Here is a 114,017-nt window from a genome sequence, read left to right as displayed (position 1 = left end):
GCAGCGACGGAATTCGACGCACGCGGTCGCGGCGCCGGCCCGGAGATCGTCGTTCGCATCGTCACGGCGATTCGCTCCGGCCGTCCGGTCCTGCGCGCCTGACGCGCGGGACCTGCTCGTTGGGTCGAGCAGAGTTTTGATCGAAAAGCCGGTTCCCAATTTTTCGAAATCCTGCTCGGAGCGAAGGCGACTCGAAAAAGACATGTTCGTTGCCGTCAATGGCGGTCGTTCGCCTCTCGATTCGAGCAATCATTTTTTCGACCTGCGCGCGTTTTTCGTCGCCGCGTTTCATTCGTCGATTTCAGCCCCAGCGAATCGCATCGTCGCGTCTCGAGCGATTCGCGCTCATCGGAGCATCGTCATGAGCGAAACGCCTCCGCCGCGCGAGCGGCCGAATCCCCCGCGCCCTCAGGCGCCGCCGGTAAACTCCGTCGTCGCCGCCGCTACGACGGCGCATGATTTGGACGAACGCCGCAAAATCGTATTAGAAGCCGAACGCGATAAAACAGTCGCGACGCGGCCGACGAGACGAAGCGGGAGACGACGATGGGGGCTGTGAACGATTTGGCGCGGAACGAGGCGAGCGCCCCCGACGCGCAACGTTCATACGCACAAAATTCGTCCGCGCAATGTTCATCCGCGCAATGTTCCTGGGACGAGATCGAGGCGCGCTATCGCGAGGAATGCGCGACGATGCTGCGCGACGCGCGCCATCACTTCGAGCAGCGCGCCGCGCGCGAGCAGACGACGATCGAAAATGTGCTCGCCGTCTTCGCACGCGATTTCGACGCCTGGCTCGATCGCGAAAGGCGCGGAATCTCCACGCCCAAGCCCAGCCTCGCCACATTGTTCGAAATCTGGCTGGAGCGTGGCTCGCGGCGTTTCGATGCGCAGAGCGCTCCGGCGGAGACGAGCCTGCGGCAAGAGGCCGCCGCCGAGGCGCAATCGCTCGAGCTGCAACGACGTCTCGACGAAGAAACGCGCCGCATAGAGGAATTGGAGCGGCGTCTCGCCGAGGCGGAACGTCGCGCCGAGCGACAGACGGCGGAGGCCCCGATCATCGTCGCTTCGCCGGCGCTCGCGCTCGCGGCGCCGACGAAGCGGCCGCCGCGCCGACGCGCGGCCCTCGCTGTGGCGCTCGTCTTTCTCGCCGCCCTCCTCGGCGCGGCGCAAATGGCGCGACATTCGGACGCCACGCCGCCAGAGCTGCGCGCGGCGCTCGCGCGGGTCGACGATTACGCCGCCGAGATGGAGGCGTGCGGTCGTTCCGCGCTCGGCCGTCTCGCGGCGCGCCACGCCCGCGAGGATACGCTCGCGGCGCTGCTCGCACAGAACAAGGACGATGTGATCGTGCGCGCGATCGCCGCCGATCCGCCGCTGACGCGCGCCAAGATCGAGGCGCTCGCGCCGAGCCGCCCGGCGCCGGCAGTCGAGGCGCCGGCGGAACCGCCGGCGCGGGAGACGATCGCCGCTTTGCCCCAGATCGCCGCGCCCGAATCCCCGGCCCCCACGCCCGAAGCGCCGACGCTCACGCCGCAGGAGGCGGCCGAGCGGCTTCCCCCCGCAGTCATCGGCGCGCAAAAGCCCGCGGCCTTTCGCAGCTTCGAAAATCGCGACATCGCCGGGCCGACGCTGGCCACTCTGCGCAAGCTCGATCAGCCCGCCTGCGCCGCCGCCTGCCGCGGCCGAGACAATTGCCGAGCCTATTCCTTCGACCGCTGGAACCGCGTCTGCCGGCTGAAGGCGACCGCCGGCGCGTTCACGCTCAATCCGCGCGTGACCAGCGGATTGCGCGACGACATTCATATCCCGCGCGCGCCTTCCGGCGCGCTCTCCATGGAGCGCTATCCCTCCAAAGCCTTCCCGGGCGCCGGCTACAAAACGGCGTCGCTCGACGGACCCGACGCTTGCGAGGACGCCTGCCGCGCGGAGGAGGCCTGTATCGCCTTCACCTTCCGTCTCGACGAGAGCGCCTGCCATCTGTTTAAGACGACAGGAGAATATTTCTCTAATGAGCTCGCCGACAGCGGCGGCAAGCGTCAAGAATAGCTCGCTACGTACGTACTTGGTCTTTGGAATATGGCGATGGGAACGCCGATTCTACTCGGCCCCTCATACAATCGTTATTTTGCATGATCTCTCCCATATGGGGGATGCCGACACGCGTAAGCTCGGCTATTGTTGCGGCATTGTTCAAGGCGTTTTCAGATACAGGGGGTAGTCGGGAGTCCGGAAACTCGACTTCCCCCTTTTTGATGGCGGCTGCCCTCCGGCGATCTCTCGACCCCTCCCGATCCAAGCAATCACGCGCTCCGCGGCGCAGGCGCTCGGGCTGCGGCCTTCCGCCAGCATGCGCGCGCACACACGGGCGAGGCCGCTCGTCTGCGCTGCGCGCTCGGCGCCGCCGCGAATGAGCGGCTCCAGCGCGGACGCCAGCGCCGTCGGCGTCGCGCGCCCCTGCAGGAACTCCGGGATCAGACATTCGCCGAGCACGAGATTGGGCAGCACGATGCTGTCGACGCTCACCAGAATGCGCAGCGGCCACTCGACCGGCGCGACCTTATAGGCGACGACCATGGGAACGCCGGCGAGCGCCAGCTCCAGCGTCGCCGCGCCCGACGCCACGAGAGCTGCGCGCGCGCGTCGGAACGCCGGCGGCTTCTCCTGCTGCGACAGCAGGCGCGGCCGCGTCGTCCAGGAGGCGAGGCGCTGGTCGATCTCCTCCGCGACATGCGGCACGACGGGCAAAGCGATATCCAACGGCCCGCATCGCTCGGCGAGCATCGCCAGCGTCTCGCCGAACACCGGCATGAGCCGCGCGACCTCGGCGCGGCGCGAGCCCGGCATTACGAGGAGCAGCGGCCGCTCCGCCTCCCGCGCCGCCAGCTCGGCGGCGGAAGGCGTGAGCGCGTCGAGGCAATCGAGCAGCGGATGGCCGACATAGCAGCAGGCGGGACCGCCGAGCCGCTCATGCGCCGCCGGCTCGAAGGGCAGCAGCGCGAGCACCTCGTCGACATAGGCGCGCATCGCCCGCGCCCGGCCGGGCCGCCAGGCCCAGACCGTCGGGCTCACATAATCGACGATCGGCAGAGCCGGCCGCGCGCGCCGCACCCGCCGCGCGACGCGATGGGTGAAGTCTGGAGCGTCGATCAGCACGAGCGCGTCCGGCCGCGCCTCGATCGCGGCGCGGGCCGTGCGCTCGATGCGCTCCAGCAGTTGCGGCAGCCGCCGCAGCGGAGACAACAGGCCCATCACGGCGATATCGCCGAGCGGAAACAGGCTGGCGAGCCCTTCGCGCGCCATCGCCTCGCCGCCGACGCCGGAAAAGCGCATATCCGGCCGCTCGGCGCGGAGCGCGCGCATCAGCAGCGCCCCCAGGAGATCGCCCGAGGCTTCTCCGGCGATGAGAAAGACATGGGGCGGCGCGTCCACCGCCCTAGCCTCGCGCCGGGCGCGGCGCGCAGAGCGGACGCGCCCGCTCGGCCCGCAGAAAAGAAAGAACGGTCTCGACATCCTCGGCGCCGGTGAATTCCTGCGCGACCGCCTCCATCCGCTGCGCCAGCACCTCGGCGCCCGGCTCCTGCGGAAACAGCCGGTGGAACGCCTCGCGCAAAAGGGCGAGGCGCGCATCCGAAAAACCGCGGCGGCGCAGCCCGACGAGATTGATCCCGAACAAATGCGCGCGATTGCCGCCCGCGAGGCCGAATGGAACGAGATCGCCCTCGAGACCCGAGAGCCCGGCGACAAACGCCTGCGTGCCGATGCGGACGCGCTGATGCACGACCGTCGCGCCGCCGATCGTGGCGTGATCGCCGATGCGGACATGGCCGCCGAGCAGCACATTATTGGAGAGCACGACCCCGTCGCCGATGCGGCTGTCGTGGCCGACATGGGAATAGGCGAGAAAAGCGCAATCATCGCCGATGCGCGTCTCGCCGCCATCGGCCGGCGTCCCTGCGTTGATGGTGACGCCCTCGCGCACGAGGCAGCCGCGGCCGATGACCAGCGCGCCCGTCCGCCCACGCGATTTCAAATCCTGCGCCGCCGCGCCGAGCGAGGCGAAAGCATGGATTTCCGCATCCGCGCCGATGCGGGTGCGCCCCGCGAGCGCCACATGCGAGACGAGACGCGCGCGAGCGCCGAGCTCGACCTCGGCGCCGATATGACAGAAGGGACCGACGACGACGTCCTCGCCGAGGCGCGCGCCCTCCTCGACGACAGCGGATGGATGGATGCGCGCGCTCGATGTCATTTCCCGTCCGGGCGATGTGGCGGCTCTCAGCCGGCGATCATCACGCTCAGCTCCGCCTCGCAGACCAGCGCGCCATCGACCAGCGCCCGGCAAGCGTACCAATAGATATCGCGTTTGCGGGCCTTTTTGGCCACATGGAACTCCACCCGATCGCCGGGGGTGACCGGGCGGCGGAATTTCGCTTTGTCGATGGTGGTGAAGAAGACTTTGCGCTGCGACCCCTTCGGCTGCATGCGCGCGGCGATGACGCCGGCCGTCTGCGCCATGGCCTCCACCAGCAGCACGCCGGGAAACACCGGATTTCCGGGGAAATGGCCCTGAAACTGGGGCTCGTTGAAAGTGACGTTCTTGATTCCGACGCCGCTCTCGTCACCGCGAATATCGACGACGCGGTCGACGAGGAGAAGCGGATAACGGTGCGGCAGCAGCTCCAAAATCTGGTGGATATCCAGGGATTCCGGCGCTTGCGCCGTCGTTTCTTCGTTCATCGTCTCTTCTCCCCTGCGGACCCGGTCGTCCTTTCGCCCGGCCCGTCTTGCGTTCGTTCCGGCGTCCTGCGCCGGTTTCACTTGGCGTCGCACCGGTCTCACTTGGCGTCGCGACGCGCCTGGCGGTCGAGCAGCAGCTCACCGCGCAAATGGCGACGCGCGGGACGCGCCGGCGCGCCGCTCCAGCGCGCGCCGGCCGGCACGTCGCGGGTCACGCCGGATTTGGCGGCGATCTGCGCGCCATCGCCGATGGTGAGATGGCCGCCGATCGCCGACTGGCCGCCCAGCGCCACGAAATCGCCGAGCTCGCAGGAGCCGGCGAGCCCCGATTGCGCGACGATGACGCAGCCGCGCCCGATGACGACGTTGTGGCCGATCTGGACCAGATTGTCGATCTTGGTCCCCTCCCCGACGATGGTGTCGCGCGTCGCGCCGCGGTCGATCGTCGTATTGGCGCCGATCTCGACGTCGTCCTGCACGATGACGCGGCCGATCTGCGGCGCCTTCACATGGCCTTGCGGAGAAAGAGCGAAGCCGAAACCGTCCTGGCCGAGGCGCGCGCCCGGATGAATGATGACGCGGTCGCCGATGAGCGCGCAAATGACGCTGACATTGGCGCCGATCGAGCAGTCGCGTCCGATGCGCACATCCGGCCCGATCACCGCCTGCGGGCCGATCACGCTTCCCGAGCCGATCTCGGCGCGGGGACCGACGACGGCGCCGGGGTCGACCGAGACGCCCGGCTCCAGCCGCGCCGTCGGGTGAATGATCGCGCCGGGCGAGACGCCGCTCGCCGCAAACAGCGATTGCGGCCGCAGCGAATCGGGGAACAGCCGCGCCATCACCCGGGCCATCGCCTTGTGCGGCTCGGACGTCACCAGGGCGATGACTCCGCTCGGCAAAGCGTCGAGATCGCGGCTGCGCAAGAGGCAGGCGGTGGCGCGGCAGTGGCGCAGCGCCGCCGCATAGCGTCTGCGATCATAGAAGGCGAGCTCGCCCGGGCGCGCCAGATCGAGCGGGGCGACGCCGATGATGATCTCCGCCGCGCCGGGCCGAATCTCATGAACGCGCGCGCCGGCGATCTCGGCGACCTCCCCCGGCGTCAGGGGCCGGTCGAGGCGAAAAAATCCAGCGGCGCCCATGCCGCGCACTCCCGAATCGTCGCGCCCGGCCGCAGCCGGGGCGAAAAGCCGAAAAGAGCCGCCCGCCGGCCCGCGCAGGGCCATTGGCGCGCTCTCGACGAAAACGATCCCCGAGCGGCGGGTCTCGCCGCTCGGGGATCCTCAAATTCTAGTCGCTGTATCGGCTGTGCGCCAGCGGCGACGCGTTTAGAAATTGGTGCCGCCGGAGAAGCGGAAGCGCTGCGTAATGTCGCCATAGGCCTTGGACAGCACCACCGCATAGTCGAAGCGGATCGGCCCGAGCGGCGATTGCCACAGCGCCGAGGCGCCGACCGAGGAGCGGATCTGCGCCGCATCGCCCGAGACGACGATGCAAGTGCCCTGGCCGAAGGTCGGAGCCGAATAGGGATAGACGCAGGGCAGAGTGACGCCATAGAGCTTGCTGCTGAAGTTCGTCGCGCCCTTATAGCCCCAGAGCGTGCCGGCGTCGGCGAAGAGCGCGCCGCGCAGGCCGATGTCCTTCGGCAGGCCCCAGATCGGGAACTGCACCTCGAGCGAGCCGCCGATGTAATTGGAGCCGCCGAGCGAGTTGCCGCGCGAGCTGGTCCAGTTGGAAATGTCGCGCGGGCCGAGGCCGCCCGGCGCGAAGCCGCGCACCAGAGTCGGGCCGAGGTTGAAATTGTCCATCACCCGGAACTGATAGTCGCCGAGCGCGAACATATTGCCGCCCTGCACGCGCGCGATGCCGACCACATCGTCCACGAAGGGAAGCTCGTGGAAGTAGCGGAGGTCGCCGGTGGTGCGGATATAGCGGCTGTTTCCGCCGAGGCCGGCGATATCCTGCGACAGCTGCGAATGGATGCCGTTCTTCGGATTGCGGAAATTGTCGAGCGAATTATAGGCCAGCGTGTAGCCGACGAGCGAGGTGAGGCGCGAGCCCTGCGACTCCTTGATCGCGAGCGAGGCCTCGCCATTCGACTGACAATTATAGAGAACGCTGAGATCGGCAGGCGTCGGCGCGAAGATGTAGCCGAAGCCCGGCGTATATCCCGGCAGCGGCGTCTGACAGTCGTTGTAGGGCCGGTTGCTGTCGTTGGGGATGGAGATCGTCGTATTATAGATCGAGTAGCGCGGCGAGAGGCTGATCTCCTCGGTGATCGGAATGCCGAAGCGCAGCGTGCCGCCGATCGAGGTCGTGCTGTAGTAGGAGTAATTATAGGCGTCCGACTTTTTCGCGAAAATGTCGAAGCCCGCCGAGAAGCGCTGATCGAGGAAGTAAGGCTCGGTGAAGCTGAAGGACACGCCGCGGGCGCGCTGGCCGGCCTGCACCGAGAGGCGCGTCGCCTGGCCGCGGCCGAGGAAATTGCTCTCCGACACAGACACTTCGCCGATGAAGCCTTCCGTCGTCGAATAGCCGCCCGACACGCCGAAATTGCCGGTCGCCTGATCCTCGACGTCCACATTCACCACCACGCGATCTGCCGCCGAGCCCGGCTCGTTGGTGACGCGGACCTTCTTGAAGAAGCCGAGGCCGTTGAGGCGGCGTTCGGCGCGATCGACCAGCACGCGATTGTACGCGTCGCCCTCGCCGATCTCGAACTCGCGACGAATCACATAGTCGCGTGTGCGCGTGTTGCCGCGAATATTGATGCGCTCGATATAGACGCGCGGCCCCTCGTCCACGACGAAGCGGATCGCCACCGTCTGAGCGGCGGGATTGCGCTCGCCGCGCGGGCGCGCCTGCGAGAAGGCGTAACCCTTCTTGGCGATCTCGCGGGTCAGCGATTCGACCGTCTTCTCCACCGCGTCGCCATTATAGACGTCGCCGGGCGACAGCCGCAGATAGGGCTGCAGCGAGACGGGATCGATATCGGGCAGATGCGACTCTATGTCGACATTGGAGACGCGATATTGCGGCCCCTCCTCGACGACGACGGTGATGACATAGCCGCCCTGGGCCGGATCGAACACCGCGTCGGAGCTGACGACATGGAAGTCGGCGTAGCCGTTCTTCAGATAGAAGCGCCGCACCAATTCGAGATCGGAGGCGATGCGATCCGGATCATAGACGTCGCTCGTCTTGATGAACGACAGGAAGTTCATCTCGGTCGTTTCCATCAGATCGACGAGACGGCCCGTCGAGTAGACGGTGTTGCCGACGAATTTGATGTCCTTGACGCCGGTCTTGTCGCCCTCCTCGACGGCGAAGACGACATCGATGCGCCCATTGGGCAGTTGCACCGTGCGATAGGTGATCTTGGCCGCGGCGCGGCCGGAGCGCTTATAGATCTCGAGCAGGCGGGCGATGTCCTGCTGCACCACCGTCTGATTGAAGGAGCCGTGCGCGCGCGTGCGCACCTCGGAGGTCAGCGTCTCGGTCTTGACCTTGCTATTGCCCTCGAAGACGACGCGATTGATGAGATTGGTCTCCGCGACATGGATGACCACGCGTCCCTTCTCGCGGGTGGCGCTCACATTGGAGAAGCGGCCGCTGTTGCGCAGCGCCTCGAGGCCCTTTTCGACCTCCTCCGGGCTCGTCCCGGAGAAATAGGAGCGGATCACGTCGGAATCGCCGCGGGCATTGCCGACGACGACGATATCCTGAGCGAAAGACGGAAGTGAGAAGCCGAGGACCGCCGATACGACGGCTGCCATGAGATAGGAACGATTCCGAAAAGCCTCGATGGACCGCATTGTCAATCCTAAGTCCTCGTCGCGCCGTCGCCCGCCGAAAGCGGCGCGGCTCACGAACTGGGACGCCGCACGCACGCTACCGCACGCCGTCCGATCCGATGTTCACCTTCTACAAGGTTTACCGTTTACTGCAAATGCCGAACGCCGCGAGTTTCCCCGTTTTGCCCGGCCCGTTGCCGCGAAGCCACGTTTTATGGTCAGCGTCGCGTTAACGTCCGAACCCGCAGCGGAGCGCCGCGAGTCCCGAGTGACGATCCTCCCCAGAATGATGGCGAAAAGCGGTCACAAACGCCTGTCCCGTCGAAATCATCGCGGTTTTCCATGGGGAAGAAAGAAACCAGACACGAAACGCTCAGTCGACACCCGCGCCGCTGAGCCGCCGCAGCAACCTGGCGAGATCATTATAGGTGGAGAACACCATCAACGTGCAGACCATCGCGAGTCCGACGCGGAACGCGTATTCTTGCGTACGCTCCGCGAGCGCGCGGCCGCGCGCCGCCTCGATCGCATAGAACAGCAAATGTCCGCCGTCGAGCAGCGGCACCGGCGCCAGATTGAGCAGACCGATCGAGATCGACAATATGGCGATGAGATTGAAGAGCGGGCCGACGCCCACTTTGTCGATCGCCTTGGCCATCTGCCCCGAGACCTGCGCGATTCCGATCGGGCCGGACAATTGATCGGTCGCCTCACGGCCGACGACGAGCCCGCCGAGATAAGAGCCGGTCCGCTCGACGATCGTCCATGTTTCGGTGACGGCGAGCACGAAGGACTGGCCGACGCCGAAGCGCTCCTCGCGCTGGTCGGCCGGATCATTGCTCGCCTGCAGGCCGATCATGCCGATCTTGGTCTTGCCGAGCGCGGTCTCGATCTCCCGCAGCTGCGGGGTCGCCTGCAGCGTCACATCCTCGCCGGCGCGGCGCACGACGATCGCGAGCGGCTTGCCGGTCGAGGAGGAGACGATCTCCTGCATCTTGCCGAAACTGTCGATCGGCTCGCCGTCTATGGTGAGGACGAGATCGCCCGGCTGGAAGCCGGCCTGCTCGGCGGCGCCGCCCGCCTGCACGGAGGCGACCTTCGGCAAGAGGAAATTGCGCCCCAAGGAGGCGTAGAGAAGGGTGAAGATGACGATCGCCAGCACGAAATTGGCGAGCGGCCCCGCCACCACGATCGCCGCGCGCTTCCACACCGCCTGGGCGAAGAAGGTGAGCTTGCGCTCCTCCTCCGGCATCGATTCTATGCGCTCGGGATCGGGCACGCTCGCGCCATTGGCGTCGCCGTGGAATTTCACATAGCCGCCGAGCGGGATCGCCGCCAGACGCCAGCGCGTTCCATAGCGGTCGTAGAAGCCCCAGAGCTCAGGGCCGAAGCCGATCGAGAAAGCGTCGATCTTCACCCCGCACCAACGGCCGACGAGGAAATGGCCGAGCTCGTGGAAGAACACCACCATCGTCAACACGAAGACGAAGGGGACGACATAGACGAGGATCGTCATGAGCAAGTCCAGCAAAGCGATACTCCCGGCAAACGCTACGACCCGAGAGTTCGCCGAACGGCGCTGCTCTCTTGGTTACTGAAGCGTTAACATGCCCGAAGCCTGGTTCATCGCCAAGGCGCCGCGCGATCTTTCTCTCACAATATGGTCAATGGCGAGGGCGTCCTCAACGGTCGCCGGCTCGCGCGCCGCGCCGTCCTGGAGCGCAGCCTCCAGCGCCTCCGCGACATGGCGGGCGATTCCGGGAAAGCCGATGCGGCCCGCGAGAAACGCCTCGACCGCTATCTCATTGGCGGCGTTGAGCACGGTGGGAAGCCCCCCGCCCGCCCGCAGCGCCTCGAGCGCGAGGCCGAGCGCCGGGAAACGCTCCAGATCCGGCTTCTCGAAAGTGAGCGCGCCGATGGCGACGAGGTCGAGCCGCGGCGCCGGCGTCTCGATTCTCTCGGGATAGGCGAGGCAATGGGCGATCGGCACGCGCATGTCGGGGCGGGCGAGCCCCGCCGTGACCGAGCCGTCGGCAAAGCTCACCAGCCCATGCACGATGGATTGCGGATGCACGATGACGTCGAGCTTTTCCGCTGGCACGCCGAAAATATGATGCGCCTCGATGAGCTCGAGCCCTTTGTTCATCAAAGTGGCCGAGTCGATCGTATTCTTCGGCCCCATCGCCCAATTGGGATGGTTGAGCGCCTGTTCCACCGTCGCGGCCTCGATCGCCTCCCGGGTCCAGGTGCGGAACGGGCCGCCGGAGGCGGTGATGGTCATTTTCTCGATTCGGGAGACGTCCTCGCCGCCGAGCGCCTGGAAAATCGCATTATGCTCGCTGTCGATCGGCAGCAGGCGGGCGCTGGTCTCGTGCGCCGTGCGCATGAAAGGCGCGCCGGCGCAGACGAGGCACTCCTTATTGGCGAGGGCGACGACGCGGCCGAGCGTCAGAGCGGCGTGGGTCGGCTCGACGCCCGCGGCGCCGACAATGGCCGAAACCACGAGATCGGCCTCGCGAGTCGCGGCCTCGATCACCGCCTCGCGCCCGGCGGCGACCTGAATATTGGTGCCGGACAGCGCCTCCTTCAGCGCGGCATAGCCCTCCTCGTCGCGAATCGCGACGAATTCGGCCTTCACGGCGATCGCCGTCCGGGCGAGCGCCGCATGGTCGCGTCCGCCGGCGATGGCCGAGACGGAAAACCCTTCCGGGTCGCGCAACAGCAGATCGACCGTCGAGCGCCCGATCGACCCCGTCGCCCCGAGCAGCACGATGCGCTTCGGCCGCCCGCCGCGCGCCCGAGTGACAAATCGCTCCGATCCAAATCGCTCCGATCCCGCCCCTGTCGCCATTTGCCGCCTACCAGATGAAAATACCGGCGGCCAGGGACTCCTGACCGCGCAATCCGCCGAGCATGGCCGCGAAGGCGCTGGCGAAGATGAAGCCGTCGACGCGATCCATCACCCCGCCATGGCCGGGGATCAAATGGCTCGAATCCTTGACGCCGAAACGCCGCTTGATCCAGGATTCGAACAGATCGCCCGCCTGCGCCAGCGCCGCCGCGACGAGGCCGACGAAGAACAGCGGCAGCGTCACCGACGCGCTCCAGCGGCTGAGATAGACGACGCCGACGCCCGCGAGCGCGCCGCTGACGAGGCCGACCAGCGTTCCCGACCAGGTCTTGCCGGGCGAGACGCGCGGCCAGAGCTTCGGCCCGCCGATCAGCCTTCCGCCGAAATAGGCCATCACATCGGTTCCCCAGACGACGGCGAACAGCCAGGCGATGGAGATGGCGCCATAATCGGGCGAATGGCGCAACACATTGGTGGAGACGATCAGCGAGCCGGCGTAGAGCAGGCCGGCCGGGGCCCAGAGCCGTCGTCCCGGCCCGGCGAGAATCGAGAGAATCGCCGAGAAGAGGATGAGCGAGGCCAGCGCGGCCGGGCCGCCGCCATGGGCGGCGAAGGCCGTCGCCGCGGCGAGCGAAGCGCCGCCGAGCGCGAATCGGGCGAGCGACATCTCGCCGCCGACGATGCTCTGCCACTCCCAGGAGACCGCGAAACCGGCGAGCAGCCAGAACAGAGCGAAAGCGTCGCCGCCGACATAGAGCGCGGCGAGCGCCGTCGCGATCAGCGCCACGGCCGAGCCGATGCGCGGACCGAGATCCCCGAATCGCGCGCCCTTGGCGCCGGCGATGGCGGCGCCGGACCTCGAAGGCTCTCTCATGAAGCGGTCTTCGCTCTGCAGTCGACCGACGCGAGGCCGCCGAACCGCCGATCGCGCTGCGCATATTCGTCGATCGCCGCTTCGAAATCGGCCCTGCTGAAGTCCGGCCAATGGACGGGCACGAACAGCAATTCCGCATAGGCGGCCTGCCACAGCATGAAATTGGACAGGCGCTGCTCGCCACTGGTGCGGATGATGAGGTCCGGATCGGGGATATCCGCCGTGTCGAGGCGACGGGCGATCGCCTCGGCGTCTATGTCCTGCGGGCGCAGCCGGCCGGCCGCGACCTCCTCGGCGAGCGCGCGCGCCGCCGCCGCTATCTCCTGCCGCGCGCCATAATTGAAAGCGACGACCAGCGTGAGGCCGGTATTGGCGGCGGTGGTCTCCTCGGCCTCGAGCAGCAGCGCGGCGATCTCGGCGGCGAGCCCCTCGCGCGCGCCGATCACCTTCACGCGGACATTATTGGCCTGCAGCTCGGCGAGATCATTGCGGATGAAGCGATGCAGCAGAGCGAGGAGGCTCTGCACCTCCTCGGGCGGACGCGACCAGTTCTCCACAGAAAAGGAATAGACGGTCAGATAATCGATCCCGAACTCGATCGCCGCGCGCACCGTCTTGCGCAATGTGTCGACGCCGCGCCTATGGCCCTCGAACCGAGGCAGGCCTCGCGCCGCCGCCCAGCGCCCATTGCCATCCATGATCAAAGCCACATGACGCGGCGCGGCTCTCGGCGCCAATGCCGGCGCTCCCAGCTCCAATATTCCACCGTCTCCCATTTTTTTGTTCCGCGCCATCCTCGAGAGCTCGAGCCGGACAGGCCGGCTCTTCGCGACAATCGATAAAGACAAAATCAAACCTGCATGATCTCTTTTTCTTTTTGCGCCAGCATAGTGTCGATCTCGCGCACCGCCTCGTCGGTCGCCTTCTGCGCCTCGCTCTCGTGACGCTTGGCGTCATCCTCGGGCAGGGCGTGATCCTTGAGCAGCTTCTTCAATATGTCGAGGCCGTCGCGCCGCACATGACGCACGGAAACGCGCGCGTCCTCGGCGTATTTATGCGCGACCTTGACCAACTCCTTGCGGCGCTGCTCATTGAGCTCGGGCGTGCGAATGCGCAGCACCTGCCCCTCGATCGTCGGCGAGAGCCCGAGATTCGAATCGCGAATCGCCTTGTCGACGGCGCCGACGAGCCCCTTGTCCCACACCTGAACGGCCAGCATGCGCGACTCCGGCACGCTGATCGTCGCCACCTGGTTGAGCGGCGTCGCCTGGCCATAGGCCTCGACGTGAATCGGCTCCAGCAGGCTCGCCGAGGCGCGCCCGGTGCGCAGCCCGCCGAGCTCGTGCTTGAGCGTCGCCAGCGCGCCCTGCATACGGCGCTTCAATTCGGGCAGATCGAAAGTCTGAGCCATAGGAAACTTTGCCTATTCGTGAAGTCTATCGGTTCGAACGAGCGGGCCGCGCCGGCTCAGGGTCGGAGCGTCTCATAGAACATAATCCGCCGAGGCGGAAATCGTCGGCCGCGTCCCGAGGGCGTCGTCCCCCCTAAGGAACGATATTCAAGGAACGACATAAGTGGCCCGCCCTCGTCCTTCCAGCACCGCGCGGATCGCGCCCTCGTCGGCGATGGAAAACACGATTATGGGAATCTTATTCTCGCGAGCAAGAGCGAAGGCGGCAGTGTCCATCACGGCGAGGCTCTTGGCTATGGCCTCGTCATGGGTGAGCTGCTCATAGCGCCGCGCGGAGGGGTCGCGCTTGGGGTCGGCGGTATAGACGCCATCGACCTGAGTCGCCTTCAGCACGGCGTCGGCCGAGAGCTCGGCGGCACGCACCACGGCGGGCGTGTCGGTGGTGAAGAAAGGCAGGCCCGTGCCGCCGGCGGCGATAACGATGCGGCCCTTGTCGAGGTGATGCAGCGCCGCCCGCCGCGAATAGGATTCGCAGAGCGAGGGCATGGGCACGGCCGAGAGCGCCCGCGCCTGGCGCCCCTGCGCCTCGATCGCCTGCTCGAGCGCGAGGCCGTTCATCACGGTCGCGAGCATTCCGATCGAATCGGCGCGCGCGCGCTCTATGCCTTTGTCGGCCCCTTGAATGCCGCGAAAGAAATTGCCGCCGCCGACGACGACGGCGATTTGCGCGCCGAGCTCGGCGGCCGAGGCCAGGTCCTTGGCGATCCGCTCCAAAGTCGGCGCGTGCAGGCCGTGCGGCGCGGCGCCCATCAGCGCCTCGCCCGAGAGCTTGACGACGACCCTCTTCCATTTCGGCGGGTTGGACGGGTCCGTCATCTACGCCTCTCTTTCGCTGGCCGACCTTCGTTCGATCTTAATAGGAAACCGCCGCCGCCCCGGCAAGGCGCGCCGCTCACGAAGCGGGCGCCCGCGATCACAAGCCGCCGAGGAATTCGTCGATCACGCGAAAGAAGGACGCGGCGTCGCGGCGCGGAAACCGCGCGAGACGGCGCAGCCCCTCCAGCCGGCGCGGCGAATCGGCGTCGCGATAGGCGAGGACGGCGTCGCGCCAGCCCGGCCCGTCGAGCGGATCGACATAATCGAGCGCCTCGCCCGCGATCTCGCGAAACGTCTCTATGTCGGAGGCGATGATCGGCGCGCCGCAGGCCGCGGCCTCGGCGACCGGCAGGCCGAAGCCTTCCGCGAAGGAGGGCGCGAGCGCCGCCCGCGCGCCGGCGAGCAGGGCGCGCAGGGCCGGCGTCGACAGGCCGAACACCTCGACCACATGCGGCCGCAGCGCCGCGCAGCGCTCCAGCATGTCGAGCACATTCTCATTGTGCCAGCCACGCTTGCCGACGAGGACGAGCTTTGGCGTCGCCTCCCCCTCGCGCTCGGCGAGCTCGCGCCAGACATTGAGCAGCAGCATGTGATTCTTGCGCGGCTCGATCGTCCCGCAGAGGACGAAATAGGCCGTTCCCGCGAGGCGCGGATCGATGGCGGCCCGCGTCTCGAAGACCGGGGCCACGGGCAGGCCGGCGAGACAGAGCGGGAGATCGGCTCTGCCCTGCTTTTGCGCGAAATCCGCGACCCGGCGCGCGACCGCCCGCGAGCCGACGACGACGCCGGCCGCGCGGCGCGCAATATTGGCCATTGCGGCGCGATGCTTGTCGCGCTCGGCCGGGCGAAAAAATTCCGGCGCCTCGAGCGGCAGAAGGTCGTGAACGAAGAAGACGGGCTTCACGTCCGGCCGCGCGTCGAGCCAGCGCAAATGCCAATCCTTGTCGAGCGGAAAGCCGCTGGCGTTGACATAGATCGCCCCCTGCGGAGCCTCGGACATCGGCCGGCCGAGGCGAAAGGCCCAGCGGCGCATGGCGCGCCAATTCTCGGGAACGACGCCCCATCCCCGCCGCTTCACCCGCGCCGCGCCGCCATGGGCGGGCGCGTTTTCGAGCGCCGCGACGAGTTCCTCGAACACGGCGTCCTCGCGCGGGTCGAGGAATTCGTTCCAATAAGTCTCTATATCGACGAGCGTGCGCAGCGCCTCTTCCGCCGAGGCGAGCCGCGGCCCCAGCGCCGCGCAGGCGAGCGCGACGCTCCCCTGCCCGCCCGCGGCGAGAAAATGTCGCGCCAGCGCGAAATCGACGCGGTCTATGCCATTGGGCGTCGGATTGAGCGCCCGCGTCACCAGGCGGGTGACGTCATAGACCACGGGCCGCGACCGCGCGCCCGATGTCATCTGCGGCACCGCTCGCCGCGCTCGCGGCATCGCCAACTATCGATGACGTCGTTCGATTCGCGGATCACGCGCTCGCTCTCCCGGGAGAGGCATTCGCGGTAATGGAACACCGCGGCGATATAGGCCTCGACCTCGCGCCCGCAGGCCTCCGCCGGCTGGCCGGGCATGAAGACGCAGGGCGGCGATCCCGGCTGCACGCAGAGATTGAAACCCGGAGCCGCCTGGGGGAAAGCCGGCGCAGGAAAAGAGAAGACAGCCGCAGCTCCTGCGGCGACGCCGCAAAGACGCGACGGCCAGCGCCGCCCCGCTCCGCGCGGACGCAGATCGATGATCATCCGACGCTCGTCATGAAAAGAACCACGCGCGGAGAATTGCCTCGTCGCGAGGCCGCGCGCAAGGGCGCGCGCGCGGAACGGCTACTCGCCGAGCGCGCCGCCGGGCGCGCGACGGGCGTCTCGCGGCGCCTCGCGCTTGTCGAGGACGCGCGCGCCGAACCATTCGACCGCATCGGCGAGCGCATGGCGATAGGGTCGCGAGCGATAGGCGAGCTCGCGGCGCGCCTTGGAGTCGTCGAAGAACATGGTCGTCGCCGACAGGCGCAGGCTCTCGACATTGAGGAATGGCTCGCGGCCGGTGACGCGCGCCAGCGCCTCATTGACATGGGCGAGGGGCAGGAGCGGCCAGCGCGGCAGCCGCACACGCGGCGGACGGCCGCCGCTGAGATTCGCCACCTCGGCGAGCAGCTCGGAGAGCTCGACATTCTCGCCGCCGAGAATATAGCGCTCGCCGATTCGCCCGAGGCGCAGTGCGGCGAGATGGCCGGCGGCGACATCGGCCACATGGACGACGGCGAGGCCGGTGTCGACATAGGCCGGCATATTGCCGCGCATCGCCTCGAGCACGATGCGCCCGGTCGGCGTCGGGCGGACGTCGCCGGGCCCGAGCGGCGCGGATGGATTGACGATGACGGCCGGCAGAGCGTCGCGCTCGACCATCTCCTCGACCAGACGCTCGGAGAGGAGCTTGCTGCGCTTATAGGCGCCGAGGCGATCGCAGACCTCGAGCCGGCGCGTCTCGTCGCAGAGGCCGGAAGCGTCGGGCGCCAGCGTCGCGACGCTGCTCGTATGGACGATGCGCTCGACGCCGGCGCGCAGCGCCTCCTCCATCACGGTGCGGGTTCCGTCCACATTGGTGCGCATCACGGCGCGCGGATCGGGCGCCCAGAGCCGATAGTCCGCGGCGACATGAAAAAGAAAGCGCACGCCGCGGAGCGCGGAGCGCAGACTCTCGCGGTCGGTCACATCGCCTTCGAAGACTTCATATTGCGGGCGGAGATTGGCGCGCGGGCTCGTCGGCCGCACGAAGGCGCGCACGTGAAAGCCCTGCTCGTGCAGCAGGGCGGCGACCGCCCCTCCGATGAAACCGCTCGCGCCGGTGACGAGGGCGATGTCGCGCGTCATGGCCAAAGCGTCGATAGGCTCCGCTGCGCCGGCGCCGGGCGCGCCGTTCTCACGACGCAGCATCTGGAGCGCAAAGCGCGAAAGACAAGAGCCTCCGCCTCTGGCCCCAGCTCTGGCCAGACGCAGTTCCGCGCGCACACACCGCCGAAAATTTCGCGAGCCGTCAAAACCGAGCCTGCCGTCCTGATTCCCGCCGCCTCAGCCGGCGGAGACGCTGGGAAGTTCTCTGTCGAGTTCTTGCGCGGGCTCGGCCGGGGCCGGCTCGGCCAGGACGCGGCGCGTCGGCAGGCGGTGGACCGTCGCCGTCTCCTGCTCGTCGTCGCGGTCCATCCGCGACAAATCCTGACGCACCATCCAGACGAACAGAGCGAAAGCGATCGCCGAAGCCGTCCCGATCGTCACATCGAGAACCGTGAAGCGCCACAGGCGCGCCTCCACCACCTGCGGGCCCAGCCAGCAGGCGAACAGGCTCCACGCCGCCACCAATATGCGAAACTCCGTCGCGCCCATGCCGCCATAGGACAGCCGATGCACCCCCGCCGTCGCCACGCGCAGATAAGTGTAGGAGCTCATCAGCAGATAGAGCGACAGCACGAACAGCGCCGACGGCAGAGTGAAATAAGGCGAGATCCCCAGACCCACCACGATCAGGCTCTGCGCGATCAGATCGCTCGAATGATCCAGGAGAAAGCCGTAGCGCGGTCGCTCGATCCCGCGATGGCGCGCCAGCGTCCCGTCCAGCGAATCGCCGAACCAGTTCAGGAACAGGCCGGCGACCACCGCCCATAGGAACCACGCCGACCAATGCGTCAGCGCAAAGCCGGTCGCCGTCGCCACCGCCCCCGCGAGCCCCACGGCGGTCAGATGATCCGGCGTCGTCCAGGCGGGAAGTCGAGGCGCCAGCGCCTGCAGCACGCGGCGCTCGCCGGTCGCCAACAGGCTCGTATTCAATCGGTTCGCCAAGAAACCCCCTCGAAAACCAAACCCGCCCTCGCAGCCCTGCGGTCCGGCGTGGCCGCCTCGCCCGGGCTACGACGTCTTTTCGCATCGCAATATCTTCGACCGTCAGCTTGCCCGCGCCGAACCTTCGCGTCAACCGCTATCGCCGCCCCTAAGGGGGATTTTCAAAGCTTTGCGCGTGCGCCCGTCACTTCACCGCCGCGCCCACCGCCGCGCCCTGAATCGCCGGCTGCGTCAGCGTGGAGACGAGCTGGAACGCCTTGCCGATCTCCGTCACAGGCGCATTCGACACATACAATATGTCCTTGTCGCGCATCGCGAAACGCCGCGCGGTGAACAGCGCCGCCGGATCGCGCATGTCGAGATGATAGGCCACAGGAACCAGCCGCTGCGCCGCCAGCAGCGGCGACACCGTCGGATAATCCGCGATCACCGCCGATTGCTCGTAGCGCAGCACGAACAGCCCGCTCGGATCCGCGCGCTGATCGGTGAGGCCGCCGGCCTTGCCGATCGCCTCCTCCAGAGTGATTCCCCGCGCGTCGAAGGGCACCACGGCGTTCGCCCCCGTCGCGCCCGCCACAGTGAAGGTCTGCGGCGTGCGCTCCACCGTCAGCACGTCGCCGGGGCGCACGAAAATATTCTCGCGCGGATTGGCGAGCAGCGCCTGGATCGGCGCGCGCGCGGTACGGTCGCCGCGCGTCAGGCTGATGAAGGTCTCGTGAACCGGCGAGCGGAAGCCGCCGGCCTGGGCGATGACGTCCATCACGCGGTCGCCGCGCAGCGTCAGCGGCACGCGCGCGCCCTGCGTCACCTCGCCGGTCACCGTCGCCGTATTGCTGATGTTGCGCGACACATTGACCAGCGCCTGCGGCTCGATCGCCTTGCCGCGCAGCCGCTCGACGATCGCCGCCTCCACCTCCTGCTGGGTGCGGCCGGCCACCTGGATGCGCCCGGCGTAGGGCACGGTCACCGAGCCGTCGCGCCCGACCGCCTGGTCCGGGATCGCCGCGGAGCGCGAGCCGGGGCTCGAGCGATCCGTCGCCGGCGAGGAGAACAGGCCGCCGGAGGCCGCCTCCCAGAGAGTGATCTGCAGCGTGTCGCCGACGCCGATCACCTGCGAGGCGGGCGGGCGATAATCGCCGAAGGAGCCGCGCAGTCCGGGCGCCCCTCGCTTGGCCAGCGCCGCGGTCACCTGGCCGTCGATCTCGACGAGGGCGAAGGGCGTCTCGGGCTGTGATTCGGTCGGCGTGCCGGCGGTCATCACCGCATCGCCGGAAGGGCCGCTGCCCGGAAGCAGGCTGCAGCCCGAAAGCAGGGCCGCGAATGCGCAGGCGCCGAGGAGACGAAACGCGCAAGAACCGAGAATACGAGATGTCTTCAAAACCACGCCGCCCCCGACCAATGCCCCGGGCCGCTCCCGAAGCTTCGCCGCGCGCCCAAATGACCCCGTCTCTTTGGCGAAGACAAGGCCTTCCGCGCGGAGAGAGTCCTTTATCCCGCCGCTGTGACCCGCGCGCTACAGTCTATGGTTAACAAAAAGGACTGTGGACCGGGTCAACAAAAAGGACGCGCCGGAGACCGGAGCGTCCTTTGCAAGTCGCGAGCGGTCGCGCGCCTCGATCAGCCCTTGCCGCGCGCCTGCTCGGCGGCGAGCGACATGCGCACGAGCTCGGAAAGACTGCCGGCGTTCATCTTCAGCATCACATTGGCGCGATGAACCTCCACCGTGCGAACGCTGATGCCGAGCTCGCGGCCGATGACCTTGTTGGGCATTCCATGCAACAGGCGCTCGAGCACCTCGCTCTCGCGCGCCGTCAATGTCTGCAGCCGCGCCTCGATCGTCTGCGTCTCCGCGGCGCGGAACTGCTCCTCCCGCTCATAGGCGAGCGCGAGGCGCACACAGGCGATCAGCGCCTCATTGTCGAAGGGCTTCTCCAGAAAGTCGAAGGCGCCCTGCTTCATCGCCTGCACGGCGAGCGACACATCGGCATAGGCGGTGATGACGACGACCGGCAGCGACAGGCGCCGCGCCTTCATCGCCTCCAGCAGCTCTATGCCGGTCATCTCTGGCATGCGCGCGTCGGTCACCACGCAGCCCATGTCGCCCGAATCGACCGATGCGAGGAAATGGCTGGCGCTCTCGTGCGATCTGACCCGAAAGCCGTCCGTCGACAGCAGAAGGTGCAGAGAATCACGAACGGCGTCATCGTCGTCGACGATGTGAATCGTAGCGTCTCTGCTCGTCCTCTCTTGCGGAATGGAACAAATCCGACGAGACGACTCGTCGACCAGCGGACTCGTCAGCGGAGGCGGCTGAATCATAGGCGTCCTTCGTCTCGAGAGGAAAATGCGGCGCGTCGAACGGATTCGCGCGCCGACGCGTGGAACGCGATGCATCGAAGCGCATCGCGCAGCGACAGACAGATCATCATCAAAAGCCCCGGAATAACCAAGCGCGGAGAAGCCAGGCGATCGACGTCTGCGCCCACTTTCGATCGACGTGACCCGCGCTATAATCATTAATCGGGCGTGACAGAGATTGACAAACTGGGGAATACACGTAGCCGGGAATAGCGCACGTGCGAATCACGAACGAGCGTTCGATTACTATTCGTGCGACGCGACGCGACGCCTTCCTTTCTCACGCCATGGCGATGACGAGACTCGTTTTCTGCGTTGGTTTTTCGGCGCTCGCGCTGCACGGCGCCGCAGCCGAAGAAATCGCGCGCGTCGATGATGCGCGCGCCCAATGGCTGCAACGCATCGACGAAGCGCGCGAGCGCTACGACGCCTTCGCATCGCGCGTCGTCGCCGATCTCGACCGCGCCGTCGAGACGCGCGCGGCCCGCGAGGAGGCGCGCCTCGACGATCCGACATTGCGCAGAGGCGACATCGTCGTCACGGCGACGGGCCTGCTGATGTTCAAGGGCTCGAGCAAATTCGTCTACGACCTCTCCGATTTCGAGCCGGTCGGCGAAGCGCGCGCGAGACGCTCGGAACATTGCGCGGCGCTGCTCGGCATATTGCGCGCCCGGCCCCGCGCCGGCCGCTGAGCGCCCACTTCCGCCGGCGGCGCGCCATTTGCTGCCACGCCGATGATTTCGTGCTAGATAGGCCTCGAAACATCGCCACGCCGGCCTTGAACCGGACGCTGCGGAGAAGACCCCATGTTCATCCAGACCGAGACCACGCCCAACCCCTCCACGCTGAAGTTCCTGCCCGGCCGCCCCGTCCTCGCCGAGGGCGCGCGCGAGTTCCGCACCAGAGAGGCCGCTTCCGCCGCCTCGCCGCTCGCCGGCGCGCTGCTGTCGATCGACGGCGTCGAGGCGGTGATGTTCGGCCCCGATTTCGTCTCCGTCACCAAGACCGACGCCGAATGGGCGCATCTGAAGCCGGCGATCCTCGGCACGATCATGGAGCATTTCAGCTCCGGCCAGCCGATCGTCATCGACTCCGCCGAGGCCGCCCCGGCGGAATTCTTCGATCCCGCCGACGCCGCGACGGTGGCGCAGATCAAGGAGCTGATCGTGACGCGGGTGCGGCCGGCGGTCGCCAATGACGGCGGCGACATCACATTTCGCGGCTTTCGCGACGGAATCGTCTATGTGGCGATGAAGGGCTCCTGCTCCGGCTGCCCCTCCTCCACTGCAACGCTCAAGAACGGCATAGAGAATATGCTGCGCCATTTCGTGCCGCAGGTGGCCTCGGTGCAGCAGGTTTGAGAGGCCGCTTTGAAAGCCGCGCGAAACCCGTCATAATCCGCCGGCAATGAGAATCCTCGCCATCGACACGGCGCTGCCCGCCGTTTCCGCCTGCGTGCTCGATCTGGGCGCCGCCGACCCTCTCGCCAGCGAGACGGCGCCCATGGAGCGCGGCCACGCCGAGGAATTGCTGCCGCTCGTCGAGCGCGTCGTCGCCGCGGCCGGCGGCGGCTTCGCCTCCATCGGGCGGGTGGCGGTCACGGTCGGACCCGGCTCCTTCACCGGCATCCGAATCGGTCTCGCGGCGGCCCAGGCCATCGCCCTCGCGGTAAAGGCGCCCATTGTCGGGGTCTCGACGCTGGCGGCGCTGGCGGCGCCTTATGTTCTGGTTCCCTTCGACGGCGTGGTGGCGGCGGCGATCGACGCCCGCCATGGCCAGGTCTATGTGACCGCCTATGGGCCGGACGGCCGCACCCTGCTGTCGCCTCGCCGCGTCGGCGCCCATGAGGCGCTGCGGGCGCTCGGCTCCGGGCCGCTGCGGCTCATCGGCTCTGGCGCGCCGCTGCTGGCCGAGGAGGCCCGCCTCGCCGGCCTCGAGGCGGAGATCGCCAGCCGGGCGGCGGCGCCCGATATCGCCTTTGTCGCGCGGCTTGGCCTCGTCGCCGATCCGGCGACCGCGCCCGCCCGCCCGCTCTATCTGAAGGCGCCGGACGCCAAGCCCCAAGAGCGTCCGCCCCAAGAGCGCCTGCAAGACGCCCCGGCCGGCGCGTGAGCTGCAGCGTCATGAGCTTGTTCTCGACCTTCTTCCCCAGGCCGCATTATGTGATCCGTCCCATCGGCGCCGATCACGCCTATGACTGCGCCAAGATTCACGCGGCCTCTTTCGCCTTCCCCTGGTCGAAGATCGACTTCGAGAGCCTTTTGACCGACCGCATCGTGCTCGCCGACGGCGCGATGAACGAGCGCCTGCTCAAGGACGAGATGGGCGGCATGGCGCTGTCCCGCCTGCTGCCGCCGGACGCCGAGATTTTGACCTTCGCGGTCGATCCGGCGCGGCGCGGCGCCGGGCTCGGGCGGGCGCTGCTCGCGGCGCATCTCACCAATCTCGAACGCGGCGGGGCGCGGCTCGTCTTTCTCGAGGTGGCCGCGGACAATTCCGCGGCTCTGAAGGTCTATGAGCGGCTGGGCTTCAAGACGATCGGCCGCCGCGAGAATTATTACCAGCGCCCAGATGGCGAGCGTCAGGCGGCGCTGACGATGCGCTGCGAGCTGTAAAAAAGTCCGATCACCGACACGCGGACATATCCCCTCCGGCTTCGCGGCCGGGGCTCGGCTTCCGCATGCGCTCCGGCCGTCGCGCCTTGCCGGAGGACGACACCGCCCCACCTAGGCGCCTCGTCGCAACGCAATCTCCACGCAGCTCAAAGAAAGGGGATCGTCATGTTCAAAAATCACGCGAGAATTTCCCCCGCGCCGCTTCGCGCCGGAAAACGGGCGCTGATCGGAGCCACGCTGCTCCTCGCTACGACACTCGCCGCTGCGCCGGGACATGCGGGCGGAATGATGGGCGGCGAAGGCGGAGGGGGCTACGGCGGAGGGGATTACGGTGGAGGGGGTTACGATGGAAGATGGCGACGCCCCCACCAAGGTCGCTCCGGCTACCCCGGCGCCGGCCGCTGGCAAGACTGCCACAGGTTCACCGCGGCGTCTCGGGCCGCCTTCAGAGCAGGCGACTACTCACGCGGCAATGCGCTGCAGGACCGGTTCTACGCCTGCATCAAGTCCCGCTGGATCGACTGAGAGGCGGCTCGGCGCGACCGCGAGCATCGCATATCGCGCCGAGCGTCAAATTTTTGTCACGAAACTGTCGCTCGCGCGTTGGAAGGAGGGCTATGCCCTATCTGCGCGCGATCGCTTTCGCCCTGGCGATGACCGGGGCCTTCGTCTTCTTCGTCCCCGTCCAATGGTTGGCGCGGAAGCGGCGCTGGGAGCTGCGCCACAGCATTCAGACCGGCTTCTGCCGCGTCATGTGCGCCATCATCGGCATAGATGTGCGCGAGGAAGGCCGGCTCGCCGGCTCCAGCCCGCGATTCGTCGTCGCCAATCACGTCTCCTGGACCGACATCATCGTTCTGGCGAGCCGCTATCCGCTGGTCTTTCTGGCGAAATCCGAGGTCGCCTCCTGGCCCGTGCTCGGCTTTCTCGCGAGGCTGCAGGGCACTGTCTTCGTCGAGCGCGGCAATCGGCGGGCGATTCCCATCGTCAACGCCGCGCTGGCGGAGCGGCTCAAGCAGGGCGAGGATATCGTCGTCTTCGCCGAAGGGACCTCCAGCGACGGCGCAGGCGTGCTGAAATTCAACGCGTCGCATTTCGCCATGCTGAGCGAACTCGCGGCCACGGCCGCCGCCGCGCCGACGCTCGCCCCGGCCGCCATTCTCTATACGGAGCGGAAAAGCGCCCCCGGAGTCAGGCTCGACGGCGGCAGGCTCGACGGGGGCAGATTCGACGTGGGCTGGTACGGCGATATGACTTTTCTCCCACATTTATGGAGCCTGATGAAGCGCGGCGGCGCAAAATGTCATATATTGTGGGGCGAGGCGGTGGACCCCGGCTCCGGCGATCGCAAGGCTCTCGCCGCTGCGACCGAGGCCAAGGTCCGCGATCTCCTGGCTCGCGATCTCCTGGCGCGCGACCTTCCGGCGCGCGATCGGGAGACAGACGTTGCGGGCCGGGAAAGCGCGGGTAATATCGCCTCGACGTCAGACCCCGCCGCTCGTTGAGGAGAAACCGAGATTTCCGACGCCGCATCGAAGCCCGCGCCCGCCTCGCGACCCGAGACAGCGCCAGCAACAGCGAAAGCCTATGTGAAATCATATGGCTGCCAGATGAACGTCTATGACGCGACACGCATGACGGATCTGCTCGCGGCGCGCGGCTATGCGGAGGCCGCCAATGAGGACGAGGCCGATCTCGTCGTGCTCAACACCTGCCATATTCGCGAGAAGGCGACGGAAAAAGTCTATTCGGAACTCGGCCGGCTCGCCAAGCTCAAGAGCGAGCGCGGCGCGCAGGGGCGCGATTATCGAATCGTCGTCGCCGGCTGCGTCGCCCAGGCCGAGGGCGAGGAGGTGCTGCGCCGCCAGCGCGCCGTCGATCTCGTCATCGGGCCGCAGAGCTACCACCGCCTCTCCGATCTCCTGACCCGGGCCGAGGCCGGCGAGCGGGTGGCGGAGACGGATTTCGCCGTCGAGGACAAGTTTCGCGCGCTGCGCCGGGCGGCGGCCGAGGGCAAGCGCCTGCGCGGCGTCGCGGCCTTCATCACGGCGCAGGAGGGATGCGACAAATTCTGCTCCTTCTGCGTGGTGCCTTACACGCGCGGCGCCGAGGTCTCGCGCAAGCCGTTCGAGATCGTCGAGGAGGCGGAGGCGCTGGCCGCGGCCGGCGTGCGCGAGCTCACCATCATCGGTCAGAACGTCAACGCTTATAGTGGAATGGGCGAGGATGGCGGGCTCTGGCCCCTGCCCCGCCTGCTCGAGCGGCTCGAGCGTATCGAAGGCGTCACGCGGCTGCGCTACACCACGAGCCATCCGATCGACATGAGTCAGGAGCTGATCGACGCCCACGCCGAACTGCCGACGCTGGCGCCCTTCGTGCATCTTCCTGTGCAATCCGGGTCGAATCGCATATTGAAAGCGATGAACCGACGCCATGACGCGAGCTTCTATCTGGACATTGTCGCGCGCCTGCGCGCGGCGCGGCCCGATATCGCCCTCTCCTCGGACTTCATCGTCGGCTTTCCCGGCGAGAGCGACGCGGATTTCGAGGCGACGCTGGAGCTCATCCGCGCGGTCGGCTTCGCCTCGACCTTCTCCTTCAAATATTCGCCGCGCCCCGGCACGCCGGGCGCCGAGCGCGAGGATCAGATCGACGAGAGCGTCAAATCCGAGCGCCTCGCCGTCCTCCAGGCGCTGGTCGAGGAGCAGCGGCAGGCGTTCAACGCCGCCACTGTCGGCCGCACTGTCGATGTGCTGTTCGAGAAGCCCGGCCGGCACGAGGGTCAGATCGCCGGCAAGAGCCCCTATATGCAGCCCGTCCATGCGATGGGCGGCGCGGAGCTGATCGGGAAGACGCTGCCGGTGACGATCGTCGCCGCCGGCTCCAATTCGCTCGCCGGACGCATCGCCGGCCGAACGATCCCGGAAGATGCGAGGGAGGCCGCCCTGTGACGCTCGACCGCGAGAAACGGGTCTTCGAACAACCGGACGCGCCGCGCTCGGGCGAATCGGAAGCGGAGGTCACGCTCGCCTTCGAGGATAATCGCTACGCTTCGCTGGTCTTCGGCCTCTACGACCAGCATCTCGCCAAGATCGAGCGGCGCCTGGCCGTCGCCTGCTTCGCCAATGGCAATCATGTCACGCTCAAAGGCCGGCCCGACGCCTGCGATCAGGCCCGCCGCGTGCTGGAGATTCTCTACGGCCGCGTGCAGCTCGGCCAGAATGTGGGGCTCGGCGACGTGGATGGCGCGATTCAAGAATCGGCCCGGCAGGGCAGCCTCTTTCCCGATGCGGACGCCGGCCGCGCCGTCTTCGAGCAGGTTTCGACGCGCCGCCGCGGGCCGGTGCGCGCCAGAAATCTCGCCCAGGACCTCTATCTGCGAGCGCTGAAGCGCCATGAGCTGGTCTTCGCCGAGGGGCCGGCCGGCACGGGCAAGACCTGGCTCGCCGTCGGCCATGCGGTCTCTCTGCTCGAGCAGGGCGTCGTCGAGCGCATCATCCTGTCGCGCCCCGCCGTCGAGGCGGGCGAGCGTCTGGGCTTCCTGCCCGGCGACATGCGCGAGAAGGTCGACCCCTATATGCGGCCCATCTATGACGGGCTGCACGACTTCATGGACCCGCGCATGGTCGAGCGCGGCATTCAGACCGGCATGATCGAGGTCGCGCCGCTCGCCTTCATGCGCGGGCGCACGCTGACCAAGGCCTGCGTGCTGCTGGACGAGGCGCAGAACGCCACCTCCATGCAGATGAAAATGTTTCTCACCCGCCTCGGCGACGGATCGCGTATGATCGTCAATGGCGACCCTACACAGACCGATTTGCCGCCCGGCCAGAAATCCGGATTGAGCGAGGCGATCGCTCTGCTCTCCGACATAGAGGGCGTCGGCAGGGTGAAATTCGCCGAGGGCGATGTGGTTCGCCACGACCTCGTGCGGCAGATCGTCGGCGCCTATGAGGCGGCCGGGCGGGAGAAGGCGAAGCCTCGAGAGCCATGAGCGTCGCGATCGACATCATCGTCACTGCGCCTTGCTGGGACCAGCAGGCCGGGCTCGAAGAGCTGACGGAAAGTACCGTGCGCGAGTGCGTCGCCCAGACGGCGGCGCCGCTCGCGCGGGACTGCGAGTTGAGCGTCAATTTCACCGATGACGCGACGATCCGCGAATTGAACGCGCAATGGCGCGGGATCGACAAGCCCACCAATGTCCTCTCCTTCGAGACGCCCGGCCCGCTCGCGCGCCGGATGGCGCTCGGCGACATCGTCATCGCGCATGAGACGGTCGCGCGCGAGGCGGCGGAGCAGGACAAGAGCTTCGACGCGCATCTGACGCATTTGCTCATTCATGGATTTCTGCATCTGATCGGCTACGACCACCAAACGCCACGGGAGGCCGATGCGATGGAGGCTCTGGAGCGCCGCATAGCGGCCGCTCTCGGCCTCGGCGATCCCTACGAAGGCTCCGACCCCGTGGCGGAGCTTTCGTCGACAGGAAAATCGAACCGCAATGTCTAGGACGGATAATGGCGAGCATTCGGCCTCGCGGCGCGAGCAGCGGAGCGGCATTGTCGATCGGCTGCGCGCGCTCATCGGGCTGGGCTCGCCCTCGGTGCGCGAGGACATAGAGGAGGCGCTGGAAGGCGCCGCCGGCGATGTGACGCCGCATGAGCGCGTGCTGCTGAAGAATGTGCTGGCGCTGCATGATCTACGCGTCGCCGACGCCATGATCCCGCGCGCCGATATCGTCGCCGTCGCGCAGGACGCCACGCTCGGCGAGACGCTGGCGCTGTTCCGCAACGCCGGCCATTCGCGCCTGCCCGTCTATGACGACACGCTGGACGATCCGCGCGGCATGATCCACATCCGCGACTTCGTCGATTATCTCGCCTCGCTCGCCGAACGCGCCGAGCCCGCGACGCCGGATGCGCTGAACGCGCCTCGAGCCGAGCATGCGCCGACCGTCTCGCTGGCCGCGATCGATTTTTCTGCGGCGCTCTCCAGCGCCACCGCGCTGAAGCCGGTGCTCTATGTGCCGCCCTCCATGCCGGCGCTGGATCTGCTGGTGAAGATGCAGGCGACGCACACCCATCTCGCGCTCGTCATCGACGAATATGGCGGCACGCATGGGCTGGTGACGATGGAGGACATCGTCGAGATGATCGTCGGCGACATCGAAGACGAGCATGACGTCGACGAGGAGCCGCGCATAGAGACAGTGTCCGACGGCGTTTTCCTCATCGATGCGAAGGCCGATCTCGAGGAGGTCTCGCAGCGGCTCGGCGTCGACTTCACGCCCGATGACGACGGCGCCGAAGTGACGACGCTCGGCGGACTCGTCGCCTCGCTCGCCGGCCATGTGCCGATGCGCGGCGAGATCGTGCCCGCGCCGATCGAAGGCTGGGAGTTCGAGATCGTCGAGGCCGATCCGCGCCGCGTCGCGCGTCTGCTGGTGCATGCGCCGAAATAGGCGCCGTCTCGTCGACATTGCAAAACCGCAACTCGACCATACGCCGCGAAAGACTTATCCAACACGCCGGACGCTGATCGCGCTGCGTGGGGGAGTCGAGGAAAATGCGTCGCAACTCGCTGGCGGCTGCACTGTCGGCTGCGATGATCACAGGGGCCGCGGCGAGCCCCGCCATCACCATACGATCGACGATCATGCGCGCGGCGCCGACGGCGCGCGCCAAAATCGTGCAATCCATTCCCCAAGACGCACAGATCGACGTGCAGCGCTGCGAGGGATCGTGGTGCTATTCGGATGCTTCCCTCGCCGGCGGAATCGAGAGGCCCGCGCGCGGACCTCTCACCTTCTCGACGCGCTTCGCCACATCGCTATGCATATGGCTGACGCAGATCGTCGATCTCTTGTAACCCCTCACGCTCCACGCGAGGACAGCGCCGAGGACCGCGGCGCGCCGACCGCGGCGCAGACGAGGCCAAAGGCCCAGAGGCTGAAGAAGGCGCTCGCATTGATGACGAAAATGCGCGCGACGCTGGCGAGCGCGTAATGAGAGACGTCGCCGCCGATGGCGCGCGTGATGGCGAAGAGAAGGCCCTCATAAGCGAGAAAGCTCGCGACGAGCGCTGCGACCGGCGCGCCGGCGCCCGCGGCGAAGCGCGCGACGAGACGCGCCGTCTCGCAGCACAAAAGCGCGATGACGCCGAGCGCGCCGCCCCAAGCGAGCGTCTCGAAATCCGTCGGATAGCGCAAAATCGCGAAGCCGACGATCTGATTGGCGAACCAGATCGCCGCCGTCAGCGCCAGCGCGCCGCGCCTTGTGCTCGTCAGCGCCGCTATGGCGGCGAAGCCCGCGAGCGGCGCCGCGCAAGCGAAGGCGAGCGAGAAGAAAGCGCCGGCGACAATGAGCGAGCCGATCCAGAACAGATTGCGTTCGCCGAAGACGGGAAGTGAAAGCCTAGTCATTCGATACTCCTTTTCTTGAAGTGACGAGCGGGGCTAGCGCCCTGCTCTGCTGCGTCTCCTCGCGGGAGACGAACTCGGAAGATCAGAGCGCGGGACGATCGACCGGATCGGGCTCGATGAGCCCCAGCCAGCGCGCCCGCAACGCATCCCACAAAGAAAGCCGCGACCAGTCGGGCTCACGCAGGATTCTCTCGGTTTCGGGATGAAGGAAGGGATTGGGCAAGAGCACGGCGAGCTGCTGCTCGCCGGCGCCATTGAACAATTGCAGGCTCCAGGACATTGGAACGCATGTTCCCGAGAAGCGCCGATGCAGTTCCGCGCGCGCCGTGCGTCTGTGAACGGCGAGCTCGGGCGGCGTCGGACGGCTGCGTGGACCTCGCGTCTCGCCGATGCAGACGTGAAAATGCGTCTGCCCGAAAGCGATGGTGAGATAGCCGTCGAGCACGCCGACGCGCGTCGGCGGATGATCGACATGTATCTCGAACGCCGCGCCCTGAATGATCGGCCCGAACACGATCTCGCCCCAGTGATTTTCGAAGAGATCGCGAAGCAGCGCTTCGAGACTCTGCGCATCGGTCGGCAGCGCGAAGACATCGACCGGCGTTCCATCCGGCTCCGTCCTTCGCTGCGGCGTCGAATTCGTCATGAGCTTCTCCCCTCTCGAAAATCCGTCACCAGCTGAATTTCACGCCGCCATAGACGGAGCGTCCCGCCGTTCCGTAATTGAAGACTTCCTCATAGCGCGCGTCATTGATGTTCTCGATCCGCGCGAACACCGACATGCGTTCGTCGATCTTGTAATCGGCGTAGAGATCGAGCTTCGCGTAAGGCGCGAGCGTGACGCGTTGCGAGAAGATATAATCATAGTCGGGATTGGGCCCGACGATGGTGAGCCGCGCCTCGAGCTCGAGCCCGGGAACGCCCGTATAGATGACGGACGCCGTTCCCTTGTCGCGCGGCCGGCGGAACAGGCTGCGATGCGTCACGAGATTTTCTGCGGCGAGATGCGTATAGCTCGCGCGCAGACGCCATTCGCCGGGAACGACGATCGCCTCGCCGGAGAATTCGACGCCTTTCGTGCGCGCGCGGCCGACATTGTAATAGCAGCCGAAGGCCTGCGTCACGCTGCAGCTCGGCGCGCGGCCGAACTCGATGAGGTCGCGAAAGCGATTCTCGAACAGCGACAGCGATGCGAACACGCGATCCGAGAACAAGGACTGATCGACGCCGACGTCATATCCGACGCTCGTCTCCGGCGCGAGAGCAGGATCGCCATATTGGCTGAAGCGCTGATAGAGCGAGGCGACGCGCGCGCCTGTTCCGGCGCTGCCGCGCAATTTCGTTCCCGTGTCCTCGAAACGATAGGCTGCAGTCGCGCGCCATGTCGCGAAGGTTCGGTTCTGATCCACCGCGTCGATGCGGCCGCCATAGGAGAGATCGACGCGCTCGAACATTGTGAGCTTGTGCTGCGCAAAGCCCGAATGCGTCGTCTGCGCCGCATCGATGGGCGTGAATGTCGTCGGCGGAACGGGGTCCTGCGATGTGTGGACGGACTCCGTCTCATTGCGCGCGCCAAAGGTCAGAAGACCAAAGCCGCCGAGCGTGAGATCGCCCTGATATTCGAATCCGCGCCGCGCGCCGCGATAGCCGCGCTGGCAATTATAGGCATTGAAGCTCGCGTCATAGCAGGAGCGCGCTTGCCACACGTCGCGATTCGTCACATTGCCGAACAGGGTGAAGCGATTGTGCAAGGCTTTGTCGAACATGTCGGCGTCGATGCGCGCAAAACCCTGCGCGAAAGTCGCATGCTGATGATTCTGCGGATCGAAGATGTCGACCGCCGAGAAGGAATAGGGATTATCGAAGCGGATCGCGCTGTCATAACCGAAGAAGCCGGCTTCAACCGCGACATCCTCGCTCACGCGATAGCCGAGACGCGCGCTGGCCCCGCCCTTGCTCGTCGGATCATTGGGCGGAAGCGGCGGAAGCGGCGTCTTGCCGTCGCCGATCGTCAGTGGCCGCGTGATGCGATAGCCATAGCGTGGATGGCCGTCGACCGTCAGCGCGTCTATGGCGAATGCGTACCACAAGCGATCCTCGCTTCCCGAAACGCGCGCGCGCAAATGCGCCGTTCCGTAGGAGCCGCCTTCCACGAGAAGTGAGGCGCGCGGGCGTCCCTCGCCCTTGCGCGTGAGGATGTGAATGACGCCGCCCATCGCGTCCGAGCCATAGAGCGCCGATTGCGGGCCGCGCAGCACCTCTATGCGTTCGATATCGGAGGCGACGAGGCCGCCGAGATCGACCGAGCCGTCGGTCGAGGACGGATCGCCGATGCGCACGCCATCGACCAGCACGAGCGTCTGGCCGGGCGTCGCGCCACGTAGAAAGACGGAGGTCTGCGCGCCCGGGCCGCCGGTCTCATAGAGATCGAGACCCGGCGTTCCGCGCAAAACCTCGGTGAGGCCGGTCGCGGCGCGCTTCTCGATCTGCGCGGATGGGATCACGGTGACGGCGGAGGAGGATTTATCGACGCGCTCCTCGACACGATCGGCGGAGACGATGGTCGCCGCGCCGATCTCGACAGTCGGCAGAGCCTCCTGCCCCGCGGCGCGAGCGGGAAGCAGGACGAGAAGAGAGGCGGAGAAAAGCGCGAGACGAGACGTGGCGCCCGAAAGGGCGCCCTGTGCGATAAAGGAGGACATTGCCGGAAAACTCGCAGCAGACGTGGGCCGTCACTGCGAAAGGTCTCCACCCTCGACGCGCAAAGACGCGTCAAAAGGTTTCGGCCGCCTCGGTGCACCCCGCCCGACGCTATCGCGCGTGACCACGACTGATGGCAGGTCTCCTGGCTCGCGGGTCAGCGCCTTCGGATCGCCTTCCCGGAAGCTTACGCTCCAGTGGCTGTTTGATCCTCGGCTCGCCGCTTACAGTTGCGGGGGCAGCCGCGGCTTCGCGCCGTCTCCGGCGCTCACCGCATTCCCTTTTGATCCCTAGATGGGAGCCATCGCGGTCAATAGAACCGCGCCGAACCGCAGAGTCAAGCGCGCTCTCGGACGGCGAGCACTTCTGGAACGAAGCCTCGCGCGGCGCGTTAGGCTTGTGGCTGCGGGCGCCGCCCGCGAAAAATTCGATTAGAATTTCGGAGAAGAACGATGAGCGCTATTTACGTCGTCGACACTGACCGGCTCCCGCGCGCGCAAGTCGGCGGCGTGGACGATCCCAGCGTTCGCTGGGCCGGCGCCTTCGCCTCCTGCGGCGAGCATGGCGCGACGCAATCCTCGACCATCGTCTATGAGATCGCGCCCGGCGGACGGCTCGGCTGGCACACGGACGCGACCGAGGAGACGCAATATATCCTCGGCGGCTCCGGCGAATTGCGCGCCGAGGGCGGCGAGACGCATCATGTGAAGCCCGGCGACGTCTTCGTCATTCCGACGCCGCTGCGGCATGATCTCGTCAATACGGGCGAGGAAACGCTGCGCGCGGTCGCCTTCTTCGCGGCGGCGATGTTCACGCAGCGCTTCGACAATGTGATGCTCGCGCCCGACGTGCATGTGCTCGGCACGCCGAACCGCGAGGGTTGAACGCCTCACATATTGCCGAGGCAGACATATTTGATCTCGAGATAGCTCTCTATGCCGTATTTGGAGCCCTCGCGTCCCATGCCCGACTGTTTCACGCCGCCGAAAGGCGCGGCCTCGCTCGACATCAGCGACTCGTTGACGCCGACCATGCCGAATTCGAGCGTCTCCGCAACGCGAAACACACGCGCTATGTCGCGGCTGTAGAAATAGGCGGCGAGGCCATAATGCGTCGAATTGGCGAGACGGATCGCTTCCGCCTCATCTTCGAAGGGAATGATCGCGGCGACGGGGCCGAAAATCTCCTCTTCGAAAATCTGCATGTCCGGCCGCACGTCGAAGAGCACGGTCGGCGAGAAGAATGTTCCGCCGAGCGCGTGGCGCGCGCCGCCGGTCAGCACTTTCGCGCCACGCGCGCGCGCATCGGCGACGAGACGCTCGACTTTCTCGGCCGCCGCCTCCTCGACCAGCGGGCCGATGACGACGCCGGGATCGACGCCGCGCCCGACCTTCAGCTTGGACGCCGCCTCGGCGAGCTTGGCGGCGAAAGTCTCGGCGACGTCCTTCTGCACGAGGAAGCGATTGGCGCAGACGCAGGTCTGGCCGCTGTTGCGATATTTGGTCGCCAGCGCGCCTTTCACCGCAAGATCGAGATCGGCGTCCTCGAAGACGATGAAAGGCGCATTGCCGCCGAGCTCCATCGAGCATTTCTGCACATTCTCGGCCGCCTGCCGCAGCAAGATCTTCCCCACCTCCGTCGAGCCGGTGAAGGTGATCTTGCGCACCGCGGGATTGCCGGTGAGCTCGGCGCCGACGCTGGCAGGATCATTGGTCGTCACCACATTGAGCACGCCGTCCGGCACGCCGGCGCGCTGGGCGATCTCGGCGAGCGCTATGGCCGAGAGCGGCGTCAGCTCGGCCGGCTTCACCACCATTGTGCAGCCGGCGGCGAGCGCCGCGCCGGCCTTGCGCGCGATCATGGCGGAAGGGAAGTTCCAGGGCGTGATCGCGGCGGTGACGCCGATCGCCTGCTTGAACACGAGAATGCGCTTCTCGCGCGCCTGCTGCGGGATCACATCGCCATAGACGCGGCGGCCCTCCTCCGCGAACCAGTCGAAATAGGCCGCGCCATAGGCGATCTCGCCACGCGCCTCGGCGAGCGGCTTGCCCTGCTCGGCAGTGATGATCTGGGCGAGGCGCTCCTGATCGGCGAGCAGGAGATCATGCAGCCGCCGCAGAATTTGCGCCCGCTCCTTGGCGAGCCTGCCGCGCCACGCCGGAAGCGCGCGCTCGGCCGCTTCGATCGCCCGCCGCGTCTCGGCCGCGCCCATGTCCGGGACCTCGGCCAATACTGCGCCCGTGGCCGGATCGCGAACGGCGAAGGTCGCGCCATTGTCGGCGCCGACGAAGGCGCCGTCGATGAAGGCCTGGTGGCGGAACGGGCGGGGCTCTCTGGTCATCTCGGCTGCGCTCCCGACGCGATACGAAAGAGGCCATCGAATACGGCGCCTTGGCCAGCGGACACAACATCCGCCTTTCGCAAATCTCGCGGGGCCTGCCCGCTCGCGGTCCCGCTGCCTGAAAAGCGGCGCTTTCCGGGCCTATCCGGCGCGCTGCCGCGAAAGGCGGAACCGCGGCCCCTGCTCGCGCGTCAAAGGGGAAGCGACCGCAATCTCATATGGCTTCGTCCCGAAAATCCGACATAATCGCGGGATTCGCGTGAGCCGCCGCGCTCATGCCCGCCCTGACGCCCCGAACAGCGAGATCACCTTGGCCGAAACACGCAATTTTCTTCCCGTGACGCGCCGCCGGGCGCTCGCCGCCCTCTCGAGCCTCGCGGGATTGGCCCTGCCGGGATGGGCCGTGCGTCCCGCTCTCGCGGAAGGCGCGCCGGGCGAGACCGAGAGCCATGGGCTCTCCATTTTCGGCGAGCTCGCCGAGCCGGCGGATTTTCCGCATTTCGCCTATGTGAATCCGAGCGCGCCCAAGGGCGGAACGCTGGTGATGGAGCCGCCGCCGCCGGAAAAAAACAGCTACGACTCGCTGAACCCGTATATTTTGCGCGGCAATCCGGCCGCCGGCGTCGGCCTCGTCTATGACACGCTGATGGCCGGCAGCCTCGACGAGCGCGACGCGCTCTATGGGCTCGTCGCGGAGAAGGTGCGCATTTCCGCCGACAAGCTCACCTATACATTCTTCCTGCGCAAAGAAGCGCGCTTTCACGACGGCTCGCGCCTCACCGCCCATGACGTCGCCTTCTCGCTCGACATTCTGAAGGCCGAGGGCCATCCGATGATCTCGCAATCGCTGCGCGATCTCGTCAGCGCCACGGCGCAGGTGGATGACGTTCTCGTGGTGAAATTCGCGCCCGGCCGCGCGCGCGATCTGCCGATCATCGTCGCCAGCCAGCCGATCTTCTCCAAAGCCTATTACAGCAAGCATAAATTCAACGAGACCTCGCTCGAGCCGCCGCTCGGCTCCTCGGCCTATAAGCTCGGTCCGATCGATCCCGGCCGCTACATCTCCTTCCAGCGTGTGCCGGACTATTGGGCCAAGGATCTGCCCGTCAATGTCGGCCAGGCCAATTTCGAGGTGATCCGCTTCGACTATTATGGCGACCGCAATGTCGCCTTCGAAGCCTTCAAGGCCGGCGCGTTCACCGTGCATGAGGAATTCACCTCCGCCATATGGGCGACAGGCTATGATTTCCCGGCCTTTCGCGACGGACGCGTGAAGCGCGAGGAAATTCCCGATTACAACATATCGGGAACGCAGGGTTGGTTCATGAACATCCGCCGGCCGGTGTTCAAGGACCCGCGCGTGCGTAAGGCGCTCGGCTACGCATTCGATTTCGAATGGACCAACCATAATCTCATGTACGACTCGTATAAGCGCACGAGCTCCTATTTCGAGAATTCCGATCTCGAGGCCGTAGGGCTTCCGACGCCGTCCGAGCTCGCTCTGCTCGAGCCGTTCCGCGATCGACTGCCCAAGGAAGCATTCGAGGCGCCGTTCCAGCCGCCGGTGTCGGATGGTTCGGGACAGGATCGCAATCTCTTGCGCAAGGCCGTCGATCTCTTGACCGAGGCCGGCTGCACGCGCAAGGACGGCCTGCTGCGCCTGCCCGACGGCAAGCCGCTCGAATTCGAGTTCCTCTACAACACCAGCATGTTCGAGCGGCACACGCAGCCCTTCATCAAGAATTTGAAGCTGATCGGCGTCAACGCCCGAATGCGCATCGTCGACGCCGCGCAATATAAATCCCGGCTCGACGATCACGACTATGACGTGATCATGGAGCGCGTGCGCATCGCCTATTCGCCGGGCGAGGAGCTGCGCATCATGTTCGGCTCCGAGGCCGCGCACACCAAGGGCTCGCAGAATGTCATCGGCGTCGCCGATCCGGTCGTCGACGCGCTGATCGAGAAGGCGCTGGTCGCGACCTCGCGCGAGGAGCTCGCGGCAATCTGCCGCGCGCTGGACCGCGTGCTGATCGCCGGCCAATATTGGATTCCGCATTACTACAAGCCGACGCATTGGATCGCCCATTGGGACGTGTTCGGCCGCCCCGAGCGCTATCCGCGCTTCGACACGGGCATAGCCGCGACATGGTGGTGGGACGACGCCAAGGCGCGCAAGATCAACTATGCGGGGCGCTGAACCAATATGGCAGCTTATATTCTGCGACGCCTGCTGCTGATGATCCCGACGATCCTCGGCATCATGCTCATCTCCTTCGCCATCGTGCAATTTGCGCCGGGCGGCCCGGTCGAGCGCGTCATCGCGCAGCTGCAGGGCTATGACATGGGCGCGACCTCGCGCTTTTCCGGCGGCGGCGGCGATGTCGGCCGCGGCGGCGCGGCGACGCCCGGCGCCGGCGCGGAAGGCGCCTCCAAATATCGCGGCGCGCAGGGGCTCGATCCCAAATTCATCGCCGAACTGGAAAAGCAGTTCGGCTTCGACAAGCCGGCCTGGGAACGCTTCCTGCTGATGGTGAAGAATTACGCGGTCTTCGACTTCGGCCGCAGCTATTTTCGCGACGAGAGCGTGCTGAAGCTCATCGGCGAGAAGCTCCCCGTCTCCATGTCGCTCGGCCTGTGGATGACGCTCATCTCCTATTCCGTCTCCATACCGCTCGGCATCGCCAAAGCCGTGCGCGACGGCGAGCGCTTCGACTCCTGGACCTCCAATCTCGTCATCATCGGCTATGCGATACCGAGCTTTCTCTTCGCCATGCTGCTCATCGTGCTCTTCGCCGGCGGCTCCTTCTGGCAGATATTTCCGCTCCGCGGACTGACATCGGAGAATTTCGCCGAGCTGTCGCTCATCGGCAAGGTCGGCGATTATTTCTGGCACATATGTCTGCCCGTGCTCGCCATGACGCTCGGCGCCTTCGCGACGCAGACCTTTCTGACCAAAAACTCCTTCCTCGACGAGATCCGTAAGCAATATGTGCAGACGGCGCGGATGAAGGGCCTGACCGAGAATCGCGTGCTCTATGGCCATGTGTTCCGCAACGCCATGCTCATCGTCGTCTCCGGCTTTCCGGGCGCCTTCGTGCACGCCTTTCTCACCGGCTCGGTGCTGATCGAGACCATCTTCTCGCTCGACGGGCTCGGCTATCTCTCCTACGAATCCATCGTCAATCGCGATTATCCAGTGGTGTTCGCCAATCTCTATATTTTCGCTCTGCTCGGCCTCGTGGTGAATCTCCTCTCGGACCTCACCTACACATGGATCGATCCGCGCATCGATTTCGAGACGCGTGAGGTCTGACCGATGAACGAGACCAGCGTCCCTGTCCCGATGATGAAGCTCGCGCCGGAGATTCCCGACGGCGGACTGTTGCGCCTGCGACCGATCGATCGCCGCCGGCTGCAGAATTTCAGGGCCAATTCCAGAGGCTATTGGTCCTTCTTTGTCTTCATGACCCTCTTCCTGCTATCGCTGGCGTCGAACTTCATCGCCAATGACAAGCCTGTGCTCGCCTATTACAAGGGCGAGCTGCTCTTCCCCATCCTCAAGGATTATCCGGAAGAGAAATTCGGCGGCTTTCTCGCGCGCACGGACTATCGCGATCCGACGATCGAGAAGGAGATCGACGCGAATGGCTGGATCATCTGGCCGCCGGTTCGCTATTCCTACGACACGCATAATCTCGATCTGCCGACGCCTGCGCCCTCGCCGCCGACATGGATGCTCTCCAAGGCGCAATGCGATGCTGCCGCGGCCAAGAAGCTCGGGCCGGAGAAAGCGCATCTCGGCTGCTCGGCGATCGAATGGAACTGGCTCGGCACCGACGATCAAGGCCGCGATGTCGTCGCGCGTCTGCTCTATGGTTTCCGACTATCGGTGCTGTTCGGCCTCATTCTGGCGAGCATCTCCTCCATCGTCGGCGTCGCCGCGGGCGCCGTGCAGGGCTTTTTCGGAGGGTGGGTCGATCTCGTTTTCCAGCGCTTCATCGAAGTGTGGTCGTCGCTGCCGCAGCTCTATCTGCTCATCATCGTCTCCTCCTTTCTGGCGCCGGGCTTCTTCGTGCTGCTCGGAATATTGCTGCTGTTCTCCTGGGTGTCGCTGGTGCATGTGGTGCGCGCGGAATTTTTGCGGGCGCGCAATTTCGAATATGTGAACGCCGCCCGCGCGCTCGGCCTCTCCAATTTCCGCATCATCACGCGCCATCTTCTGCCCAATGCGACAGTCGCGACCTTGACCTTTCTGCCCTTCGTGCTCAATTCCTCGATCACGACGCTGACCTCGCTCGACTTCTTAGGGTTCGGCCTGCCGCCGGGCTCGCCGTCGCTCGGCGAATTGCTGCTGCAGGGCAAATCAAATCTCCAGGCGCCCTGGCTCGGCCTCACCGGCTTCGTCATCATCGCGCTGATGCTCTCGCTTCTGGTGTTCATCGGCGAAGCGGTGCGCGACGCCTTCGACCCGAGAAAGACATTCCGGTGAAAGTCCGACGACGCGTCGGCTTCCGGGCACCGGAGCCAAGGGGAATTTGTCGATCCGACCTGAAGGATGGAATCTCGCAATGACAAGAGCTCTTATCACCGCCGCATTGATCGCGCTGACCGCCCCGGCCTTCGCGCAAACCGTCGCGGGCGGCGGCGCAGCAGAGCTGACTCGGGACGAAATCATATTCAAGGACGACGCGGCGTTTCCGAACGGCGGTCAGACCGTCGTCGTCTATGGCGATCCGTCGAAGCCCGGCCTGTTCATTCTGCGCGTCAAATTTCCCCCGAACTACCTCGTGCCGCCGCACACCCATCCGGTTTTCGAATCGGTCACGGTCCTGAGCGGCTCCATGTGGAGCGGCATGGGCGAGAAGGTCGAGAAATCGAAAGGTAAGAAGCTCGACGCGGGGTCTTTGCTGCTGCTGCCGGCGAACGATCCACACTATGTATGGACCGGCGACGAGGAAACGATTATTCAGGTCGCGGCAGTTGGTCCTTTCGACCTCGTCTATATCGACCCACATGACGACCCGCGAAAAAAATAGGGCGCGCCGGGCGACCGGCGCCGAGCCCCGCGGTGGCCGGCGCCCATGCGAGCAACCGTTCTTCACGCCGGACCACAGCGCAATGAAGAGGCTTTCCGAGGGACTGAAAAGCTTCGTCCCGGCAACGCCCAAGTCCAGCAGATTATCGAGGCTTCGCAGGTTCGAATGACCGGAGAGACGATTTCGCCGCCCCCCCTCCTCGACGTCCGCGACCTCTCCATCGCCTTCTCGCAAGGCGGCAAGGAGACGCTCGCCGTCGATAAAGTCTCCTTCTCGGTCGAGCGCGGGCGCACGCTGGCGCTCGTCGGCGAGTCGGGCTCCGGCAAATCCATCACCGCGCTCTCCATCGTGCGGCTGCTGCCGCCGTCGGCGATTCATCCGTCGGGAAGCATCGCCTTCGCCGGCGACGACATTTTGAAGCTCTCGGACGCGCGGCTGCGCGCCATTCGCGGCGCGAAGATCACAATGGTCTTCCAGGAGCCGATGACCTCGCTCAATCCGCTGCAGACGATCGAGCAGCAGATCGGCGAGATCCTCGAGCTGCATGGCGCGCGCGGAGCGGAAAAGATCCGCGCCCGCGTCGTCGAGCTGCTCGGCGAGGTCGGCATTCCGAATCCGTCGGAACGCCTTGCCGCCTTTCCGCATCAATTGTCGGGCGGCCAACGCCAGCGCGTGATGATCGCCATGGCGCTCGCCAATCGGCCGGACCTGCTCATCGCCGACGAGCCGACGACGGCGCTCGACGTCACTGTGCAGGCGCAGATTCTCGCCCTTCTAGAGCGCGTGCAGAAGACCTATGGCATGGCCATGCTCTTCATCACTCATGATCTCGGCCTCGTGCGGCGCTTCGCCGACGATGTCTGCGTGATGCAGCATGGCCGTATCGTCGAGAAGGGCGATGTCGAGAAGGTTTTTTCGGCGCCCGAGCATCCCTACACCAAGGCGCTGCTCGCCGCCGAGCCGAAAGGCGCGCCGCCGGTGGAGGATGAGAACGAGCCCGTTCTCGTCGCCGCCAATGATCTCAAGGTCTGGTTTCCCATCAAGCGCGGCTTCCTGCGCCGCACCGTCGGCCATATCAAGGCCGTGGACGGCGTCACTCTGGCCGTTCGGCGCGGCTCGACGGTCGGCGTCGTCGGCGAATCGGGCTCCGGCAAGACGACGCTCGGCCTCGCTCTGCTGCGGCTCATCCGCTCCGAGGGGCCGATCCTCTATCTCGGCGAACGCATAGACGCGAAGACCGTCAAGGAAATGCGCCCGCTGCGCCGCGACATGCAGATCGTCTTCCAGGACCCCTATGGCTCGCTGTCGCCGCGCATGTCGGTCGCCGAGATTGTCGCCGAGGGCCTCGGCGTCCAGATGCGCGATCTCTCCTTCGAGGAGACGCGCGAGATCGTCGCCCAGGCGCTGGCCGAGACCGGGCTCGATCCCGCCATGATGGATCGCTATCCGCATGAATTCTCGGGCGGCCAGCGCCAGCGCATCGCTATCGCCCGCGCCATTGTGCTGAAGCCGAAATTCATCGTCCTCGACGAGCCGACCTCGGCGCTCGACATGTCGGTGCAGGCGCAGATCGTCGATCTCTTGCGCGAATTGCAGGCCAAGCACCAGCTCGCCTATCTCTTCATCAGCCATGATCTCAAAGTGGTGAAATCGCTCGCGGCGCATCTCATCGTGATGCGCTACGGCAGAGTGGTGGAGGAAGGCCCGGCGGTGGAGGTGTTCGCCGCGCCCAAGAGCGATTACACGCGCGCCCTCTTCGCCGCCGCCTTCCGCATCGAGGCCGAGCCGCATCAGGGCGACTAGAGCGCCATCCGATCCAGTAGGATCGGATGGCGCTCTCGCTTTCTTTCATTGGAGCGAATTCTGATCGATCGAACGATTCCGTTCGATCGGAAAGCGCTCTAGAGTCATTCCGGTTCAGATTGAACCGGAATGACTCTATATCTCCTTGTTCGGTCGTGTTTTCTTCACGCGAACCGGTTCCCACTTCGCTCGAAAACACTCTAGGCCGAGTGAGCGCATGAAAGCGACGCTCGCTCTTGCAGCGAAGCCGCCGCTTCGTCACACTCCGCGGCGACGATTCGAATCATTTCGAGGCGATTCATGACCACTCGCGCACGGGACGCGGCCGACATCATCGGCGCGCGCAACCCTCTGGGGCCGATCGAAACCGCGGTCGTGCTCGGACGCGAATTTCTCGCCGCCGCCGACATAGGCGAGCAGGCCGTCGCCATTCCCTATTCCGATCTCCCCGGATTTCCGGAGATCGAGGGCGGCGAGATCGTGATCGGCGTCGTCGAAGGCGCGCCCATGCTGTTCCTGAAGGGCCGCACGGAGTTCTACGACAGCGGCGACCCGAGCCTTATGTCCTCGCCCATCGAGACAGTGACGCATTTGAACGTCCGAGCGCTGCTGTCCACCGGCTTCGCCGTCTCGACCAACGCCGATTTTCAACCCTCCTCCATCATCGGCGTGACCGACCACATCAATTTCAGCGGCTTGAATCCGCTGATCGGCGCCGCGGGGCAAAATTTCGTGAATATGAACGGCGCCTATGACAAAAGGCTGCTGCGGCGTCTCAAGCAGGCCAGCGCCAGCGCCGGGGTGACGCTGCATGAGGGCGTTCTCATGTGGTTCTCCGGTCCGAGCTTCGAGACGCCGGCCGAAGTGAAAATGGCCCGTTTGCTCGGCGCCGACGCGCTCGGCATGTCGCTCGCGCCCGAGGCGATCCTCGCCAAGCGCTTCGCATTGCCCTTTGCGGCCGTCGCCGTCGTCTCGGATTATGCGACCGGCTTTTCCGGCGGCAATCCGAGCTATGATCCGACCCGCGCCTCCGGCCTCATCGCCTTGCGGCGGCTGCTGCGCGCCTTTCAGAAGGTCAAATAGAACCGGCGAAAGTCGAGCATACATGACGCTCCACGCCGCACGAAAAATATTGATCATGGGCCTGCCCGGCGCCGGAAAGACGACGCTCGCGACCATTCTCGCTCCCCGATTGAACGCCGTTCTGTTCAACGCCGACGAGGTCCGCGCCAATCTCGAGCCTGATCTCGGCTTCTCGCTCGCGGACCGGATCGAGCATGCGCGGCGCATGGGCTGGCTGTGCGATTGCGTCGTCGGATCCGGCCATACCGCCATCGCCGATTTCATCTGCCCGACGCCGGAAACGAGGGCCGCCTTCGGAACCGATTTCACGATTTTCGTCGACAGGATCGCCAAAGGCCGTTTCGAGGACACGAACAGACTATTCACGCCGCCGCAGATCTATGATCTCCGCGTGACGCCGGACGGAACGCCTCTCGAATGGGCGGAAAAGATCATCGCTCTGCTGGAGCGCCGGGGCTGAGCGTCAGGGGCTCGCCGGCCGCCGGAAGGCGAGCACATTGGCGTCCAGCAGTTGCACGGATTCGCCGCGCTGATTGGATGTGACGACGCGCATTTTGATCATTCCGCGATCGTCCCGCGATTTCGAGGACAGAATGCGCAGGATCGTCGCCTCGACGCTCAGAAGATCGCCCGGCCGCACCGGCCGCAGCCACTCGACCTTGCCGCCGACGCCGATCAGCCCGCCGGCGAAGGGCGCGCATTGCGTCAGCAGCCGCATGGTGAGCGAGGCGGTGTGCCAGCCGCTCGCCACCAATTCGCCGAACAGGCTGCTTATCGCCGCGGCCTCGTCGAGATGAAAGGGCTGCGGATCGAATTTCGTCGCGAAAGCTTTGATCTCTTCGGTCGTCACCGCGAGCGGCCCGGCGCGAAAGCGCTGCTCGACGAAGAGATCCTCGAGATAGAGCGGCTCGGGCATGGTCGACTCTCGTGACGGCCTAGAGCGTTTCCAGGCGAAGCGGACGCCGGTTCGGCGTTGGAAACGCGTCGAGACAAAAGCTTAGTGTCTTTTCATGTGTCTATGAAACATGAAAAGACACTAAGACAGGAAGCGAACCGGCTCGCCTCGCTCTTTCAACAGTTTCGTCGCCTTCTCGTCGAAGGTCGAGAAGCACTCGGCCCCGAGCCAACGTCCTTCATAGGCGACGACGCCGTCGGCGTCGAGCATGGCGAGCCCCGCTTCGGCGGCCGGTCGGTTCACAGCCACAGTCGCCGTATTCATCAGACGTCGGATCGCCTCCACGATCTCGGCCGAGGGAATTTTGTAGCCTTGCGAGAGCACCCAGACCAATTCGCACAGAGCCGGCAGCGTCAAGGCCACGATCTGCGCCCCTGCGAGCTCTTCACGCGCGCGAGCGCTCTGCCGCGCGTCGTCGCCGGTGAGCGCGCGGACGAGCACATTGGTGTCCGCCGTGATCTTCATCTCTTTCTGGCCCAGCCGCGCGCGGCGATTTCGTTCATCTCCTCGATCGACAAGGACGGAGCGTTCTCGCGCTTCAGCAGGTCGAAGACCTCCGACATCTTGCCGCCGGGACGCGCCGCCCGAATCTCGACACGCCCGTCCGGAAGCGCCTCGACCTCGATCTGCTCGCCGGGCCGAACGCCGAGATGCTTCAACAGATCTTTGCGCAGCGTGACCTGTCCTTTGGCGGTGACGGTGAGCGCGCCCATGGACTTCCTTCCGAGCCTGAAGTCCATAAAGTAAGGGAAACTACCTTACTGTCAATTCTCGAGCCGCCGCACGCTGGTCACCGCCGAGCCAGAGGCCAGAATGCGCGCCCGCGCCGGCGCGAAGGGCTCGCTCGCGACCTGCAAATGAAAGGCGTTGGCGTGCAGCAGGCGCGCTTCGTCCTGCATGATGCCGACATGCCCTTTCCAGAAGACGAGATCGCCACGGCGCAAAGACTCCCCCTCCTCCAGCGCGCGGCCGAGCGATTTCTCCTGCAGATCGGTGTCGCGCGGCGCCGCGACGCCGGCCATGGCCAGAGACGTCTGCACCAGGCCGGAGCAATCGACGCCGAGCCAGCTCTTGCCGCCCCAGAGATAGGGCGCGCCGATCAGGCTCTCCGCCACAGCGACGAAATCGGCGACGCGCGCCTCGCGCGGCGTCAGATGCGGGCGATAGAGGAAGCCGCCGCCGGCCTCGATCAGGAATTTGTCGCGCTCGCCGACGATCTCCACTTCCGCGCCGAGCGGCAGAGCGAGCAAGGGCGGGTCCTTGATCTCAGGGCGCGGAAAAACAAAGGTGCGCGGAACGCAGACGCGATGCGTCGGCGTCTCGATCCGGCTCCACAGCAGATTGGCGGCGATCCAGCCGACATAGAAATCGCGCTCGAGCTGGACCCAGGACCAGCCCTCCTCATCGTCATAGACAATGACCGTCTCGCCATAGAGCGCCTGCGTGTCGAGCCGCGCATCCGGCCGCGGCTCGCGCTTCAGATCGGCGACGCCCTCCTTCACCTGCATGCGGCGGCCGTCGACGAAGCGCGCCGCCTCGACCTTGCCCTCGAGATGACGCGCGGCGAGATCAGGCCGCGCCGGCGTCAGCCGCTTGTCGAAGCCGTCGCTCATGTCTTCACGCTCCAACGTGCAGCGCGCTCCTCGATCAGTTCGGCCAGCAGTCGCGCCGTCTGGATCTCGCCGCCTTCGGGCCGTCCGGGCTCGGCGGAAGGGTTCCAGGCGAAGAGATCGAAATGCGCCCATTTCTCGGGCTTTGCGACGAAGCGGCGCAAGAACAGCGCCGCGGTGATCGAGCCGGCGTGGGCGCTCGACGACACATTCACGAGGTTCGACGCTCTGCCGTCGAGCTGCGAATCATAAGGGTCCCACAGCGGCAGGCGCCACACCGGATCGCCGAGCTTGCGGCCATAGGTCTCGATCTCCAGCGCCAGAGCGTCGTCTCCCGTATAGAAGGCCGGCAGCTCCGGGCCGAGCGCGACGCGCGCGGCGCCGGTCAGCGTGGCGAAATCCAGGATGAGGTCCGGCTCCTCCTCGGCGGCGAGCGCCAGAGCGTCGGCGAGAATGAGGCGCCCTTCCGCATCCGTATTGCCGATCTCGACGGAGAGCCCCTTGCGGCTCGGATAGATGTCGCCGGGCCGCATGGCGTCCGCGGAAATGGCGTTCTCGACGATCGGGACGAGCACGCGCAGACGCAGGGGAGCGCCGGAGCCCATCAGAATATCGGCGAGCGCCAGCGCCGTGGCGGCGCCGCCCATATCCTTCTTCATCAGCAGCATGGCGCTGCTCGGCTTGATGTCGAGGCCGCCGCTGTCGAAACAGACGCCCTTGCCGACGAGCGTCACTTTCATCGCTTCTTCCGGCCCGAAGGCGATGTCGACGAGCCGCGGCGCCTGCGCCGCCGCGCGGCCGACCGCATGGATGAGCGGGAAATTTTCCGACAGCAGCGCATCGCCGGTGATGACGCGCGCCTGCGCCCCGTGCCGCGCGGCGAGCGCCAACGCCGCCTCGGCCAGCGCCTCCGGCCCCAGATCATTGGCCGGCGTGTTGACGAGATCGCGGCCGAAGCAGAGCGCCGCGGCGACGCGCTCTATGCGCGCGCGATCGGCGTCCTGCGGCGCGCAGAGGCGCGGGCGCTGCTTTTTCGGCGCGACATAATGCGAGAAGGAATAGCCGCCGAGCAGAAAGGCGAGCGCCGCCGCATAAGAGTCGGAGACGCCCTCCCGCAGCCGATAGAGGCCGGGCGGCAGCAGCGTCGCGAGCTTGCCGGGGAGGAAGGGATCGCGATGGCGCGCTCCCGCCGCCTCGACGCCGAACAGAACGATCGCCGGCGCGCCCTCCGGCCCCGGCGCGAGCAGATGCGCGCCGGCCTTGCCGTCGAAACCGCAGGCGCGCGCAAAGGCGGCGATCGCCGGCGGCAGCGTCTCGGCGAGTATCGGCCAGCTCTCCTTATCGACGAAATCGATCGGCGTCGCTTCCGCCGTCCAGTCCTCCAATCGGCTCATCGTCATCCTCTTTCGAGTTCCTTCGTGTCTTTGTGACTTTTCTACCACTAAGACACGAAGGACACGAAGACGTTATAGGAGCCCGCATGGAAATCGGCCCGCTCTCCCATTATCGCGCCCAGCTCGCGCTCGGCGCGCGGATCACCATCGCCGCGGTGGCGACGCTCGGAATCGGGCGCCTCCTCGGCACGCCCATGATTTTATGGGCCGTGCTGACGGCCGTCATCCTCACGCAAATGAGCGTCGGCCGCTCGGTCAAGGCGACGATCGACTATTCCTTCGGCACGCTGGGCGGCGCGATCTACGCCGGGCTCGTCTCCAATTTCGTTCCCGGCGCCGATGAGCTCGCGCTGCTCGGCCTGCTCGGCCTCGCCATAGCGCCGCTCGCTCTGCTCTCGGCGCTGACCCCGCGCTTCTCCGTCGCGCCGGCGACCGGCGTCATCGTCGTGCTCGCGCCGACGATCACCCATGTCACGGCCTTTCATTCGGCCTATGACCGCGTGCTCGAGGTCGCGCTCGGCGGCGCGGTCGCGCTCGTCGTGTCTCATCTCGTCTTCCCCGCCCGCGCGCGCCTGCTGGCGCTGGACGCGGCCGCCGACATGCTCGCGGTCATGGCCAAGTCCCTTCCCCTGCTGTTTTCGAGCTGCGCGCAGCCGCAGGACCCGGAAGCGATCCGGGAGCTGCAGCGCGGCGTCGGCGACGCCTTCGCCCGCTTCGATAAAATGGAGCAGGAAGCGCGACACGAGCGGATCGCCTTCCTCAACGCCGAGCCCGATCTCGCGCCTCTGCTGCGCGCGCTGCTGCGCATGCGGCACGACCTCGTGATGATCGGCCGCGCGGCGGTCATTCCCCTGCCCGAGACGCTGCGCCCGCGCCTCGAGGCGCCGCTCGCAAAAATCGCCGAAGCCGCCGCCGCGCATCTTCTCGACTGTGGCGCGGCGCTGACGAGCGCGCGCGCCCCCGCGGCGACCGAGACGCTGGAGACCGCCTTCGACTCTTATTCGCAGGAAATCGCCACGCTGCGCGCCGAAGGGATCCTGCGCAGCCTGACGGTCGAGCGGGTCGAGCATGTCTTCGCTCTCGGCTTCGCGCTCGAGCAATGGCGCGGCGATCTCGGCGAGCTCGACCGAAGGATCGCCGAGCGCGCGCGTTAAGGAAGCGGCAAGGTTAACGATTTATTGCTCGACCCAGACGGTTCAACCGCAAGAGAGGGGTCGCCCGATGCTCCCGCCACATTTCGTCGAGACGCGCCGCCTCGGCGCGCCCCGCGCCCTCGCGATCTGCGCCCTGCTCACGCTCGGCGGCTGCACGCAGCCGCTCTCCGACGTCACCGGCTCGATCGGCGCCTCGAGGCGCGTGGAAATGCCGACCGACGACGCCCAGCTTCGACGCTTCGCCGAAGAATGGGGCCGTCGCTATGAGGCCGACCCCAAGAACAAGTCCGTCGCTCTGACCTATGCGAAGGCGCTGCATGCGCTCGACCGCAATGCGCAGGCCGTCGCCGTGCTGCAGGGTCTCGCCATTCGCTATCCGGAAGACCTCGCCATCCTCGGCGCCTATGGCAAATCGCTCGCCGACGCCGGACGTCTGCGCGAAGCCGCCGATGTGCTGTCGCGGTCCCATACGCCGGAACGGCCTGACTGGTCGGTGTTGTCCGCGCAGGGCTCGATCGCCGATCAGCTCGGCAATCACGACGAGGCGCGCGACTATTATCAGACGGCTTTGAAGATCAAGCCCAATGATCCGAAGGTTCTCTCCAATCTCGGGCTCTCCTACGCGCTCTCCAAGCAATTGCCGCAGGCCGAGAGCACATTGATGCTGGCCGCCGCGCAGCCCGCCGCCGACATGCGCGTGCGGCAAAATCTGGCGCTCGTGCTCGCTCTCCAGGGCAAGTTCGAGGAGGCGGAGCGCTGGTCGCGCCATGATCTCACGCCGATCGACGCGGCGGCCAATGTCGCCTCGATCCGCCAGATGATCGCGCAATCGAACAGCTGGCGCGAGATTCAGAGCTACAGCGCCCGCGACAAGCGGAAGAGCGCCGAGACATCGGCGCCGCGCGCCAAGCTCGGCGCGCTCACCAGCTCTGCGCCATCACCTGAATAATGGCCGGCGCCATAACGACGACCATCAGCACCGGCAAAAAGAAGACGATCATCGGAACGGTGAGCTTGGGCGGCAGCGCGGCCGCCTTGCGCTCGGCCTCGGCCATGCGCATGTCGCGGCTCTCCTGCGCCGTCACGCGCAGCGCGCGGCCGAGCGGAGTGCCGTATTTCTCAGCCTGAATGAGCACGGTGGAAATCTGCTTCACGCTTTCGAGGCCGGTGCGCGCCGTCAGATTCTGATAGGCTTGACGGCGATCCGGCAGATAGGAGAGCTCGGCCGTCGCCAGCGCGAATTCCTCGGCGAGCGCCGCCGAGCGCACGCCGATCTCCTGCCCCACCTTGCGAAAAGCGTGATCGACCGACATGCCGGATTCGACGCAGATCAACATCAGATCGAGCGCATCCGGAAAGGCGATGCGCATGTTCTGCTGCCGCTTGGCGATCGTATTGCTGATGAACAGCTCGGGCGCCTTCACGCCGAGATAGGTCGCGAAGATCACGATTCCCGCTTTGGTGAGCATCGGCCAATCGGAATCATCGAGCACGACGAGATAGAACACGGCGAACAGAGCGAAGGCGATCGGCGTCACCAGACGGAAGAACAGAAAGGTCACTTCCGCCTGCGGGCCACGATAGCCGGCCGAGGCCAGGCGCAGCTTCGCGTCGTCGGTGTTGAGCCATGTCGACAATGAGAAGCGGTCGACGACATTCTTCATATATTGCTTGGGCTGATGCCGCAGGCCGCCGCCGTCCGCCTTGGCCGCCGCGCGCTCGCGCGCCCTGATGCGCTCGCGCTCATTGGCGACGCTCTTCATGCGCTTGGCCAATGTGTCGCTCTGCAGGAAAGTCGCCCCCAGCGACCAGATCGTGGCGATGACCGACATTGCGACGAGGACGCTGAACACCAGCCGCCCATTGGTCACGAATTTGACGATCTCCTCCATAGCACCCGACCTCTCGCTCGCCTCGTTCGCGCCGCTCAAATATCGAAATCGATCATCTTCTGCATGATGAAGACTCCGATCGCCATCCAGAGCAGGCTCGCACCTATGATGATGTTACCGACCGTCGTAGTGAAAAGCACGCTGATATAGGCAGGATTGGTGAACCAGACGACGAGGCCGACGAGAAAGGGAAGGCTGCCGATGATGCCGGCCGACGCCTTGGCCTCCGCCGACATGGCGCGCACCTTCGCCTTCATCTTCTTTCGCTCGCGCAGCACGCCGGCGAGATTGCTGAGCGCCTCGGAGAGATTGCCGCCGGCCTTCTGCTGAAGGCTGATGACGATCGAGAAGAAGGACGCCTCGGCGACCGGAACGCGTTCGGCGAAGCGCTCCGTCGCCTCGCCGATCGAAAGGCCGATCGTCTGCGATTCGACGATCTGTCGGAACTCGCTGCGCACGGGCTCCGGCGCCTCGCCCGCGATCATGCGAAAGCAGTCCGCGACCGGCAGGCCGGCCTTGACGCCGCGAATGATGATATCGACGGCGCCGGGAAATTCGGCGATGAATTTGGCGATGCGCCGCCGCGCCAGAAAACCCAGCAGCCAATGCGGAACGCCGACGCCGGCGACGACGCCCGCGCCGAGCGCGACGAGCGGATCGGAATTGAACACGAAGACGACGAACGCGATGACAAGGCCGAAGGCGGCGGAGGCGAGAAGAAAAATCGGGCGCGTCGTCGACAGTCCCGCCTGAACGATACGCTGCTCGAGCGACACTCTCGCCTTTTTCTTCGTCTCGACGTCCTTGAGGCTTTCCTGAATCAGCTTGCGCCGCTTCACGGGATCGCCATTGCGCGCGTCGCGACGACGCTCGGACGACGACATCAGCGCCGCCGTCCGCTTCTGCGCGTGGATTTCGCCGGAGAGATAGGGATACACGAATGCGTACATCACTCCGCCGACGGCGATCATGACGAGAGCGGCGGAAAACAGTGATTGTCGATCCATGGCTGGTCCCACGCCTAGTTTCCGTCGTCGATGACCGTGGCGGCGTCGAGCGCCGCCGCGAGCCGGTTCTCCTCGCCGTAATAGCGCGCCCGCTCCCAGAAGCGCGGCCGGCCGACTCCGGTCGAGCGATGGCGGCCGATGATTCGTCCATTGGCGTCCTCGCCGATGATCTCATAGACGAAGAGATCCTGCAGCGTGACGACATCCGCCTCCTGACCGAGCACCTCAGTGATATGGGTGATGCGACGCGAGCCGTCGCGCAGGCGCGCCGCCTGCACGATAATGTCGATCGAAGTGACGATCATGTCGCGGATCGTCTTCGCCGGCAGCGAGAATCCGCCCATTGTGATCATGGATTCGAGACGGCCGAGCGCCTCGCGCGGCGAGTTGGCGTGCAGAGTGCCCATCGAGCCGTCATGGCCCGTGTTCATCGCCTGCAGAAGATCGAAGGCCTCCGGTCCGCGCACCTCGCCGACGATGATGCGTTCTGGACGCATGCGCAGGCAGTTCTTGACGAGGTCGCGCATCGTCACCGCGCCTTGCCCCTCGAGATTTGGCGGGCGCGTCTCCAAGCGCACCACATGCGGCTGCTGAAGCTGCAACTCCGCCGCGTCCTCGCAGGTGATCACGCGCTCGTCGGTGTCGATGGAATTGGTGAGGCAGTTGAGCAAAGTCGTCTTGCCCGAGCCCGTGCCGCCCGAGATCAGGACGTTGCAGCGCACGCGGCCGATGATCTTCAACACCTCGCCGCCTTCGGGCGAGATCGAGGCGTAGCGGATGAGCTGATCGAGAGTGAGCTTGTCCTTGCGAAATTTACGAATGGTGAGCGCGGGCCCGTCGATCGCCAGAGGCGGCGCGATGACGTTGACGCGCGAGCCGTCGAGAAGGCGCGCGTCGCAGATCGGCGAGGATTCGTCGACGCGGCGTCCGACCTGACTGACGATGCGCTGACAAATGTTCATCAACTGCGAATTGTCGCGGAATCTGATGTTGGTGAGCTGAATCTTGCCGCCCACCTCGATATAGGTCTTCGCCGCGCCATTGACCATGATATCGGCGATGTCGTCGCGCATGAGCAGCGGCTCGAGCGGACCATAGCCGAGCACGTCGTTGCAAATATCCTCGAGCAGCTCCTCCTGCTCGGAGATCGACATGACGACATTCTTGATCGCGACGATCTCATTGACGATGTCGCGGATCTCGTCGCGGGCGCTCTCCGGCTCCAATTTGGAGAGCTGCGCGAGATCGATCGCTTCTATGAGCGCGCCGAAGATCATGCTCTTGGTGACGTAATATTGCTCCGAGCGCTTCTGCTCGGGGGCGGCCACCGCCACCACGGCATTCGAGGATTCCGGCGCAGCCGCAGCCGGAGCCTTGCTCGCCTGCGTCGGCTGCTGTTGCGCTGGCCGGGCTGGCCCTGCCTGCGCCGTTCCGACGTTTGTCCGCTTTCCGAACATGCGATCTCCTCGTAACGCCTATTCGCCGCCGATCAGCCGGCCAGCTTTCGCGACAAACGATCGAGCAGCGGCGCGAGTAATCCGCTCTTGATCTTGCGGCTCACGGCGCGACCCGTGAGCTCACGGCCGAGCAAGTCGAATTGCTCGATGATCTTCGCGCCGGCGTCGACTTCGGCGATCATCTGCCCATTGTTGGAGGCGGCTCCGAACAGCTTCGGGTCGAAGGGAATGATCGCCGACGGCTCCATTTCGATCGCCTTGGCGAAGTCCGCCACTGCGATTTCCGGTCGCCGCGGAACGCCGACGAAATTCAAGACGAGTTTGGGCGGCGAGTCGTTCTGGCGCGCGACGCGCAGCGAATCGATGAGAGTCTTGGCGTTGCGCAGATTGGCGAGATCCGGCGCCGCGACGATCGCCACCTCGTCGGCGCCGATCAGCACGCGCTTCGTCCAGGCGGACCATTGATGCGGAACGTCGAGCACGGTGCAGGGCGCGGTCGCGCGCAGCGTGTCGATGATCGCGTCGAAAGCGGTCTCCGGCAGATCATAGAGGCGATCGACGGTCGCAGGCGCAGCGAGCAGGCTCAGTTGATCGCTGCATTTCGACAGCAGCCGGTCGATGAGATTTGCGTCGACGCGATCCGGCGCGAAGACCGCCTCCGCGACGCCCTGCGGCGGGTCCTGATTGAAGTCGAGCCCCGCAGTGCCGAATGGAAGATCGAGATCGGCGACAACGGTCTGCATCTGCAGCGCGCGCGCGATCGACCAGGCGACATTATGCGCGACGCAGGAGGCGCCGACGCCGCCCTTGGCGCCGGCGATCGCGACGATGCGTCCGAGCGCCTCCGCGCTGTTGTTGTAGAGATCCGAGATGCGGGCGATGAAGCCGAGCACGTCGATCGGCGCCACTATATAGTCGCTGACGCCGCGCGCCATCAACGCGCGATAGAGCGCGATGTCGTTGACGTGGCCGAGCACGACGACCTTGGTGCCGGAGTCGCAGGACTCCGACAGCGTCTCGAGCTGCGAGACCAGAATCTCGCGCTCGCCGATCGCCTCGAGCACGATCAAATTCGGCGTCGGCGCGGATCGAAACGCCTCGATCGCCGCGGCGACGCCGCCCATATGGACTTTGACATGCGCCTTGTCCATGCGGCGATCCACGGCGGCCGAATTCACCACCGCCACGGCGTCCGGCGTCTCGCAGAACGCCTGCACGGAAATGCGCGGCAAGGGAGCGATCTGCATCGCCGCATCGCTCTCCGTCATTACCGAGTGCTCTTTCATTAACCGCCTCCAACCGAGCTGATATTCGATCCTTTGACGTTCCATTGCGTCGATGGATCGGCGCCCTTGCGCACATTGCCGATCGCGCGCATGCGCGATTCGATGTCGGCCGGCGATTCGCCGCGCGGCGTGACGAGGTCGCGAGGATCGTCGATCTGCGCCGCGAATGTCGTCTGGCTCGCGCAGCCGTAATTCCAATAAGTGGTGTTATCCCAGCCTTCGAGCGAGCTCGCCGAAGCGAGATCGGCCGGCCATTCGCCGCAGCGCGCCGCCACTTTCGCGCGCACGCCCTGGAACGACAGCCGCACCGGAGCGGCGAGATTGGGATCGCTCACCGGATACGTGCCGACATAGACCGCGCCGGAGACGCCGCTTTCGGCGAGGAGGCGCTTCACCGCGTCGACGCCGCTGCGCGCGCCGAGCTGGTCTTTCGCGCCGGTCGGCGCGAGAAGCGTGATCTGGCCGTGGCCGAAGCGCTGATATCGCATCACGAAGTCGCGAATGCGTCCGCTCGTCGCATTGTCGAGACGATGCGATGGAAACACGTCGATCGAGGTCGTCGCGTCGGCGAGCACGACCGGATGACGGTCGCGATAATCCTGTGCGACGACACGCGGCGGCAGCGTCCTGTTCACGCCGCAGCCGGCGAGCGGAGCCATGGCGGCGAGGCAGGCGAGCCGCGCGGCGAGGCCTTTGAGCTTCTCGCAGTTCAGTCGGATAGACATAGTTGACCGCTCCTCGCCCGCGCTCAGTCCTGAATGAAGCCGATGCGGCCCTTCAGGCGCGGAACCGCTTGCGGATGTTGGGGATTGGCATAGAGCCGATTGACGCGCCCGAGCAGCCAGGCCTGCGGATCGGTGGCGTCCGCGAAGCCGTCGTCCGGACGCGCGATATCGCGCGCCTGAACCGATCGCGCGATATAGGGCGTGACGATGATGAGCAGCTCGGTCTCGTTGCGCAGATAATCGCGCGAGCGAAACAGCGCCCCGAGCACCGGCAGATTGATCAGGCCGGGCAGGCCGTTGATGGCTTGATCGGACTTCTGCTGCAAGAGGCCCGCGGTGGCGATGGAGCCGCCGGAGGGCAGCTCGACGCTGGTCTCGTTCTTGCGCGTCTTGAAGCCCGGAACGGTCACGCTATTGTAGGTCTGCGCGCCTTGATAATCGACCTCCGTCACCTCGGTGGCGAGATGCAGCAGGATGCGCCCCTCGGCGAGCACCACAGGCGTGAAGTTCAGCGACACGCCATATTGCTTGAACACGATGCCGACGTTGCAGAGAACCGCGCCATTGATGCAATTGCCATTGCCCGGCACCGCGACCTCGCCGCCGACGATGAACTTGGCCGATTCTCCGGAAACCGCCGTGACGGTGGGCTCGGCGAGTATGCGCGAGACGCCGTAACGCTCATAGGCCTGCAGCGTCGCGGTGGTGCTGTTCGGCCCATTCAGACTCAACGCGCTCGAGGTGAGCGCCGAATTGATCGCAAAGGGATTTTGCTGAACCAGCTTGCCCCAGCCGCCGGTCAGGATCGTCTCGCCGCCGCTCGCCGCAGAGACGCCGAGCTGCTTGATCACGCGCCGCTGCACTTCGGCGACGGTGACCTTCAGCATCACCTGATCCTGTGTGCTGATGGTGAGCGCATTGACGACCAGCCCTTCGCCGCCCGCGCCATTGCCCTGGGCCGAGGAGGATCGCGCCGCAAAGCCTTTGGCGATGTCGACGGCGCGTTGACCTTCGGAGGCGGATTCGACAGTGCCAGTCAAGATGATCGTGTCATTGACCGTCCGCGCGGTTATGTTCGATTTCGGAAGCGCCGCGCGCAGCAGCGGACCGAGCTCGCCGACGTCGCGGCCGATGCTGATCTCGAGATTGGCGATCTGCCGCCCGGCGCGGTCGAGCGCGAAAATCGTCGTCTGCCCCGTCTCGGCGCCCATTATGTAGAGCTTGCGCGCCGAGCGAGCGATGGCGTTGGCGACCTTCGGATTGCCGACCACGATCTCCGACGCTTCCCCCGGCAGATCGACGATGATCGATTTGCCGACGCCCATCGCGATGCGTCGCGACAATAGCGCGTCGGAGCCCGACTCGATTCCCCATTTCTCTTGGGCCGCCCCTGGAGCGGCGCCTAGAAAAGCCCCCGCGAGCGCGAGGATCGCGAGCGACGCTGCTCCGGATAGACGACGCGCAGATTTGCTCATGCCCGTCGCTCCGCGTTCGTTTTCCGCCACATGGCGCTGTCCTTCGATGAGCCGCATCGCCTCAACGCGAGCGCATGGTTGTTGGGACGCCGAAGCGCACGACCGTCAGAGAATCGTCCGTCGCCGCCGACGCATGCTTGTCGTCCTCATGCGCATCCGCCATGGAGCGCAGCATGAGCGCCAATTGACCCGTGCGCTGCGCGAGAATGACGAGCTCGGCCTGCCGCGGCTCGAGATCGAGCGTCGCGGTCGCTCCGGTGACGACCGACTCGCCGTTCTTGGTCTCGACGATCGGTCCGATCGCCATCACACGCACATTGGTGAGAATGACCTCCGAGGAGAGATCGGCAGCGCCTTCGCGGCCGCGGTCGGCGTCGCGGAAGGTGCGCATCACATCCACATGGTCGTTGGGGAGGATGAAGCCGCCCGCCGTGGTGTTGGGTGAAATATCGATCGCCACCGCGCGATGGCCGGCCTGGAGCAGCGTCGACATCAGCCCTGCGGTCGGACCTTTGACGAGACGCTCGCGGCGCACCGGCTCGCCGTTGGAGATCGGACTGCGGACATAGGAGCCGTGCAGATCTTCCTTGGCGTTCGGCGCCTCGCTCTTGCGCAGGACGCCCTGCGGCACAGCGCCGATCGGCCAATCGATCCAATTGGTGTCCGGTTCGCCGAGCGCGGTTCCGTAGGAGAGATCGCGCGTCGCCACGAGGACTTTGTCGGTCTGCGGCTGCGTGGGGATCATCTGAACGAGCTTCGGCGCCTCGGGCGGCGATCCGTTCATCATCAGAAAGGCTCCGCCGCCCGCCACGACAGCGACGCCGAGAACCATGATCTGCGCCTTGTTCATTTGCTTCCCAATCCGATCGCTCCAGCTCGAGCGGAGCAATCCAGATGAAAGCGGAAAAACGTCAAATTATGGTTAATCTCCGGTAAGGGGTCGGCGCTTTCGTGGTCCGCCGGGGCGCTTTTATCACGCCGCGTCGGAGGATCACGCCGCCGTGAGCAGCGCCCAGAGCTGCGAATTGGGATAGATGGCGATCCCGGCGATCGCCAGCGCAATTCCATAGGGAACGCCCTCGGTCCCGTCGCAAAGATGAGCGAAGCGGGGCGAGTCGACGACGAAGCGCGGCTCGTATCGACGCAGAGCGAGGATCGCGATCGTCAGCGCGCCACCAGCCAGCGAAGCGACGAGAGCATAGTCGGCGAGTTGCTCGAAACCGAGCCACAGCGCCGTGGCGGAGGCGAGCTTGGCGTCGCCGCCGCCCATCCAGCCGCGATTGAACATCAGGAATGTCGCCACGAGCACGCTGGCCCCGCAGGCGACATGCGAAAGGACGCTGTCGAGCGGCATTCCGAGCCATGCGGCGAAAATGACGAAAATTCCGATCAACGCCAATGACACGCGGTTGGGAATGGTCATCGTCAAAAGATCGGCGAAGGCCGAAAACGCCATCAGAGCCGGGAAGAGAATCAGCGCGGCGGCGGCTGCGATCATGTGTGTCGTTCCTGTCGCCGCGCCCTTCTTGTCTCCGACAATGGCGCCTCTCGAATTCGCGTTGCGCGCTCGTTTGGAGCGCGCGATTCGCGCGCGGCGCGGCGAGGAGCCGACGCGCGCGCGCCCGAGGAATCGCTCAGCTGAGGTTCTGGGCGATCTTGTTGAAAGTCTCGGACAGATTGCTGCCGACGAGCTTCACGGCGGTGATGATGATAACCGAGATCAGTGCGCCGATCAGACCATATTCGATGGCGGTCGCGCCGGACTCGTTGTCAAGAAATTTCATAATCGACGATTTCATCGTCCTCTCCTGATATAGATGTCGAGGCTAGACGCTGCGAACCGAGCCGGCCGACTCTTTTTACAAGTCGGCCTTCGGCGGCAATGCGAGCAACGCCCCTCGTCTCGGCGCAGCGGCGAGACGAACGCCCGCCCGACCTCAGCTCAGATTCTGAGCGATCTTGTTGAAGGTCTGGGACAGGTTGCTGCCGACGAGCTTCACTGCGGTGATGATGATAACCGAGATCAGCGCGCCGATCAGGCCGTATTCGATGGCGGTCGCGCCGGACTCGTCCTTTACGAACCGCGAAATCAAGCTCTTCATACTCGTGCTCCTCGCTCTATTGACTGCGCCCCGGCGGCGTCGCTCGCTGAGCTCGTTCGCGGGACAGGTCGAGACCCTACGTAGAACTTCTTGCAAACGCGTTAATCGCATCATCGACATACGAAATTCGGCGCGCGACGTCGGCCTCGGTCTCATTTTCAGCAATGATTCACTATTACGTGTTTTTCTTCGATCCGAAGCCTCGCAAAGGCGATGATTGTTTAGAGGTGCGTGATGCGCTCGACGCGTTTCCATGGATATTTGGCGTTATTGGTCGGCGCGACCATCACAGCCGGCGTGGCGACCGCGCGCGACGCAGAGAGGCGCGGCGTCTTCGTGGACATCGACCGCGCCCGCGTCGTGCGCATGCCGGAAGGAGCGCAGACGCTGATCGTCGGCAATCCGCTCATCGCCGATGTGACGATGCTGAAGACCAATCGTCTCATGGTCGTCACCGGAAAGAGCTTCGGATCGACCAATCTCATTCTGCTCGATCCGACCGGCAATCAGGTCGGGGAAGAGATCATCACCGTCACCCAGCCGATGGACAAGCTGGTCGTGCTGCGCGGCGCGCGACGCGAGTCCTATGCCTGCTCGCCCGATTGCGCGCCGGCCATCGACCTCGGCGACGACAAGGACTACACCGCGCGCGTTCTCGACGCGGTCAAGCAGCACGAGGCCTCCTCCTCGCCGAAGCGCTGACCGGCGCGGCGTCTCGCCGAGAGACGATCGTGTCGCGCATGGGAGACCGCGAGGCGCCGACAATACGCCCGTTCCGGCCACGAGTTCGAGACATGAGCGGAGAAGAGATTTCGTCGCGACAGCCGATGCGACGCCTCGAAGCGAGCGTCCGTCGCTTCGGGCGCGATCGCAGCGCGGCGCTCGCGGTCGAGTTCGCGATGGTGCTCGTTCCGATGCTCGGACTGCTCGGAGCGATTTTCGAGACCGGCATCGTCTATTTCAAGAGCCAGCAGCTGCAGGTCGCCACGCAGCATGCGAGCCGCGCCGTGCTGACGCACAGCCTCGGCAATATGACCTATCAGAACTTCATCGACAAATATGTCTGCACCTGGCAGGCCTCCGGCGTTGTGGCCGCGGGCACGCTGAGCAAATCCTTCGATTGCTCGAAGATTCTCGTCGACATTGCCGACGTCGGCAATGGCACGGGCTGGTCGAGCGCATCGACGTCGAACGCCTTCTATCTCAATCCCCCCGCCTCGAGCTCGACGATCACAATGCCCGCCTCCGGCCATGTCGCCGTGGTGCGCATCGTCTATCCGCTGCCGGCGGTGACGGCCATTCTCACCGGGGGCGTATTGAAGGGCATAACGCTCGGCAAGACGACCGGAGGAGAGGTCGCCTACAGCAATCTCTGGACGCATCTTCTGTTCGGCGTCGCCGCGTTTCGCGTGGAGCCGACATGAGCCCTCGCTCCGCGCCGCGCCGCGGCCTGCGCGCGATGCTCGCGCAGGAGAAAGCCTTCGCAGCGGTCGAATTCGCGCTGATGCTGCCGCTCGTCCTCGTCATCTATCTCGGGCTGGCGGAGCTGGCGCTCGGGCAACGCGCGAGCCAGAAGCTCGATCTCGTCGCGCATACGCTCTCCGATCTCGCCGCGCAGCAATTGACCGGCGGCTCCAATTCCGGCCAGGCCGGAATGGACGAGACGACGATTCAGGCGATCTTCTCCGCCGCGACGACGCTGCTGTCGCCGCTGCCGACGACCAATCTCAAAATGACGATCTCGGAAGTCGTGATCTCCGCCGACGCGACGCAGACCAGCGGCTACAAGGCGAGTGTGAGCTGGACCATCGCCAAGAATTCCGGCACGCTGCGGCCCTGCAAGATCAATAGCGTCGCCAAGCTCAACGCGGCCGATGTCGCGCCCGTCGATCCCAATTCCATGCCGACGAGCTATACGAGCGCGAAATCGGTGACGCTGGCCAACGCCGGCGGCGGCTCGACGACGACGAGCGTGACGCCGACCATCGGGGCGATCATCGTCGCCGATGTGGTCTATTCCTATCAACCTTCTTTCAGCCGCACGATCACCTGGCTGAAGACGTCGGCGCCGACGATGTCGCGCACCAGCTATTCGCCGGTGCGCAACACCTACAGCCCCAATCACATTCAATATTACATGACGAGCGGAACCAATTGCTCGACCACGCCCTGAGCGATCAGATCGTCTGATTATAGGCGCCGACTTCCGGATTCTCGCGCAGCACCGCGTCCACAGCGTGGAACATCTCGCGCATGCGCACCTCGGAGACCGGGCTCTCGACGACAACGACGAGCTCCGGCTTGTTGGACGAGGCGCGCACCAGGCCCCAAGTGCCGTCCGCGGACGTCACGCGCACGCCGTTCACCGTCACGAGATCGCGAATCTTCTGCCCGGTGAAGGGGACGCCATCGGCCTCCATCTTCTGGAAGCGCGCGATGACCTTGTCGACGACGCCATATTTCGTCTCGTCGGCGCAATGCGGCGACATGGTCGGCGAGCCCCAGGTCTTGGGCAGCGCGGCGTAGAGATCGGACATGGTCTTGCTCGGATTGCGATCGAGCATCTGCAGCACATGCACCGCCGTCAGCAGGCCGTCGTCATAGCCGCGGCCGACCGGCGCGTTGAAGAAGAAATGCCCGGACTTCTCGAAGCCCGCGAGCGCCTTCAGCTCGGTGACGCGGCGCTTGATGTAGGAATGGCCGGTCTTCCAATAATCGGCCTTCACATTGCGCGAGAGCAGCTCCGGATCGGTCGCGAACAATCCCGTCGATTTCACATCGACGACGAAGGTCGCGCCCGGATAGAGCTTGGAGAGATCGCGCGCCAGCATCACGCCGATCTTATCGGCGAAAATCTCCTCGCCCGTATTGTCGACGACGCCGCAGCGATCGCCGTCGCCATCGAAGCCGAGCCCGACATCGGCGCCGCTCTCGCGCACCTTGTCGGCCATGGCGTGCAGCATATGGAGGTCTTCGGGGTTCGGATTGTAATGCGGGAAATTATAGTCGAGCTCGGTGTCGAGCGGCACGACCTCGCAGCCGATGCGCTCCAGCAGCTGGGGCGCGAAGGCGCCGGCCGTGCCATTGCCGCAGGCGGCGACCACTTTCAGCTTACGGGTGAGTTTCACGCCCGAGGCGAGATCGTCGAGATAGCGGGCGCCGAAATTATCGACATAGCGATAGGAGCCGCCCTCGGCGAAGCGGAAGGCGCCGGCGAGCACGATCTCCTTGAGGCGCGTCATCTCCACGGGGCCGAAGGTGACGGGACGCTGCGCGCCCATCTTCACGCCGGTCCAGCCATTGTCATTGTGCGAGGCGGTGACCATGGCGACGGCCGGAACGTCCAGCGCGAATTGCGCGAAATAGGCCATGGGCGAGAGCGCGAGGCCGATGTCGTGCACGCGCACGCCCGCCGCCATCAGGCCGGAGATCAGCGCGAGCTTGATGGAGGCGGAATAGGCCCGATAATCATGCCCGGTCGCGAGCTCCAGCGGCACGCCCATCTCATGGAGCAGCGTGCCGAGACCAAGGCCCAGCGCCTGCACCCCCATGAGGTTGAGCTCCTTCTCGAACAGCCAGCGCGCGTCATATTCGCGAAAACCAGTCGGCTTCACGAGCGGCGTCGTCTCATAGGCGTAGGTGTTCGGGGCGAGATCGGAAACGGGGGTCGGAAACATTGCATCTCCTAATGGGCGAACCTCGGGTGGCAAGGACATAAGGGAAAAACGCCGCCGCGCCAAACCATGGGACGGCGCCCTCCCCACGATCCTCCGCTCGCCGCCGCCGAGGCCGCCGCGACGACGGGCGAGCGCCGCGCCGCCGTCCCGTCTTAAAACCCATATATCCGATGCATTAATTGGTAATATTCTGCTTCGGCCAGCTTCTGCGACAAGCCGGCGCGTGTCTATCGTCGTGATTTAGGCGGCCGTCCGTCGATAGCCGGCGGCCGCGCGTGATTGACAATAATATAAATTATATCGATTATATATGCTAATAAAAAGCCGGAGAGCACGCATATGACGGTTTTGCGTCAACGAGTTGAAAAATATCGAAAATATTTGTTGTCCAATGCGTCGCTCGCTCCCTATGCGCTCGCCGGCTGTCTCGCCTGCGGCGCGGCCTTCGCGGAGGAGGCCAAGCCAGAAAGCGCTCAGATCGCCGATGTCGAGGTCGGCGGCTGGACGGCCGACTACAGCCGTGAGCAGGCCAAGGCGCAGGAGGCGCCGCGCTCTGTCACAGTGGTGAACGCCAAGACCATTCAGCAGGAGCATCTCATCTGCCTGGACGATTTCGCGCAGAAATTGCCGAACTATCGTCCGAACTCCACCACGCCGCACGCCTCGCGCGCCGCTATACGCGGCATAGGCATCGGCAGCGGCACCGGCGTCGGCTCGCAATCGGCGACGGATTTCAAGGTCGACGACGTCTCCTGGATCTATCCGGGCTTCCAATGGGGCGATTACATCGATCTGCAATCGATCGAGGCGGCGCTCGGGCCGCAGGGCACGGCCGGCGGCAAGAACTCCACCGTCGGCGGCATCGTGCTGAGGACGCAGCTTCCGTCTTTCGATCGCAGCGCGCTCGTCGAAACCTCCTATGGCAGCTATGGGCGCACGACCACCAAGCTCAACGCCACCGGCCCCATTGTCGACGACACGCTCGCCTATCGCCTGACCGGCTATTTCGACAGAGACCACGGCTATATCCACGACCAGATCACCGGAGCCGGTTACGCCAATTACAATCGTTGGGGCGTGCGCGGCCAATTGCTCTATGTCGGCGAGGCGATCACCGACCGGCTGATCTTCAGCTACAGCCATTCGGACGAATATAACGAATACACCACCAATGGCGGCCCGATCGGCGATTTCACGCCGATCTATGCGAATGGGTCTTTCGCCTCCAGCAGCTTCACGCAGAATGTCTGGAAGCGCCTCGGCCGGCTCGTGCTCTCCTATGATCCCTACAAGCCCTATCTCTCGCGCGAGGGAACCGATCCGTCGCGCACGATCATGGTGACCAACAAGCTCGACTGGCAGATCGGCGATTACACTTTCACCTCCATCTCCGCCTATGGCTTCAGCCGCAATCAGCAGCACGGCTATCGCGACGACAATCAGGAGCTGACCATTCGCTATGGCGGCATGGACACTTATGTCGGACAAGGGTCGCAGGAATTCCGCCTGACATCGCCGAAGGACCAGCCGCTCGAATGGCAGATCGGCCTCTACGCCCTCTACGAAGACGCCGCCAATCAAATGCATCACACCAATTTCGGCGCCGACGCCGCCGCCTGGTACAGCAATCCGGCGGCCCTTCCCGGCATCACCGACTGGTGGTACACGAAATCGGTCGATTTCCAGATCGCCGGCTTTGGACAGGCGACCTATCATCACGACGACAAATTGGCGGTGACATTCGGACTGCGCGACAGCTTCGACGCGCGCGAGGGCTCGGTCTCGCATCTTCCTGCGGTCTACTACAATTCGCCCTATACGGTGGCGCAGCAGACGACGGCGATCATCAACGCCGGCGGATGGGGCTTCGCCGACACGGGCGGCCAGACGAAAGAGCTCAACTCGCTCGCCGGCAACATCAATCCACAATATAAATACAGCGATAACATCCTCGCCTATGCCCTCGTCGGCCGCGGCCAGAAGGCCGCCGCCGTCAACACCAGCGCCAATCCCATCTATGTGAACGGCGTCTTCAACCAAACCCCGCCCCTCTTCACCAAGCCGGATTATTCCTGGTCCTATGAGGTCGGCCTCAAGACCAATTGGTTCGACAACACGCTCATCGCCAATGTGAACCTCTATTGGAACGACGTCTTCAACTTCCAGACCACGCAGAACAAGTCGACGACCGACAGCACCGGCTCGCCGGTCAGCGTCTCCTATCTCGGCAACGCCGCTCACGTGCGGCTGCGCGGCGTCGAGTTCGAGACCCGCTGGAGCCCCATCGAGAAGCTCTGGCTCAATGTGACGGGAGCCTTCACCGACTCGCGCTATGTGTCCTATCCGGACGCCGCGCCGCCTACCGACTGGGTGTGGCCGAAAACGGCGGGCTCCATCGCGGCGCCGACGCAATTGTCGCTGTCCAACACGCGTTTCACCGGCATTCCGATGTGGGCGTTCAACGCGGGCGCCAATTACGAGCGGCCGATCGGCGCCGCCTTTCGCGACTTCGGGCTCGATCGCGGGCTCGTGGCCTTCGGCTACGCCAATGTCGCCTATTACGGCAAGAATCAGCTGACCAATCCCTGGTCCATCATCCAATATTGGCAGCCGGCCTATGCGCTCGTGAATCTCGGCGCAGGCCTGCGCACGGATGACGGAGGCTACAGCCTCACATTCTGGGCGAAGAACATCGCCAATGTGCGTCCCTGGACGAGTTGGGCTGCAACGACCCCTTCGGCGCCGATCACCGTGGGCCTCACCACCCAGCCGGTGACCTATGGCGGCACGTTCCAGGTGAAATTCGACTGACGATCGAATTCGGCCAAGGAGGCGGCGGCCCGCCTCCTCCTCTCGCACATCGCGAATGCGACGCCCCGGAAAAAAAAGCGCGGCGAACCATGATGGTTCGCCGCGCCGGCCGCCGGAGCGCGCATGGGGGGGCGCGCCCGGCAAGCTCGTTGACGCTCGAGCGTCTTTTCATGTTTCATGGAAACATGAAAAGACCCCATGCTTCTGTTTTGACGCGTTTCCAACGCCGAACCGGCGTCCACTTCGGCTGGAAACGCTCTAGAGTGTTTTCGAGCGAAGTGGGAACCGGTTCGCGTGAAGAAAACACGACCGAACAAGGAGATCTAGAGTCATTCCGGTTCAATCTGAACCGGAATGACTCTAGCGTCACAAAGTCTTTTCGAGGAGATCGGCGATCTTCTCGGGATCGGTGGTGCCGACGAGCCGTCCGGTCTCACGCCCGTTCTTGAAGGCGATGAGCGTGCTCTGATTGGTGACGGCGAAGGTCTTCACGACATTCTTCTGCTTGTCGAAATCGACTTCCAGCACCTTCAGGCCGTCGAATTTCGCGGCGCTCTCGAGCTCGTTCAAAATCACCTTCTGCTTCTTGCAGACAGGGCACCAGGACGCATGAATCTCGACGAGAATCGACTGTCCTGCGCTCTGCGCGGCGCCGAACGCCTTGGAGGTGAAAGGATGCTTTTCGGCCGCCCCGGCCGCCTGGGTCGAAGCGAGAAGAACGACCGCCGCCGCGAGACGCGGAAATGACCACATGATGTTTTGCCTCCCTGCTCCTTTTGGCGCGATAGCGCGACTTCAGCTTTAGGCCCGGATCTCGTTTTAGTCAATAAATTCGATCGGATTTAAATAGTATCGTATTGCGAGCATCCAGCGCCGCCGCTCGATTGCGCATTCGGGACGCCTGGGCGATCATCGGCGGGAGCGATCGCCGATCGGAGGATTCGCATGACCGAGCGACAGCCCTATTCGCCTCTCGCCAAGGCGCTGCATTGGATCATCGCCGCTCTGGTGCTGATTTCCCTGCCGATCGGCGTCGTTATGGCCGATCTCCACGAGGGGCCGCTGCAGGACAATCTCTTCGTGCTGCACGAATCCGCGGGGCTCGTCGTGCTGGCGCTGATGCTTCCGCGCCTCGCCGCACGGCTGCGCCGCCGGCCGGGAACGAGCGAGAATCTGACGCCGACCGAGCGGCTCGTCGCGAAAGCGACGCATCGGACGCTCTATCTGCTGCTGGTCGCGACGCCGATCGTCGGCTGGCTGGCGCTGTCGGCCTATGGCCTCGGGCCGAGCTTTTTGTGGCTCGGCCATCTTCCGGCGCTCGCGCAAAAGGACGAGCCGCTGTCGAAACAGCTCTTCGAGATCCATGAGGTTCTGGGCTGGACGGTGCTGGCGCTGATCGCGCTGCACATCGCCGGCGTCATCCGCCATCGCATCGCCGGCGACGATGTGGTCTGGCGCATACTTCCGACATCGTGGCGCAAATAGCGAAACCGCCGGGCGGGGACGGCCGCAGCGCCCCCGCCGCGAGCCTCACGCATGGCCTTGCGCTGGAAAATACAGCCGATACACATTCTGCCCCGGCGCCACGACCGAGGTTTCCCGCCGCACGACGATCTTCGTATCGGAGTCGGGACCGATGGTGTCGCCGTCGCTCAGCACATCGCCGGATTCGATCAGAAAAGCCGCGAGATCGAGCAGAAAGCCGTTCAGCTCGCGCGGATCTTCGTGGTAGCCGCGCGTCTCGATCTCCATCAGGCCGAAAGAGTTGAGCCCTTTGGTGATCGCCGAGACGCCGCCCTCGGGGTCGCGGCCGAGCGCGATGGCGACGCAGAAGGGAACCGGCGGCTCATCGCCGCCTTTCGACACCACCTCGGCGACGAGCGCGGCGGGCCACAGCGCGTCGGAGCCGGCGAAATGCACCGCGCAGGCCGCGGGCGTCGCCTCGATGACCGCCGCCACCGCGCGGCCAAGCAGGCGCGCGCGGCTCTTGGCGTCGGCGCCGCCGGTCGCCGCGACGACCACATGCGCCGCATGGCCCTCGATCGCCGGCCAGACCTCCGGCCAATGCCAGGCGTAGGCGACGCAGGGATCGTCCTTCGTGATCGGCGCCGGCTCGCTCACGCCGCCGATCGCCGCCATCCCGCCCTCGACCACGAACACGGCCGCGCCGCCGGCGACGCCTGTCTCGGGAGTCTGCGCCTGCGGCAAATGCCGCCGGATCGCGCCGCTGAGCGCCTCCCCCTCGGGAAGCAGCCCGTCCTTCGAGAGAACGAGCGCGAGCATTGTTTCATTGGGGGCGGCCATTTAGGGGCTCCGGGTGAAAGGTGTGAGTGACCCGCCATTTGCTCGGCGAGAAACGCCATTGGGAACGTGCCATTTTCTAGCACAGACGGCGCCACGGCCGTAAATCGGCGCGCGAGTCGGGCTCGAGCGCGGCGTCCTGTTCGCCAAAGCACCCGCGTTTTTGCTCGAGCTCGGCTAAATCGGCCGCGCGAGCACATCCCAATGCCCGATCTCGCATCCCGTCGCCGCACGCCGGGCGCGACGCCAATCCTCGATCTTTTGCGTGGAAACCTCCCCCGTCTCCGCGACGGCCGCCGCCGAGCCCTCGGCCAGCGCCTCGATCAGCGGCCTATCCCCTGCCCCGAGCCGCCAAGGGCTCGGCACCGTCTCGACGACATAGCCCCAGCGCTCGAGGGCGTCTCGCAGCAGCCCGGCGGCGCGAGGGCCGGCGGCGGGTCCAAAACCCTTGTCGCGCGCCTGATGGCGGTGGAAGGCCGCCAGCATATCGGCGTCGGCGGCGTGCGGCGGCGTCCAGCGCTCCTCGCCGGAATAGCTCAGTATCGCATAGAGCGGCAGGCGGCGCGCCGCGATCTGCTCCGCAAACCCCTCGAGCCATTGCGCCGAGACGAGATCGAGAAAGGCCGCCGAGGTCACGAGGTCGATCTCGCCCTCGAGCGCTCCCGCGCCGACCGAGAGATCGGCCGTCCGGAACTCCACCTCCAAGCGCCGCGCGCCTTTGGCGAGGAGCAGCGGGTTGTCGCCCTCGACCGCATCCGCCCAGCCGACGAGGCGCGCGCTCGCCGCGGCGAGCAGAGCCGGATCATGATCGACGAGCAGCCATTTCTGGCGCGCCGGCAGATATTCCGCGAGGCCGCGCAGATTGGAGCCGGCGCCGCAGGCGAGATCGACGATCGTCAATCTTTCGCGATCCGCGAAGGCATGGGAAACCGCGTCGCGCAGGGCGACGTTACGCGCGGCGTGATCGGCGCCTTCGCGCAGATCGAGCCATTCGGCGGAAAAACCACTCATGCGAGCGCTTTCGCGACATTGGCGATGATGCGAGCCGTCTCGTCCCAGCGCGGCAGCGCCTGCCCTGCCCGCCAGGAGGCCTCCGAGAGCCGCGCCCGCAAAGCCGAATCCACGATGATCTCGCGCAAGGCGTTGCGCAGCGCCTCGATTTTGCCCGGCGGAATTTTCAGCGCTGCGGAATCGGGGATCGTCTCGCCCGCCGCGCCGCCTGTCGTAGCGACGATCGGCAAGCCGCGGGCGAGCGCCTCGGCGAGCGCCATCCCATAGCCCTCATGGAGCGAGGAGGAGACAAAGACATCGGCGCTTCGATAGGCCGCCTCGAGCGCATCGCCCGACAGCTCGCCGAGCAGCGCGATTCGCCCGCCGAGCCCTTTCGCCTCGATGAGCTGGGCGAGATCGGCGGCGGTCTGCGACGCATGGCCGGTCCCGCCCGCTATGGCGAGGCTCCAGTCGAGGTCGGCGAGGCCGGCGAGCGCCTCGACCAACAGATCAAAGGCCTTGCGCGGAATGATCGAGCCGACGGCGAGCAGCGCCGGCGCGCCGCCGGACCCCACCGCCCGCGGCGCCGGATCGGTCCCCGGCGGGGCGATGGTGAGCTTGCGCCGGGGCAGGCCGAAGTCGCGGATGAGCGTCTCGCCCGTATGCGCACTGGTGGCGATCACATGGGCGGCGAGCGCCATGGCGCGGCGCTCGCTCTCGCGCAGCGTGGCTGCGCGGGCGGATGAAAGCCCCGCCTCGAGGCAGAGCGGATGGTGGCAGAGCGCGACGATCGGCGCGCGCATCGCCGCGATCGTCGCTTCGGCGAGCGCGCCATAGGCGAGGCCATCGACGAGGGCGATGTCCTCCGCCGTCAATAGACGCCCGAAAATATCGCCGACGGCGGCGTCATCCTCCACTGTGGGATGTGGAAAACCGCCCGGGAGCGCCAAATGGACCGCCTCGACGCCCTGCCCGGCAAATTCCGCCAGCACGCGGCGGTCATAGCCATAGCCGCCGGTTCTCGCTTCCATGTCTCCGGGAATGGCGAAGAGGAGACGCCTCACACCGGTCCCTCGAACCAGGCGCGGGCGACATGGGATTCGTGCAGCGTCACGCGAATGCGTGAAATCCCCTCCCCGCCCGGCCCCAGCGCCCCCGAGCGGGCGGCTCCGGCCATCGCATCGAATATGTGTCGCGAGAGGAATTCGGTCGTCGTCTGCCGACCTTTGAACTGCTCGATCTCGTCGAGATTTTGGTAGTTCAGCGGCGCGAGCGTCGCCTTCAACGCGTCATGGGCGCGGCCGATGTCGACGACGACTTCGTCGACGGTCAGCGTCTCCCGGAAAAAGGCGACATCCACGACGAAAGTCGCGCCGTGCAGGCGTTGCGCCGGGCCGAACAGCTCGCCTTTGAAACTATGGGCGATCATGATGTGGTCGCGGACTTCTACGGCGTACATTTTCTTTTTCTCCGTTCAATAGCGAAACAATGTCGCGAGACCTTTCGCTCCGGGCGCGAGAATGCGCTCCAACTGGCGCGGCGCGTCCTCGAAAGGAATTTCCTCCGTGATGAGCGCATCGAGGCGCGGATCGACGAGCAGCTCCAGCGCCTTGTCGAGCCGGCGCGCATAGCTCCAGCGCGGCCGCCGCGAGGGCGCCACTTGTCCGACCTGCGACGAGATCAGCCGCAGGCGATTGGCGTGAAATGCGCCGCCGAGCGGCGCCGCCACCTGCCCCTCGCCATACCAGCTCAATTCGACGATCGTCGCCTCCGGCCCGGCGGCGGTGAGAGACAGCGCCAGGCCCTCCGAGGAGGCGCTGGCGTGGAGCACGACATCGGCTCCAAATCCCTCCAGCGCCTCGGCGCCGACGAAGCGCGCGCCCAGAAGCTCGGCGACTTCGGCGCGGGACGCCTCGCGATCATGGATCAGCACCTCGGCGCCCGGCAGGCGCGCGGCGAGCGCGGCGACGAGCAGGCCGAGGACGCCGGCGCCGATAATGGCGATGCGGTCGCCGGGCCCCGCCCCCGAATCCCAAACGCCGTTCAGCGCCGTCTCCATATTGGCGGCGAGCGGGGCGCGGCGCGCCGGCGTCGCCTCCGGAACCGGCCGCAGCATGGCGATGGGCGCGACGAAGCGATCCTGATGCGGATGCAGGCAGAACACTGTGCGGCCGATGAGATCGGCCGGCCCCTCCTCGACGCGGCCGACGGCGCAATAGCCATATTTCACCGGAAAGGCGAAAGAGCCCTCCTGAAAGGGCGCGCGCATACGCTCCCATTCCGAGCGCGGGGCGCGGCCCTCGAAGACGAGCCGCTCCGTGCCGCGGCTGACGGCGCTCCACAGCGTCTGGACCAGCGCCTCCTCCGGCCCCGGCGGCGCGAGAGGCGAGACCCGCAAGGCCGCGGTCCGCGGCGCCTCGATCCACAAAGCGCGCGCCTCTTTCATACCAAGAAAGTAGGATTTTTGTGACTCGCCCAATTTACAAACCTCGTGCTTCGCGGATATTGCTAGAGCACGGCGGCGATGCGCGCCAGCCGATTTTCCTGCGCCCTGCATAGGAAACGACGACGCGAATGTCCGCCGCCGCCCCAGCCGGTCTTCAGAGCCGCGCCGAACTCTTCCGGCGACGCCTGCTGGTCGCCGCGATCAACGCCGCCGTCTATATCGCTCTGCTGATCTGGCTCGCCGATATTCTGGGGCAAGACGGCTGGAGCGTCATCGACGCCGCGATTCTCTTAGCCTTCGCCATTGCCGCGCCCTGGAGCGTGCTCGGCGTCTGCAATGCGGCGCTCGGCTTCTGGCTGCTGCATTTTCATCCCCGCCCGCTCGACAGCGTCGCGCCTTTCGCCCGCGCCGGCGAGACGCGGCGGCGGCTACGCGCGCGCACGGCCATTTTGCTGACGATCCGCAATGAGGACCCCGCCCGCGCTCTGGCGCGCCTCTCGGTCATGAAAGCCGATCTCGACGCGACCGGCGAAGGCGCCCTTTTCGACTGGTTCCTGCTGAGCGACACGACCGATGCGCGCATCGCCGAACAGGAAGAGCGCGAATTCGCCCGCTGGCGCGAGGCGGAAGGCGCGGAGGGCGCGCGCCTCCATTATCGCCGCCGCTCCGACAATAGCGGCTACAAGGCCGGCAACATCCGCGATTTCTGCGAGCGCTTCGGCGCCGCTTACGAATTCATGATTCCGCTGGACGCCGACAGCCTGATGGACGGCGCGACGATTTTACGCCTTTTGCGCATCGGCGAAGCCTATCCGCGCATCGGCATCATTCAGAGCCTCGTCGTCGGCGCCCCGTCGCGCTCGGCCTTCGCGCGCGTGTTTCAATTCGGCATGCGCGCCGGAATGCGCAGCTATACGATGGGCGCGGCCTGGTGGGGCGCCGATTGCGGTCCCTTCTGGGGCCATAATGCGCTGGTGCGGATCGCGCCTTTCGCGCAGCATTGCGATCTGCCGCGCCTTTCCGGCGGAGGGCATATTCTCTCGCACGACCAGATCGAGGCCGCGCTGATGCGGCGCGCGGGCTATGAGGTCCGCGTGCTGCCGGTGGAGAGCGGAAGCTATGAGGAAAATCCGCCGACGCTGCTCGAGTTCATGCGCCGCGATCTGCGCTGGTGCCGCGGCAATATGCAATATGTCGAGCTGCTCTTTCTGCCGGGGCTTCTGCCGATGAGCCGCTTTCAGCTCGTCTGGGCGATCAGCATGTTCATCGGCGCGCCGGCCTGGACGGCGATCATTCTGCTCGGCGCGCTGCTGCCGCTGGTTCAGGACGTCTCGACATTTCCGTCCGCCTCGGCGGCGGCTCTCTATCTTCTCTTTCTCGGCTTCTATCTCGCGCCCAAGCTCGCCGGCTACGCCGATATTGCGCTGACGCCGGGCGGCCTCGCGCGTTACGGCGGCGCGGCGCGCTTTCTGATCGGCGCCGGACTCGAGATCGCCGCCTCCTTCGTCATCGGCGCGGTCACGACTTTCGCCGTCACCTCGTTCCTGCTGCGCCTGCCTTTCGACAATGGCGTCGCCTGGGGCGCGCAGACGCGCGACACGCATCGTCTCGGCGCGTTGGAGACGGCGCGCGCGCTGTGGCCGCAATTGGCCTTCGGCGCCGTCACGCTCGCTCTCGCCACAATCGCGGCGCCGCGGCTGGCGGTATGGTCGGCGCCCTTGACCTTCGGCTATCTGGCGGCATTTCCTTTCGCGCTCGCGAGCGCCTCCCCGCGCCTCGGCGCCTGGTTCGCGCGGGCGCGCCTCTGCGCGATCCCGGAGGAGATCGACTCGCCGGCGATCATCGACGCTCTGCGCCTCGGCCAGAGGCGCTCGCTCGTCGACGTCCGCGAAAGGGTTGTGGAGCCGGCCTGACTCTGTCCGACCCCGCCCGGCCAGAGGACCTATCAATCGAGGAGCATGATCGCGACATGGCCCGTTTCCGATCCGATCGTCGCAGACAAGCGAAGAGAGTGCGCCGCCATGCATGACCGCCGGCGCGACGAGCTCAGAGCGAGGCTTTTGGTGCTGCGGTCCGACATCCGCCGTGACAGCGGGCAGACCCTGCGCGAGCGCCGCGATCTCGCTCCGCATCTCATCATCGTCTCGCGCAAGTCGGACGAAGAGGAGCCTCTCTCCGCGCAGCAGCGCATCGCAATCTCGATCGCCCTCGCCCTCGCGCTGCTGACGGGCGTCTCGGCGCTCTCCGACGCGGCGGCCAGTGCGATGGCGGCGATGGAGCCGCGCTCCGTCGCCGCCCTATCGGAACGGACGCGATCTCACTTCGGCTTCGGCCAATAGCCCTGCGGCGCGCCCGGCGCCCCGACCGGCGTCGTCTCCACCGGCCCTTCGCCGGTGATCTGGATGACGACCTCCTCCTCGCCCGCGCCGTCCCAGTGAACGCCGCCGGCCGGATGCAGCACATAGGAGCCCGCCGTCACCGGCCGCGCCTTCTTGAAATCCAGCTCCTCGCCGACGCCGTTCCACCATGTGCCCTTGACCACCACCGCATGACGATCCTGCGAATGGAAATGCGGGTTGGAATGATGTCCGGGCGGGAAGCGCACGCGCACGACATAGACGCCGGGCTTCGACGGATCGCCGAACAGCACCGCCTGGGCGGGGCCGATCCCGAGCGGGCTCTTGAATTGAACCTCATCGGCGGGCTTGTAGACGAAACTCTTTTCCGGCTCCGCGCCGATGGGCAGGGTCTGGCCGAAAACCGCCGTCGCTGCGGCGCCCGCGAGGAGAAATCTGAGCTTGGTCATGGTTTGCTCTATGGACGCCGTCGGGAAATGTCACAGTTCGGCCGCGTCTCGCCGACCATGAGCGCAGCATAGTCGCTAAAGCCTATAAGATAAATATGCGATTGAGCGCGCCTCTCGCTCGCGCGGCGCCGCAGCGCGCTCGCCGAGCTGCGACGCGGAGCCGCAGCCGAGCGAGGCATTTCGCGCCCTCGCGCCTCTGCGGCTATTTCCTGGCGCTATTGCGAAACCCTGTCGCAAACTCTAGTGTCGAAGCCGGTTCGAAACCCGGCGCCCATGCATGGCGGAACGCGGGAAGACAGCGCCCGCGGCCTTCGCCCTGCCGGGCGGCGAGGAGGAAACTCGAGGGAAATGAACAACAAGAACAACAAGGTCATTACAGCCGACGAAGCGATTGCGCTCATCAGCGAAAATGACGTTCTGACCACCACCGGCTTCGTCCAGAGCTGCATTCCCGAGGCGCTGCACGCCGCGCTGGAGAAGCGTTTCGTCGAGACCGGCGGACCGAGCGGCCTCACTCTGATCATGACCGCCGGCGCCGGCGACAGCAAAGGGCTCGGCACCGGCCGCCTGCATCACGAAGGCCTGCTGCGCCGGGTCATCGCCGGCAATTTCGGCCGCATGCCCAAGGTCGCCCAGGCCGCCGCAGAGAACAAGATTCTCGGCTACAACCTGCCGCAGGGCGTCATTTCCCAGCTCTATCGCGCCTGCGCCGCCGGCCAGCCCGGCCTCTTCTCCAAGGTCGGCCTCTATACTTATGTCGATCCGCGCTTCGGCGGCGGCCGCGTCAACGAAGTGACGACGGAAGAGATCGTCAAGCATGTCGTCATCGACGAAGAGGAATGGCTGTTCTACACGGCGACGAAGATCGACGTGGCCTTCATCCGCGGCACCAGCGCCGACCCTTCCGGCAATATCAGCATGGAGAAGGAGGCGCTGACGCTGGACGTGCTCGCCCAGGCCATGGCCGCGCATAATAATGGCGGCATCGTCATCGCGCAGGTCGAGCGCATCGTCGAGGCCGGCTCCATCCGCCCGAAGGATGTGAAAGTGCCGGGCATTCTGGTCGATTGCGTCGTCGTCGCCGATCAGCCCGAGCTGCACCGCATGAATTACGGCGTCATCTATAATCCGGCGCTGGCGGGCGAGATTCGCGTGCCGGTCGAGAGCATGGCGAAAATGACGCTCGACGCGCGCAAGATCATCGCGCGGCGCGCCGCCTTCGAGCTGCCGCCGAATGGCGTCGTCAATCTCGGCGTCGGCGCGCCGGAGGGCATAGCCGCCGTCGCCAATGAAGAGAAGCTCACGCCCTTCATCACGCTGACGACGGAAGCCGGCGCCATAGGCGGCGTGCTCGCCTCCGGCTCCTCCTTCGGCTCGGCAACCAACGCCGATTCGATCATCGACCAGAACACGCAATTCGACTTCTATGACGGCGGCGGTCTCGATATGACCTGCCTCGGCATGGCCGAATGCGACGAGCAGGGCAATGTGAACACCAGCCGTTTCGGCGGACGCCTCAACGGCTGCGGCGGCTTCATCAACATCAGCCAGAACGCCCGCAGCGTGGTGTTCGCCGGCACGTTCACGGCTGGCGGTCTCGATGTCGCGATCGAGAACGGCGAGGTCAAAATCCTCAAGGAAGGCCGCGCGCGGAAGTTTCTGAAATTCGTCGAGCAGGTGACCTTCAGCGGCAAATATGCGCAAAAGCGCGAGCAGCCGGTGATCTATGTCACCGAACGCTGCGTCTTCCAGCTGACGAAGGAAGGTCTCGAGCTCATCGAGGTCGCGCCGGGCATAGACATAGAGCGGGATATTCTTCCGCATATGGACTTCAAGCCGATCGTCAAGCATCCGATCCTGATGGACAAGCGCATCTTCGTCGACGAGCCGATGGGATTGATCTCCGATCTGCTCAATCTCGATCTGCAGGATCGCGTGAGCTATGACGCCGATCGCAATATTCAGTTCCTCAATCTCGAGGGCTGGAGCGCGCGCTCCAAGCGCGACATAGACGATCTGCGCAAAATGCTGATCGACGCTTGCCAGACGATCGGCAAGCGCGTCAATCAGGTCGTCAATCTCGACAATTTCCGCATCAGCGAACATCTCTACGATTACTATGCGGAGATGATCCAATATATGCTCGAGAATTATTATGTGACGACGACGCGCTACACGACGAGCGCCTTTCTGCGGCTGAAGCTGAAGGAGGCGCTGAGCAAGCGCGGCATCGCTCCGCATGTCTTCGAGCGCAAGGAGGACGCGCACAGCTTCCTCGAGGTGATCGGCGAAGGCTGAACGAAAACGAAGGAGCGCGAAGCCCCCTCCCCGACACTCCTCCGCATCGCGGGAGAGGGAGCTGGCTCCGCGCTGCCTCGGGGGGCTCGCGTAACGTCGGCCGCCCCCTCTCCCGCGGAGCGGGCTATCGGATTCACACATAGCGAAACCCAGCGGCTGTCATGGCCGGGCTTGTCCCGGCAATCCACGCCAAGCAGCTGAGAAATTTGAGGAAATCGCCGGATTTCGGCTTGCGTCGGGCGGGTTTGTGGCAGGGCCAGGTAGAGGTCGCCGGAACTTCGACATCACGCCAACCATCCGAGAAGCCTCGGCGCGTTGGCGTGGATGGCCGGGACGAGCCCGGCCATGACGTCGTGGGCGCGAGGATATGTGCATTCGATAGCGCGAAGCGGGGGAGGGTGAGGGAGGGGCCAGCCCGGCGCGCGCCGCTTCCGCTGCGCTTCGACATTCGGACTAGGCGCCGAACGCTCTCGATTCCGGCGCGCATTGCGCTACAATCTGCGAAATGTCGCGCCCTTCCTCCGCAGATTACGCCATCACGCCGCAGATCCTGCTGCGCGCCTATTCGATCGGCCTGTTTCCCATGGCCGAGAACGCCGAAGAGGAGCAGCTCTTCTGGGTGGACCCGCAAGAGCGCGCCATTTTCCCGCTCGACGCCTTCAAGGTCTCGCGCTCGCTCGCCAAGACGATCCGCTCCGATCGTTTCGAGGTCAGGGTCGATACGGATTTCGACGCGGTCATCGATGCTTGCGCCGCCTCCGCGCCCAAGCGCGAGAACACTTGGATCAACGCCGAGATCAGGCGCCTATACCGTGAGCTGTTCGACATGGGCTTCGCCCATACGGTCGAATGCTGGCGGGAGGGCAGGCTCGTCGGCGGCCTCTATGGCGTCTCCATGCGCGCGGCCTTTTTCGGCGAGAGCATGTTTCACCGCGAGACCGACGCCTCCAAAGTGGCGCTGGCGCATCTCGTCGCGCGGCTCGTCAAGGGCGGCTTCCGCCTGCTCGACACGCAATTCATCACGACGCATCTCGCCTCGCTGGGCGCGGTCGAGATCAGCCGCGACGCCTATCACGGCCTTTTGGAAGAGGCGCTGACCGCCCCGGCGCGATTCGCGGCCTGGCCGGACAATGCGCCCGTCCCCGGCCGCGAGATCGTCGCGATCCTGCGCCCCGAGGCGGAGATCAAAACGGAAATGGCGAAGGCGCCGTAGCAGGGGCCGGCGCCGACTGAGCCGGCTGCTTCTTTTTCTTCTTCTTGGGCTTTTCGGCCGGCGGCGCGGCTGCGGGGTCGGCTCCGTCCGGCGTCTTCGCGCCCTCGGGAGGGACCGAATCGCGCGGTCCGATCGGCGCGGCCTCGACCGGAACGGGCGCGACCGGCTCCACCTTGCGGGAGCGGGAGCGCTTTTTCTCGGGCGGAGCGGCCGCGGCGGGAGCGCCCGTCGCCGCGGCGGGATCGGCCGCCGGCGCCTGGACGATCTCCTTGCCGCCGCGACAATCGACGAGCCAGACGTCATAGACCGGATGCTCGACACCATGCAGGCCGGGGCTCGCCGCGAACATCCAGCCGGAGAAAATCCGCTTGGCGTCGTTTTTCCCAGTGTCCTGCTCGTCGACCTCGACGAAGCTCGTGGTCTGCGGCGCCTCGGTCTGCGGCCGCGTGTTGCAGACGCGCGGCGTCACCTGAAGCGAGCCGAATTGCACGGTCTCGTCGATGGCGACGTCGAAATTGATGATTCGACCGGTCGTCTTGTCGAGCCCGGCGAAGATGGCTGTCGGATTGCGAATGGGATCGGCCGAGGCCGCGCCGAGACCGGCGAGCATCGCGGCTCCGGACAAAGCGAAACGGAGGCGGAAGGGGCGGGAGATCATATCGGGTCGGTTTCCGATCTCTGGCTCGGGCCGGCCGCCCGCGCCTCATGCGCCGTCGTTGAATAGGAAGAGCGTGGCGGATCGATGGTCGCGGGCGACGCCGCGACCCGCGTTCACATCAGGGCTCGGGGGTCCAGGCCTGATAATCCCCGCCCGCCTTGGCGCGGACGCCTTCCGCCAGGATCGAGCCCGGAGGGTGATAGGCGGCGGAGGTGCCGGTCAGATTGGGGCGATAGGGCAGCTCCCATTCCTTCGGCTGGTAGGTCTCCTGCGTCGGCGGCGTGTCGACGATGTGATGCAGCCAGCCATACCAGCCGGGCGGCGTCGCCGAGCCCTCGGCATAGCCCTTGTAGATGACCCAGCGGCGCTCGAAGCCCAGCGCCTTGTCGATCTTGCCGCCGCGGCGGCGGTAATAGACGTTGCCGAACTCATCCGTCCCGACGCGCTCGCCATAGAGCAGCGTCCAGAGGCCGGTGCTGAGCGTCGCCCGATTCCACCAAGTGAAGAAGCGAATGATGTAGGACATGTCGGAAGCGTCCATCCCATGTTTGCGTGGCTCCTTATTGCGTCAAGACGGCGCAATGTCCAGTCGGGCGCGCCGCTCGGTCCCCCCGCGGCGATGCGCGACCTTTGCTTTTGGCGACGGTTCGTGGAAAAGGAGATATGTGACAGAATAACGACAGCCGCCGCGCCCTCGAAAGCGCACCGTAGAGAGCTGAAAATATTTGCTTTCGGCTCACGCGGGAGAAGAGCGTCGCGTCGAATTCCAAAGGGGCGGCCGCATGATTTCCAAAGGTTCGAGACTTATTCTTCACGCCGCGCTGGCGGCGATCCTTTCCGTGGGGAGCGCGCGCGCGCTCGACATTTCCGGCGCCGGAGCGACTTTTCCCCTGCCCGTCTACGCCAAATGGGCGCAGAGCTATTCCAAGGAGACCGGCAATCGGGTCAATTATCAGTCGATCGGCTCGGGCGGCGGCATCCGCCAGATCAAGGCGCGGACCGTCACTTTCGGCGCCTCCGACCAGCCGTTGTCCGCCAAGGAGCTCGACGCCGCCGGGCTCATCCAATGGCCGCAGGTCGTCGGCGGCGTCACGCCCGTCGTCAATATAGACGGCGTCACATCCGGCGGGCTGGTTCTCGACGGGACGACGCTCGCCCGCATTTTTCTCGGCGAGATCAAGGTGTGGGACGATCCGGCGATCCGCGCGCTCAATCCGAAAATCTCGCTGTCCGCGACTCCGATCGTCGTCGTGCATCGCTCGGATGGCTCGGGCACCACTTTCTGCTTCACCGATTATCTGTCCCGCGTCTCGGCGGATTGGAAGGCCAAGGTCGGCGAGAACGTCGCCGTGGAATGGCCGCTCGGCCTCGGCGCCAAGGGCAATGAGGGCGTCGCCAATAATGTCGCCAACTCCAAAGGCGCGATCGGCTATGTCGAATACGCCTACGCCAAGCAGAACAAGCTCGCCGCCGTCAGCCTGATGAACCGCGACGGCAAGATCGTCGCGCCGGGCAAGGAGAGCTTCGAGGCCGCGGCCGCCGCCGCCGATTGGGAGAGCGCGCCGGGATTTTTCCGCCTGCTCACCGAGCAGCCGGGCGCGGACTCCTGGCCGATCGCCGCCGCGACTTTCATCCTGCTGCCCAAGCAGCCGCAGGACGCCACTGCGGCGCTCGCAGCGCTGAAATTCTTCGATTGGGCCTTCTCCAAGGGCGCCGCAGCAGCCGAGGAGCTCGATTTCGAGCCTATGCCGGCCTCGGTAGTGGCGCTCATCCGCAAGAGCTGGGCGGCCAATGTGAAGGATGCGAATGGAAAACCGCTGATGAATTGACCATAAAGACGGGAGGGCCGACGCTCGGCCCTTTCATCGAGGGGGAGGCCGAATGGCGCAGACGATCTCCGCGAGATGCTGCGTCGTCGGCGGCGGCCCGGCGGGGCTGATGGCGGGCTTTCTGCTCGCCCGCGCCGGCGTCGAGACGATCGTCCTGGAAAAGCACGCAGATTTCCTTCGCGATTTCCGCGGCGACACGATCCACCCCTCGACGCTCCAACTGATGTTCGAGCTCGGCCTGCTCGACGCTTTTTTGAAGCTGCCGCATCGCAAAGCGTTTCAGGTCTCCGCCTGGGTGGGAAGCCGCAAATTCGTCGTCGCCGATTTCCGGCGCCTGCCGACCTTGTGCAAATTCGTCGCCTTCATGCCGCAGTGGGATTTTCTCGACTTCATCGCCGGCGAGGCGAAGAAGCTGCCGAATTTCCGCCTGCTGATGAAGACCGCCGCCGATGGCCTCATCGAGGAGGACGGCCGCGTCACCGGCGTGCGCGCGTCGGGGCCGGAGGGAGCGATCGAGATTCGCGCCGATCTCACGATCGCCGCGGACGGACGGACCTCGCTGCTGCGCGAAGAGGCCGGCCTCGCGGTGGAGGATTTCGGCGCGCCGATGGATGTGCTGTGGTTCAAGCTGCGGCGCGCGGCGGATGATCCGGAGGAGACATTCGGCCGCGCCGCGCCGGGCCGCATGGTCGCGATGATCGAGCGCGGCGCCTATTGGCAGATCGGCTATGTCATCCCCAAAGGCGGCGCCGAGGCGCTGAGGCGTCGGCCGCTCGACGAATTTCGCGACGCCATCGCCGATAGCGTTCCCTTTCTCGCCGATCGGGTCGAGGATCTGCAAGACTGGGAGGACGTCAATCTACTCACCGTGCAGGTGAATCGGCTGACGAAATGGAGCCGGCCCGGCCTGCTCTGCATCGGCGACGCCGCCCATGCGATGTCCCCGGTCGGCGGCGTCGGCATCAATCTCGCGATCCAGGATGCGGTGGCGACCGCCAATCTGCTCGCCGAAAGGCTGCGCGGGGGGACGCTGCGCGACGAGGATGTCGGGGCGGTCCAAAGGCGCCGGGAGCTTCCGGCGCGAGTCACGCAGCGGTTGCAGCTGTTCATTCAGAATCGGGTGATTCGCAGCGTGCTCGCCGCGGACGCGCCGTTCGAGCCGCCGCTGGCGCTGCGTCTTCTGGACGTGTTCCCGGTTCTACGGCAGTTGCCGGCGCGATTGATCGGCATGGGCGTGCGGCCGGAGCATGTCAATTCATCGCGCGGATGAACGCGCCGAAGGCCCGCGGCCCGTCGCCGGTCTTGACCTTGGCCACGACCTTCAGGCTGTCGGCGGCGATCGACCAGAACTCATTGGTGAACCAATTGGCGACATAGATCGTCTTGCCGTCGCGGCTCGCCCCTATGCCTTCCGGATATTCGCCGACCTTCACCTGCGCCACTGGCGCGAAGCTCGTCAGATCGAAGACGCTCACCGCCTCGGCATATTGGTCGGTGACGAAGCCCCTGCCCTGCGCCAGCGCCACGCAATAGGGCCGCTTGCCGACCTTCACCGTGGCGATCACGCGCCGCGTCGAAAGGTCGATGACGCTGACATCGTCCGATTCGACATTGGCGGTGTAGGCGCGCTCACCCTTGGCGTCGATGGTGACGCCGAAAGGATGGCGGCCGACCTCCAGCTCCCCGCGCTTCTCGAAAGAGGCGGCGTCGACAAAGGCGATTTTATTGGCGTCACGAATCGCGACGAGGATCGTCTTGCCGTCCGGCGTCACCGCGACGCCCGAGGGGGTGGAGCCGACTTTCGCCGTCGCGACGACGCCCGAATCGGGATCGACCGCGAAAAGCCGCTGCTCATACATGTCGGCGACATAGACGCGGCCGCCGTCCGGCGCGACAGCGAGGCCGAGCGGGCCGCCCTCGAGCGGGATTTTGCGCAGCACGCGGCGCGCGCGCGTGTCGACGACGGAGAGAAATTTGCCTTCGGGACTCGTCACATAGGCGCGGGCGCCGTCAGTGGAGACGGCGACGCCCGCCGGCTTGCCGCCGATCGGCAGGGTCGCGGCCGGCGCCATAGTCGCAAGATCGACGATGGTGAGATCGCCGCTGCCCTGATTGGTGACGAAAGCCTCGTCTGCTTCCGCCGGCGCGGCGAGAGCGAGCCCGAGAAGGGCGGCGCGCGCCGCCCTCCCCCAGGATTTGGAGATCACTTGCCTTCGACCTTGGCCTTCAGAGAAGCGAGGCCGGCCTTGTAGAGATCGGTCACCGCCTTCAGCGCCGCCTCGTCGGAGAGCTCCGGCGGCGGGTCGTTGTTCGGGAAACCGCGGTAGAAGGCCCCCTTCCATTCCACGACGCTCTTGTCGCCCTGCGGCTTCACCGTCAGCGTCGACGAATAATTGTTCACCGGCAGGATCTTCACATCGACCTTCTCGATGCGATAGGCGAGCGAGAAATCCTTGGCGTCATATTTGGTGAGCAGCTCGTCGATCTCGCCGCCATTCTTCAGCGTGAGGTGTCGGGTCGCCTTGTCGGGCGTGTTGTCGCCCGTCCCTTCCGTCTTGGCGACGGGGGGAAGCCAGCTCAAATCCTGGAAATTGCCGACAATGGCCCAAACCTTCTCCGCCGGGGCGGCGATCTCGATCGTCTCCGTCACCTTCTGGCGGGAGGGGCCGTGGGCCAGAGCGGCCGACGAGGCCAGAGCGGCGAGCGACAAGCAGGCCAGGAACCCCCGGCGCGCGACGACGAATGACATGAGTAACCTCCTGAAGGCCTTTTGGCGCCTATTGCCCCGGCGCCGCCGGCGCGCAACTAACTCCTCGGCGCCCCGCCGCGTCAAGACGAGGAAAGTCGACCGGGAGAATCATCCCGATCGCCCGCCCCCTTGCCGAAAATGGCGCACGCGTCGACCCCGACAGCCGAGCCCGAGTCGGCTTCTCCCCATAATCCACGACTTTTGGCAACATATTGTCAGTAATTTAATTTCTCACACTATATATTGATAGCGACTTGACGACGTTCTCGGAGTGACGCACTCTTGGAGTGTCACCTATGACGCAGCGGCGGAAGATCGAAGAGGCCCGGCATCGCGCCCCTGAGGGGCGGCGTTCGTCTCATCGCTCGTCCGCGCTGCGCGCCTTGTCGCGGCGGCGGCCCTCTCTTCGCGACCAGGTTGGTATCTGCGTTTCCCACGTAGAGTCCCGGACAAGCGAGCTTTCCACACGGCCGACGCCATCGGCCGCGCGCGGTTTCGCGCGCATATTTTTCGAGGAATAGGACGAGATGAAGATCGACCGACGCCACACCAGAGCCGGACAGTCCCCCTATGCGGATATTGAGTTTCGTGCGGCCCGCAGCGAGATCCGCAATCCAGACGGCTCGGTGGTGTTCTCGCTCGAGAATATCGACGCGCCGGCCGATTGGAGTCAGGTCGCCGTCGACGTGCTGGCGCAGAAATATTTCCGCAAGGCCGGCGTGCCGGCGCGGCTGAAGCGCGTCGAGGAGCATGAGGTTCCGAGCTTCCTGTGGCGCTCGGTCCCCGATTCGGAGGCGCTCGCCCTTCTGCCCAAGGCGGAGCGCTATGTCTCCGAGGCTTCGGCGCGCGAGGTGTTCGACCGTCTCGCCGGCGCCTGGGCCTATTGGGGCTGGAAGGGCGGCTATTTCGACACGGAAGAGGACGCCTCCGCCTTTCAGGACGAGCTGCGCTTCATGCTGGCGCGGCAAATGGCGGCGCCCAACTCGCCGCAATGGTTCAACACCGGCCTGCATTGGGCCTATGGCGTCGACGGCCCCAGCCAGGGTCATTTCTACGTCGACTACCAAACCGGCAAGCTGACTAAGTCCAAGAGCGCCTATGAGCATCCGCAACCGCACGCCTGCTTCATCCAGTCGGTGGAAGACGATCTCGTCAATGACGGCGGCATAATGGACCTGTGGGTGCGCGAGGCGCGCCTGTTCAAATATGGCTCCGGCACCGGCTCCAATTTCTCCAAGCTCCGCGGCGAGAAGGAGAAGCTCTCGGGCGGCGGCTCCTCCTCCGGCCTCATGTCCTTCCTGAAGATCGGCGACCGGGCCGCGGGCGCGATCAAATCCGGCGGCACCACGCGCCGCGCCGCGAAAATGGTGGTCGTCGACGTCGACCATCCCGATATCGAGGCCTTCATCGATTGGAAGGTGAAGGAGGAGGAGAAGGTCGCCGCGCTCGTCACCGGCTCCAAGACCGTCAAGAAGCATTTGAAGGCGGTGCTGCGCGCCTGCGTCAATTGCGAGGGGCCGGGCTTCGATTGTTTCGATCCGGAGAAGAATCCGGCGCTGAAGCGCGAGATCCGCGCCGCGCGCCGCGCCGAGGTGCCGGACAATTACATCAAGCGCGTCATTCAATTCGCGCGTCAGGGCTATAAGGACATCTCCTTCGACACCTATGACACGGATTGGGACAGCGAGGCCTATCTCACCGTCTCCGGCCAGAACTCCAACAACACCGTGCGCGTCACCGACGAGTTTCTCAAATCGGTGGAGACCAACGGCGATTGGACGCTGACGCGCCGTCTCGACGGCAAGCCGTCGAAGGTGCTGAAGGCCCGCGAATTGTGGGAGAAGATCGGCTATGCCGCCTGGGCCTCGGCCGATCCCGGAATTCAGTTCCACACGACGATCAACGATTGGCACACCTGCCCGGCCGGCGGCGCCATACGCGCCTCCAATCCGTGCTCGGAATATATGTTCCTCGATGACACGGCCTGCAATCTCGCGTCGCTGAACCTGCTGCAGTTCCGCGATCCGCAGACGAAGCGCATCGACGTCGATTCTTATGAGCACGCCGTGCGGCTGTGGACGATCGTGCTGGAAATCTCCGTGCTGATGGCGCAATTCCCTTCGCGGGAGATCGCGCAGCTTTCTTACGAATATCGCACGCTCGGCCTCGGCTACGCCAATGTCGGCGGCCTGCTGATGTCGTCGGGCATCGCCTATGACAGCGAGGCCGGCCGCGCGCTCTGCGGCGCGCTCTCGGCCATCATGACCGGCGTCGCCTATCGCGCCTCGGCGGAAATGGCCAAGGAGCGCGGCGCCTTCTCGGGCTTCGACGCCAATCGCGAAGCCATGCTGCGCGTCATTCGCAATCATCGTCGCGCCGCCCATGGCCAGCGCGCCGGCTACGAAGCGCTCGCGACCGCGCCCGTGCCGCTCGACCACGCCGCCTGTCCCGATGCGGCGCTCGTCGTCCGCGCGACGCGCGCCTGGGACGAGGCGCTCGCGCTCGGCGAGGAGCATGGCTATCGCAATGCGCAAGTCTCCGTCGTCGCGCCGACCGGCACGATCGGCCTGGTGATGGATTGCGACACGACGGGCATAGAGCCGGATTTCGCGCTGGTGAAATTCAAGAAGCTGGCCGGCGGCGGCTATTTGAAGATCGTCAATCGCGCCGCGCCGGAAGCCTTGCGCGCGCTCGGCTATCGGGAAGCGGAGATCGCCGAGATCGAGGCTTACGCTGTCGGCCACGCCTCGCTCTCCAACGCCCCGGCGATCAACACGACCTCGCTGCGCGCGCGCGGCTTCACCGACGACAAGATCGAAACGGTCGAGAAGGCGCTCGCTTCCGCCTTCGACATCAAATTCGTCTTCAACAAATGGACGCTCGGCGCGGATTTCCTCACCGGCGCGCTGAAGGTTCCGGCGGCGGCGCTCGAGGATGCGAGCTTCGATCTGCTCACCCATCTCGGCTTCACCAGACAGGACATCGAGGCGGCCAATGTCCATATCTGCGGCGCCATGACTCTGGAAGGCGCGCCGCATTTGAAGGCGGAGCATTATCCCGTCTTCGATTGCGCCAATCCCTGCGGCCGCACGGGCAAGCGCTATCTCTCGGTCGAGAGTCATATTCGCATGATGGCGGCGGCGCAGCCCTTCATCTCGGGCGCGATCTCCAAGACGATCAATATGCCCAATGACGCGACCGTCGAGGATTGCGAGGCGGCCTATCTCCTGTCCTGGAAGCTGGCGCTGAAGGCCAATGCGCTCTATCGCGACGGCTCCAAGCTGTCGCAGCCGCTCTCCTCGCAGCTCGTTTCCGACGCGGACGACGAGGCGGAGGAGGTCGCCGAGGAGATCATCTCGGCCAATGCGCCGGCGCGCGCGGCGGCGATCGCCGAGCGCATCGTCGAGCGCGTGGTGCATCAAGTGGTGCGCGAGCGCGAGAAGCTGCCCAACCGGCGCAAGAGCTATATTCAGAAGGCGACGGTGGGCGGCCATAAGGTCTATCTGCACACGGGCGAATATGCCGACGGGCGCCTCGGCGAGATCTTCATCGACATGCACAAGGAGGGCGCGGCCTTCCGCAGCCTGATGAATAATTTCGCCATCGCCATCTCGCTCGGGCTGCAATATGGCGTGCCGCTCGAGGAATATGTCGACGCCTTCACCTTCACGCGCTTCGAGCCCGCGGGCCCGGTGCAGGGCAATGACGCGATCAAATACGCGACCTCGATCATCGACTATGTGTTCCGCGAATTGGCGGTCTCCTATCTCGGCCGCACCGATCTCGCCCATGTGTCGCCGGACGACATCGGCCATGATGCGCTCGGCAAGGGCGAGCACGAGGGCAAGGCCTCGGAGAGCGCTTCCTCCATCGTGTCGAAAGGACTGCTGCGCTCCAAGGGGGATCGGCTGATGCTGGTGCGCGGCGGCGCGACCGCTCTACGTGAGAGCCCCGCGGAGGAGGCCGAGCCGCCTTTGTCGGAGCTCGGCTGGACCGCGCCGACGCGTCCGCTGGAGAGCGTCGCCGAAAAGCGCGCCGAGGCGCGGATGAAAGGCTATGTGGGCGAGGCCTGCCCGGAATGCGCGAATTTCACGCTCGTGCGCAATGGGACGTGTTTGAAGTGCGAGACGTGCGGAAGCACGACTGGGTGTAGTTAGGCATTCCGAGTTGATGTGACGGGAACCAAATTTCTTCCTCGAAAGGGGCAGCTTCTTCCTTTAAAATAAAAGTAAATATTTCTGGCAACAACAGAACCTATTGTTGCCAGAAATAAATCAAAATACAGGACAGATGTAGCCGCAATGCAAAGACGCATGCGTAAGCTATTGTGATAAAGTGGCACAAATGTAGAAATAGCTCTAACTATACATACGGAAACGCGATGTCTACTGATCTTGACCAGTTCGTTACCCGCATCGAAGCAGGTCGCACGGTGCTTCTCTTCGGGGCCGGGTCGTCGATTCCCTCTGGCGCTCCCAGCGTGCAGAAGCTGATCGATCATTTCTCGACTGAATTCAAGATCATAGGCGACAATTGGAGCTTGGCGGAGGTCTCTAGTCTTGCCGTTACGAAAGCCTCACGCTCAAAGGTGATTAAAGAACTTCGAAAACTAATATCGAACCTGACACCGACAGGAGGACTCCGCAACCTTCCACTTTATTCGTGGAAAAGCATATTCACGACAAACTACGATGATCTTATTGAGCAGGCTTACTCAGCTAGGGGTAAAACGTTACGTATATATGATTCAAATTTTAGCTTCACATCCGGAGATGAAACTTCGGACTGTGTTCTTTTTAAAATACACGGAACCATCGAAAAAGACATATCTGATGGGCACACATCTCAGATTATTCTTACAGAATCCGACAATGAGCAAACTGAACAGTACCGAGAATACCTATACGATAGACTGAAAGGCGATATTGCTGGATCAGATCTTATAGTGATTGGGCACTCTCTAGCTGACCCGGACATAAAATCTATCGTAAACCGGGCTGCTGCTCTGAATGCAAAAATTCTGTCCCCCGCAAAAATCTGTTTACTCATGTATGTCAATGACGAGAGTCGAGCATCTTTATGGGAGCAGCGAGGGATTACAGTCTGTTTTGGCGGAATAGATGATTTTTTTGTTGCAATGGCGCGTGCGCATGCCTGCCCAACTGTAACGAATCCGCCTACTAGCAGTGATCCACTCGGAAAAGCACAAAGCTTACATCCTGTCACGCTCGATGTGAAACACGCGATTGCTCAGGCGTCAGATATCCACTCAATGTTTTATGGTAGGCCTGGCGCCTACGCGGACATTGAAGCCGGATTCACGTTCAGGCGTAAAATTGTGGACGATATCGTCGAATATTTCGATGCAGACGGTTCCCTATGCGTGACGCTTCTCGGCGCTAGTGGCGTGGGAAAGACAACCGCTGCGAGGCAAGCTCTACACTCCCTGCATAAGAAAGGCTTCTGGTGCTGGGAGCATAAGGAGGATCACGTCCTATCCGCGCAAAGCTGGCATAGCGTTGCTCAAACACTTATGACAAACAAGGAGGTTGGCGTATTGCTTATCGATGATGCCCACAGGCATCTCCAAGAGCTCAACGATTTAGTCGATAGCTTAGTTCAGAGCGACAACGCACATCTTAAAATCGTGATCGTCTCGTCTCGCAACCATTGGAGCCCGCGAATAAAGACTTCAAATATATTTAGATTTGGGGTTAGCGTTACGCTTTCAAAGCTTGAAGAATCAGAGATAGATCGCCTTTTGAGCCTCGTGGATGCAAGTAAGGAAGTGCGCGCGCTGGTTGGCGATCAATTTAGCGGGTTCAACAAGCAAGAGCGCCGTCGGCGACTAATTGTTCGCTGTGAGGCTGACATGTTTGTCTGCATGAAAAACATATTTGCAAATGACTCTTTCGATAATATCGTACTCCGAGAATTTGCGGAACTTGATCCCGCTTTAAGGGATATCTATCGCTATGTTGCCGCGATGGAAACGGCTGGAGTGCGCGTACATCGACAGCTTATTATCAGAACCCTTGGGATTTCTGTCCAAAATATTCATGCAATTCTCCAAAATTTGGAGGATATCATCCACGAATATGCAATTGATGAGAAGCTAGGTATTTATGGGTGGAAGTGCCGACACCCTGTCATTTCGGGGATTGTAACAAAATACAAATTTCAGGATCTAGATAAGTTCATCGGGATGCTGGATCGCGTCATAGATAACATTTCTCCGACGTACGACGTCGAGATTCGTTCTTTGAGAGAGCTTTGCAATATGGAGACGGGAATTTCTCGTATCCCCGATAAAAACGAACAAAATCGGCTGCTCCGAAAAATGATGTCGAATGCGCCGGGGGAGCGCGTCCCTCGTCATAGACTTATCAGAAATTTGATTGAACAAGACGATTTTGACAAGGCAGAAACGGAAATAAAGGTCTTCGACAAGGACTTCGGGCCTGACGGACCAGTTCAAAGGTACAAGATAAAGTTGAAAGTTGGAAGGGCAGTCAGAACTCCAAAGATCTTGGAAGAAGATCGTATTTCAATGTTGGAGCAGGCTTATGAGCTTGCGTCATATGGCACGCGACGCTACCCAAACAACAAAAACATCCTCGCGGCATTTGCGGAACTAGGCGTCGAATATTATAAGAAGACTGCAAAAATGGACTACTACGATGAAGCGATCGCGGCTTTACAGGCCGCCGAAGAGGAGCTTGCGGACCCTGAGATCAGCAAGATCATTCGTCGTTTCAACCAACGGATGTTCGGTCAGAATGGCCCGGAAATTGTCGACGACCAAGTAGTGACGTGAGGTCGTCCGCAAAGGTGTTAACCATCACGCCGCAGAAACCGCTTTGGCCCTTGACGTTCAGCGTTTGTTCGTTATTTTCGTCGCTATGAGCACGACCTTGACCATCCTCGGCGAACAGGAACGCCTCGAACGGGCACCATACGGCGTCCCGGCGGCTTCGTTCGTCCCCGGCGAGGTCCGTCGCATCTGAACCGGAATCCGGGGACGCTTGCAGTCGAGCGTTTCCGATGCGTTTTGGTTCACATCCCACATCCACGACAGACGGCAGAATTGCCCCCTCGAGCACTGCGCGGAGCCTCGCGTCGGCGGGGGTGATTCGCGTCCCCTTGACCGGCGTTTTGCACGATTTCGCCGCGACTCGGCGATTCTCCGGCTTTCCGGCCACACCAGACCCCGGAAAGCCCAATAAATCTTGGGTGCGCTTGCCCGCCACATTCATCGATTCGCTATGCCCGATGGCCGGGCCAAGGCCGATTTCCAAGACCTCTAAAAAAAATCGAGGGCCAAGTTCGCCGGAGCCTATTGGCTTCCTGCTGATTCGCACCGCGCGAATCACCCCGACATCGCGCCACGGCGCGTTGACCGGTTCAAAAAGCCGAGTCAGCGTTTTGGAATTGCGATTGCTCAGGGGAGGCAGACACCGAGGACTGCGAAGGCATGAAGAAGCGGAGCGTCCCTCGCTGCCAGGCGAGGAACGCTCCTGAAATCCTACCGCTCGCGAAGCTTCGCGGCAGACCGAGCGGCATTGACCAAGTATTATCGAGGCAATCTATCGCGTCCTGATTGAGGAAATTTCACTTCGGGCGTTACGCCGAACACCAATGAATCCCGGGGACTCCGCGGAAGAATTGTGGTTCCCCGCACAGCCATCGTATCGCGCCGGCAAATAATCGATCGGCGCGCAAAGCTCTCATTTTCTGACATGCTGCTCGGCGGCGAGCCCTCTCCATTCGCCGCCGAGCACGCCCGTCACACAGGCGCGTCGGGGACGCCGTGCACATGCACGTCGCGGCCCGAATGCTTCGTGAGAATATCGACGGCGCTTTTTTCATGCGCCGCGTCACGCGTGCGCACCCACAGCAGAATCCCGCCACGATCCAGCTGCTCTTGCAGATATTGGGCGTGATGCTCGCCGATCAGCCTGGCGAACAAAGCTCCGACGAGCCCGCCGCCGCCGCCGGCGATCGCAGCCGCAGCGAGCGCCGCCGCCATCGTCCCTCCGCTCGCGAATATGAGCCCGGCCGCGCCAATGGCGCCGATATAGCCGAGGCCGCCGACCAGCGCGCCTTGCGCCTCGCCGATCGACTCCGGCGAAATATAGGCGCCGCGGGGAACATCGGCGGCGTCCTCGACATCCGCGGCCTTCTGATAAGCATGGCCGAGCTTTTCTTCGACGACGCGCTCGCCGGCCATGAGGCTGATTTCCGCGCGGTCGAAGCCCGAGGTCTGCAATTCGTCGATCGCCTCCTGCAGCGTCTCGGCCGTGTCGAACACGCCGACAGCTTCGCGCACTTCGCTGATCTCGTCGCCGGACGCCATGCGATCGCCTCCTCGTGATATCAGATGCTCGAGCGACACATATCGTCGCGCGTGATCGGCGCCGCATCGATGCGCTGCGCCAACCGAAAGTGGAAGTCGTAAATCTCCGCCACGCGGGACCAAACCGGCGCCCGGATGGCCTTCGGCGACCGCCTGGGCTCTCAGATACCGTCGCGCGCCGGCGCTTCAATATGCGGCGTCACGACGCGCTTTTGGACGTCGGTCGGCGGCGGCGTGAGTTTCGAAGCCGCGCGACGCGAAACGGCGACGCCTCTGGCTCGCCGAGCAATCCGCGAAAGCGGGAGCCCGAACCGCCTCGACTTCTCCCGTGTTTCCTGCGACGACTGCGGTCCAACGAAAATGCGGCTTGCTTTCGCGGCTTCGGCCCTTCGCGACGACATGCGTCGGAACGGCGTTCGCGCCGTTTCTTGCATGAACCGCCGCGGGCCGTAGGCTACGGCCGAAGCCGCGCCACAGGAGATCGACCTTGCCCGAGGAAAAGACATTCACCCGAGAGCACCCCAAGACGGTCGGCGAGCTGATCGAAGCCTTGCAGAAGCTGCCCCCGGCCGCGCGCGTCATGCTACATGGCGAGGAAGACAGTCTCTATGATTGCGGCGCGCCGATGATCGAGCTGGTGATGCTGAATCGATATCCCGACAGCAAGGAGAATCTCGGCCCGCATCGCCTGTCGAGCGGCATGGACGCCGATAAGGCCATCGGCGTCGTGATCATAAAGGATCCGATCCGGGAATTCTGACACGGCGCGCCGCCGGTCGCGGCGTCGGCGCGGCCGGGAAAATCGCCTCGGTCCGCGCCGTCGCAAGGCGCGTGGCCCTCCAGATCGCGCGCGGATGATCCCCTGCGCAACGGCGACGTCTCGACTTCAATATGCGCGAGAGTCGCGAAGCACCATCGTCATGGTCCGAAATATGATGCCGATATCCAACAATAGAGTCCAATTGTCGATATAATAGAGATCGCAGTCCACCCGGTTCCGCAGCTTGTCCAGAGTGTCGAGCTCGCCGCGAAAACCTTTGACTTGCGCCCAGCCGGTCATTCCCGGCTTCACCCTGTGGCGCACGGCGTAATATTCGACGAGCTCGTCGAGATTTCGCCCGTCGGTCTTGGTGGCCAGCGCATGCGGACGCGGGCCGACGATCGACATATCGCCCTGGATCACATTGAACAGCTGGGGCAATTCGTCGATGCTAGAGCGACGGATCAGACGCCCGACGCGCGTGACTCTCGGATCGGCCCGGCTCGTTTGAACCGAGGCGTGCGGGTCGGTCTTCTCGACGAACATAGAGCGGAATTTCCACAATTCGAATATGCGTCCGTTGAAACCGACGCGTCGCTGACGAAAGCAGATCGGGCCGGGCGAGTCGATCTTGATCGCTACGGCGGTCAACGTCATCAAAGGCGCGAGAAGAACCAGAGCGCAAGTCGCGAGAACAATGTCTTCGAGCCGTTTGAACCAGAGGCTCCAACCGTGGATCGGCTCCTCTATTCCGCAAAAGGAGATGCGGTCGCCGAATTTCGAGACATCGATCACATCGGCGAGAATGCGTCGATCCGCCGGCAGCACGAAGACGCGGGTCGATAAATGCCGCAGCAGATCGAGATTGCGGAGAACCGTGGGGATCTTGTCCCATGGCGCCACGAGATAGACGTGATCGATCTCGTCCTGGACGATACGATCCGACAAATCCGCGAGCTCGGCGAGATCGTCGAATTTGGCGTGTCCGACGACGAACTCCTCATTATGGGTCTGGCCCTCGATCTCCCGCGGATGCAGCGGATCGCAGAAGACGCCGATCGACAAGGCACGATGGACGAAGGCGCTCTCCGCGAGCGATTGCCGGATGCGCAACAAGATCACCGCGCGCGCGGTGATCGCCAGCATCGTGCCGCTCCCCGCCCAGGAAAAGAACCAGAGACGGGAATAGCTCTCCGCCGATTTCGTCGCAGCCGCCATGCAGATCATCAAGGCGAAAGTGCACAAAAAGGACAGGGACGCGCGCGAAAGCACGTGTCGGCGATCCAATATCGTGGGCGTTCGATAGACCTCGAAGATATGCGCCAATCCGAACTGCAGCGAGGCGGCGAACAAGATCGCCCAGATTTGCCATTCCTGCGGCGACCGAGCGGAGGCGCCGCCCGTCGAGCCGAAGAGGCCGACGCATAGGAATCCGGCCGCCACGAGAGCGATCAAATCGAATGCGGCGAAGCCGGCGGCGAAATTATACAATGAAAAACGCTTCGACTTCCGCGTCGATCTGCGGGACCAGGCGACCTCTCGCGAGTCGCAGAAATCCAACCACATACTCGTCAACCCCTAAAATATATGCAAGTAATCTAGCTTAATTTTCTGTTAACGCAACCCTCCGAGCGACGCGCTTTTCTAAAAACGACAAGTCGAAACGGCGAATTCGTCGGGGAAAGGCGCTCCGGCGCAATCGCCCGCTCGGGACAGCCTCATTGCTTACGCGCCACGAGCGCGCCGGTCTCCGCGTCGCACCCGCGGGCTTGCAAGCCGAGATCGATCGAAACGGGACCGACGACGCTCGCCCGCATTCGCGGAGAGGCGCGACCATCGCGGTGAGAGAAGCGGCCGCCGAAGCCGCTGCGCAGTTCTGCGGCTTTCGCGCGCGTATATATGGCGGGCGTCGACCTTCGAGCCCATGGAGGCGTCGCCAGTCTCGCGGAGGCGGCAGGTGTAAAGCGCTAGATTCACAGATTATTACCCATAAATAGCAGATGTTCGCAATCATTGAACTATCACAAATCCCTGCAAATAGATCGTAGAAGGTCGAACGACGCCGCCGATCTCGACTCTTTCTGCCAAATGCTGGCCACATTTTAAAACTAGGTCATGGGAACGAGTTTGCCGACGCGCATGATCGAGAGACCCTTCCTCGGGAGGAGAGCGATCTACATTCCGAGAGAAAGACTTCGAATGAACTTATTGCGAGCCGCCCTCGATCGAAACCGATACCGCCTACCGATCAGAGGCGCGCTCTGGGCCGCTTCATCCAGCCCCTTCGAACAGGCTCCCACTCGCACGAACTTCCTCACCTTCCCGAAAAAATGGGATTGGTCGACCGGCGAACGGCGCGCCGCCCCTGCGCGCCTCCGGGACCGGGTCGCGAATAATCGCTCCGACCAAAGCCTCCACCGCCGCCGCCTCGGGCCGATCTCCGGAACCAAAATTCGAAAGACGACCCGTCCGCCGCTCCCGAGGCCGCGTCCCCATCATCCCCGCACCCGTGCGGAAGGACTTCCCATCACGACGACCCTCACCGTCGGCGACCGTCATGATGCGGAGCATGCGCGCCGAACCAGGGGCGCATCGAAGTCGCCGAACCTTCGCCGACGAGCGGCAAGACGACCGCATCCGGAAAGCGAGCCGACCCGTCGCCTCGACGCATGATCAAGTCCAGGGGAGCTTTTCGAGAGGAAAAAGCCGCTCTCCGCGAGATTACACGGAATGCTCAGGGCGCCGATGAGGTCGATCGGCATCCGCCGATTTTTTTGTCGCCGGAAGCGCCGAGTCGCGGCGCTTCTCGCAAGCGTGTTTGATTGCGTGATCGTATCGAGTGGGCATTGGCGCGCTTTTGCGCGCGACCGGAATCGGTCGCACGATAAAAACTCACGCCAGATCGATATACGGCGGCGAGCTCTCATCGAAAGATAGACGATCTTTCGAAATCACGCGCCCGCGCCGAAATCGTCGAAATGAAACCTCGGAAATCCTAACGCGGGTATTTCCAGGCCAAACTTTTCATGTGCTGAAAAAAGCAGCCGATACGCATTCTCGAGACAACTCCTAATAAAGGATAGATCGACATGACCTATAAATCGGTTCCTTTGGTTCTGCTCTCCCTCGCTCTTCATCTTTTATTCTGGGAGACGACGCCGTCATCCGCCCAGACGACCTCCAGCGCCTATGCGCAATGGCAGAACTTTCCGCAGAGCGCGAGCTTTTTCCCGATCGCGATCTTCGTCACCAATCCCAATCGCCCTCTGGGCGCCGGCGCCCCTTTCGCGACAGCCGGGCAGGCCGCGGCCGCAGCCAAGATCAACATTTTCCTCGGCATCGACAATGGCGGGACGAACTGGCCGACGGGCGTATGCGTCGGCGACAGCAACGGATATCTCGCGGCGGTGAAAAGTCTCGGCATGTATTTGATTTCAGAGACAAATCTCAACAACAACACAGCGTCCGATTCGATATCGTCGATCACGTGCCTCGCTTCGTCGATCGGCGCGCTCGGCAATGTGATCGGCTGGAATATGGGCGACGAAGCCCAATGCGGCACGCCATTGACCAGTGTGCCGAGCCAAACCGCTCGACTGACCAGCTACGACAGCACGCGTCCCTTGTTCTATAATATGAACGATTGGCCGTTCGACCACGGCGTCTGCAATCCCGTTTCACAGAATGTCACCGCGTTGCAGGCGGTGAGCGTCGGGTCGTTCGATCTCTATCCCATCATCAGCCCCTGGAACGGCGGCAACGGTATTCCGCTCGTCGCGGGACAACCGCAGGACAGCCTGTGGATTCAGGGTTATTCGGTCAATCGCTTCATCGCCAATGCGCGGCCCGGTCAACCGATATGGGCATTCGTGGAAACCGGCGGCAATGCGCTCGGTTATTCGACGCAGGCCGGCAGCTCCTGCAATGTCGCCACGAACCTGTGCACGCCGCACAACAATGAATATCGCGCCACGAACGAACAGGTGAACGCCGAAGCCTGGATGAGCATCATCAATGGCGCGCAAGGGATCGAATGGTTCTGTCACGACAGCGTGGCGCTCGCCTATTGCCTCGGCGAGGGCGGCAGCGCGACGGCAGTATCCATCCAGGCGAATTTGACCTATATCGACACCACGATTTTGTCCTTCGCGCAGCAATTGAACGCGCCGACCATCGGCATGTGCACGATGAACGGAGGCATATCCTATACGAATTTCAGGGGCTCCTGCGGGCAGGGCCTCCTGACGATGGTGACCGGCAACCCTGCCGTGCCGGGCTCGGCTCTCGTCAAGAATTTCAACGGCGACCTCTATCTATTCGCCGATTCCGATCGCAACGGTTCGGCGACAATGACATTCACGCTCGCCGGTCAAGCAGGCAAGACAGCCACGGTCGTCTATGACTCCAACGCCAAATATGATCCGGGACATTCGGGCGTCGGCCAGACTTTCGTGCTGAACGGGAGCGGTCAGTTCTCGGACACGTTCGGCGCAAACGGACACAATTACCAGCCCAAGATCTATAAGATCAGCGGCAACACCGCCCTTTCGCCCTCGATCACGAGCGCATCGACCGCCAGCGGCGTCGTCGGAACGCCATTCTCCTACACGATCACCGCCACCAATAGCCCGACGGCCTTCGACGCTGTCGGACTGCCCGCCGGACTGTCGATCGACAAAGCGACCGGGATCATCTCGGGGACGCCGACGACCGCCGGCGCGTCCACTGTCGCATTGAACGCCACCAATGCGCAGGGAACCGGAACAGCGGCATTGAGCCTGACGATCAGCGCCGCGAGCGGCGGCTCGACGTCGAGCCTGTTCCCGAACACTGTCACGCCCGCCATTTTGAACGTCAACGACACGAATTCGGTCGAGCTCGGCGTCAGATTCCAGACGTCGAGGGCGGGCAAGATCACGGGCATACGCTTCTACAAAGGGGCGCAGAACGTCGGCGCGCATACGGCGCATCTGTGGACCGAATCGGGGACGTTGCTCGCGACCGCGAGCTTCGCCAATGAGACGGCGACGGGCTGGCAGACTGTGAGCTTCGCCACGCCGGTCGTCATCGCCGCCGGAGCGACTTATGTCGCTTCCTATCACAGCAGCGGGCATTATTCCGCGAACAACGACTTCTTCACCAGCGCCTATTCGAACGCGCCTCTGGTCGCGCTCGCCAATGGCGGAGTGTTCGCTTACGGAACATCGGCGCTGTTCCCGAGCGGCTCGTATCGAGCGAGCAATTATTGGGTCGATGTGTTCTTCCAGTGAGTCGAAGATCGACCCGCGCCGGGTCGAGGCCGAAAGCCTCGACCCGGGCGACGTCCCCGCTCGCGCCTTCGGCGCGATCCCTCGCTTCGGGCGCTCGCGCAACGTCGTCGCGGGCGGCAGGACGCAGGATCGACGCCGCATGGGCTTCGCCTTGCTCGTCGTCGTCTGGGGGCTCGGCCTCATCTCCCTGCTCGTCGTATCCTTTGCGTCGAGCAGTCGCCTCCGCCTGCGCAATGCGTTCGACTTCGCCGGCGCGGTGCGCGCCAAACTCATTGTCGACGGCGCCGTCGATGTCGCGATTTTAACGCTCCTATCCGAACGCGCGGCCGGCCAGTCGGCGGCGCTTCACGATGGCGCGCCGCTTTTTTGCGCGCTCGACGGCGCCGCCGTCGCAATCACGACCGAAGACGAAGGCGGCAAGGTCGACATCAACGCCGCGCCCCACGATCTCCTCGAAGCAATGCTGGCGGGCCTCGGACTTGAAATGCGCCGAGCCGACATCGTGGCGAATGCGATCATCGATTTTCGCACGCCGCCGACGCGTGAAATCGGACTTGCGACGAGGAGCGCGGACGCCTCGGACAAGCCCTTCCCGCCCAAGCATGCGCCATTCGAGTCCGTGCTGGAGATCGACCAGGTCGCCGGCGTCGACCCGCCACTCTTTCGAGCGCTCATCCCATTCGTCACGATCGATCGGCGCGGCTTGTCGAGCGCCCACAGGATCAAGCAAGGCGTCGACCCTCTCGTGACGCCGCCGGCGTTATTCGCGGCTCTCGCCGGCCTTCCGCGCGAGGAGGTTCGCGCTTTGATGAACACGCCATTTCCAAACAGGCTCGACCGCGACGATCCGCGCTTCCGGCCGGCCTTCAGGGCGCCCAGCGACCATAGACTCTTTCTCATCCGCGCAGAATCCCTTCTATCGACGGGCCAGGCCGCGGTCAGCGAGATATTGGTCGAGCTTCATGCCGACGGCGGTTCGCAACCCTATGTCGTCCGCGAGTGGAGACATGGATCGGCGAGACATGTCGGTCGGCTGCGCGTCATGGTCGAGAATGGCGAGGCGACGACGCCGAACTGCTGGTCACGCTATTTCGGTTGGAGCGAATTCTGATCACGAGAAGGATTTTGCTCACGCGAAAAGCGTTCGAGAGTCTTTTCATGCTTCATGGAAACATGATTGCTTTTGTTTTGACGCGTTTCCAACGCCGAACCGGCGCCCGCTTCGGCCTGGAAGCGCTCTAGTCTTTCGGTTTCGGCAGGATCATTCCGCCGCCCGGGATCATGGCCATCCATCCGGTGAGCTTGTTCTCCAAGCCCAATCGCGCCGCCAGACCTCTGAGGCTGATGATCGATCCGACGAGCGTCACGACGCCGCCGGCGATGATCCTCGTCACCCCCTCCATCGTCGTCGAAACGACCAGCGAGGCGCAGATGCAGCAGGACGCCATGACGACGAGGCGCGTCACACTGGACGACCAATGAAATCCGACGAGCGCTCGCGCGATCCCCAGCGTGATCGGAATGTGTAGCGCATAAGTCGCGGCGAACGCCTGCGCCGCGCCAGGAAGACCGTTGCGATCGACCAGAAAGAACAGGAAGCCGACTTGAAGCAGTGCGAAGACCGTCTCGACGACGAAAACGAGACGCGCCGCGCCTTTCGCCAAAAATATGAATCCGATCGGCCAGGACAGCACCTGCCCGAACACGCCGAGCACCATCCAAGGCAGGAGCTCGGCCGCGCCCAGAAAGCGGCTGGTGTAGAAGAAAATCATGATCAAAGGAGCGAAAGCGAGTGTGGCCAGCAGGCCGGGCAACGCCAGAAGAACGCCGACTTCCATTTGCTCATTGACGAGGCGCGCCGCGTGAGCGCGATCGTGAATCGCCGCGCTCAGGCGAGGGTAGTAATCGGCGCCCATCGCCGAAAGGATGAAGCCGGCAAACAGGCCCGACAGCGTCCACGCCGCCTGATATATGCCGGCGCTATCGATTCCATATCGGCTCGCGACGACCGAACGGGTAAGCGCGTCCAGCCCCGCCGCGAGAACGGCGCTCCACATGAATGCGACGCCGAGCCTGACGAAGCGCTTCAATCCCTCGAATGTCTCGATCCAACTCAAATCGACCGCGCTGATCGCTATTCGTCTCGAAAACCAATAAGACACGGACGCATTGATCACCGCGGTCGCCACCAGCGCCGGCGCCACGCCCGCCTCCCCGAGGACGAGATAAATCGCAACGGCGACCACGGAACCGAGCAGCGTCCCCAGAACATTCACGCGCGCGATGTCCTCGATCCGCCGCAGCCCCTGCAGCAGAGCGAGCCGGCCGGTCGCGAAAGCGCCGAGCAGGAGCGTCACCCCGAGAATTGCGATCGCGCGCTCGTGCTCGGTCGAGCCGAATAGCCAGAGGCTGATCGGGCGTGCGAGCAGAGCCGAAGACAGCCAGCCAAGGCATCCCGTCGCCCAGCAAGCGCGCCGCAGAATACGTATCGTTCGCGCCGCCTCGACGGGGTCGTCCCGGCCGAAGGCGAGAACCACCTCGCGCACCGAGCTGCCGCCCACGCCCAGTCCCGATACTGTGCCGATAAATCCCATCGCGGAAGTATAAAGACCGAGCAGCCCAATTCCGGTCGGCCCGAGCAGCAGGGCCACGATCTTGACCCGCAACAGACCGATCAAATAGTTGAGGCCCGCAGCGCCTCCCATGATGGACGACGAACGCAATATTTGCCGATAGGAATCTCTCTCACTATTCATGACGCCTTCAATATCCGCCTTTGAAATGACAATGAAACCATAATACAAACCTGGCGCGACGGCAAACAGTCGCAACGACGGCCAGACGACGCAGCTCCCGTGCTGTTTTCCGCCGCTGGTCGCAAGACGAAAATGTACGCCGGCGGGGCGCCGCAACCAATTGCCGCATCGATCGAATTTGCTCGCGCACACGCTCGCGCGCATCGTCGATCTCAGGCGCGCGCGCACGAAGAATCCCCGCGCCGGAACTCCCGTCGATCGCCGAAATCTCTATCTCCATTACAAAAAATTAAAAAAATCGGCTTGCTCCGGACGAAAAACTCGCCACATAATCGCAAAGCTCGAGGAGTTCGCCGACGGGCCCTATTCATATATTTCAATTTGTCAGGGACAAAAACGCGTCGACCGCCGCAAGCAATGCGTTGGGCACGATGGCTATGGAGGCGCCATCGGGAGACCTCCGCGCAAATTTTTGTATTTCCGAATTCTGTTTCGAGGAGTTTCAACCGAACATGTCGAAAAAATCGGAACGGCCGTCTTCCGGTAGCCGGCAGATCAAGGCGTCGAATATGAGCATGCTCGACGCGCTGCAGGCTTTTCTCAGAATTGTCCGACGTCAATTGCCGATCATTGTCGCGTCGATCGCCATGACGGCCGCCATCGGCCTGTTTTACGCGGCGACAGCGGCTCGCAGCTACACCGCCGCGGCATTGCTCATCGCCGATTTGAAACGCTTGCAGCTCTCTCAATCCTTCGGAGAGGCCGCGATCGATCCTGTCGAGCTCGAGAGCCAAGTCGAGGTCTTCAAATCCGACAATGTCCTATCGCCCGTCGTCAAATCCCTTCGGCTGGCCGAAAAGCCGGAATTCAAGGCGGTCGGCGCTTTGCAAAAATTCTTCGGGACCGCCATTCCGATCACGGACCAAGCCGCGACTCGGCGCGCGCTCGAGGCGCTCCGTCTCTCCCTGGGCGTCGCCCGCGTCGGGCGGACGCGTGTGATCGAGATCAGCTATAAGGCGGCCGATCCCGACTTCGCGGCCCAGGTCGTCAACGCCGTGGCGGACTCCTATATCGCCGATCAGCTCGAGGCGAAGTCGGAATCGGCCCGCCAGGCGAGCGCATGGCTGCAGGGCCGGATCGCCGATCTCGCGCGACAGGCGTCCGCGGAGGAGCAGGCCGTCGTCCAATTCAAAAGCGACAATAATATTATCGACGCCGGCGGTCGGTTGATGAACGACCAGCAGCTCACCGAAATCGCCAGCAAGCTCGGCAACGCCCGCGCGGCGACCAGCGAAGCGCGCGCCAAGCTCGAACGCATAGAAGACATTCTGGAGAAGGATCGCAAGGAGGCGAATGTAAACGCCACAGTCGCCGATACTCTGAAGAACGAAGTGGTGAGCGGACTGCGCACACGCTATCTCGCCCTCCTCAACCGAGAAGCCGATTACACGGCGCGCTACGGCGCCGATCATCTCGCCGTCGTCAATCTCCGCAGCCAATTGCTCGGTATCCGGCGTTCGATCCACGAAGAGCTGCAGCGTCTCGACGAGACCTACAAGAGCGATCTGGCTATCGCGCGCAGCAAGCAAGAGGAGATCGAAACAGAATACGCCGGGGCGATCGCCAATCTTCGCGCCACGAGCCGCGCGCAGGTGAAATTGCGGGAGCTGGAAGGCGCCGCCCGCACCGCCCGCGCCTTGTACGAACATTTCGTCGAACGGAATATGGAGCAGGTTCAGCAGCAGTCGATGCGATTCAGCGATACGCGGCTGATTTCGCCCGCCTCCCCTCCCCTGTATCCGAGCCAACCGAAGAGAATGCAGGCGATCGTGATCGCCGTGCTCGGCGGCGCAGCGCTCGGGCTCGGCCTCGCGACACTCCGTGACTCGACCGATCGCGCCTTCCGAACCGGCGAACAAGTCGAGAAGCGACTAATGACAAAATGCCTCGCTTTGGCGCCGCAGCTGAAGACCAACCATGCACAGCCGCCGCGAGAGCAGGCAGAGGCGCGACGACGAGGCCAGGGGATCAGAGGAGAGCCGTGGACCGCGGTGATCGATGCGCCCTACTCACGCTACGCCGAGGAGATCCACGCCGTCAAACTCGCCGTCGGGGTGAATGGATCGACGAAATCCTGCAAGGTCATCGGCGTCACCTCGGCCCTTCCCGGCGAGGGCAAGTCGACGACCGCGATCAATCTCGCGCGCCTCGTCGCCCGCAGTGGCGGGACTGCGGCTCTGGTCGATTGCGATTTACGCAATCCATGGCTGGGACGCGTCTTCGCAGTCGGCGAACGAACCGGATTGAGCGAAGTGATCGTCAAGAATGCGTCGCTCGACGAGACGATGCGCAAGGACCAGCTGACAGAGCTGATGGTGCTGTCCGCCGGCGACGAGCCGCGCTTCGCGCATCCGAGCGAAATTCTCGCCTCAGAGGCGATCGGAGGCCTCTTCGAGAGGCTCCGTCAGCTGTTCGAGTGGGTGATCGTCGATCTGCCGCCGATGGGCCCCGTGACCGATGTGCGCGCAACCACCTCCTTCATCGACGCCTATCTGCTCGTCATCGAATGGGGCCGAACCGACTACGCCTGCGTCGAGCGCGCGCTGGAGAAAGAGCCCGACATTTATGATCGTCTGATCGGCGCGGTGCTCAACAAGGTCGATGTCGATCGACTGCCGAATTACGGCGGCAAATATATCTCGCAAATGAATAACTATTACAATTCCATGGCCTCCGGCGCAGGGCCGGCCCAGGCCGCCTGACGCCGAACGCCGCCGGGCTCCGGGCGTCGCTAGAGCGCTTCCAGCGGAAGTCGACGCCGGTTCGGCGTTGGAAACGCATCGAACCAAAAGCAGAGAGTCTCTCCCCGTTTCCTTGAAACGGGGAGAGACTCTATGGCGCCGAAGACCTCTCGGGCTTCGCAGGCGCGTCGATTCGCGTGCGACCGGACGGAGCATCGGGAAGCCGATGACGGGCGACCAGCCAGTCCGGTCGCCCTGTCTCGCCACTCAGTCCCGCGAGCAGACCATGAAGCGCCGGCCGGATCGCCGCGCGATCATGCGCTGAAAGTCGAAACGCATGCAGACAGCCCATGAACGCGGTCCACCACAGCCAACAGCGGTAATGAGCCGCGACGAACAAAAGTCGATTGCGAAAGCCGAGATAGATCGACAGCGGCGACCCTACCGATCCGGACGAACGGCTGCCGCCGGCGCTCGTGCCGCCCTGGTCGATCACGACAGACGCGTGAGCGTGCCCAATTCGGAAGCCGGACCGCCGCGCCCGAACGCCCCAATCGAGATCCTCGAAGAAGAGGAAATATCGCTCGTCCAGAGGAAAGATCGCCTCGATGCATGCGCGCGTGAAATAGCAGGACGCTCCCGAGGGAGAATGCAACAGCGCTTCGATCGCCTCTGGCGCCGGCTCCGTGAAGGCCGAGTCGTTCCGCCCCACCGCCAGCACGCTCGCCAATATGCTGCGCCATCGCAGACCTCGACACTGCACGAGCCTTTCTTCCCCGCTCGCCATCAGCCGGCTTCCGACCATGCCGAGACCGCGGTCGCGCGCGCTTTGCTCGAGAGCGCTCAGCGCGCCGGGCTCCACCAATGTGTCCGGATTGAGAATCCAGCACCCCCGCCAATCCGAAAACCGGATCAAAGGCGCCAGCCATGCATTGATCCCGCCCGAATAGCCGAGATTTTCCCGCGCCTCCGCTATGAAAACCAACCGGCCGCTTCGACGCAGCGTCAAACCTGCGACGCGAGCGAATGTTTGCGGAATGGGAGACGGGAATTGCTCTCCCGGCGCGCATGGCCCGTCCGGCTTCAGCAAAGTCGCATAAAGCTCGTCCCATGCGGCCGCCCCGCCATTTTCGCAAATATGCACGCTCGCCGCCGCCGCGCCTACGAGCGCATCCAGCGACGCGAGGCAGGACGCGACATCGCCTGGCGTTCGATAGCTCACGATAATGATCGGACTGCCGGACCCAACGCCACTCATGACCTCGCTCCATTCTGCACGCAGCACAAATCTCGTGGAAACAATCATCGACTTCGAATAGAGGCGTCGCGCGCACACGCGCCGACAAGGAAAACGATCATGACCCCGTCGAGAATTATTGACCTCTCGGCGGAATTCAATACTATTAGCGACACAGGATCCTTGTCATCGAATTTCAATTCGCCCGTTTCGGACAAACGCCGACTTATATCACCGAACGCATCGAGCCGATGGCTCCGGAAATTGAACCAATATCGCATAGTCGAGGAGTTGATTGCAGTCGACCGGACTCCACCCGGCGTTCTCTGAGCATAGATCCGCATAAGGAGGCGAGGCCGACCGATCGTCGATCCCGCTCTGCCTTCCTATTCGGCGATCCGGCGCGAGATTAATGATCGCGGCATCCGGAACCGATGTGCTTCGAACGGCGCGCTCGTCGGATCGACGATCTTCGTTCCACTTCGAAGACCGCGATCCGTCGTCCTGCAGACACGAAAGGATTGCGTCGATGAGTTCTATAGACGTTATCGTGCCCTGCTATAATTACGCTCATTATCTCCGACAATGTGTCGAGAGCGTTCTCGGCCAATCCCATTCCGATGTTCGCGTGCTCATCATCGACGATGCTTCGCCCGACGACACGGCGGATGTCGCCGCAACCATCGCCGCCGAAAACACACGCGTCTCCGTGATCGCTCATAAGAGAAACAAAGGCCACATCGCCACCTATAACGAGGGGATCGAATGGGCCGCCGCGGACTATATGCTTATCCTCTCCGCGGACGACTATCTCTTACCGGGCGCCCTCGCCCGCGCCGCCGAGCTCCTGGACGCGCACGACGACGTCGGCTTCACATTCGGCAGAGTGATCGAGCGCGACGATGAAGGAGCCGAGACATTGGTCGACGTCCCCATTCGCGCCTTCGATCACTGCGGCCATCGCATCATGCGCGGTTCGGAATTCATCGACGCCAATAAAGCAAATTGCATCGTCGCCACATGCACCGCAGTGGTGCGGACCGAAATGCAAAAGCGCATCGGAGGCTATCGCCCCGAGCTTCCGCATGCCGGCGACTTCGAAATGTGGCTGCGTTTCGCCGCACATGCGTCCGTCGGCTTCGTGAATGCTCGGCAAGGCGTCTACCGGCGCCATCGGGCCAACATGTCCTGGACCTATTATGCGAATGGATTATGGGGCGACCTGCAGCAGCGTAGACGCGCTCTCGACTGCTTCGTCGAAAACTGCGGGGCCGTGCTGCCGGATGCGGAAGGACTGCGCGAGAAACTGCTCCGCGAGCTCTCCATCGTGATGGTGGGGCACGCCAGCGAGGCTTTCAACAAGGGCGACATGGACACGTCGGCCCAATTGTCGGACCTCGCGCTCGCCACCTATCCTCGCATCGTCCGAACACCCGACTGGTTCAAGCTCACCGTCAAGAAGCGCATCGGCCGCCGAGCTTGGAGCGCCCTGCGTCCAGCGGTGGCCGCACTCAGAGGAGAGCGTCTTGACCAACGATGACGCGGGCTGGCCGCCCCGATCATGGTTCCGCGACGGCCCGATCCCGCCCCCGGTCCGGGTTCCGACATCAATGACGAACTGCGCGCCCCTCGTGTCGATCCTGATTCCCTGCCACAACTACGGTCGCTTCCTTCCGAGCAGCGTCGGCAGCGCGCTCACACAGACGGGCGTCGCGATCGAGGTCGTCATCGTCGACGACGCGTCCACCGATGACAGCAAATCTGTGGCGACCGAGCTCGCGCGAAAGGACCAGCGCATTCGCGTCATTGCGCTATCCGAGAATGTCGGCGTGATCCACACGATGAATCGAGCGCTTCGCGAGGCGCAGGGCGAATATCTGGTCAAGCTCGACGCCGACGACCTTTTGGCGCCCGGCTCCTTGCAGCGCTCCGTCGCATTGCTCGAGCACGATCCGAATGTCGGTTTCGTCTATGGCCGTCCACGCCATTTCACCGGAGGCGCGCCGCCCTCTGCGCGACTGGGCCCCCCCAGCTGGACAATCTGGCGCGGCGCGGATTGGCTCGCGCTACGCTGTCGGCGCGCAGTCAATTGCATCAGCCAGCCGGAGGCGATGATCCGCGCCAGCACGATGCGCGCCGTCGGCGACTACAACACCGCTTTACCTCACACCTATGATCTGGAAATGTGGCTGAGGCTGGCCGCCGCCGCCGATGTCGGTCGGATCAACGGCGTCGACCAGGGCTTCTACCGCGTGCACGCCGGCAGCATGTCGCGCACTGTCAATGCTGGACTTCTCACCGACTTGATCGGACGAAGAGACGCGTTTATTGGAGTGCTCTCGAGCAGCGGCGCCCGGTTGCCGCAACCGGCAGATCTCGAGGAGACGGTCCGGCGCCAGCTCGCAACGCAGGCGCTGGAACAGGCATGCCGCGCCTACGACCGTGACCGCATCGCGAGCACGCCGGTCGATGAGCTGATCGCTTTCTCGACCACCACATTCTCCGACGCCGAAATACTGCCACAATGGCGCGCCCTTCAGCGCCGGCGAAACCGCGCGTATCCGCTGAGCCGCTGGGCCCCCGCCTCACTCGCCGCCGCAGCCTTGCGACGCCTGCGCGAAGAGTTCGCTCACGCGCGCTGGCTCCGAACCGGAGTCTGACGATCCCCGGCAACCGAAAGCCAAACGCTTTTCCATTCAATTTCCGAGACCCGAAACGAAGAGGTCGGCAATGGATCAGAATTGCGAGAAGCTCTCGACCGCCGAATGGCATTTTCGTCGAAACGTCTATTGCTTGCTCGGGCTCCCGATAGACGCGCTCCGGCTGGACGATGTAATCGAGCTCGTTCGAAACGCCAAACGAACCGGAAGCAGGCTCGTCCTGCTCACCCCCAACACCAACGACATCATCCAGAGTCTTTCCAACACGCGCTTTCGAAACGCATTTTTGACGAGCGACGTCTCGATCGCGGACGGCATGCCCGTCGTCTGGCTGTCGAGATTCCTCGGCCTGCCCGTACGGGAGCGCCTCGCCGGAGCGGACGTTTTCGACGGACTGCGACATGGCCTCGCGGGAACCATGACCGTCTTCTTCTTCGGAGGCGCGGATGGAGTCGCCGATATAGCGAAACACAAAATCAACTGCGCCCACGGCAGCCTACGATGCATCGGAGCGGTCTCGCCCGGCTTCGGCACGCTCGAAGACCTCGGCAATGCGAGCTATATCGACCAAATCAATCAGGCTGGCCCGGATCTGCTGGTCCTATCGCTCGGCAAGCACGGAAAGCCCTGGATCGTCGAGAATGCGCGCAAGATCCATCGCGGAGTGGTCTCACACCTCGGAGCCGTGGTGAATTTTGCCGCCGACCGAATAAGGCGCGCACCTAAGCCATTCCAAGCTCTAGGATTGGAATGGGTGTGGCGCATTCTGCAAGAGCCCATCCTGTTCCATCGCTATTATCGCGACGCGCGAACTTTGTTGCGCTTGATATACGCCTGTGTGCTTCCTCTGCGAATGGAGCAAATTCGCTACAGCGCGCTTCGCCCTGAGAACGAGACCCCGCAATTACGAGTCCTGACGCGCGAAGGCGCAATCACCATACAGCAGCTCGGAGCCTGGACCGCATCCGATCTCGCGCCATTGCGGGATGCGCTGACCGAAGCCTGCGACCTTCAGGCCGACATCACATTCGATTTCGGCGCGGTGACCTATCTCGACTCGGCGGTCGTCGGCACGATTGTTTCCGCCTATGGCTGGCAGTTACGAAACGATCGACGCTTCGAAATTGCCGTCGCGAGCAAGGCCGCGAGGAGGTTGCTGCGCCTCCATTGTTGCGACTATCTCTTCGAATGAGGCTCGGACTCCGTCACGAGCCCTGTCGCCGCGGTCACCACCAAGCGGTGTAGCTCTTCGGCATCCAAGCGAGACGCTCGACGAATAGTGACGCGCCCGGGAACAAGGAGGCGAATTCCTGCTTGGTCAGAAGATTGATCTCCTCGACCAGATTCCGTCTCTCGGCGATCGAGCAATCACGGAATCGCCCGATCAATGAAAGCAGGCGCGCCTGGGTGGGACGGGCGAACCAATGAATGATCGGAAAGCGAAAATGCGGCTCGAGCGGACACTCCCACGCCGGCGTTTGAACCCAACCGTGGCGCCCGACACGGCGAACCTCTCGCGCCATACGTCTGATATTCGACCAGCCTCCCACATGCTCGATTACCGAATTCGAATGAACGAGATCGATAGAAGCGTCGTCGAAAGCGGAGAGATCGCAGGCGTCGCCGAGCATCGACTCGAAGCCGCTCAGGCGACTGTCGCGCGAAAGCTCCAACGGTCCGATATTCAGCAAGATGATCTTGCTCACGTGACGCGGATCGACGTTCTCCCAGTAATCAGGCCGGCCGCCGACGTCGAGGATCACGACGTCGCGGCCGCGATCCATGAACGCCTCGTCGATCCTTTTACGAAGAACCGATCCTCGACGTCTGCGAAACTCGTTGACGGTCAAATCGATCATGCTCTCACCGGCCCCCACCGAGCGCATCGACCAGAGTCTCTCCCTGTTTCATTGAAACAGGGAGAGACTCTCGCCTTCTGTTTTGACGCTTTTCCAACGCCGGACCGGTGAAGGAGAGCGCCGCGTCACGTCACTGCAACATGACGTCGACCCAATAATTATTGGCGTTGTAGGTGTTCGCCGGAAAAGCGACCGAGGACCCGTAAGCGTATACGCCATTACCTCCACTCGTCCCACCCGCGGGCGCCGACAAGGGGCCGGACGTATAAGCGCTCGAAAAGAAGTTGCCGCTCGCCGAATAATATCCACTTGTGTGATAGGACACGACATAGGTCGTATTCGTGGCGATCGAAACCGGTGTCGGCAATACGGCCGTTTGCCAACCGCTCGCCGATTCCTCGACGAATGTCGCGCTCGCGAGCAGGGCGCCCGTGGCGCTCCACAGATGCGCGGTGTGCACGCCTATGTTTTGTGGACCTTTGTAGAATTTGATCGCCGTGACGACTCCGGCTGTGGAGGCCACGAATTTCATCCCGAGCTCAACGGAATTGGGATCGTCGACCGTCACGATCGCAGGCGTGCTGCTCACAGTGAACAGCGTCGAGCTCGGCGCGTTTACAGTCAAGCTCAAAGCTGCGCTTCCGGTTCCCACGGCATTGGCCGCGCTCACGACGACAGACGATACGCCGACCGCCGAGGGAGTCCCCGAAATGACCCCGGTTCCAGGATCGACCGAAAGTCCCGCCGGCAATCCCGTCGCATTGAAACTCGTAGGATTATTGGAGCCGGTGATCGAATAGCTGAACGACGCGCCGACGACGCCATTGACACTCGTCGCGCTGGTGATGCTCGGCGCCGAGACCGCAGGATCGGGCTTGAACATCACGTCGACCCAATAATTGCTTGCGCCATAGCTCTGCGCCGGAAAGGCGGCCGCTCCGCCATAAGCGTAGACGCCGGCGTTGGGCGGCGCCGTCAACGGCGCTTGAACGATCGCCGAACCGAAATAATCGTAGCTCGCGGAATAGAAGCCATTCGTGTGATAGGAGGCGGTGTAGGTCGCTCCGGCGGTCAGATGAACCGGAGCCGCGAAGTCGACGACCTGCCAGCCATGCGCCGTCTCATTGGCGAAAGTCGCGCTAGCGAGCAGATTTCCCGACGAATCCCACAAATGTGCGGCGTGCGCGCCGATATTGATGAAATTCTTGTAAAACCGCAGACCGCTGACCGTTCCCGAAACCGAGCTCGAGAATTTTACGCCGAGTTCGACAGAGTTCGGGTCGTCGGACGTCGCGCGTTCTGGCACGGCAATCTGCGCGAATAAGGACGAGCCCCCCGAGGCGACAGTCACCGAAATCGATGTCGACGGTGCTTCGGTGTTGAGACTATCGTCTGTGGCGCGCGACAAAATCGTGGTCGCGCCCGCCGTCGCATTCCAAACATAGCTCCAATTCGTCGAACCCGAGGCCCGCCGCCATGTCGCTCCTCCATCGACCGACACTTCGACCGCCGCCACACGCCCCGTCGCATCGCTCGCGACGCCGCTGATGATCACGGGCTGCCCTTCCTGAAAAGTCGAGCCATTCGCCGGCGTCGAAATCGTCGACAGCGGCGCGACGATATCCGTCGACTTCGTCGCAGGAACGAGTCCAGACTGCAAGGTCGTCGGCTGAACCCCCATATCAGCGAGAAGATTTAGCGTCGCCTGCTGAATATTCGGATCTGTCGGCGTCGATGGGCCGTCGACATTGCTGAACAAACCCCATGCCCAGAAGACCGTCCCAGCGCCGAACACCAGCGCACCGCTCGCCGGATCCTTATATAAGGTCAAATGATGCGTCGCCGCGCCATCTCCGACGATCGCCCCATAGTCGAGAAAAAATGTGCCGACATTCAATGTGGTCGAGGATAGATAGATGAGGCCCTTTGGAGAAAAGCCGTTATCGGGAGCGCCATCCCATTCATAGCCGAGAATATTCGGCGTAAGGGTCGTGACGCCCCCCGATGGAGTGACCGACACATTGGCCGTATTTCGCCAAAACCATAGCCGGCTCATCTCATAAGGAACTGCGATCGCATCGGAACGATAGGCGTCGACCTGCGTCATCGTGCCCGTGAGCGCGTTTTCCGGCCGGCCGCCATCTGCGGGCGGACTGCCGCGCGGATCGCGCCACGTGCCCGTCCACATCCAGCTCGGACTCACGTCCAACGGATCCAATGGGGCGTTATGCCGCGTCTCCTTATAGCAAACGAGCGTCCGATTTGGCGTTGTGGCGCCGTCGATGCTCGGCTCCCATCGCGTCTTCCAAAAAACCTCATTGCCGCTCAGAAACGCCAAATTGACGCCCGCGCCGCGCGCCGCCTCCACATTGGAACGCGCCTGCGTATCCCAATATTCGTCATGCCCCGCCGTCATGAACACCTTGTGATGGAGCAGCAGAGCCCCCGAGCGGGCCGTGTCGACGCCAGCGATATAGGAAACGTCATAGCCATTCTGTTCGAGCCAGGCGAAGGCCGAGAACTCGGCGCCGAATACGAAATCGGTCCAAGATGAAACGGTCCCGCAAAAGTCGCGCGTGCAGATCGGACGATTATAGCTCACCTTATAGGCGCGGCCGGGCGCCGAGTCGCCGCCTGGACCATTGCCGCCATAGAGATTGGCGCCGCCCCAACCATTATAGGCCTGCCACGTCGTGTCCGAGGTCTGAAAGACGATGTCGCTGATCGACTCGTCCGCGCGAACGATGAAAGGAATGTGATTTTGATTTGAGCTGTCGTTTTGATCCGTCAGCTTTGCGATGTAGACGCCCGACACCGCATTGGCGGGTATCGCCCAAGACATCGTCACCGACCAATTTCCCGCATCGACTTCTCCCGTCGTCTGATCGACGATGGGACCGGGTTGGCTGTGCGAAGCGCTCATCTGCCGCGTGGCGACCAGACGCGCGCCATTTCCTTGGTAATATCCCAACCGATAAATATCGACACGCCAATTGCTCGTGCCGGATCTGATCTTGAAGTCCACCGTCTGACCATGATTGACGCTGATGTCCGTCGCGAACCCTTCGAGCGACGTCGACCCTGGACCATCGAGATCCCATTCGCTCGGCGAGGACCCGGTCAATTGGTTTTCGATGACGATCGCATTTTGCGCAGACGCCGCGCCGCAAGTGAGCGCCGCCAAAATCAATACCGCCGACAATACTCTCATCGCTCTACTCGCATTCTTCGAATCGAACAAAACAAAGCCACGTGGCGCGACCACAATTATCGCCGCAATTTTTCGCTCCGATCACATCGAAGGAAGCGAGCCATGAGCGCTGACGCGATCTCCGATCACATCTGTTCGGAAACACCGGCACAACTATTCATTCGGACAAAACTCCGATCGCTCCGACGAAACTGTTCGACCCGCTGTCGCTCGAATGAGCTTACTTCGGCATGCTCGACGGCACAGAGGCAGCCGGTTCGTCCTCGCCTCGAGCCGACTCGTCCTCCGGAAACCGATCGAAATTGACTTTTCTCGCGAGCTTGATCGTCGACTCACGAATGGCCAGCAGACGCGCCGGCGGCAAGCACTGCTGAGACTTCGCCTCCGTGGCGGTCGATCGGAAATTCGCGAGCAGACCGGGCACGGAACTCTTCGACTCCGACGCCTGGAGCTTCTCTCGCTCTGCGGCTTTCGTTGCGCTGACGGCCGCAGACCGATGATCGCCATGCTTCAATTCGAGATAATGGCTACGACGCACCCAATAGGAATCCGATTGCGCGCCGATCTGTTGGGCGAGATTGTCGAGATCTCGCAAGATACGAATGCACGGCCGCGCTTGCGCGTTCGCCGCCGCCGTATGCCCAATGAACGAAATGACCAACGGAATTACGAAATTCGCTTTCATGGCGAGCCCTATCAAAATGAAAACATCAATGGGCGACATATTCGAAACGCGCTTACTATATCTCACTTCGTGACCTTGGCAATATCGATGTCGCCGATTTCGATCGCCGGCGCGGCGAATGTCGGCAGACGCTCCTCACTTTGCCAAACACAATTGGCGCTTTCGCCGAACGAAATATTCTTCGCGAGCACGACGCAACGCCCAAAAACGCAGCCCGACGCTCGTATCGGCGAGCAAACGCAAAAAGATAATCCATTTTTTTACTGCCCCTTAGGCGCCACATCGACCAGTCCCGAAGCGAATAATCGCAGATTTGAATGATTGACCATTGCAAAACGCGACAATTTGAGCCAAGCTCAAGCTATTCGATCCCTCCTGGCAAGGAGGCAATGAATTCATAAAAAGCGAAATTTGAGCCTTTTCGTCAGCTGTGTCCACAAGACCAGACGAATAGGAGAGTCAATTGAAAGTTCGAGCGAGAGCACCATTGCGTCTTGGATTTGCCGGCGGCGGAACCGATGTATCGCCCTATTGTGATTTCTTCGGCGGCTCCGTCCTCAACGCCACGATCGACCGTTATGTCTACGCGACCGTCACGGATCTCGATCATCGAGCGGTCGCCTTCGACATCATCGAAAAAAATATCCATGCCGAATATGATTTGGCCGCCGAGCGACCTTTCGACGGCATTCTCGATTTGCACAAGGCGGTATACAATAGAATTGTCGCCGACTTTCTCGGAAACCGGCCGCGCGCTATCCGCCTCTCCAGCATGTCGGAATCGCCGCCGGGATCGGGTCTCGGCTCGTCCTCGGCCCTCGTCGTGGCGATGGTCCAGGCGATGGTCGAATTCTTCTCGATCCCGCTCAGCGAATATGACGTCGCCCAGCTCGCCTATCAGATCGAACGCGTGGACCTCGGTCTCGCGGGCGGCAAGCAAGATCAATACGCCGCGGCGTTCGGCGGCGTGAATTTCATCGAATTTCATCAAGACGGCGCGATCCTCGTGAACCAGCTCAAAATAAAGCAGAGGATCGTCTCCGAGCTCGAGGCCTCGCTCGTGCTCTATTTTACCGGCGTATCCCGCAGCTCGGCCGATATCGTCAAGCAGCAAATGAATAATGTTCTGCGCAAGGACAACGATTCGATCGACGCGATGCATCAGCTCAAGGAGGAGAGCATCGCCATGAAGCGGCATTTGCTGCGCGGCGATCTGCAAGGCTTCGCGCGGACCATGCAAGCGAGCTGGCAGGCCAAGAAGCGAATGGCCGCCGAAATCTCCAATCCGTTGATCGCGCATGTCGAAAATGTCGCGCGCCGCGCCGGAGCGCTCGCATGCAAAGTGTCGGGAGCAGGAGGAGGCGGCTTCATGTTCTTCTTCGTCGATCCCGACAACCGCATAAAGCTCGTCGAGGCCTTAGCCGGCGAAAATGGCCAAGTGAGCGGTTGTCATTTCACAACAGAGGGAGCTTCGGCATGGCGACTGGAATAGCCGATCTGATCCGTCGCGAGCTGGAGACCGCCAGCCAAATCGTCGGTCATCTGCGCGACGACATCGAGACTCACGCCAAGCTCTTCGAAATGGCGGAGATCTGCACCAATGCTCTCAAGAAGCGCCGGAAGATTCTCCTTGCCGGAAACGGCGGCAGCGCCGCCGACGCGCAACATTGGGCCGGAGAGCTGGTGAGCCGCTTCTATTTCGATCGCCCCGGTCTTCCGGCCCTCGCCTTGACGACCGACAGCTCCATTCTGACGGCGATCGGCAATGATTACGGCTATGATTATATATTCGCGCGGCAAATCGAAGCGTTGGGCAATGCGGGAGACGTCTTCATCGGACTGTCCACCTCGGGGAAGTCGAAAAATATCATCGACGCTCTGCAAGTCGCACGTCATCGCGGACTTTGCACGCTCGGATTCACCGGCGCCTCGGGCGGCGACATGCCGGAGCTGTGCGAGGTGTGCCTGCGTGCGCCATCGGACCAGACCCCTCATATTCAGGAGGCCCACGAAATTCTCGGCCACATATTATGCGCTCTGATCGAGCGAAACATGTTCTTGCCGGGCGAAAAGCGTCGCCGCCTCGTCAAGGCGGCGTCCTGATGTCCACCGTGCTCCAAAGGCCGTCGCGCCGAGCGATCGTGCTGGCGGGAGGCTATGGCGTCAGACTGCGCCCAGTCGTCCGCGATTTGCCGAAGCCTATGGCGCCGGTCCGCGGCAGACCGTTTCTCTCCTATGTGCTCGACAAATTGGAGGAAAATGGATTTACCACCATTGTCCTCGCGGTGTCATGGCGACGCGAGGCGATCATCGACGCATTCGGCTCCCGATATGGAGCAATGGAGCTGCGCTATTCCGTTGAAATTGAGCCGCTCGGAACCGGCGGCGCCATTCGACAAGCCTTCACGCATTTCGACGACGGCCTTGCTTTCGTGCTGAATGGCGACACATTTCAGCGCCTTCCCTATGACGCCATGCAAAGGCTCGCGACGAGCGAGGATTCCGACGCCGTCGTGGCCGTGCGGAGCATCGCCGATTCGAGCCGCTACGGGGCCATCGAGCTCGACGGAAACCGAATACGCAAATTCACTTCCACGGGCGCCGAAGGACGAGGATTGATAAACGCCGGCGCCTATCTGCTACGACGAAGATTCGTCGAAGGCGCGCGCCTGGCGAAGACTTTCTCCTTCGAGCACGATTTATTGAGCCCGAGCGTCGCAACGAAAATCCTGACGGCCTGTCCAGTCGATGGCGACTTTATCGATATCGGAGTTCCGGAGGATTACGCGCGAGCGCAGATCGAAGCGACGAAGTGGCGCGAGCAAGCGAGACGATGACGCCGAAGGCTCTGTTTCTCGATCGGGACGGCGTGATCAACGAAGAGCGAAACTATGTGTTTCGTGTCGAGGACTTTTTCTT

General features: G+C 64.0%; 103 protein-coding genes and 1 riboswitch (2 of these 104 cut by a window edge). Of the genes, 46 read left to right on the top strand and 57 right to left on the bottom strand.

Annotated features, from left to right (window positions below):
* A protein-coding gene (locus AC6IY7_RS16560) for a hypothetical protein (RefSeq protein WP_497780506.1) crosses the window boundary here: on the top strand, positions 1–102 show its final stretch. It extends 546 nt beyond the left edge of the window; 102 of the gene's 648 nt are visible here — the last part of the coding sequence; the start codon falls outside the window, past its left edge; its stop codon occupies positions 100–102.
* A 453-nt stretch (positions 103–555) separates the two neighbouring features.
* Complete coding sequence (locus AC6IY7_RS16555) at positions 556–2,049, top strand: PAN domain-containing protein (RefSeq protein WP_497780505.1); 1,494 nt, start codon at positions 556–558, stop codon at positions 2,047–2,049.
* 144 nt (positions 2,050–2,193) lie between these two features.
* Here the strand turns inward: AC6IY7_RS16555 and lpxB are convergent, their stop codons facing one another.
* The 17 genes from lpxB to fixJ all read right to left on the bottom strand — a co-directional run bounded on the left by lpxB (position 2,194) and on the right by fixJ (position 20,687).
* A complete protein-coding gene (gene lpxB / locus AC6IY7_RS16550) occupies positions 2,194–3,363 on the bottom strand; it encodes a lipid-A-disaccharide synthase (protein ID WP_497782866.1) in 1,170 nt (389 codons plus the stop codon).
* 73 nt (positions 3,364–3,436) lie between these two features.
* Complete coding sequence (gene lpxA / locus AC6IY7_RS16545) at positions 3,437–4,252, bottom strand: acyl-ACP--UDP-N-acetylglucosamine O-acyltransferase (protein WP_497780504.1); 816 nt, start codon at positions 4,250–4,252, stop codon at positions 3,437–3,439.
* Positions 4,253–4,278: 26 nt separating this feature from the next.
* Positions 4,279–4,740 carry a 3-hydroxyacyl-ACP dehydratase FabZ gene (gene fabZ, locus AC6IY7_RS16540; RefSeq protein WP_497780503.1) on the bottom strand — a complete coding sequence of 154 codons (462 nt, stop codon included), beginning with the start codon at positions 4,738–4,740 and terminating at the stop codon, positions 4,279–4,281.
* A gap of 98 nt (positions 4,741–4,838) precedes the next feature.
* Positions 4,839–5,882: a UDP-3-O-(3-hydroxymyristoyl)glucosamine N-acyltransferase gene (gene lpxD, locus AC6IY7_RS16535; protein WP_497780502.1), complete on the bottom strand. Its 1,044-nt coding sequence runs from the start codon at positions 5,880–5,882 to the stop codon at positions 4,839–4,841.
* 186 nt (positions 5,883–6,068) lie between these two features.
* On the bottom strand, positions 6,069–8,555 hold the full coding sequence (bamA, locus tag AC6IY7_RS16530) for an outer membrane protein assembly factor BamA (RefSeq protein WP_497780501.1): 2,487 nt from the start codon (positions 8,553–8,555) through the stop codon (positions 6,069–6,071).
* A gap of 352 nt (positions 8,556–8,907) precedes the next feature.
* Positions 8,908–10,050, bottom strand: coding sequence for an RIP metalloprotease RseP (rseP, locus tag AC6IY7_RS16525; protein WP_497782865.1), 1,143 nt, complete (start codon positions 10,048–10,050; stop codon positions 8,908–8,910).
* A gap of 75 nt (positions 10,051–10,125) precedes the next feature.
* A complete protein-coding gene (gene dxr, locus AC6IY7_RS16520; protein ID WP_497780500.1) occupies positions 10,126–11,385 on the bottom strand; it encodes a 1-deoxy-D-xylulose-5-phosphate reductoisomerase in 1,260 nt (419 codons plus the stop codon).
* Between the two features lie 7 nt (positions 11,386–11,392).
* On the bottom strand, positions 11,393–12,259 hold the full coding sequence (locus AC6IY7_RS16515) for a phosphatidate cytidylyltransferase (RefSeq protein WP_497780499.1): 867 nt from the start codon (positions 12,257–12,259) through the stop codon (positions 11,393–11,395).
* Complete coding sequence (locus AC6IY7_RS16510) at positions 12,256–13,035, bottom strand: isoprenyl transferase (protein WP_497780498.1); 780 nt, start codon at positions 13,033–13,035, stop codon at positions 12,256–12,258. Before AC6IY7_RS16510 ends, AC6IY7_RS16515 begins: the two co-directional genes overlap by 4 nt.
* Before the next feature lie 74 nt (positions 13,036–13,109).
* Positions 13,110–13,670: a ribosome recycling factor gene (frr, locus tag AC6IY7_RS16505; protein WP_497780497.1), complete on the bottom strand. Its 561-nt coding sequence runs from the start codon at positions 13,668–13,670 to the stop codon at positions 13,110–13,112.
* Between the two features lie 147 nt (positions 13,671–13,817).
* Complete coding sequence (gene pyrH / locus AC6IY7_RS16500; RefSeq protein ID WP_497780496.1) at positions 13,818–14,546, bottom strand: UMP kinase; 729 nt, start codon at positions 14,544–14,546, stop codon at positions 13,818–13,820.
* A gap of 97 nt (positions 14,547–14,643) precedes the next feature.
* A complete protein-coding gene (locus tag AC6IY7_RS16495; protein ID WP_497782864.1) occupies positions 14,644–15,945 on the bottom strand; it encodes a glycosyltransferase family 4 protein in 1,302 nt (433 codons plus the stop codon).
* Entirely contained in the window at positions 15,942–16,280 is a 339-nt protein-coding gene (locus tag AC6IY7_RS16490) for a hypothetical protein (protein ID WP_497780495.1), read from the bottom strand. Before AC6IY7_RS16490 ends, AC6IY7_RS16495 begins: the two co-directional genes overlap by 4 nt.
* A gap of 81 nt (positions 16,281–16,361) precedes the next feature.
* Positions 16,362–17,405, bottom strand: coding sequence for a hopanoid-associated sugar epimerase (gene hpnA / locus AC6IY7_RS16485; protein WP_497782863.1), 1,044 nt, complete (start codon positions 17,403–17,405; stop codon positions 16,362–16,364).
* A gap of 198 nt (positions 17,406–17,603) precedes the next feature.
* On the bottom strand, positions 17,604–18,368 hold the full coding sequence (locus AC6IY7_RS16480; protein WP_497780494.1) for a CDP-alcohol phosphatidyltransferase family protein: 765 nt from the start codon (positions 18,366–18,368) through the stop codon (positions 17,604–17,606).
* Positions 18,369–18,552: 184 nt separating this feature from the next.
* Positions 18,553–19,752, bottom strand: a complete 1,200-nt coding sequence (locus AC6IY7_RS16475) for a polysaccharide biosynthesis/export family protein (RefSeq protein ID WP_497780493.1) — start codon at positions 19,750–19,752, stop codon at positions 18,553–18,555.
* Between the two features lie 233 nt (positions 19,753–19,985).
* A complete protein-coding gene (gene fixJ, locus AC6IY7_RS16470; RefSeq protein ID WP_497780492.1) occupies positions 19,986–20,687 on the bottom strand; it encodes a response regulator FixJ in 702 nt (233 codons plus the stop codon).
* A gap of 332 nt (positions 20,688–21,019) precedes the next feature.
* Between fixJ and AC6IY7_RS16465 the strand changes: the two genes are divergently transcribed.
* The 10 genes from AC6IY7_RS16465 to AC6IY7_RS16420 all read left to right on the top strand — a co-directional run bounded on the left by AC6IY7_RS16465 (position 21,020) and on the right by AC6IY7_RS16420 (position 29,209).
* Positions 21,020–21,418 (top strand): hypothetical protein, encoded by a 399-nt coding sequence (locus AC6IY7_RS16465; RefSeq protein WP_497780491.1) that lies wholly within the window; start codon positions 21,020–21,022, stop codon positions 21,416–21,418.
* Between the two features lie 114 nt (positions 21,419–21,532).
* On the top strand, positions 21,533–22,087 hold the full coding sequence (locus AC6IY7_RS16460) for a NifU family protein (RefSeq protein WP_497780490.1): 555 nt from the start codon (positions 21,533–21,535) through the stop codon (positions 22,085–22,087).
* Positions 22,088–22,133: 46 nt separating this feature from the next.
* Positions 22,134–22,838 (top strand): tRNA (adenosine(37)-N6)-threonylcarbamoyltransferase complex dimerization subunit type 1 TsaB, encoded by a 705-nt coding sequence (gene tsaB, locus AC6IY7_RS16455; RefSeq protein ID WP_497780489.1) that lies wholly within the window; start codon positions 22,134–22,136, stop codon positions 22,836–22,838.
* An 11-nt stretch (positions 22,839–22,849) separates the two neighbouring features.
* On the top strand, positions 22,850–23,341 hold the full coding sequence (locus tag AC6IY7_RS16450) for a GNAT family N-acetyltransferase (protein ID WP_497780488.1): 492 nt from the start codon (positions 22,850–22,852) through the stop codon (positions 23,339–23,341).
* A gap of 617 nt (positions 23,342–23,958) precedes the next feature.
* Positions 23,959–24,846 (top strand): lysophospholipid acyltransferase family protein, encoded by an 888-nt coding sequence (locus tag AC6IY7_RS16445; protein WP_497780487.1) that lies wholly within the window; start codon positions 23,959–23,961, stop codon positions 24,844–24,846.
* Positions 24,847–24,858: 12 nt separating this feature from the next.
* On the top strand, positions 24,859–26,292 hold the full coding sequence (gene miaB / locus AC6IY7_RS16440) for a tRNA (N6-isopentenyl adenosine(37)-C2)-methylthiotransferase MiaB (RefSeq protein ID WP_497782862.1): 1,434 nt from the start codon (positions 24,859–24,861) through the stop codon (positions 26,290–26,292).
* The gene (locus tag AC6IY7_RS16435; protein ID WP_497780486.1) at positions 26,289–27,335 is read left to right on the top strand and encodes a PhoH family protein; all 1,047 of its coding nucleotides are present in this window, start codon (positions 26,289–26,291) and stop codon (positions 27,333–27,335) included. The genes miaB and AC6IY7_RS16435 overlap by 4 nt, the downstream gene beginning before the upstream one ends.
* The gene (gene ybeY, locus AC6IY7_RS16430) at positions 27,332–27,850 is read left to right on the top strand and encodes an rRNA maturation RNase YbeY (protein WP_497780485.1); all 519 of its coding nucleotides are present in this window, start codon (positions 27,332–27,334) and stop codon (positions 27,848–27,850) included. The genes AC6IY7_RS16435 and ybeY overlap by 4 nt, the downstream gene beginning before the upstream one ends.
* A complete protein-coding gene (locus tag AC6IY7_RS16425) occupies positions 27,843–28,802 on the top strand; it encodes a hemolysin family protein (RefSeq protein ID WP_497780484.1) in 960 nt (319 codons plus the stop codon). Before ybeY ends, AC6IY7_RS16425 begins: the two co-directional genes overlap by 8 nt.
* Positions 28,803–28,906: 104 nt before the next feature.
* Positions 28,907–29,209 (top strand): hypothetical protein, encoded by a 303-nt coding sequence (locus AC6IY7_RS16420; RefSeq protein WP_497780483.1) that lies wholly within the window; start codon positions 28,907–28,909, stop codon positions 29,207–29,209.
* Between the two features lie 4 nt (positions 29,210–29,213).
* On the opposite strand, the gene AC6IY7_RS16415 is transcribed toward AC6IY7_RS16420, so the two are convergent.
* The 3 genes from AC6IY7_RS16415 to AC6IY7_RS16405 form a co-directional block, all read right to left on the bottom strand.
* Positions 29,214–29,762 carry a hypothetical protein gene (locus AC6IY7_RS16415; protein WP_497780482.1) on the bottom strand — a complete coding sequence of 183 codons (549 nt, stop codon included), beginning with the start codon at positions 29,760–29,762 and terminating at the stop codon, positions 29,214–29,216.
* 82 nt (positions 29,763–29,844) lie between these two features.
* The gene (locus AC6IY7_RS16410) at positions 29,845–30,408 is read right to left on the bottom strand and encodes a DUF7676 family protein (protein WP_497780481.1); all 564 of its coding nucleotides are present in this window, start codon (positions 30,406–30,408) and stop codon (positions 29,845–29,847) included.
* Between the two features lie 25 nt (positions 30,409–30,433).
* Positions 30,434–32,464 carry a TonB-dependent receptor plug domain-containing protein gene (locus AC6IY7_RS16405; RefSeq protein ID WP_497780480.1) on the bottom strand — a complete coding sequence of 677 codons (2,031 nt, stop codon included), beginning with the start codon at positions 32,462–32,464 and terminating at the stop codon, positions 30,434–30,436.
* Between the two features lie 116 nt (positions 32,465–32,580).
* Positions 32,581–32,781: riboswitch (cobalamin riboswitch) on the bottom strand.
* A 133-nt stretch (positions 32,782–32,914) separates the two neighbouring features.
* On the opposite strand from AC6IY7_RS16405, the gene AC6IY7_RS16400 reads away from it, so the two are divergent.
* Positions 32,915–33,346 (top strand): cupin domain-containing protein, encoded by a 432-nt coding sequence (locus tag AC6IY7_RS16400; protein ID WP_497780479.1) that lies wholly within the window; start codon positions 32,915–32,917, stop codon positions 33,344–33,346.
* Between the two features lie 5 nt (positions 33,347–33,351).
* Here the strand turns inward: AC6IY7_RS16400 and AC6IY7_RS16395 are convergent, their stop codons facing one another.
* The gene (locus tag AC6IY7_RS16395) at positions 33,352–34,803 is read right to left on the bottom strand and encodes an NAD-dependent succinate-semialdehyde dehydrogenase (RefSeq protein ID WP_497780478.1); all 1,452 of its coding nucleotides are present in this window, start codon (positions 34,801–34,803) and stop codon (positions 33,352–33,354) included.
* Between the two features lie 310 nt (positions 34,804–35,113).
* On the opposite strand from AC6IY7_RS16395, the gene AC6IY7_RS16390 reads away from it, so the two are divergent.
* From AC6IY7_RS16390 to AC6IY7_RS16360, 7 genes are all read left to right on the top strand, one after another.
* Positions 35,114–37,003: an extracellular solute-binding protein gene (locus AC6IY7_RS16390; RefSeq protein ID WP_497780477.1), complete on the top strand. Its 1,890-nt coding sequence runs from the start codon at positions 35,114–35,116 to the stop codon at positions 37,001–37,003.
* A 6-nt stretch (positions 37,004–37,009) separates the two neighbouring features.
* Positions 37,010–38,119, top strand: a complete 1,110-nt coding sequence (locus AC6IY7_RS16385) for a microcin C ABC transporter permease YejB (protein ID WP_497780476.1) — start codon at positions 37,010–37,012, stop codon at positions 38,117–38,119.
* A gap of 3 nt (positions 38,120–38,122) precedes the next feature.
* Positions 38,123–39,295, top strand: a complete 1,173-nt coding sequence (locus AC6IY7_RS16380; protein ID WP_497780475.1) for an ABC transporter permease — start codon at positions 38,123–38,125, stop codon at positions 39,293–39,295.
* 46 nt (positions 39,296–39,341) lie between these two features.
* On the top strand, positions 39,342–39,842 hold the full coding sequence (locus AC6IY7_RS16375) for a cupin domain-containing protein (RefSeq protein ID WP_497780474.1): 501 nt from the start codon (positions 39,342–39,344) through the stop codon (positions 39,840–39,842).
* A gap of 165 nt (positions 39,843–40,007) precedes the next feature.
* On the top strand, positions 40,008–41,645 hold the full coding sequence (locus tag AC6IY7_RS16370) for an ABC transporter ATP-binding protein (protein ID WP_497780473.1): 1,638 nt from the start codon (positions 40,008–40,010) through the stop codon (positions 41,643–41,645).
* A 300-nt stretch (positions 41,646–41,945) separates the two neighbouring features.
* Positions 41,946–42,728: a phosphorylase family protein gene (locus AC6IY7_RS16365; RefSeq protein ID WP_497780472.1), complete on the top strand. Its 783-nt coding sequence runs from the start codon at positions 41,946–41,948 to the stop codon at positions 42,726–42,728.
* 22 nt (positions 42,729–42,750) lie between these two features.
* On the top strand, positions 42,751–43,188 hold the full coding sequence (locus tag AC6IY7_RS16360; protein WP_497780471.1) for an adenylyl-sulfate kinase: 438 nt from the start codon (positions 42,751–42,753) through the stop codon (positions 43,186–43,188).
* A gap of 3 nt (positions 43,189–43,191) precedes the next feature.
* Here the strand turns inward: AC6IY7_RS16360 and AC6IY7_RS16355 are convergent, their stop codons facing one another.
* The 5 genes from AC6IY7_RS16355 to AC6IY7_RS16335 form a co-directional block, all read right to left on the bottom strand.
* Positions 43,192–43,644: a MaoC family dehydratase gene (locus AC6IY7_RS16355; protein WP_497780470.1), complete on the bottom strand. Its 453-nt coding sequence runs from the start codon at positions 43,642–43,644 to the stop codon at positions 43,192–43,194.
* A gap of 120 nt (positions 43,645–43,764) precedes the next feature.
* Complete coding sequence (locus AC6IY7_RS16350; protein WP_497780469.1) at positions 43,765–44,148, bottom strand: type II toxin-antitoxin system VapC family toxin; 384 nt, start codon at positions 44,146–44,148, stop codon at positions 43,765–43,767.
* Positions 44,145–44,396 carry an AbrB/MazE/SpoVT family DNA-binding domain-containing protein gene (locus AC6IY7_RS16345; protein ID WP_497780468.1) on the bottom strand — a complete coding sequence of 84 codons (252 nt, stop codon included), beginning with the start codon at positions 44,394–44,396 and terminating at the stop codon, positions 44,145–44,147. Before AC6IY7_RS16345 ends, AC6IY7_RS16350 begins: the two co-directional genes overlap by 4 nt.
* A 51-nt stretch (positions 44,397–44,447) precedes the next feature.
* Positions 44,448–45,296: a C40 family peptidase gene (locus AC6IY7_RS16340; RefSeq protein WP_497780467.1), complete on the bottom strand. Its 849-nt coding sequence runs from the start codon at positions 45,294–45,296 to the stop codon at positions 44,448–44,450.
* Complete coding sequence (locus AC6IY7_RS16335) at positions 45,293–46,687, bottom strand: leucyl aminopeptidase family protein (protein WP_497780466.1); 1,395 nt, start codon at positions 46,685–46,687, stop codon at positions 45,293–45,295. Before AC6IY7_RS16335 ends, AC6IY7_RS16340 begins: the two co-directional genes overlap by 4 nt.
* Before the next feature lie 86 nt (positions 46,688–46,773).
* Between AC6IY7_RS16335 and AC6IY7_RS16330 the strand changes: the two genes are divergently transcribed.
* Both AC6IY7_RS16330 and AC6IY7_RS16325 read left to right on the top strand, forming a co-directional pair.
* Positions 46,774–47,841, top strand: a complete 1,068-nt coding sequence (locus tag AC6IY7_RS16330) for an FUSC family protein (RefSeq protein WP_497780465.1) — start codon at positions 46,774–46,776, stop codon at positions 47,839–47,841.
* Between the two features lie 67 nt (positions 47,842–47,908).
* Positions 47,909–48,790 (top strand): tetratricopeptide repeat protein, encoded by an 882-nt coding sequence (locus AC6IY7_RS16325; protein ID WP_497780464.1) that lies wholly within the window; start codon positions 47,909–47,911, stop codon positions 48,788–48,790.
* On the opposite strand, the gene AC6IY7_RS16320 is transcribed toward AC6IY7_RS16325, so the two are convergent.
* The 10 genes from AC6IY7_RS16320 to AC6IY7_RS16275 form a co-directional block, all read right to left on the bottom strand.
* Entirely contained in the window at positions 48,762–49,733 is a 972-nt protein-coding gene (locus AC6IY7_RS16320) for a type II secretion system F family protein (RefSeq protein WP_497780463.1), read from the bottom strand. The two genes, AC6IY7_RS16325 and AC6IY7_RS16320, sit on opposite strands and share 29 nt — an antisense overlap.
* 35 nt (positions 49,734–49,768) lie before the next feature.
* A complete protein-coding gene (locus AC6IY7_RS16315; RefSeq protein ID WP_497780462.1) occupies positions 49,769–50,740 on the bottom strand; it encodes a type II secretion system F family protein in 972 nt (323 codons plus the stop codon).
* A 14-nt stretch (positions 50,741–50,754) separates the two neighbouring features.
* Positions 50,755–52,197: a TadA family conjugal transfer-associated ATPase gene (locus tag AC6IY7_RS16310; protein WP_497780461.1), complete on the bottom strand. Its 1,443-nt coding sequence runs from the start codon at positions 52,195–52,197 to the stop codon at positions 50,755–50,757.
* 32 nt (positions 52,198–52,229) lie between these two features.
* On the bottom strand, positions 52,230–53,465 hold the full coding sequence (locus AC6IY7_RS16305; protein WP_497780460.1) for a CpaE/TadZ family protein: 1,236 nt from the start codon (positions 53,463–53,465) through the stop codon (positions 52,230–52,232).
* A gap of 17 nt (positions 53,466–53,482) precedes the next feature.
* Positions 53,483–54,208 (bottom strand): CpaD family pilus assembly protein, encoded by a 726-nt coding sequence (locus tag AC6IY7_RS16300; RefSeq protein ID WP_497780459.1) that lies wholly within the window; start codon positions 54,206–54,208, stop codon positions 53,483–53,485.
* A gap of 23 nt (positions 54,209–54,231) precedes the next feature.
* Positions 54,232–55,683, bottom strand: coding sequence for a type II and III secretion system protein family protein (locus AC6IY7_RS16295; RefSeq protein WP_497780458.1), 1,452 nt, complete (start codon positions 55,681–55,683; stop codon positions 54,232–54,234).
* Positions 55,684–55,744: 61 nt separating this feature from the next.
* Positions 55,745–56,533, bottom strand: a complete 789-nt coding sequence (gene cpaB, locus AC6IY7_RS16290; RefSeq protein ID WP_497780457.1) for a Flp pilus assembly protein CpaB — start codon at positions 56,531–56,533, stop codon at positions 55,745–55,747.
* A gap of 141 nt (positions 56,534–56,674) precedes the next feature.
* Positions 56,675–57,181: an A24 family peptidase gene (locus tag AC6IY7_RS16285; protein ID WP_497780456.1), complete on the bottom strand. Its 507-nt coding sequence runs from the start codon at positions 57,179–57,181 to the stop codon at positions 56,675–56,677.
* A gap of 136 nt (positions 57,182–57,317) precedes the next feature.
* A complete protein-coding gene (locus AC6IY7_RS16280; RefSeq protein WP_497780455.1) occupies positions 57,318–57,482 on the bottom strand; it encodes a Flp family type IVb pilin in 165 nt (54 codons plus the stop codon).
* A 138-nt stretch (positions 57,483–57,620) separates the two neighbouring features.
* A complete protein-coding gene (locus AC6IY7_RS16275; protein ID WP_024879776.1) occupies positions 57,621–57,785 on the bottom strand; it encodes a Flp family type IVb pilin in 165 nt (54 codons plus the stop codon).
* Between the two features lie 234 nt (positions 57,786–58,019).
* Here AC6IY7_RS16275 and AC6IY7_RS16270 point away from each other — a divergent pair, with 234 nt between their 5' ends.
* The 3 genes from AC6IY7_RS16270 (at position 58,020) to AC6IY7_RS16260 (ending at position 59,958) form a co-directional block, all read left to right on the top strand.
* On the top strand, positions 58,020–58,487 hold the full coding sequence (locus AC6IY7_RS16270; RefSeq protein ID WP_497780454.1) for a pilus assembly protein N-terminal domain-containing protein: 468 nt from the start codon (positions 58,020–58,022) through the stop codon (positions 58,485–58,487).
* Positions 58,488–58,684: 197 nt separating this feature from the next.
* Positions 58,685–59,209, top strand: coding sequence for a TadE/TadG family type IV pilus assembly protein (locus tag AC6IY7_RS16265; protein WP_497780453.1), 525 nt, complete (start codon positions 58,685–58,687; stop codon positions 59,207–59,209).
* Positions 59,206–59,958: a TadE/TadG family type IV pilus assembly protein gene (locus AC6IY7_RS16260; RefSeq protein ID WP_497780452.1), complete on the top strand. Its 753-nt coding sequence runs from the start codon at positions 59,206–59,208 to the stop codon at positions 59,956–59,958. The genes AC6IY7_RS16265 and AC6IY7_RS16260 overlap by 4 nt, the downstream gene beginning before the upstream one ends.
* A gap of 4 nt (positions 59,959–59,962) precedes the next feature.
* Here AC6IY7_RS16260 and AC6IY7_RS16255 read toward each other — a convergent pair whose 3' ends face one another.
* Positions 59,963–61,462, bottom strand: coding sequence for a phosphomannomutase/phosphoglucomutase (locus AC6IY7_RS16255; RefSeq protein WP_497780451.1), 1,500 nt, complete (start codon positions 61,460–61,462; stop codon positions 59,963–59,965).
* A gap of 384 nt (positions 61,463–61,846) precedes the next feature.
* Between AC6IY7_RS16255 and AC6IY7_RS16250 the strand changes: the two genes are divergently transcribed.
* Positions 61,847–64,273, top strand: a complete 2,427-nt coding sequence (locus tag AC6IY7_RS16250; protein ID WP_497780450.1) for a TonB-dependent receptor — start codon at positions 61,847–61,849, stop codon at positions 64,271–64,273.
* Between the two features lie 366 nt (positions 64,274–64,639).
* Here AC6IY7_RS16250 and AC6IY7_RS16245 read toward each other — a convergent pair whose 3' ends face one another.
* Positions 64,640–65,026, bottom strand: coding sequence for a thioredoxin family protein (locus AC6IY7_RS16245; protein WP_497780449.1), 387 nt, complete (start codon positions 65,024–65,026; stop codon positions 64,640–64,642).
* Positions 65,027–65,218: 192 nt separating this feature from the next.
* Here AC6IY7_RS16245 and AC6IY7_RS16240 point away from each other — a divergent pair, with 192 nt between their 5' ends.
* The gene (locus tag AC6IY7_RS16240) at positions 65,219–65,758 is read left to right on the top strand and encodes a cytochrome b (protein ID WP_497780448.1); all 540 of its coding nucleotides are present in this window, start codon (positions 65,219–65,221) and stop codon (positions 65,756–65,758) included.
* Positions 65,759–65,803: 45 nt separating this feature from the next.
* On the opposite strand, the gene AC6IY7_RS16235 is transcribed toward AC6IY7_RS16240, so the two are convergent.
* The 5 genes from AC6IY7_RS16235 to AC6IY7_RS16215 form a co-directional block, all read right to left on the bottom strand.
* On the bottom strand, positions 65,804–66,577 hold the full coding sequence (locus AC6IY7_RS16235) for a DUF4261 domain-containing protein (RefSeq protein WP_497780447.1): 774 nt from the start codon (positions 66,575–66,577) through the stop codon (positions 65,804–65,806).
* A gap of 174 nt (positions 66,578–66,751) precedes the next feature.
* Positions 66,752–67,585, bottom strand: a complete 834-nt coding sequence (locus tag AC6IY7_RS16230; RefSeq protein WP_497780446.1) for a class I SAM-dependent methyltransferase — start codon at positions 67,583–67,585, stop codon at positions 66,752–66,754.
* On the bottom strand, positions 67,582–68,595 hold the full coding sequence (locus tag AC6IY7_RS16225; protein WP_497780445.1) for a glycosyltransferase family 4 protein: 1,014 nt from the start codon (positions 68,593–68,595) through the stop codon (positions 67,582–67,584). Before AC6IY7_RS16225 ends, AC6IY7_RS16230 begins: the two co-directional genes overlap by 4 nt.
* Before the next feature lie 29 nt (positions 68,596–68,624).
* A complete protein-coding gene (locus AC6IY7_RS16220) occupies positions 68,625–69,023 on the bottom strand; it encodes a 6-pyruvoyl trahydropterin synthase family protein (protein WP_497780444.1) in 399 nt (132 codons plus the stop codon).
* A gap of 15 nt (positions 69,024–69,038) precedes the next feature.
* Positions 69,039–70,010, bottom strand: a complete 972-nt coding sequence (locus AC6IY7_RS16215) for a zinc-dependent alcohol dehydrogenase (RefSeq protein WP_497782861.1) — start codon at positions 70,008–70,010, stop codon at positions 69,039–69,041.
* 128 nt (positions 70,011–70,138) lie between these two features.
* Between AC6IY7_RS16215 and mdoH the strand changes: the two genes are divergently transcribed.
* Both mdoH and AC6IY7_RS16205 read left to right on the top strand, forming a co-directional pair.
* On the top strand, positions 70,139–71,923 hold the full coding sequence (gene mdoH, locus AC6IY7_RS16210; protein WP_497780443.1) for a glucans biosynthesis glucosyltransferase MdoH: 1,785 nt from the start codon (positions 70,139–70,141) through the stop codon (positions 71,921–71,923).
* A gap of 45 nt (positions 71,924–71,968) precedes the next feature.
* Entirely contained in the window at positions 71,969–72,349 is a 381-nt protein-coding gene (locus AC6IY7_RS16205) for a hypothetical protein (protein ID WP_497780442.1), read from the top strand.
* On the opposite strand, the gene AC6IY7_RS16200 is transcribed toward AC6IY7_RS16205, so the two are convergent.
* Positions 72,328–72,816 carry a cupin domain-containing protein gene (locus tag AC6IY7_RS16200; RefSeq protein WP_497780441.1) on the bottom strand — a complete coding sequence of 163 codons (489 nt, stop codon included), beginning with the start codon at positions 72,814–72,816 and terminating at the stop codon, positions 72,328–72,330. The two genes, AC6IY7_RS16205 and AC6IY7_RS16200, sit on opposite strands and share 22 nt — an antisense overlap.
* A gap of 348 nt (positions 72,817–73,164) precedes the next feature.
* Between AC6IY7_RS16200 and AC6IY7_RS16195 the strand changes: the two genes are divergently transcribed.
* Together AC6IY7_RS16195 and aat are read left to right on the top strand one after the other, a co-directional pair.
* Entirely contained in the window at positions 73,165–75,114 is a 1,950-nt protein-coding gene (locus tag AC6IY7_RS16195; protein WP_497780440.1) for an acyl CoA:acetate/3-ketoacid CoA transferase, read from the top strand.
* Positions 75,115–75,619: 505 nt separating this feature from the next.
* Entirely contained in the window at positions 75,620–76,327 is a 708-nt protein-coding gene (gene aat / locus AC6IY7_RS16190; protein WP_497780439.1) for a leucyl/phenylalanyl-tRNA--protein transferase, read from the top strand.
* Here the strand turns inward: aat and AC6IY7_RS16185 are convergent.
* Together AC6IY7_RS16185 and AC6IY7_RS16180 are read right to left on the bottom strand one after the other, a co-directional pair.
* On the bottom strand, positions 76,299–76,937 hold the full coding sequence (locus AC6IY7_RS16185) for a DUF2155 domain-containing protein (protein WP_497780438.1): 639 nt from the start codon (positions 76,935–76,937) through the stop codon (positions 76,299–76,301). The two genes, aat and AC6IY7_RS16185, sit on opposite strands and share 29 nt — an antisense overlap.
* 166 nt (positions 76,938–77,103) lie before the next feature.
* A complete protein-coding gene (locus AC6IY7_RS16180; protein ID WP_497780437.1) occupies positions 77,104–77,511 on the bottom strand; it encodes an NADH:ubiquinone oxidoreductase subunit NDUFA12 in 408 nt (135 codons plus the stop codon).
* A 256-nt stretch (positions 77,512–77,767) separates the two neighbouring features.
* Between AC6IY7_RS16180 and pstS the strand changes: the two genes are divergently transcribed.
* Entirely contained in the window at positions 77,768–78,814 is a 1,047-nt protein-coding gene (gene pstS / locus AC6IY7_RS16175) for a phosphate ABC transporter substrate-binding protein PstS (RefSeq protein WP_497780436.1), read from the top strand.
* A 52-nt stretch (positions 78,815–78,866) separates the two neighbouring features.
* Positions 78,867–80,084, top strand: a complete 1,218-nt coding sequence (locus AC6IY7_RS16170) for an FAD-dependent oxidoreductase (RefSeq protein ID WP_497780435.1) — start codon at positions 78,867–78,869, stop codon at positions 80,082–80,084.
* Here the strand turns inward: AC6IY7_RS16170 and AC6IY7_RS16165 are convergent.
* On the bottom strand, positions 80,065–81,021 hold the full coding sequence (locus AC6IY7_RS16165; RefSeq protein ID WP_497780434.1) for a YncE family protein: 957 nt from the start codon (positions 81,019–81,021) through the stop codon (positions 80,065–80,067). The two genes, AC6IY7_RS16170 and AC6IY7_RS16165, sit on opposite strands and share 20 nt — an antisense overlap.
* Positions 81,018–81,563: an SRPBCC family protein gene (locus AC6IY7_RS16160; protein WP_497780433.1), complete on the bottom strand. Its 546-nt coding sequence runs from the start codon at positions 81,561–81,563 to the stop codon at positions 81,018–81,020. The genes AC6IY7_RS16165 and AC6IY7_RS16160 overlap by 4 nt, the downstream gene beginning before the upstream one ends.
* 527 nt (positions 81,564–82,090) lie before the next feature.
* On the opposite strand from AC6IY7_RS16160, the gene AC6IY7_RS16155 reads away from it, so the two are divergent.
* Both AC6IY7_RS16155 and AC6IY7_RS16150 read left to right on the top strand, forming a co-directional pair.
* On the top strand, positions 82,091–85,720 hold the full coding sequence (locus AC6IY7_RS16155; protein ID WP_497780432.1) for a vitamin B12-dependent ribonucleotide reductase: 3,630 nt from the start codon (positions 82,091–82,093) through the stop codon (positions 85,718–85,720).
* 224 nt (positions 85,721–85,944) lie between these two features.
* On the top strand, positions 85,945–88,380 hold the full coding sequence (locus AC6IY7_RS16150; RefSeq protein WP_497780431.1) for an SIR2 family protein: 2,436 nt from the start codon (positions 85,945–85,947) through the stop codon (positions 88,378–88,380).
* Here the strand turns inward: AC6IY7_RS16150 and AC6IY7_RS16145 are convergent.
* The gene (locus AC6IY7_RS16145; RefSeq protein WP_497780430.1) at positions 88,319–88,861 is read right to left on the bottom strand and encodes a hypothetical protein; all 543 of its coding nucleotides are present in this window, start codon (positions 88,859–88,861) and stop codon (positions 88,319–88,321) included. The two genes, AC6IY7_RS16150 and AC6IY7_RS16145, sit on opposite strands and share 62 nt — an antisense overlap.
* A 488-nt stretch (positions 88,862–89,349) precedes the next feature.
* Complete coding sequence (locus tag AC6IY7_RS16140; RefSeq protein WP_497780429.1) at positions 89,350–89,919, bottom strand: hypothetical protein; 570 nt, start codon at positions 89,917–89,919, stop codon at positions 89,350–89,352.
* A gap of 487 nt (positions 89,920–90,406) precedes the next feature.
* Between AC6IY7_RS16140 and AC6IY7_RS16135 the strand changes: the two genes are divergently transcribed.
* The gene (locus tag AC6IY7_RS16135; protein ID WP_497780428.1) at positions 90,407–90,679 is read left to right on the top strand and encodes a hypothetical protein; all 273 of its coding nucleotides are present in this window, start codon (positions 90,407–90,409) and stop codon (positions 90,677–90,679) included.
* A 126-nt stretch (positions 90,680–90,805) separates the two neighbouring features.
* Here AC6IY7_RS16135 and AC6IY7_RS16130 read toward each other — a convergent pair whose 3' ends face one another.
* Positions 90,806–92,170: an exopolysaccharide biosynthesis polyprenyl glycosylphosphotransferase gene (locus tag AC6IY7_RS16130; RefSeq protein WP_497780427.1), complete on the bottom strand. Its 1,365-nt coding sequence runs from the start codon at positions 92,168–92,170 to the stop codon at positions 90,806–90,808.
* A gap of 1,598 nt (positions 92,171–93,768) precedes the next feature.
* Here AC6IY7_RS16130 and AC6IY7_RS16125 point away from each other — a divergent pair.
* The gene (locus AC6IY7_RS16125) at positions 93,769–95,949 is read left to right on the top strand and encodes a DUF4082 domain-containing protein (protein WP_497780426.1); all 2,181 of its coding nucleotides are present in this window, start codon (positions 93,769–93,771) and stop codon (positions 95,947–95,949) included.
* A 139-nt stretch (positions 95,950–96,088) separates the two neighbouring features.
* Positions 96,089–97,060: a type II secretion system minor pseudopilin gene (locus tag AC6IY7_RS16120; RefSeq protein WP_497780425.1), complete on the top strand. Its 972-nt coding sequence runs from the start codon at positions 96,089–96,091 to the stop codon at positions 97,058–97,060.
* Positions 97,061–97,187: 127 nt separating this feature from the next.
* On the opposite strand, the gene AC6IY7_RS16115 is transcribed toward AC6IY7_RS16120, so the two are convergent.
* Positions 97,188–98,705 carry an O-antigen translocase gene (locus AC6IY7_RS16115; RefSeq protein ID WP_497780424.1) on the bottom strand — a complete coding sequence of 506 codons (1,518 nt, stop codon included), beginning with the start codon at positions 98,703–98,705 and terminating at the stop codon, positions 97,188–97,190.
* A gap of 512 nt (positions 98,706–99,217) precedes the next feature.
* On the opposite strand from AC6IY7_RS16115, the gene AC6IY7_RS16110 reads away from it, so the two are divergent.
* On the top strand, positions 99,218–101,467 hold the full coding sequence (locus AC6IY7_RS16110) for a polysaccharide biosynthesis tyrosine autokinase (RefSeq protein WP_497780423.1): 2,250 nt from the start codon (positions 99,218–99,220) through the stop codon (positions 101,465–101,467).
* Between the two features lie 130 nt (positions 101,468–101,597).
* Here the strand turns inward: AC6IY7_RS16110 and AC6IY7_RS16105 are convergent, their stop codons facing one another.
* Entirely contained in the window at positions 101,598–102,704 is a 1,107-nt protein-coding gene (locus tag AC6IY7_RS16105; RefSeq protein WP_497780422.1) for a glycosyltransferase family protein, read from the bottom strand.
* 508 nt (positions 102,705–103,212) lie between these two features.
* On the opposite strand from AC6IY7_RS16105, the gene AC6IY7_RS16100 reads away from it, so the two are divergent.
* The 3 genes from AC6IY7_RS16100 (at position 103,213) to AC6IY7_RS16090 (ending at position 106,535) form a co-directional block, all read left to right on the top strand.
* Positions 103,213–104,223 (top strand): glycosyltransferase family 2 protein, encoded by a 1,011-nt coding sequence (locus AC6IY7_RS16100; RefSeq protein WP_497780421.1) that lies wholly within the window; start codon positions 103,213–103,215, stop codon positions 104,221–104,223.
* A complete protein-coding gene (locus AC6IY7_RS16095; protein WP_497780420.1) occupies positions 104,210–105,343 on the top strand; it encodes a glycosyltransferase family 2 protein in 1,134 nt (377 codons plus the stop codon). Before AC6IY7_RS16100 ends, AC6IY7_RS16095 begins: the two co-directional genes overlap by 14 nt.
* 70 nt (positions 105,344–105,413) lie before the next feature.
* Positions 105,414–106,535 carry a WecB/TagA/CpsF family glycosyltransferase gene (locus tag AC6IY7_RS16090; protein WP_497780419.1) on the top strand — a complete coding sequence of 374 codons (1,122 nt, stop codon included), beginning with the start codon at positions 105,414–105,416 and terminating at the stop codon, positions 106,533–106,535.
* A 34-nt stretch (positions 106,536–106,569) separates the two neighbouring features.
* Here the strand turns inward: AC6IY7_RS16090 and AC6IY7_RS16085 are convergent, their stop codons facing one another.
* The 4 genes from AC6IY7_RS16085 to AC6IY7_RS16070 form a co-directional block, all read right to left on the bottom strand.
* Entirely contained in the window at positions 106,570–107,127 is a 558-nt protein-coding gene (locus AC6IY7_RS16085; protein ID WP_497780418.1) for a methyltransferase domain-containing protein, read from the bottom strand.
* A 205-nt stretch (positions 107,128–107,332) separates the two neighbouring features.
* A complete protein-coding gene (locus tag AC6IY7_RS16080; RefSeq protein ID WP_497780417.1) occupies positions 107,333–110,413 on the bottom strand; it encodes a N,N-dimethylformamidase beta subunit family domain-containing protein in 3,081 nt (1,026 codons plus the stop codon).
* A 220-nt stretch (positions 110,414–110,633) separates the two neighbouring features.
* Positions 110,634–111,137 (bottom strand): hypothetical protein, encoded by a 504-nt coding sequence (locus tag AC6IY7_RS16075; protein WP_497780416.1) that lies wholly within the window; start codon positions 111,135–111,137, stop codon positions 110,634–110,636.
* A 23-nt stretch (positions 111,138–111,160) separates the two neighbouring features.
* The gene (locus AC6IY7_RS16070; protein WP_497780415.1) at positions 111,161–111,289 is read right to left on the bottom strand and encodes a hypothetical protein; all 129 of its coding nucleotides are present in this window, start codon (positions 111,287–111,289) and stop codon (positions 111,161–111,163) included.
* A gap of 296 nt (positions 111,290–111,585) precedes the next feature.
* Here AC6IY7_RS16070 and AC6IY7_RS16065 point away from each other — a divergent pair, with 296 nt between their 5' ends.
* The 4 genes in view from AC6IY7_RS16065 to AC6IY7_RS16050 are tightly spaced (each overlapping or abutting the next) and all read left to right on the top strand, a layout consistent with a single transcriptional unit that may run on beyond the window.
* Entirely contained in the window at positions 111,586–112,590 is a 1,005-nt protein-coding gene (locus AC6IY7_RS16065) for a GHMP family kinase ATP-binding protein (protein WP_497780414.1), read from the top strand.
* A complete protein-coding gene (locus AC6IY7_RS16060) occupies positions 112,575–113,201 on the top strand; it encodes a D-sedoheptulose 7-phosphate isomerase (protein WP_497780413.1) in 627 nt (208 codons plus the stop codon). The genes AC6IY7_RS16065 and AC6IY7_RS16060 overlap by 16 nt, the downstream gene beginning before the upstream one ends.
* Entirely contained in the window at positions 113,201–113,935 is a 735-nt protein-coding gene (locus AC6IY7_RS16055; RefSeq protein WP_497780412.1) for a nucleotidyltransferase family protein, read from the top strand. Before AC6IY7_RS16060 ends, AC6IY7_RS16055 begins: the two co-directional genes overlap by 1 nt.
* Positions 113,932–114,017, top strand: partial view of a D-glycero-alpha-D-manno-heptose-1,7-bisphosphate 7-phosphatase gene (locus AC6IY7_RS16050; protein WP_497780411.1) — the beginning only. It continues 487 nt past the right edge of the window; the window shows 86 of its 573 coding nt (coding positions 1–86); it begins with the start codon at positions 113,932–113,934; the stop codon falls past the right edge of the window. Before AC6IY7_RS16055 ends, AC6IY7_RS16050 begins: the two co-directional genes overlap by 4 nt.

The sequence above is a fragment of the Methylosinus sp. is20ea genome (assembly GCF_059718135.1).
Note: the sequence above shows the minus strand (reverse complement) of the source record. Positions and strands in the feature narration are given on the sequence as shown.

What these genes read in the sequence shown, in the direction of transcription:
- AC6IY7_RS16285 (WP_497780456.1), bottom strand. Translation starts at nt 57,181, where the DNA reads ATGATCGCAGCCGCCGCCGCGCTGATTCTCTTCCCGGCTCTGATGGCG.
- AC6IY7_RS16120 (WP_497780425.1), top strand. Translation starts at nt 96,089, where the DNA reads ATGGGCTTCGCCTTGCTCGTCGTCGTCTGGGGGCTCGGCCTCATCTCC.
- AC6IY7_RS16205 (WP_497780442.1), top strand. Translation starts at nt 71,969, where the DNA reads ATGATCGCGACATGGCCCGTTTCCGATCCGATCGTCGCAGACAAGCGA.
- AC6IY7_RS16340 (WP_497780467.1), bottom strand. Translation starts at nt 45,296, where the DNA reads ATGAGCGACGGCTTCGACAAGCGGCTGACGCCGGCGCGGCCTGATCTC.
- AC6IY7_RS16450 (WP_497780488.1), top strand. Translation starts at nt 22,850, where the DNA reads ATGAGCTTGTTCTCGACCTTCTTCCCCAGGCCGCATTATGTGATCCGT.
- AC6IY7_RS16200 (WP_497780441.1), bottom strand. Translation starts at nt 72,816, where the DNA reads ATGACCAAGCTCAGATTTCTCCTCGCGGGCGCCGCAGCGACGGCGGTT.
- AC6IY7_RS16410 (WP_497780481.1), bottom strand. Translation starts at nt 30,408, where the DNA reads ATGACGAATTCGACGCCGCAGCGAAGGACGGAGCCGGATGGAACGCCG.
- AC6IY7_RS16195 (WP_497780440.1), top strand. Translation starts at nt 73,165, where the DNA reads ATGAACAACAAGAACAACAAGGTCATTACAGCCGACGAAGCGATTGCG.
- rseP (WP_497782865.1), bottom strand. Translation starts at nt 10,050, where the DNA reads ATGACGATCCTCGTCTATGTCGTCCCCTTCGTCTTCGTGTTGACGATG.
- AC6IY7_RS16150 (WP_497780431.1), top strand. Translation starts at nt 85,945, where the DNA reads ATGTCTACTGATCTTGACCAGTTCGTTACCCGCATCGAAGCAGGTCGC.
- AC6IY7_RS16110 (WP_497780423.1), top strand. Translation starts at nt 99,218, where the DNA reads ATGTCGAAAAAATCGGAACGGCCGTCTTCCGGTAGCCGGCAGATCAAG.
- AC6IY7_RS16365 (WP_497780472.1), top strand. Translation starts at nt 41,946, where the DNA reads ATGACCACTCGCGCACGGGACGCGGCCGACATCATCGGCGCGCGCAAC.
- AC6IY7_RS16270 (WP_497780454.1), top strand. Translation starts at nt 58,020, where the DNA reads ATGCGCTCGACGCGTTTCCATGGATATTTGGCGTTATTGGTCGGCGCG.
- AC6IY7_RS16330 (WP_497780465.1), top strand. Translation starts at nt 46,774, where the DNA reads ATGGAAATCGGCCCGCTCTCCCATTATCGCGCCCAGCTCGCGCTCGGC.
- cpaB (WP_497780457.1), bottom strand. Translation starts at nt 56,533, where the DNA reads ATGAACAAGGCGCAGATCATGGTTCTCGGCGTCGCTGTCGTGGCGGGC.
- AC6IY7_RS16490 (WP_497780495.1), bottom strand. Translation starts at nt 16,280, where the DNA reads ATGATCATCGATCTGCGTCCGCGCGGAGCGGGGCGGCGCTGGCCGTCG.
- AC6IY7_RS16055 (WP_497780412.1), top strand. Translation starts at nt 113,201, where the DNA reads ATGTCCACCGTGCTCCAAAGGCCGTCGCGCCGAGCGATCGTGCTGGCG.
- fabZ (WP_497780503.1), bottom strand. Translation starts at nt 4,740, where the DNA reads ATGAACGAAGAAACGACGGCGCAAGCGCCGGAATCCCTGGATATCCAC.
- AC6IY7_RS16350 (WP_497780469.1), bottom strand. Translation starts at nt 44,148, where the DNA reads ATGAAGATCACGGCGGACACCAATGTGCTCGTCCGCGCGCTCACCGGC.
- AC6IY7_RS16255 (WP_497780451.1), bottom strand. Translation starts at nt 61,462, where the DNA reads ATGTTTCCGACCCCCGTTTCCGATCTCGCCCCGAACACCTACGCCTAT.
- AC6IY7_RS16415 (WP_497780482.1), bottom strand. Translation starts at nt 29,762, where the DNA reads ATGACTAGGCTTTCACTTCCCGTCTTCGGCGAACGCAATCTGTTCTGG.
- AC6IY7_RS16300 (WP_497780459.1), bottom strand. Translation starts at nt 54,208, where the DNA reads ATGTCTATCCGACTGAACTGCGAGAAGCTCAAAGGCCTCGCCGCGCGG.
- lpxA (WP_497780504.1), bottom strand. Translation starts at nt 4,252, where the DNA reads ATGACATCGAGCGCGCGCATCCATCCATCCGCTGTCGTCGAGGAGGGC.
- AC6IY7_RS16265 (WP_497780453.1), top strand. Translation starts at nt 58,685, where the DNA reads ATGGTGCTCGTTCCGATGCTCGGACTGCTCGGAGCGATTTTCGAGACC.
- AC6IY7_RS16215 (WP_497782861.1), bottom strand. Translation starts at nt 70,010, where the DNA reads ATGAAAGAGGCGCGCGCTTTGTGGATCGAGGCGCCGCGGACCGCGGCC.
- pstS (WP_497780436.1), top strand. Translation starts at nt 77,768, where the DNA reads ATGATTTCCAAAGGTTCGAGACTTATTCTTCACGCCGCGCTGGCGGCG.
- AC6IY7_RS16245 (WP_497780449.1), bottom strand. Translation starts at nt 65,026, where the DNA reads ATGTGGTCATTTCCGCGTCTCGCGGCGGCGGTCGTTCTTCTCGCTTCG.
- mdoH (WP_497780443.1), top strand. Translation starts at nt 70,139, where the DNA reads ATGTCCGCCGCCGCCCCAGCCGGTCTTCAGAGCCGCGCCGAACTCTTC.
- AC6IY7_RS16325 (WP_497780464.1), top strand. Translation starts at nt 47,909, where the DNA reads ATGCTCCCGCCACATTTCGTCGAGACGCGCCGCCTCGGCGCGCCCCGC.
- AC6IY7_RS16335 (WP_497780466.1), bottom strand. Translation starts at nt 46,687, where the DNA reads ATGAGCCGATTGGAGGACTGGACGGCGGAAGCGACGCCGATCGATTTC.
- AC6IY7_RS16100 (WP_497780421.1), top strand. Translation starts at nt 103,213, where the DNA reads ATGAGTTCTATAGACGTTATCGTGCCCTGCTATAATTACGCTCATTAT.
- AC6IY7_RS16405 (WP_497780480.1), bottom strand. Translation starts at nt 32,464, where the DNA reads ATGTCCTCCTTTATCGCACAGGGCGCCCTTTCGGGCGCCACGTCTCGT.
- dxr (WP_497780500.1), bottom strand. Translation starts at nt 11,385, where the DNA reads ATGGCGACAGGGGCGGGATCGGAGCGATTTGGATCGGAGCGATTTGTC.
- ybeY (WP_497780485.1), top strand. Translation starts at nt 27,332, where the DNA reads ATGAGCGTCGCGATCGACATCATCGTCACTGCGCCTTGCTGGGACCAG.
- AC6IY7_RS16115 (WP_497780424.1), bottom strand. Translation starts at nt 98,705, where the DNA reads ATGAATAGTGAGAGAGATTCCTATCGGCAAATATTGCGTTCGTCGTCC.
- AC6IY7_RS16345 (WP_497780468.1), bottom strand. Translation starts at nt 44,396, where the DNA reads ATGGGCGCGCTCACCGTCACCGCCAAAGGACAGGTCACGCTGCGCAAA.
- lpxD (WP_497780502.1), bottom strand. Translation starts at nt 5,882, where the DNA reads ATGGGCGCCGCTGGATTTTTTCGCCTCGACCGGCCCCTGACGCCGGGG.
- AC6IY7_RS16125 (WP_497780426.1), top strand. Translation starts at nt 93,769, where the DNA reads ATGACCTATAAATCGGTTCCTTTGGTTCTGCTCTCCCTCGCTCTTCAT.
- AC6IY7_RS16160 (WP_497780433.1), bottom strand. Translation starts at nt 81,563, where the DNA reads ATGTCATTCGTCGTCGCGCGCCGGGGGTTCCTGGCCTGCTTGTCGCTC.
- AC6IY7_RS16230 (WP_497780446.1), bottom strand. Translation starts at nt 67,585, where the DNA reads ATGAGTGGTTTTTCCGCCGAATGGCTCGATCTGCGCGAAGGCGCCGAT.
- AC6IY7_RS16225 (WP_497780445.1), bottom strand. Translation starts at nt 68,595, where the DNA reads ATGGAAGCGAGAACCGGCGGCTATGGCTATGACCGCCGCGTGCTGGCG.
- AC6IY7_RS16385 (WP_497780476.1), top strand. Translation starts at nt 37,010, where the DNA reads ATGGCAGCTTATATTCTGCGACGCCTGCTGCTGATGATCCCGACGATC.
- AC6IY7_RS16315 (WP_497780462.1), bottom strand. Translation starts at nt 50,740, where the DNA reads ATGGATCGACAATCACTGTTTTCCGCCGCTCTCGTCATGATCGCCGTC.
- AC6IY7_RS16465 (WP_497780491.1), top strand. Translation starts at nt 21,020, where the DNA reads ATGACGAGACTCGTTTTCTGCGTTGGTTTTTCGGCGCTCGCGCTGCAC.
- tsaB (WP_497780489.1), top strand. Translation starts at nt 22,134, where the DNA reads ATGAGAATCCTCGCCATCGACACGGCGCTGCCCGCCGTTTCCGCCTGC.
- fixJ (WP_497780492.1), bottom strand. Translation starts at nt 20,687, where the DNA reads ATGATTCAGCCGCCTCCGCTGACGAGTCCGCTGGTCGACGAGTCGTCT.
- AC6IY7_RS16180 (WP_497780437.1), bottom strand. Translation starts at nt 77,511, where the DNA reads ATGTCCTACATCATTCGCTTCTTCACTTGGTGGAATCGGGCGACGCTC.
- AC6IY7_RS16460 (WP_497780490.1), top strand. Translation starts at nt 21,533, where the DNA reads ATGTTCATCCAGACCGAGACCACGCCCAACCCCTCCACGCTGAAGTTC.
- AC6IY7_RS16140 (WP_497780429.1), bottom strand. Translation starts at nt 89,919, where the DNA reads ATGGCGTCCGGCGACGAGATCAGCGAAGTGCGCGAAGCTGTCGGCGTG.
- AC6IY7_RS16220 (WP_497780444.1), bottom strand. Translation starts at nt 69,023, where the DNA reads ATGTACGCCGTAGAAGTCCGCGACCACATCATGATCGCCCATAGTTTC.
- AC6IY7_RS16075 (WP_497780416.1), bottom strand. Translation starts at nt 111,137, where the DNA reads ATGTCGCCCATTGATGTTTTCATTTTGATAGGGCTCGCCATGAAAGCG.
- AC6IY7_RS16320 (WP_497780463.1), bottom strand. Translation starts at nt 49,733, where the DNA reads ATGGAGGAGATCGTCAAATTCGTGACCAATGGGCGGCTGGTGTTCAGC.
- hpnA (WP_497782863.1), bottom strand. Translation starts at nt 17,405, where the DNA reads ATGACGCGCGACATCGCCCTCGTCACCGGCGCGAGCGGTTTCATCGGA.
- AC6IY7_RS16170 (WP_497780435.1), top strand. Translation starts at nt 78,867, where the DNA reads ATGGCGCAGACGATCTCCGCGAGATGCTGCGTCGTCGGCGGCGGCCCG.
- AC6IY7_RS16105 (WP_497780422.1), bottom strand. Translation starts at nt 102,704, where the DNA reads ATGAGTGGCGTTGGGTCCGGCAGTCCGATCATTATCGTGAGCTATCGA.
- AC6IY7_RS16445 (WP_497780487.1), top strand. Translation starts at nt 23,959, where the DNA reads ATGCCCTATCTGCGCGCGATCGCTTTCGCCCTGGCGATGACCGGGGCC.
- AC6IY7_RS16355 (WP_497780470.1), bottom strand. Translation starts at nt 43,644, where the DNA reads ATGCCCGAGCCGCTCTATCTCGAGGATCTCTTCGTCGAGCAGCGCTTT.
- AC6IY7_RS16275 (WP_024879776.1), bottom strand. Translation starts at nt 57,785, where the DNA reads ATGAAGAGCTTGATTTCGCGGTTCGTAAAGGACGAGTCCGGCGCGACC.
- AC6IY7_RS16280 (WP_497780455.1), bottom strand. Translation starts at nt 57,482, where the DNA reads ATGAAATCGTCGATTATGAAATTTCTTGACAACGAGTCCGGCGCGACC.
- AC6IY7_RS16425 (WP_497780484.1), top strand. Translation starts at nt 27,843, where the DNA reads ATGTCTAGGACGGATAATGGCGAGCATTCGGCCTCGCGGCGCGAGCAG.
- AC6IY7_RS16400 (WP_497780479.1), top strand. Translation starts at nt 32,915, where the DNA reads ATGAGCGCTATTTACGTCGTCGACACTGACCGGCTCCCGCGCGCGCAA.
- AC6IY7_RS16370 (WP_497780473.1), top strand. Translation starts at nt 40,008, where the DNA reads ATGACCGGAGAGACGATTTCGCCGCCCCCCCTCCTCGACGTCCGCGAC.
- lpxB (WP_497782866.1), bottom strand. Translation starts at nt 3,363, where the DNA reads ATGCGCGCGCTCCGCGCCGAGCGGCCGGATATGCGCTTTTCCGGCGTC.
- AC6IY7_RS16235 (WP_497780447.1), bottom strand. Translation starts at nt 66,577, where the DNA reads ATGGCCGCCCCCAATGAAACAATGCTCGCGCTCGTTCTCTCGAAGGAC.
- AC6IY7_RS16085 (WP_497780418.1), bottom strand. Translation starts at nt 107,127, where the DNA reads ATGGATCGCGGCCGCGACGTCGTGATCCTCGACGTCGGCGGCCGGCCT.
- AC6IY7_RS16080 (WP_497780417.1), bottom strand. Translation starts at nt 110,413, where the DNA reads ATGAGAGTATTGTCGGCGGTATTGATTTTGGCGGCGCTCACTTGCGGC.
- AC6IY7_RS16295 (WP_497780458.1), bottom strand. Translation starts at nt 55,683, where the DNA reads ATGAGCAAATCTGCGCGTCGTCTATCCGGAGCAGCGTCGCTCGCGATC.
- aat (WP_497780439.1), top strand. Translation starts at nt 75,620, where the DNA reads ATGTCGCGCCCTTCCTCCGCAGATTACGCCATCACGCCGCAGATCCTG.
- AC6IY7_RS16510 (WP_497780498.1), bottom strand. Translation starts at nt 13,035, where the DNA reads ATGGGAGACGGTGGAATATTGGAGCTGGGAGCGCCGGCATTGGCGCCG.
- frr (WP_497780497.1), bottom strand. Translation starts at nt 13,670, where the DNA reads ATGGCTCAGACTTTCGATCTGCCCGAATTGAAGCGCCGTATGCAGGGC.
- AC6IY7_RS16495 (WP_497782864.1), bottom strand. Translation starts at nt 15,945, where the DNA reads ATGACATCGGGCGCGCGGTCGCGGCCCGTGGTCTATGACGTCACCCGC.
- AC6IY7_RS16060 (WP_497780413.1), top strand. Translation starts at nt 112,575, where the DNA reads ATGGCGACTGGAATAGCCGATCTGATCCGTCGCGAGCTGGAGACCGCC.
- AC6IY7_RS16395 (WP_497780478.1), bottom strand. Translation starts at nt 34,803, where the DNA reads ATGACCAGAGAGCCCCGCCCGTTCCGCCACCAGGCCTTCATCGACGGC.
- bamA (WP_497780501.1), bottom strand. Translation starts at nt 8,555, where the DNA reads ATGCGGTCCATCGAGGCTTTTCGGAATCGTTCCTATCTCATGGCAGCC.
- AC6IY7_RS16310 (WP_497780461.1), bottom strand. Translation starts at nt 52,197, where the DNA reads ATGTTCGGAAAGCGGACAAACGTCGGAACGGCGCAGGCAGGGCCAGCC.
- AC6IY7_RS16515 (WP_497780499.1), bottom strand. Translation starts at nt 12,259, where the DNA reads ATGAGAGAGCCTTCGAGGTCCGGCGCCGCCATCGCCGGCGCCAAGGGC.
- AC6IY7_RS16185 (WP_497780438.1), bottom strand. Translation starts at nt 76,937, where the DNA reads ATGCTCGCCGGTCTCGGCGCGGCCTCGGCCGATCCCATTCGCAATCCG.
- AC6IY7_RS16360 (WP_497780471.1), top strand. Translation starts at nt 42,751, where the DNA reads ATGACGCTCCACGCCGCACGAAAAATATTGATCATGGGCCTGCCCGGC.
- AC6IY7_RS16380 (WP_497780475.1), top strand. Translation starts at nt 38,123, where the DNA reads ATGAACGAGACCAGCGTCCCTGTCCCGATGATGAAGCTCGCGCCGGAG.
- AC6IY7_RS16305 (WP_497780460.1), bottom strand. Translation starts at nt 53,465, where the DNA reads ATGACGGAGAGCGATGCGGCGATGCAGATCGCTCCCTTGCCGCGCATT.
- AC6IY7_RS16260 (WP_497780452.1), top strand. Translation starts at nt 59,206, where the DNA reads ATGAGCCCTCGCTCCGCGCCGCGCCGCGGCCTGCGCGCGATGCTCGCG.
- AC6IY7_RS16240 (WP_497780448.1), top strand. Translation starts at nt 65,219, where the DNA reads ATGACCGAGCGACAGCCCTATTCGCCTCTCGCCAAGGCGCTGCATTGG.
- AC6IY7_RS16155 (WP_497780432.1), top strand. Translation starts at nt 82,091, where the DNA reads ATGAAGATCGACCGACGCCACACCAGAGCCGGACAGTCCCCCTATGCG.
- AC6IY7_RS16420 (WP_497780483.1), top strand. Translation starts at nt 28,907, where the DNA reads ATGCGTCGCAACTCGCTGGCGGCTGCACTGTCGGCTGCGATGATCACA.
- AC6IY7_RS16090 (WP_497780419.1), top strand. Translation starts at nt 105,414, where the DNA reads ATGGATCAGAATTGCGAGAAGCTCTCGACCGCCGAATGGCATTTTCGT.
- pyrH (WP_497780496.1), bottom strand. Translation starts at nt 14,546, where the DNA reads ATGACGGACCCGTCCAACCCGCCGAAATGGAAGAGGGTCGTCGTCAAG.